120 protein-coding genes, 10 tRNA genes, 5 rRNA genes and 1 other annotated feature (1 of these 136 cut by a window edge) are annotated in these 113,404 nt (G+C 43.2%); of the genes, 9 read left to right on the top strand and 126 right to left on the bottom strand.

Features of this window, described 5'->3' with window-relative positions; translation table 11 throughout:
* Window positions 1-541: 541 nt before the first annotated feature.
* The gene (locus AC4E8B_RS01220) at window positions 542-1,762 is read right to left on the bottom strand and encodes a hypothetical protein (protein ID WP_490216517.1); all 1,221 of its coding nucleotides are present in this window, start codon (window positions 1,760-1,762) and stop codon (window positions 542-544) included.
* A 126-nt stretch (window positions 1,763-1,888) separates the two neighbouring features.
* Here AC4E8B_RS01220 and AC4E8B_RS01215 point away from each other — a divergent pair, with 126 nt between their 5' ends.
* Window positions 1,889-2,899 (top strand): IS1595 family transposase, encoded by a 1,011-nt coding sequence (locus AC4E8B_RS01215; protein ID WP_490216516.1) that lies wholly within the window; start codon window positions 1,889-1,891, stop codon window positions 2,897-2,899.
* Window positions 2,900-2,921: 22 nt separating this feature from the next.
* On the opposite strand, the gene AC4E8B_RS01210 is transcribed toward AC4E8B_RS01215, so the two are convergent.
* The 10 genes from AC4E8B_RS01210 to AC4E8B_RS01165 all read right to left on the bottom strand — a co-directional run bounded on the left by AC4E8B_RS01210 (window position 2,922) and on the right by AC4E8B_RS01165 (window position 17,726).
* Window positions 2,922-3,113, bottom strand: coding sequence for a DUF6366 family protein (locus AC4E8B_RS01210; protein WP_490216515.1), 192 nt, complete (start codon window positions 3,111-3,113; stop codon window positions 2,922-2,924).
* 128 nt (window positions 3,114-3,241) lie between these two features.
* Window positions 3,242-5,011 carry a UvrD-helicase domain-containing protein gene (locus AC4E8B_RS01205; protein WP_490216513.1) on the bottom strand — a complete coding sequence of 590 codons (1,770 nt, stop codon included), beginning with the start codon at window positions 5,009-5,011 and terminating at the stop codon, window positions 3,242-3,244.
* 2 nt (window positions 5,012-5,013) lie between these two features.
* Complete coding sequence (locus AC4E8B_RS01200) at window positions 5,014-6,954, bottom strand: ATP-dependent nuclease (RefSeq protein ID WP_490216511.1); 1,941 nt, start codon at window positions 6,952-6,954, stop codon at window positions 5,014-5,016.
* Window positions 6,955-7,153: 199 nt separating this feature from the next.
* On the bottom strand, window positions 7,154-9,019 hold the full coding sequence (locus AC4E8B_RS01195) for a TnsD family transposase (RefSeq protein ID WP_490216509.1): 1,866 nt from the start codon (window positions 9,017-9,019) through the stop codon (window positions 7,154-7,156).
* A 4-nt stretch (window positions 9,020-9,023) separates the two neighbouring features.
* A complete protein-coding gene (locus tag AC4E8B_RS01190; protein ID WP_490216508.1) occupies window positions 9,024-10,688 on the bottom strand; it encodes an ATP-binding protein in 1,665 nt (554 codons plus the stop codon).
* Entirely contained in the window at window positions 10,672-12,834 is a 2,163-nt protein-coding gene (locus AC4E8B_RS01185) for a Mu transposase C-terminal domain-containing protein (protein WP_490216507.1), read from the bottom strand. Before AC4E8B_RS01185 ends, AC4E8B_RS01190 begins: the two co-directional genes overlap by 17 nt.
* On the bottom strand, window positions 12,818-13,660 hold the full coding sequence (locus AC4E8B_RS01180; RefSeq protein WP_490216506.1) for a TnsA endonuclease C-terminal domain-containing protein: 843 nt from the start codon (window positions 13,658-13,660) through the stop codon (window positions 12,818-12,820). The genes AC4E8B_RS01185 and AC4E8B_RS01180 overlap by 17 nt, the downstream gene beginning before the upstream one ends.
* Complete coding sequence (locus tag AC4E8B_RS01175; protein ID WP_490216505.1) at window positions 13,641-14,456, bottom strand: recombinase family protein; 816 nt, start codon at window positions 14,454-14,456, stop codon at window positions 13,641-13,643. The genes AC4E8B_RS01180 and AC4E8B_RS01175 overlap by 20 nt, the downstream gene beginning before the upstream one ends.
* A gap of 391 nt (window positions 14,457-14,847) precedes the next feature.
* Complete coding sequence (locus tag AC4E8B_RS01170; RefSeq protein WP_490216504.1) at window positions 14,848-15,240, bottom strand: four helix bundle protein; 393 nt, start codon at window positions 15,238-15,240, stop codon at window positions 14,848-14,850.
* Window positions 15,241-16,022: 782 nt separating this feature from the next.
* Entirely contained in the window at window positions 16,023-17,726 is a 1,704-nt protein-coding gene (locus tag AC4E8B_RS01165; RefSeq protein ID WP_490216503.1) for a hypothetical protein, read from the bottom strand.
* Between the two features lie 212 nt (window positions 17,727-17,938).
* Here AC4E8B_RS01165 and AC4E8B_RS01160 point away from each other — a divergent pair, with 212 nt between their 5' ends.
* Window positions 17,939-18,913, top strand: coding sequence for a ParM/StbA family protein (locus tag AC4E8B_RS01160; protein WP_490216502.1), 975 nt, complete (start codon window positions 17,939-17,941; stop codon window positions 18,911-18,913).
* Window positions 18,910-19,191, top strand: coding sequence for a hypothetical protein (locus AC4E8B_RS01155; protein ID WP_490216501.1), 282 nt, complete (start codon window positions 18,910-18,912; stop codon window positions 19,189-19,191). The genes AC4E8B_RS01160 and AC4E8B_RS01155 overlap by 4 nt, the downstream gene beginning before the upstream one ends.
* A gap of 361 nt (window positions 19,192-19,552) precedes the next feature.
* Here AC4E8B_RS01155 and AC4E8B_RS01150 read toward each other — a convergent pair whose 3' ends face one another.
* From AC4E8B_RS01150 to hsdR, 4 genes are all read right to left on the bottom strand, one after another.
* Window positions 19,553-20,842 carry a restriction endonuclease subunit S gene (locus AC4E8B_RS01150; RefSeq protein ID WP_490216500.1) on the bottom strand — a complete coding sequence of 430 codons (1,290 nt, stop codon included), beginning with the start codon at window positions 20,840-20,842 and terminating at the stop codon, window positions 19,553-19,555.
* On the bottom strand, window positions 20,829-22,274 hold the full coding sequence (locus AC4E8B_RS01145) for a class I SAM-dependent DNA methyltransferase (protein WP_490216499.1): 1,446 nt from the start codon (window positions 22,272-22,274) through the stop codon (window positions 20,829-20,831). The genes AC4E8B_RS01150 and AC4E8B_RS01145 overlap by 14 nt, the downstream gene beginning before the upstream one ends.
* Window positions 22,275-22,289: 15 nt before the next feature.
* Window positions 22,290-22,652 carry a replication/maintenance protein RepL gene (locus AC4E8B_RS01140; protein WP_490216498.1) on the bottom strand — a complete coding sequence of 121 codons (363 nt, stop codon included), beginning with the start codon at window positions 22,650-22,652 and terminating at the stop codon, window positions 22,290-22,292.
* Between the two features lie 129 nt (window positions 22,653-22,781).
* Entirely contained in the window at window positions 22,782-25,145 is a 2,364-nt protein-coding gene (gene hsdR, locus AC4E8B_RS01135; RefSeq protein ID WP_490216496.1) for an EcoAI/FtnUII family type I restriction enzme subunit R, read from the bottom strand.
* Between the two features lie 357 nt (window positions 25,146-25,502).
* Between hsdR and AC4E8B_RS01130 the strand changes: the two genes are divergently transcribed.
* The gene (locus tag AC4E8B_RS01130) at window positions 25,503-25,808 is read left to right on the top strand and encodes a hypothetical protein (protein WP_490216495.1); all 306 of its coding nucleotides are present in this window, start codon (window positions 25,503-25,505) and stop codon (window positions 25,806-25,808) included.
* 66 nt (window positions 25,809-25,874) lie between these two features.
* Here the strand turns inward: AC4E8B_RS01130 and AC4E8B_RS01125 are convergent, their stop codons facing one another.
* The 7 genes from AC4E8B_RS01125 to AC4E8B_RS01095 form a co-directional block, all read right to left on the bottom strand.
* On the bottom strand, window positions 25,875-26,795 hold the full coding sequence (locus tag AC4E8B_RS01125; protein WP_490216494.1) for a hypothetical protein: 921 nt from the start codon (window positions 26,793-26,795) through the stop codon (window positions 25,875-25,877).
* A 36-nt stretch (window positions 26,796-26,831) separates the two neighbouring features.
* The gene (locus tag AC4E8B_RS01120) at window positions 26,832-27,665 is read right to left on the bottom strand and encodes a hypothetical protein (protein ID WP_490216493.1); all 834 of its coding nucleotides are present in this window, start codon (window positions 27,663-27,665) and stop codon (window positions 26,832-26,834) included.
* Window positions 27,666-28,154: 489 nt separating this feature from the next.
* Entirely contained in the window at window positions 28,155-28,529 is a 375-nt protein-coding gene (locus AC4E8B_RS01115; RefSeq protein WP_490216491.1) for a hypothetical protein, read from the bottom strand.
* A 152-nt stretch (window positions 28,530-28,681) separates the two neighbouring features.
* A complete protein-coding gene (locus AC4E8B_RS01110; protein WP_490216490.1) occupies window positions 28,682-29,113 on the bottom strand; it encodes a helix-turn-helix domain-containing protein in 432 nt (143 codons plus the stop codon).
* A gap of 560 nt (window positions 29,114-29,673) precedes the next feature.
* On the bottom strand, window positions 29,674-29,805 hold the full coding sequence (locus AC4E8B_RS01105) for a hypothetical protein (protein WP_490216488.1): 132 nt from the start codon (window positions 29,803-29,805) through the stop codon (window positions 29,674-29,676).
* 162 nt (window positions 29,806-29,967) lie between these two features.
* Entirely contained in the window at window positions 29,968-30,114 is a 147-nt protein-coding gene (locus tag AC4E8B_RS01100; RefSeq protein WP_490216486.1) for a hypothetical protein, read from the bottom strand.
* A gap of 527 nt (window positions 30,115-30,641) precedes the next feature.
* On the bottom strand, window positions 30,642-30,845 hold the full coding sequence (locus AC4E8B_RS01095; protein ID WP_490216485.1) for a hypothetical protein: 204 nt from the start codon (window positions 30,843-30,845) through the stop codon (window positions 30,642-30,644).
* A gap of 503 nt (window positions 30,846-31,348) precedes the next feature.
* Between AC4E8B_RS01095 and AC4E8B_RS01090 the strand changes: the two genes are divergently transcribed.
* Both AC4E8B_RS01090 and AC4E8B_RS01085 read left to right on the top strand, forming a co-directional pair.
* Window positions 31,349-31,576: a DUF2188 domain-containing protein gene (locus tag AC4E8B_RS01090; RefSeq protein ID WP_490216483.1), complete on the top strand. Its 228-nt coding sequence runs from the start codon at window positions 31,349-31,351 to the stop codon at window positions 31,574-31,576.
* A 210-nt stretch (window positions 31,577-31,786) separates the two neighbouring features.
* A complete protein-coding gene (locus AC4E8B_RS01085) occupies window positions 31,787-32,407 on the top strand; it encodes a hypothetical protein (protein WP_490216481.1) in 621 nt (206 codons plus the stop codon).
* A 635-nt stretch (window positions 32,408-33,042) separates the two neighbouring features.
* On the opposite strand, the gene AC4E8B_RS01080 is transcribed toward AC4E8B_RS01085, so the two are convergent.
* From AC4E8B_RS01080 to sigW, 15 genes are all read right to left on the bottom strand, one after another.
* Window positions 33,043-33,306 carry a hypothetical protein gene (locus tag AC4E8B_RS01080; RefSeq protein WP_490216479.1) on the bottom strand — a complete coding sequence of 88 codons (264 nt, stop codon included), beginning with the start codon at window positions 33,304-33,306 and terminating at the stop codon, window positions 33,043-33,045.
* A gap of 264 nt (window positions 33,307-33,570) precedes the next feature.
* Complete coding sequence (locus AC4E8B_RS01075; RefSeq protein ID WP_490216478.1) at window positions 33,571-33,807, bottom strand: hypothetical protein; 237 nt, start codon at window positions 33,805-33,807, stop codon at window positions 33,571-33,573.
* 4 nt (window positions 33,808-33,811) lie between these two features.
* Window positions 33,812-34,180 carry a hypothetical protein gene (locus AC4E8B_RS01070; protein ID WP_490216477.1) on the bottom strand — a complete coding sequence of 123 codons (369 nt, stop codon included), beginning with the start codon at window positions 34,178-34,180 and terminating at the stop codon, window positions 33,812-33,814.
* On the bottom strand, window positions 34,177-34,620 hold the full coding sequence (locus AC4E8B_RS01065) for a hypothetical protein (protein WP_490216476.1): 444 nt from the start codon (window positions 34,618-34,620) through the stop codon (window positions 34,177-34,179). Before AC4E8B_RS01065 ends, AC4E8B_RS01070 begins: the two co-directional genes overlap by 4 nt.
* Window positions 34,621-34,657: 37 nt before the next feature.
* Window positions 34,658-34,789, bottom strand: coding sequence for a hypothetical protein (locus AC4E8B_RS01060; protein ID WP_490216474.1), 132 nt, complete (start codon window positions 34,787-34,789; stop codon window positions 34,658-34,660).
* Between the two features lie 93 nt (window positions 34,790-34,882).
* Entirely contained in the window at window positions 34,883-35,191 is a 309-nt protein-coding gene (locus AC4E8B_RS01055; RefSeq protein WP_490216473.1) for a hypothetical protein, read from the bottom strand.
* Window positions 35,192-35,486: 295 nt separating this feature from the next.
* Window positions 35,487-35,774 carry a hypothetical protein gene (locus AC4E8B_RS01050; protein WP_490216472.1) on the bottom strand — a complete coding sequence of 96 codons (288 nt, stop codon included), beginning with the start codon at window positions 35,772-35,774 and terminating at the stop codon, window positions 35,487-35,489.
* Window positions 35,753-35,956, bottom strand: a complete 204-nt coding sequence (locus AC4E8B_RS01045; RefSeq protein WP_490216471.1) for a hypothetical protein — start codon at window positions 35,954-35,956, stop codon at window positions 35,753-35,755. The genes AC4E8B_RS01050 and AC4E8B_RS01045 overlap by 22 nt, the downstream gene beginning before the upstream one ends.
* Window positions 35,957-36,132: 176 nt before the next feature.
* Window positions 36,133-36,468 carry a hypothetical protein gene (locus AC4E8B_RS01040; RefSeq protein ID WP_490216470.1) on the bottom strand — a complete coding sequence of 112 codons (336 nt, stop codon included), beginning with the start codon at window positions 36,466-36,468 and terminating at the stop codon, window positions 36,133-36,135.
* 884 nt (window positions 36,469-37,352) lie between these two features.
* Complete coding sequence (gene glmS, locus AC4E8B_RS01035; RefSeq protein ID WP_009795686.1) at window positions 37,353-39,155, bottom strand: glutamine--fructose-6-phosphate transaminase (isomerizing); 1,803 nt, start codon at window positions 39,153-39,155, stop codon at window positions 37,353-37,355.
* Between the two features lie 447 nt (window positions 39,156-39,602).
* The gene (glmM, locus tag AC4E8B_RS01030) at window positions 39,603-40,952 is read right to left on the bottom strand and encodes a phosphoglucosamine mutase (protein WP_490216468.1); all 1,350 of its coding nucleotides are present in this window, start codon (window positions 40,950-40,952) and stop codon (window positions 39,603-39,605) included.
* Between the two features lie 36 nt (window positions 40,953-40,988).
* Window positions 40,989-42,323, bottom strand: a complete 1,335-nt coding sequence (locus AC4E8B_RS01025; protein WP_490216466.1) for a CdaR family protein — start codon at window positions 42,321-42,323, stop codon at window positions 40,989-40,991.
* On the bottom strand, window positions 42,316-43,143 hold the full coding sequence (cdaA, locus tag AC4E8B_RS01020; protein WP_490216464.1) for a diadenylate cyclase CdaA: 828 nt from the start codon (window positions 43,141-43,143) through the stop codon (window positions 42,316-42,318). Before cdaA ends, AC4E8B_RS01025 begins: the two co-directional genes overlap by 8 nt.
* Before the next feature lie 227 nt (window positions 43,144-43,370).
* Window positions 43,371-44,009, bottom strand: coding sequence for a zf-HC2 domain-containing protein (locus tag AC4E8B_RS01015; RefSeq protein ID WP_490216462.1), 639 nt, complete (start codon window positions 44,007-44,009; stop codon window positions 43,371-43,373).
* Between the two features lie 69 nt (window positions 44,010-44,078).
* The gene (sigW, locus tag AC4E8B_RS01010) at window positions 44,079-44,642 is read right to left on the bottom strand and encodes an RNA polymerase sigma factor SigW (RefSeq protein WP_490216461.1); all 564 of its coding nucleotides are present in this window, start codon (window positions 44,640-44,642) and stop codon (window positions 44,079-44,081) included.
* Window positions 44,643-44,829: 187 nt separating this feature from the next.
* Here sigW and AC4E8B_RS01005 point away from each other — a divergent pair, with 187 nt between their 5' ends.
* Entirely contained in the window at window positions 44,830-44,991 is a 162-nt protein-coding gene (locus tag AC4E8B_RS01005; protein WP_490216459.1) for an aspartyl-phosphate phosphatase Spo0E family protein, read from the top strand.
* 37 nt (window positions 44,992-45,028) lie between these two features.
* On the opposite strand, the gene rocF is transcribed toward AC4E8B_RS01005, so the two are convergent.
* From rocF to AC4E8B_RS00930, 15 genes are all read right to left on the bottom strand, one after another.
* Window positions 45,029-45,925: an arginase gene (gene rocF / locus AC4E8B_RS01000; protein WP_490216457.1), complete on the bottom strand. Its 897-nt coding sequence runs from the start codon at window positions 45,923-45,925 to the stop codon at window positions 45,029-45,031.
* A gap of 209 nt (window positions 45,926-46,134) precedes the next feature.
* Window positions 46,135-46,210: transfer RNA gene (locus AC4E8B_RS00995), tRNA-Ala, on the bottom strand.
* 5 nt (window positions 46,211-46,215) lie between these two features.
* Window positions 46,216-46,290: transfer RNA gene (locus AC4E8B_RS00990), tRNA-Gly, on the bottom strand.
* Between the two features lie 53 nt (window positions 46,291-46,343).
* Window positions 46,344-46,416: transfer RNA gene (locus AC4E8B_RS00985), tRNA-Lys, on the bottom strand.
* 6 nt (window positions 46,417-46,422) lie between these two features.
* Window positions 46,423-46,497, bottom strand: a tRNA-Gln gene (locus AC4E8B_RS00980).
* Window positions 46,498-46,570: 73 nt separating this feature from the next.
* Window positions 46,571-46,655 (bottom strand) — tRNA-Tyr (locus AC4E8B_RS00975).
* Window positions 46,656-46,683: 28 nt separating this feature from the next.
* Window positions 46,684-46,759, bottom strand: a tRNA-Thr gene (locus AC4E8B_RS00970).
* Between the two features lie 5 nt (window positions 46,760-46,764).
* Window positions 46,765-46,840 (bottom strand) — tRNA-Val (locus AC4E8B_RS00965).
* Window positions 46,841-46,844: 4 nt separating this feature from the next.
* Window positions 46,845-46,919: transfer RNA gene (locus AC4E8B_RS00960), tRNA-Glu, on the bottom strand.
* A gap of 33 nt (window positions 46,920-46,952) precedes the next feature.
* Window positions 46,953-47,025, bottom strand: a tRNA-Thr gene (locus AC4E8B_RS00955).
* Between the two features lie 36 nt (window positions 47,026-47,061).
* Window positions 47,062-47,136, bottom strand: a tRNA-Asn gene (locus AC4E8B_RS00950).
* An 11-nt stretch (window positions 47,137-47,147) separates the two neighbouring features.
* Window positions 47,148-47,264, bottom strand: a 5S ribosomal RNA gene (gene rrf, locus AC4E8B_RS00945).
* 119 nt (window positions 47,265-47,383) lie between these two features.
* Window positions 47,384-50,328, bottom strand: a 23S ribosomal RNA gene (locus AC4E8B_RS00940).
* Window positions 50,329-50,618: 290 nt separating this feature from the next.
* Window positions 50,619-52,168: ribosomal RNA gene (locus AC4E8B_RS00935) — 16S ribosomal RNA — on the bottom strand.
* Together the 16S, 23S and 5S rRNA genes with 10 tRNA genes alongside form the textbook arrangement of a ribosomal RNA operon.
* A gap of 220 nt (window positions 52,169-52,388) precedes the next feature.
* Complete coding sequence (locus AC4E8B_RS00930) at window positions 52,389-52,613, bottom strand: hypothetical protein (protein WP_490216456.1); 225 nt, start codon at window positions 52,611-52,613, stop codon at window positions 52,389-52,391.
* A gap of 158 nt (window positions 52,614-52,771) precedes the next feature.
* Between AC4E8B_RS00930 and pdaB the strand changes: the two genes are divergently transcribed.
* Window positions 52,772-53,524 (top strand): polysaccharide deacetylase family sporulation protein PdaB, encoded by a 753-nt coding sequence (gene pdaB, locus AC4E8B_RS00925; RefSeq protein WP_490216455.1) that lies wholly within the window; start codon window positions 52,772-52,774, stop codon window positions 53,522-53,524.
* Window positions 53,525-53,575: 51 nt separating this feature from the next.
* Here the strand turns inward: pdaB and AC4E8B_RS00920 are convergent, their stop codons facing one another.
* The gene (locus tag AC4E8B_RS00920) at window positions 53,576-54,202 is read right to left on the bottom strand and encodes a KinB-signaling pathway activation protein (protein WP_490216453.1); all 627 of its coding nucleotides are present in this window, start codon (window positions 54,200-54,202) and stop codon (window positions 53,576-53,578) included.
* A 151-nt stretch (window positions 54,203-54,353) separates the two neighbouring features.
* Here AC4E8B_RS00920 and gerD point away from each other — a divergent pair, with 151 nt between their 5' ends.
* On the top strand, window positions 54,354-54,986 hold the full coding sequence (gene gerD, locus AC4E8B_RS00915; protein ID WP_490216452.1) for a spore germination lipoprotein GerD: 633 nt from the start codon (window positions 54,354-54,356) through the stop codon (window positions 54,984-54,986).
* 54 nt (window positions 54,987-55,040) lie between these two features.
* Here the strand turns inward: gerD and AC4E8B_RS00910 are convergent, their stop codons facing one another.
* From AC4E8B_RS00910 to AC4E8B_RS00550, 73 genes are all read right to left on the bottom strand, one after another.
* A complete protein-coding gene (locus AC4E8B_RS00910) occupies window positions 55,041-56,087 on the bottom strand; it encodes an Mrp/NBP35 family ATP-binding protein (protein WP_490216450.1) in 1,047 nt (348 codons plus the stop codon).
* Between the two features lie 439 nt (window positions 56,088-56,526).
* Entirely contained in the window at window positions 56,527-57,246 is a 720-nt protein-coding gene (cwlD, locus tag AC4E8B_RS00905; protein ID WP_490216449.1) for an N-acetylmuramoyl-L-alanine amidase CwlD, read from the bottom strand.
* 77 nt (window positions 57,247-57,323) lie between these two features.
* Complete coding sequence (locus AC4E8B_RS00900; protein WP_490219433.1) at window positions 57,324-57,767, bottom strand: YbaK family protein; 444 nt, start codon at window positions 57,765-57,767, stop codon at window positions 57,324-57,326.
* A 249-nt stretch (window positions 57,768-58,016) separates the two neighbouring features.
* A complete protein-coding gene (gene rpsI / locus AC4E8B_RS00895) occupies window positions 58,017-58,409 on the bottom strand; it encodes a 30S ribosomal protein S9 (RefSeq protein ID WP_009791292.1) in 393 nt (130 codons plus the stop codon).
* 22 nt (window positions 58,410-58,431) lie between these two features.
* Window positions 58,432-58,866 carry a 50S ribosomal protein L13 gene (rplM, locus tag AC4E8B_RS00890; RefSeq protein ID WP_490216448.1) on the bottom strand — a complete coding sequence of 145 codons (435 nt, stop codon included), beginning with the start codon at window positions 58,864-58,866 and terminating at the stop codon, window positions 58,432-58,434.
* A 193-nt stretch (window positions 58,867-59,059) separates the two neighbouring features.
* Window positions 59,060-59,797 (bottom strand): tRNA pseudouridine(38-40) synthase TruA, encoded by a 738-nt coding sequence (gene truA, locus AC4E8B_RS00885; protein WP_490216446.1) that lies wholly within the window; start codon window positions 59,795-59,797, stop codon window positions 59,060-59,062.
* Between the two features lie 13 nt (window positions 59,798-59,810).
* Window positions 59,811-60,608 (bottom strand): energy-coupling factor transporter transmembrane component T family protein, encoded by a 798-nt coding sequence (locus AC4E8B_RS00880; protein WP_490216445.1) that lies wholly within the window; start codon window positions 60,606-60,608, stop codon window positions 59,811-59,813.
* Entirely contained in the window at window positions 60,605-61,474 is an 870-nt protein-coding gene (locus AC4E8B_RS00875; protein WP_490216444.1) for an energy-coupling factor ABC transporter ATP-binding protein, read from the bottom strand. Before AC4E8B_RS00875 ends, AC4E8B_RS00880 begins: the two co-directional genes overlap by 4 nt.
* Complete coding sequence (locus tag AC4E8B_RS00870) at window positions 61,450-62,289, bottom strand: energy-coupling factor ABC transporter ATP-binding protein (RefSeq protein ID WP_490216442.1); 840 nt, start codon at window positions 62,287-62,289, stop codon at window positions 61,450-61,452. The genes AC4E8B_RS00875 and AC4E8B_RS00870 overlap by 25 nt, the downstream gene beginning before the upstream one ends.
* Window positions 62,290-62,912: 623 nt before the next feature.
* Window positions 62,913-63,275 carry a 50S ribosomal protein L17 gene (gene rplQ / locus AC4E8B_RS00865; protein WP_009791300.1) on the bottom strand — a complete coding sequence of 121 codons (363 nt, stop codon included), beginning with the start codon at window positions 63,273-63,275 and terminating at the stop codon, window positions 62,913-62,915.
* Window positions 63,276-63,340: 65 nt separating this feature from the next.
* Window positions 63,341-64,285 (bottom strand): DNA-directed RNA polymerase subunit alpha, encoded by a 945-nt coding sequence (locus tag AC4E8B_RS00860; RefSeq protein ID WP_009791301.1) that lies wholly within the window; start codon window positions 64,283-64,285, stop codon window positions 63,341-63,343.
* 171 nt (window positions 64,286-64,456) lie between these two features.
* A complete protein-coding gene (gene rpsK / locus AC4E8B_RS00855; protein ID WP_009791303.1) occupies window positions 64,457-64,846 on the bottom strand; it encodes a 30S ribosomal protein S11 in 390 nt (129 codons plus the stop codon).
* Window positions 64,847-64,868: 22 nt separating this feature from the next.
* Entirely contained in the window at window positions 64,869-65,234 is a 366-nt protein-coding gene (rpsM, locus tag AC4E8B_RS00850; protein WP_009791304.1) for a 30S ribosomal protein S13, read from the bottom strand.
* A gap of 21 nt (window positions 65,235-65,255) precedes the next feature.
* Complete coding sequence (rpmJ, locus tag AC4E8B_RS00845; RefSeq protein WP_000868344.1) at window positions 65,256-65,369, bottom strand: 50S ribosomal protein L36; 114 nt, start codon at window positions 65,367-65,369, stop codon at window positions 65,256-65,258.
* A gap of 37 nt (window positions 65,370-65,406) precedes the next feature.
* Window positions 65,407-65,625 carry a translation initiation factor IF-1 gene (gene infA, locus AC4E8B_RS00840; protein ID WP_009791305.1) on the bottom strand — a complete coding sequence of 73 codons (219 nt, stop codon included), beginning with the start codon at window positions 65,623-65,625 and terminating at the stop codon, window positions 65,407-65,409.
* A 31-nt stretch (window positions 65,626-65,656) separates the two neighbouring features.
* On the bottom strand, window positions 65,657-65,917 hold the full coding sequence (locus AC4E8B_RS00835) for a KOW motif-containing protein (RefSeq protein ID WP_490216440.1): 261 nt from the start codon (window positions 65,915-65,917) through the stop codon (window positions 65,657-65,659).
* Window positions 65,918-65,976: 59 nt separating this feature from the next.
* The gene (map, locus tag AC4E8B_RS00830) at window positions 65,977-66,723 is read right to left on the bottom strand and encodes a type I methionyl aminopeptidase (RefSeq protein WP_490216439.1); all 747 of its coding nucleotides are present in this window, start codon (window positions 66,721-66,723) and stop codon (window positions 65,977-65,979) included.
* Entirely contained in the window at window positions 66,723-67,373 is a 651-nt protein-coding gene (locus AC4E8B_RS00825; RefSeq protein ID WP_490216437.1) for an adenylate kinase, read from the bottom strand. The genes map and AC4E8B_RS00825 overlap by 1 nt, the downstream gene beginning before the upstream one ends.
* A 59-nt stretch (window positions 67,374-67,432) precedes the next feature.
* Window positions 67,433-68,728 (bottom strand): preprotein translocase subunit SecY, encoded by a 1,296-nt coding sequence (gene secY / locus AC4E8B_RS00820; RefSeq protein ID WP_490216435.1) that lies wholly within the window; start codon window positions 68,726-68,728, stop codon window positions 67,433-67,435.
* On the bottom strand, window positions 68,728-69,168 hold the full coding sequence (gene rplO, locus AC4E8B_RS00815; RefSeq protein ID WP_426838255.1) for a 50S ribosomal protein L15: 441 nt from the start codon (window positions 69,166-69,168) through the stop codon (window positions 68,728-68,730). Before rplO ends, secY begins: the two co-directional genes overlap by 1 nt.
* Window positions 69,169-69,198: 30 nt before the next feature.
* Window positions 69,199-69,381 (bottom strand): 50S ribosomal protein L30, encoded by a 183-nt coding sequence (gene rpmD, locus AC4E8B_RS00810; RefSeq protein WP_009791311.1) that lies wholly within the window; start codon window positions 69,379-69,381, stop codon window positions 69,199-69,201.
* A 13-nt stretch (window positions 69,382-69,394) separates the two neighbouring features.
* Complete coding sequence (rpsE, locus tag AC4E8B_RS00805; protein ID WP_009791312.1) at window positions 69,395-69,895, bottom strand: 30S ribosomal protein S5; 501 nt, start codon at window positions 69,893-69,895, stop codon at window positions 69,395-69,397.
* A gap of 21 nt (window positions 69,896-69,916) precedes the next feature.
* Entirely contained in the window at window positions 69,917-70,279 is a 363-nt protein-coding gene (gene rplR / locus AC4E8B_RS00800) for a 50S ribosomal protein L18 (RefSeq protein ID WP_490216432.1), read from the bottom strand.
* A gap of 32 nt (window positions 70,280-70,311) precedes the next feature.
* On the bottom strand, window positions 70,312-70,848 hold the full coding sequence (gene rplF, locus AC4E8B_RS00795; protein ID WP_009791314.1) for a 50S ribosomal protein L6: 537 nt from the start codon (window positions 70,846-70,848) through the stop codon (window positions 70,312-70,314).
* A gap of 30 nt (window positions 70,849-70,878) precedes the next feature.
* Window positions 70,879-71,277, bottom strand: a complete 399-nt coding sequence (gene rpsH, locus AC4E8B_RS00790; protein ID WP_148977006.1) for a 30S ribosomal protein S8 — start codon at window positions 71,275-71,277, stop codon at window positions 70,879-70,881.
* A 30-nt stretch (window positions 71,278-71,307) separates the two neighbouring features.
* Window positions 71,308-71,493: a type Z 30S ribosomal protein S14 gene (locus AC4E8B_RS00785; protein WP_015591971.1), complete on the bottom strand. Its 186-nt coding sequence runs from the start codon at window positions 71,491-71,493 to the stop codon at window positions 71,308-71,310.
* 25 nt (window positions 71,494-71,518) lie between these two features.
* The gene (gene rplE / locus AC4E8B_RS00780; RefSeq protein ID WP_490216430.1) at window positions 71,519-72,058 is read right to left on the bottom strand and encodes a 50S ribosomal protein L5; all 540 of its coding nucleotides are present in this window, start codon (window positions 72,056-72,058) and stop codon (window positions 71,519-71,521) included.
* A gap of 25 nt (window positions 72,059-72,083) precedes the next feature.
* A complete protein-coding gene (rplX, locus tag AC4E8B_RS00775) occupies window positions 72,084-72,395 on the bottom strand; it encodes a 50S ribosomal protein L24 (protein ID WP_009791318.1) in 312 nt (103 codons plus the stop codon).
* 33 nt (window positions 72,396-72,428) lie between these two features.
* Window positions 72,429-72,797, bottom strand: coding sequence for a 50S ribosomal protein L14 (rplN, locus tag AC4E8B_RS00770; protein ID WP_009791319.1), 369 nt, complete (start codon window positions 72,795-72,797; stop codon window positions 72,429-72,431).
* 40 nt (window positions 72,798-72,837) lie between these two features.
* Window positions 72,838-73,101, bottom strand: a complete 264-nt coding sequence (rpsQ, locus tag AC4E8B_RS00765; RefSeq protein WP_009791320.1) for a 30S ribosomal protein S17 — start codon at window positions 73,099-73,101, stop codon at window positions 72,838-72,840.
* Between the two features lie 19 nt (window positions 73,102-73,120).
* Complete coding sequence (gene rpmC / locus AC4E8B_RS00760) at window positions 73,121-73,324, bottom strand: 50S ribosomal protein L29 (protein WP_003351417.1); 204 nt, start codon at window positions 73,322-73,324, stop codon at window positions 73,121-73,123.
* Window positions 73,314-73,748 (bottom strand): 50S ribosomal protein L16, encoded by a 435-nt coding sequence (rplP, locus tag AC4E8B_RS00755; protein WP_009791321.1) that lies wholly within the window; start codon window positions 73,746-73,748, stop codon window positions 73,314-73,316. The genes rpmC and rplP overlap by 11 nt, the downstream gene beginning before the upstream one ends.
* Window position 73,749: 1 nt before the next feature.
* Window positions 73,750-74,406 (bottom strand): 30S ribosomal protein S3, encoded by a 657-nt coding sequence (gene rpsC, locus AC4E8B_RS00750; RefSeq protein WP_490216429.1) that lies wholly within the window; start codon window positions 74,404-74,406, stop codon window positions 73,750-73,752.
* Between the two features lie 3 nt (window positions 74,407-74,409).
* Window positions 74,410-74,751, bottom strand: coding sequence for a 50S ribosomal protein L22 (gene rplV / locus AC4E8B_RS00745; protein ID WP_009791323.1), 342 nt, complete (start codon window positions 74,749-74,751; stop codon window positions 74,410-74,412).
* 18 nt (window positions 74,752-74,769) lie between these two features.
* Entirely contained in the window at window positions 74,770-75,048 is a 279-nt protein-coding gene (gene rpsS, locus AC4E8B_RS00740) for a 30S ribosomal protein S19 (protein ID WP_148977005.1), read from the bottom strand.
* Between the two features lie 60 nt (window positions 75,049-75,108).
* On the bottom strand, window positions 75,109-75,939 hold the full coding sequence (gene rplB / locus AC4E8B_RS00735) for a 50S ribosomal protein L2 (RefSeq protein WP_490216428.1): 831 nt from the start codon (window positions 75,937-75,939) through the stop codon (window positions 75,109-75,111).
* Between the two features lie 30 nt (window positions 75,940-75,969).
* Entirely contained in the window at window positions 75,970-76,257 is a 288-nt protein-coding gene (rplW, locus tag AC4E8B_RS00730) for a 50S ribosomal protein L23 (RefSeq protein WP_490219431.1), read from the bottom strand.
* Window positions 76,254-76,877, bottom strand: a complete 624-nt coding sequence (rplD, locus tag AC4E8B_RS00725) for a 50S ribosomal protein L4 (RefSeq protein WP_490216427.1) — start codon at window positions 76,875-76,877, stop codon at window positions 76,254-76,256. Before rplD ends, rplW begins: the two co-directional genes overlap by 4 nt.
* A 28-nt stretch (window positions 76,878-76,905) precedes the next feature.
* Entirely contained in the window at window positions 76,906-77,532 is a 627-nt protein-coding gene (gene rplC, locus AC4E8B_RS00720) for a 50S ribosomal protein L3 (protein ID WP_490216425.1), read from the bottom strand.
* 36 nt (window positions 77,533-77,568) lie between these two features.
* On the bottom strand, window positions 77,569-77,877 hold the full coding sequence (gene rpsJ / locus AC4E8B_RS00715) for a 30S ribosomal protein S10 (RefSeq protein WP_490216424.1): 309 nt from the start codon (window positions 77,875-77,877) through the stop codon (window positions 77,569-77,571).
* 876 nt (window positions 77,878-78,753) lie between these two features.
* A complete protein-coding gene (gene tuf / locus AC4E8B_RS00710) occupies window positions 78,754-79,941 on the bottom strand; it encodes an elongation factor Tu (protein WP_490216422.1) in 1,188 nt (395 codons plus the stop codon).
* 118 nt (window positions 79,942-80,059) lie between these two features.
* On the bottom strand, window positions 80,060-82,138 hold the full coding sequence (fusA, locus tag AC4E8B_RS00705; RefSeq protein ID WP_490216421.1) for an elongation factor G: 2,079 nt from the start codon (window positions 82,136-82,138) through the stop codon (window positions 80,060-80,062).
* Between the two features lie 51 nt (window positions 82,139-82,189).
* Complete coding sequence (rpsG, locus tag AC4E8B_RS00700; protein ID WP_009791333.1) at window positions 82,190-82,660, bottom strand: 30S ribosomal protein S7; 471 nt, start codon at window positions 82,658-82,660, stop codon at window positions 82,190-82,192.
* Window positions 82,661-82,707: 47 nt separating this feature from the next.
* Window positions 82,708-83,130, bottom strand: coding sequence for a 30S ribosomal protein S12 (gene rpsL, locus AC4E8B_RS00695; protein ID WP_009791334.1), 423 nt, complete (start codon window positions 83,128-83,130; stop codon window positions 82,708-82,710).
* 102 nt (window positions 83,131-83,232) lie between these two features.
* Window positions 83,233-83,481, bottom strand: coding sequence for a 50S ribosomal protein L7ae-like protein (locus tag AC4E8B_RS00690; protein ID WP_490219429.1), 249 nt, complete (start codon window positions 83,479-83,481; stop codon window positions 83,233-83,235).
* Window positions 83,482-83,685: 204 nt separating this feature from the next.
* Complete coding sequence (rpoC, locus tag AC4E8B_RS00685) at window positions 83,686-87,285, bottom strand: DNA-directed RNA polymerase subunit beta' (protein WP_490216420.1); 3,600 nt, start codon at window positions 87,283-87,285, stop codon at window positions 83,686-83,688.
* Between the two features lie 114 nt (window positions 87,286-87,399).
* Window positions 87,400-90,960, bottom strand: coding sequence for a DNA-directed RNA polymerase subunit beta (gene rpoB, locus AC4E8B_RS00680; RefSeq protein ID WP_490216419.1), 3,561 nt, complete (start codon window positions 90,958-90,960; stop codon window positions 87,400-87,402).
* 301 nt (window positions 90,961-91,261) lie between these two features.
* Window positions 91,262-91,864: a class I SAM-dependent methyltransferase gene (locus AC4E8B_RS00675; protein ID WP_490216418.1), complete on the bottom strand. Its 603-nt coding sequence runs from the start codon at window positions 91,862-91,864 to the stop codon at window positions 91,262-91,264.
* Between the two features lie 121 nt (window positions 91,865-91,985).
* The gene (rplL, locus tag AC4E8B_RS00670; RefSeq protein ID WP_490216417.1) at window positions 91,986-92,351 is read right to left on the bottom strand and encodes a 50S ribosomal protein L7/L12; all 366 of its coding nucleotides are present in this window, start codon (window positions 92,349-92,351) and stop codon (window positions 91,986-91,988) included.
* 51 nt (window positions 92,352-92,402) lie between these two features.
* On the bottom strand, window positions 92,403-92,903 hold the full coding sequence (rplJ, locus tag AC4E8B_RS00665) for a 50S ribosomal protein L10 (RefSeq protein WP_490216416.1): 501 nt from the start codon (window positions 92,901-92,903) through the stop codon (window positions 92,403-92,405).
* A 33-nt stretch (window positions 92,904-92,936) separates the two neighbouring features.
* Window positions 92,937-93,074, bottom strand: a sequence feature (ribosomal protein L10 leader region).
* A gap of 50 nt (window positions 93,075-93,124) precedes the next feature.
* On the bottom strand, window positions 93,125-93,823 hold the full coding sequence (gene rplA / locus AC4E8B_RS00660; protein ID WP_490216415.1) for a 50S ribosomal protein L1: 699 nt from the start codon (window positions 93,821-93,823) through the stop codon (window positions 93,125-93,127).
* 165 nt (window positions 93,824-93,988) lie between these two features.
* The gene (rplK, locus tag AC4E8B_RS00655) at window positions 93,989-94,414 is read right to left on the bottom strand and encodes a 50S ribosomal protein L11 (RefSeq protein WP_141195060.1); all 426 of its coding nucleotides are present in this window, start codon (window positions 94,412-94,414) and stop codon (window positions 93,989-93,991) included.
* A 173-nt stretch (window positions 94,415-94,587) separates the two neighbouring features.
* Entirely contained in the window at window positions 94,588-95,121 is a 534-nt protein-coding gene (gene nusG, locus AC4E8B_RS00650) for a transcription termination/antitermination protein NusG (RefSeq protein ID WP_009791553.1), read from the bottom strand.
* A gap of 246 nt (window positions 95,122-95,367) precedes the next feature.
* The gene (gene secE / locus AC4E8B_RS00645; protein WP_490216413.1) at window positions 95,368-95,538 is read right to left on the bottom strand and encodes a preprotein translocase subunit SecE; all 171 of its coding nucleotides are present in this window, start codon (window positions 95,536-95,538) and stop codon (window positions 95,368-95,370) included.
* A gap of 57 nt (window positions 95,539-95,595) precedes the next feature.
* Window positions 95,596-95,739: a 50S ribosomal protein L33 gene (gene rpmG, locus AC4E8B_RS00640; RefSeq protein WP_490216411.1), complete on the bottom strand. Its 144-nt coding sequence runs from the start codon at window positions 95,737-95,739 to the stop codon at window positions 95,596-95,598.
* Window positions 95,740-95,853: 114 nt separating this feature from the next.
* Window positions 95,854-96,492, bottom strand: coding sequence for an RNA polymerase sporulation sigma factor SigH (gene sigH / locus AC4E8B_RS00635; protein ID WP_490219427.1), 639 nt, complete (start codon window positions 96,490-96,492; stop codon window positions 95,854-95,856).
* Window positions 96,493-96,585: 93 nt separating this feature from the next.
* On the bottom strand, window positions 96,586-97,095 hold the full coding sequence (locus AC4E8B_RS00630) for an NYN domain-containing protein (protein WP_490216410.1): 510 nt from the start codon (window positions 97,093-97,095) through the stop codon (window positions 96,586-96,588).
* 2 nt (window positions 97,096-97,097) lie between these two features.
* Complete coding sequence (gene rlmB / locus AC4E8B_RS00625; RefSeq protein ID WP_490216408.1) at window positions 97,098-97,841, bottom strand: 23S rRNA (guanosine(2251)-2'-O)-methyltransferase RlmB; 744 nt, start codon at window positions 97,839-97,841, stop codon at window positions 97,098-97,100.
* Entirely contained in the window at window positions 97,838-98,263 is a 426-nt protein-coding gene (locus AC4E8B_RS00620; protein ID WP_490216406.1) for a Mini-ribonuclease 3, read from the bottom strand. The genes rlmB and AC4E8B_RS00620 overlap by 4 nt, the downstream gene beginning before the upstream one ends.
* Before the next feature lie 4 nt (window positions 98,264-98,267).
* Window positions 98,268-99,665 (bottom strand): cysteine--tRNA ligase, encoded by a 1,398-nt coding sequence (gene cysS, locus AC4E8B_RS00615; protein WP_490216405.1) that lies wholly within the window; start codon window positions 99,663-99,665, stop codon window positions 98,268-98,270.
* Window positions 99,665-100,315, bottom strand: a complete 651-nt coding sequence (gene cysE / locus AC4E8B_RS00610) for a serine O-acetyltransferase (protein ID WP_490216403.1) — start codon at window positions 100,313-100,315, stop codon at window positions 99,665-99,667. The genes cysS and cysE overlap by 1 nt, the downstream gene beginning before the upstream one ends.
* Window positions 100,316-100,812: 497 nt before the next feature.
* Window positions 100,813-102,270, bottom strand: coding sequence for a glutamate--tRNA ligase (gene gltX / locus AC4E8B_RS00605; protein ID WP_490216402.1), 1,458 nt, complete (start codon window positions 102,268-102,270; stop codon window positions 100,813-100,815).
* Between the two features lie 94 nt (window positions 102,271-102,364).
* Window positions 102,365-102,844, bottom strand: a complete 480-nt coding sequence (ispF, locus tag AC4E8B_RS00600; RefSeq protein ID WP_490216401.1) for a 2-C-methyl-D-erythritol 2,4-cyclodiphosphate synthase — start codon at window positions 102,842-102,844, stop codon at window positions 102,365-102,367.
* 13 nt (window positions 102,845-102,857) lie between these two features.
* On the bottom strand, window positions 102,858-103,553 hold the full coding sequence (gene ispD / locus AC4E8B_RS00595; RefSeq protein WP_490216399.1) for a 2-C-methyl-D-erythritol 4-phosphate cytidylyltransferase: 696 nt from the start codon (window positions 103,551-103,553) through the stop codon (window positions 102,858-102,860).
* 21 nt (window positions 103,554-103,574) lie between these two features.
* Window positions 103,575-104,651, bottom strand: coding sequence for a PIN/TRAM domain-containing protein (locus tag AC4E8B_RS00590; RefSeq protein ID WP_490216397.1), 1,077 nt, complete (start codon window positions 104,649-104,651; stop codon window positions 103,575-103,577).
* Between the two features lie 211 nt (window positions 104,652-104,862).
* On the bottom strand, window positions 104,863-105,936 hold the full coding sequence (gene disA / locus AC4E8B_RS00585; RefSeq protein ID WP_490216396.1) for a DNA integrity scanning diadenylate cyclase DisA: 1,074 nt from the start codon (window positions 105,934-105,936) through the stop codon (window positions 104,863-104,865).
* A gap of 3 nt (window positions 105,937-105,939) precedes the next feature.
* Window positions 105,940-107,322, bottom strand: a complete 1,383-nt coding sequence (radA, locus tag AC4E8B_RS00580) for a DNA repair protein RadA (RefSeq protein ID WP_490216394.1) — start codon at window positions 107,320-107,322, stop codon at window positions 105,940-105,942.
* Between the two features lie 224 nt (window positions 107,323-107,546).
* Window positions 107,547-110,000, bottom strand: coding sequence for an ATP-dependent protease ATP-binding subunit ClpC (clpC, locus tag AC4E8B_RS00575; protein WP_490216393.1), 2,454 nt, complete (start codon window positions 109,998-110,000; stop codon window positions 107,547-107,549).
* A 16-nt stretch (window positions 110,001-110,016) separates the two neighbouring features.
* Window positions 110,017-111,084, bottom strand: a complete 1,068-nt coding sequence (gene mcsB / locus AC4E8B_RS00570) for a protein-arginine kinase McsB (RefSeq protein ID WP_490216391.1) — start codon at window positions 111,082-111,084, stop codon at window positions 110,017-110,019.
* Between the two features lie 4 nt (window positions 111,085-111,088).
* A complete protein-coding gene (gene mcsA, locus AC4E8B_RS00565) occupies window positions 111,089-111,637 on the bottom strand; it encodes a protein-arginine kinase activator protein McsA (RefSeq protein WP_490216389.1) in 549 nt (182 codons plus the stop codon).
* 27 nt (window positions 111,638-111,664) lie between these two features.
* Window positions 111,665-112,129, bottom strand: coding sequence for a CtsR family transcriptional regulator (locus AC4E8B_RS00560; RefSeq protein ID WP_490219425.1), 465 nt, complete (start codon window positions 112,127-112,129; stop codon window positions 111,665-111,667).
* A gap of 973 nt (window positions 112,130-113,102) precedes the next feature.
* Window positions 113,103-113,219 (bottom strand): 5S ribosomal RNA (gene rrf / locus AC4E8B_RS00555).
* Between the two features lie 71 nt (window positions 113,220-113,290).
* Window positions 113,291-113,404, bottom strand: a 23S ribosomal RNA gene (locus tag AC4E8B_RS00550); it runs 2,831 nt beyond the window's last position.

The raw sequence follows: 113,404 nt of genomic DNA, 5'->3' as shown, positions 1-113,404 counted from the left end.
GAAAGGAGCCTCCTTAGACAAACTATTGTACCCGTAAAATAAAGTCGTTCCCTGACCTCCTTTTCAAACCCTTGCCCTGACTGAATTTCCAAATATTGTAGGCGAATTAGTTGTTCCTTAATTCGGCCTTTTTTTGTCCTATTTTTTGTCGGATTCCAGGTTTTTCAGGTAAATAAGTTGTTCCCTGAAATCCAGGATTTCCTCTTCTTTTTCACGCATTATCTCATGCTTTTTCTCGCTCTTTTACCCGTCTCTTTTTTCTTTCTCTCTTCTTCCTCCTGCCTATCAAACCGAAGGTTTATCAGGCATTCTCACCCGCTTTTCTTCTCATTTTTCCCCCACGTTCTTTCTCTCCAGTTTTTTGCTCGCTCTTTTTATCCAACAAAAAACACGAGGAAAATCGGATGGTGATTCCGATTTTCGCTCGTGTTAGGGAACGGTTTATTTGACCAACAATACAGTTTATTTTGCTAAGGAAGAACTCGATTTTGCTGGTACATAGATAAAGGATGTAGGCATAAGGGGTAAGGAAAGGCTCACTTTAAACAGTAGTGGACTGATAATCAATTCGGGATAAAAATTCCCCATCATATGATAAAATTCTTAAGAAAATTTTCATTAACAAATTGTTGTATTCTGAATAAATGTCAATTGAATCAGTGATGTCTAATAAAGGTATCGTACCAGTATGGAATAGTGGATTTCTCAATTCTCTCAAATTTTCACCCAACAAGTCTTTCGGAATAAATCTCAACTCTCTATTTAATTTACCTAATTTTTGTTGAATGTTTATTTCACTAATTTCCTTTTCTGTAGCTCCCTTGTAAATTAAAAAATCTGTCAATAATGATTCATATGCAATAATTAAATGAGCCAATTTATTATCGATAAACCTTTGTTGTTGCATATCTATAATTCTGTTTACATAACTTCTAAGTCTCAATGGTTCACTCAACATGTTAAATTCTTGATATATATTATCAAAAGCGTAATTTATACCGCCTCTAATAATATGATTATCAATTAAAACATTCGGATGAAAATCCATCTTGATTGTATCAATAATTTTTATAGCGACTAACTCTTCATCATTGAAATAATTTATCATTTGCTCGTAATTGGTATTTAAAGTTATGGAACTTAAAAACAGCGTTATTTGGTTAATTTCCTTGTTCAATTCCTCCATCGTTATTTGCTGATTTGAACTTACAATCATTTTAGATAGGATAGCTTTTGAGATACGCCTTATCTGTAGTAATTCTTTTACAGCTTTATGATTTTCACTAAGAATTAATTGTAAATCTACGTTTGGTAATGATACAGGAATTTTATTTAAGCAGTGATGATTATCTACTATTGTATATTCTGAACCTAAGAAATCAAAATTCGTGATAAAAACTTCTGCTTTTTGAATCTCTAAATCACTTTGTTTCTTTGAAAAGTTTATTTCTGGAGTTTTACAATAGATAGTGTTTCTTAATCCTTCCGAGTTATGATTTGTAGTAACTATATAAACTTTTTCTGACTCAACAAACCATTGTTTGTCTTCAGTTTCACCCGTTAAGGAAAAGTTCTTCATCCTTAAAGGAATACCACAATAAGAAATCTGCAAGTGAGTTTCTCCGCTAACATCTAAGCATAACTCCCAATGAACGTCTTGGGCTTGTGTTTCAGATGAAATTACGGCCTCTCCGCTCATATATTTCAAGGGAGAGTAGTCATATATATCTCCTAATCTTTTGCTAAAAACATTCTCATCCATTAAGATTCTCCTCATTACTTGATACATTATTTTCTTTTTAAAAAAGGCTGTTTTCGTATAGATTGTTGCTTTCTTGACCATACTGTAAAAAGGTTGCTATAATGCAGTTTTAGGAGGTGTTCAAGAATGTGGAAAGATGTATATGAAGAGTTCAGCGAATTATCAAAATCAGAGCAAATGGCACTATTTGACGCAATGAAACAAGACTTATTTCCAGAAGAACCAGACAAGATTACCAAGTTACTCAAAACCATTCGTGAAGCACGATTTTCTTCGGGGCTGGCTTGTGTTCATTGTGGAAGTACATCTGTAAAACGTAATGGAAAATATCGTACTCGCCAACGCTATCTATGTAAAGATTGCAATAAAACATTCAACGATATGACCAATACTCCATTTTCAGGCTCACGATACCCTGAAAAATGGGTGAAGTACATTGAACTAATGGTTGAAGGCTACACATTACCAAAAATCGCTGAACGTCTTAAAATACACATCTCTACCGCATTTTATTGGAGACATAAAATCTTGAACGCATTAGGAAGTCTTGGTTTCAATCAAATGCAAGGTATCGTCGAAAGCGACGAAACCTTCTTTCGTGAGTCATTAAAAGGTCGGAAAGAAATCCCTCATAGAAAAGCAAAAAAACGTGGAGAGAAAGATAAGAAAAGGGGTATTTCTAACCTTAAAATTGCTGTTGTAGTAGCCCAAGATAGAAACGGCAATATGATTGCTCGAAAAGCAGGAACAGGGCGTGTTAAAGCAGAAGAAATTGACACAGTGATAGGTGATTATATTCACCCATCTGCTTTGCTATGCACTGATACAGCCACTAACTACAAGAAGTTTGCCAAACTCAAAGGACTCACACACGAAACGGTAAATGAAAGCCAAAAACAGCGTGTGAAGAAGGGTATTTATCATATACAACACGTTAATAACTTTCACAATCGCTTAAAAGGTTGGTTGGAACGTTTTCAAGGAGTGGGAACTCATTATTTGGACAACTACCTCTATTGGTTCCGTTGGCTTGAAATAGGCAAGAATTTAGCATTTGATAAGCGTGTAGAGCAAATGCTTATTTCAGCGTGTCAAAAGTCAAATTATACAACCGTGGAATTATTAAGAACTGCATAACAAAAGACCTCAAAACGAGGTCTTACTTCAAGAATATTGATGCGATAATAAAACCTATTATGATTACAAGGATAAGTATTCCTGTACCCTTCCAGCCCAAACTTCCCACTAAATCAGAAAGGTTGCTTCCGTGAATACTGCTTGAAGGATTTTTTAATTCCTTTTGTCTCATTCTCTCTCTTCTTTCTTCTGGCGTTTCTTTATCCTGACTCATTCCCATCCCCCCATTTTCTATATTTTAACATATTATAGCAACTATCCAAATTTCCTATCTAAAAACAACAATCTTTTAGAAAACAGCCTTAAAAAAACACTTTACGGTATAAACCATTAACTCTAACGTTATAAAACTGTTAAGCATGTACCATACTTCTCAAGTAGAAGTTCATGAGATTTTTCATCCATTTCTGGTATAGCAATAAATAACATCCTCTTCGGCCTGCTACAACCAACATAAAAAATCCTCGTTGAATCCGCAGAGTTGTTTATATCAGGTTTTATTAATTGATTAGCATTATCTAAGTATACTAAAACAGATTCAAATTCCGCTCCTTTAACCCCATGGATAGTACGATGATGGTCGACCTTGACCTCATTTACTTTTATTTGTTCCACTAAGGATTGAACGGTGCACTCTGTTGCAAATGCATTGAAAGTGCCACGTGTTATTTTAGGTAACTTTACCTCATGGTCATTTAGTAGATACTGACTTAATTCATTATAAAAATCTTTTAATGTTCTATTTTTAGAACATCCTTCTATCCACTGAACAGTAAATAAAATAATGTCTAAGGCCAAACTTCTTCGCTGATGCTCTTTTATGTTTGACTTAAAAGGTGCTACCAAGTCAGAATTTCCTTTTAGACGTAACGCAGACAGTAATTCATTGAAGGCTAAGTCCAACATCTTTTCTGAAAACAGACGATAGGCTTTAAAGATTTTATAAAGCAATACGTGTCTATCACCATCAAGTAAATGGATACTTTCCCATACATTTTCTTCTTCATTATTTGAAGATTTCAGTAAGCTAATATGAGCATGCTGATAAGCTAAAATTGAAAAATCGTCTTGAAGGTTTAATTCCAAACGTTTTCTCTCAAATAAGTGCTTTATATTATCTACGTTTTCTTGATATTGGTGTATGAATACATAATCAGCTGTTTCTTGACTTAGTGCAGTTTGAGTCAGGTTATCCATTCTTAAAACATTTAAAAACTGGACTATATTTTTTCCACTTCTTCGATTTTGGTGGATTATATAATCAACCTGGTTGTCGATATGAAAGTCAATAAATGCTTGCCTTGTTGCTCCTTGGAATTTATATATAGATTGAGCAGGGTCTCCAACCACTCCTACAATACTCCCTGCTTCAGAAAGAATTTTAACAATTTTGGACTGAATAATATTTGTATCTTGGAATTCATCTAATAGCAAATATGTATACCTCGAAGATATGGCTTTCGCTATATAAGAGAACCTTCGCAACAACTGAAACGATAAATAAATAATGTCATCATGATAGATAATTCCTCTTTTCCAACAATACTGTTTAAACTTAAGGTAATCAGTTTGCCTAATTGTCGGACCAGATATATACTCTGATGAAGTTAATTTAATTTCCTCATCATCAAAAGACCATTTTAATCCACCTAATACTTTTCTCATTTCGCTGTTGGTTTCATTAGACCAACTTAAATAATTTATCTTGTCTTCATTTCTCCATCCATCTACCAAGGATTTAGTTGGTATATTGTTTTCTTGACCTCTTAACCTATCTATATTTATTTCAATTTCTTCATCCACTTGATTTAACATATACACATAAGGTCTTAGCACGTTTTTATACAAAAAGGAGTGAATAGTAGAAACTTCTACATTTTCAAAACCAGAGGACAGTTCTTTATTGATTTCTTCAACTCCAACATTCGTATATGTTATACATGCAATTTTGGAATTCCTATGTAATTTTTTGGAGTTTTTCAATATATGTTTGATATTTTTCACTAACCAATATGTTTTTCCAGCTCCTGGACCCGCAATAACTTTAAATGACTTTTCTAAATCTTCCAAGAGATAATCTGAGTCAATTAAACATGAAATATTGCTGTTCATAATCATTGAACCTCCTTATAACAAGCCCATGAAATAGAATCTTCAATATAGGAGGGTAATCTAAGCGTGGCCTCTTCATTAGCATTCAAGTAGTCCAATAAATCGAAGGCTACTTCACCTTTTTGTCCATCTGCATAAGTTAGATATTTTGTAGCTACTAAATTCCGTTCCGATTCTTCAGATTGCTCAATTAGCGACATTATATCCTCATCAAGTTCAATGTCCTTTCTGAAAAAGTCCTGGTCATAATTTCTCCAACCAATATCAAATTCTAAAGTTTTACCCCAGTTTTCTATGTTATGAAAAATCTTTACATTAGAGGAACTCTCAACAGCTGTTATTAAGTTTTTTAAAGCAAATGACAATGGCTCATACTCAAAGAGTTCATTATTTGTATTAAGTTCAAATGGCCAACATTTTTTCCATCTCTGATTTTTTGCTTTCGCCTTTTTTAGTGGGTCCTTATCAGTCACACAAGAAACTCTTTTTTCTAATGCATTTTCACAAGACGTCCCTGAGCCAAATAATTTCACAAAATGTTTAAATGACACCGAGTCCACTTTAACAACCGATACATGTTGTCGTTCTAAATCTTCATTCAACATTTTTGCAAATGCAGGAAATAATAACAGCTCTGCCATACCTTCAACGAGAATCACCGACTTTGAAAATAACATTGCTGATTTAGTGGCATCTAAAAATCGTTCAATATATTTCTTGGACTTTATATCTTCTGCTGTATTTCCAAAAACCTTTGATGGCAACTTGGCTTTAATAATTCCCGATGCATCTTCTTCAACGCAAATAATTGGGTCTAAACCAACAGCAGAAGTGATTTGTGTGGAGTGAGTAGTAATGAAAATCTGTCTGCTATTTTGTTGTTTTTCAATTTCTTCTTTTAAAAATTTCAAGAAATTATATTGAAGTGAAGGATGCAAATGTGCTTCGGGCTCTTCTACTAACAACATTGGAAAAGTCTTTGCATTCTCACCTTGTTCAACAGAAGTGATAACTTTAAATTTTGCGAGTATAAGAGAAATATATATTAAATTGTTGTAACCTAATCCATTGTTTGAAATCGAAACTTCTATCCCTGAAGCTTTTCTTATTACTAAGCTAAGTACAGATAAAATATCTGATTCCGATAAGAAACCATTTAGTTTTGGTTCTCCTCCCACAGAAGCACCTGTATCATTAGCTAAATTCACTATATCAGTCACATCTATTCTACTCACTAAATTATCTACTATATTATTTGCATATTCCTCAAATTTTTCTTCAGGAGATTTTAATTCAGCTTCTTGGTTGTTTTCTACAGTAACCTCAGATACAACATCTTTAAAGTGTAATAAGACTTGTTTCAATAACGCACTTCTTCCTGTAGCCATTTTACTTTCTACATCTCGAAGTGCATCTAAAACTTCACAGTGAATCTTCTCTAAAAATTCTGTGTCTGCTTTCAATTTGTTTATTGGATTTCCACCATACATTTTAGATACGTAACGTGGTAAATGCCTCTCTAATATTCTCCACATTTTTTTTATATCTTGAGCCCCAGCGATTTCGTTTTGGTAATTCTCTTTATTTCCTTCTGGCAAAAAGAATTTATATGTAAGTGTAGCTTCCCAAAAGTCTTGACCGATATCAGTAAGCCAGCTCGCAATAAGTGCTTTATCTTCGTCAGAATCATTTTGCTCGACACGAATTTTAGCCTCTATTATTATCTCAGGAGGTTCACTAAAGTCACTTAGCGATTTGTTGAAATCATCAATGGATAGCTTTTTATTGTTATTACGACTAAATATCATTTCCAATGCTCTTATTATTGTTGTTTTACCTGAGTTGTTCGCACCTATTATTACATTCATACCAGGGTTGAATTTAACTACAAAATCTTCTTTGAAACATCTGAAATTTTCGATTCTTAGTTGAGAAATATACATTTTTTCTCCTCCTGTCTATGAATACCCTCTAATCATTATTTAAGTTAGAGCTTCATACTTACTTTGGAAAATTTTCTAACTATTTACATTGTCTCTTTATCACCGCATAATTTCAAATCGTTTTAACATAAAAAAAGACATCCCAAATTAAGAGATGCTCTTCTAATCGTCATTTTCTGTTTTTTAAATGAATTTCTCTTCATTTTTCTATAATCCACATATAATACTTCTCTGACTCTTTCCAGTCCTCGTCTCTTATTCCTGCTCTTTTAGCGACTTTCCACCAGGATAAGTCTGGCTCATCACTCGTTTCAATTGCCCATTTTATTCTTCTTTTTTGAAAGTCCTGTACCGTTTCAACTTTGGAACTTAAGTATGCATACGTCAAAGGGAGCTTTTTCAAATGCTTTTCAAGTAAAGCTGATTTGCCAACCTTCTTTCCCACCCGCCCAATAGTAATTCGTTGGGGTCTTTCAGCAGACCGCATAATTAAATCAACAACACCTTTAACAGCTTCCAGTATCTCCTCGTCTCTTTTACTCCAATCGACTCGTTTATTAATAATAGATAACCGTTTCCGCTTAGGTGAGTTCGAGTTGAGCCACTCTCTGTCGTTACGATATAGCCAGGTATAAAGAAGATTGTTCATATTTCTCAGTTCTGTTTTGCTACTGTTGGGGTATGCCTTTTGCAATGCCAGCCAATCATTGCGAAAACTCTCATTGAAGTTTTGACCTTCAACGTTTACACATTTAATTTTTTCTTCACTTGCTTTCTGACCATATTTTATAACCGTGTTTACATCTACCCTTAGTCTTCTTGCAATCTCCCTCCGACTCAAATCCAATTGAAGAAGTTGTTCCAATTTAGCTTCCCACACATCTCCAAACTGCTTCACTCTGCCAATCCTAAACTTGTCTTTTTCGCTATTATCTGGACCTTTTCTTACGTAAATGAATCCACAAGAACACCTGAATGTTCCAACTGGTCGTTTTACCTTGCTGTCGTAACGGATGGAAATTGTAGTTATGACTGGTTTCAAGTAATGCTCTGCCCCTGCATTCAAACATGGGAAAGGAGCTTTTCCAAAAGGAAGATACTCATTCTCTTCACCCCAAAGCTCTTCCAACCTAATTCCTAAAAACTGAATCATTAACAGATGTCTAATAGGATGAAAAGTTTTACGTGGCTTCCTCACCATCATACTGAGCCAAGAACTATCACTATCTGTTACAGGTGATTGCACTAATTCTAAAAGCGATTCTCCAAAATAAGTTATGAATGCTCTCTTAAGTTCCTGTTGATTCACTCTACCACTTACATTTGCTAAGCCCAGCTGTTTTAAACGGTTTAAATATCTTGATAAGTACCAGCCAGGCACTTGCTTCGGATATTGATTCTTCAACAATTTTTCTACATTTTCTACAAGCTGGTAATACTTATGTTCAAATCCAGCTGATACAAGCCTTTCAAATGAAGAAAACACCTTGTAATTGTACTCAGAATTAGTCACGAAATTATCTAAAGAAGCTGGAATAAATTCGTGTTTATTAAAATGATTGAACGGTACTTTACTATCATTCAAAGGTGTCCTGTGCTTTGGGCAAATAACAATCCCAGGAACTTGGTGACTCTTTTTCCAATATAATTCTCCAAATGCTGTCTCTGATTCCTTCACACATTCAGCACACCAACGCAACTGTTTATTATTCGTAATCGAACTTGCCATTATTCCCATACGATTATGAATACTTCCTCCATTATTCCCCTTCATTGAGTTCATGACGATTCCAGCTCGTTCTGGAGAAAGAAATGCACTATAAAAAGGATATAAGGTATTCTCGTAGATTAGCTTTTCTGCAGTATGAGCACTTCCAATGGGCAGATTATCGATTAAAGAATCTATATTGGCTGGTAAGTCAACAACTGCTGTGACTGAACGAGAACCAAACAACTCTTCAATGGTTGCTTTAGGACTAACATTTCCGCTTCTTACATGATACCGAGCCAAAACTGAATAGAGCAATTCACCATCAGGATATGGGGTAGGAAAGAATGCAACCATTGCTTCAACCTACGCTAAAGAAGTCATCTTCAATTCCCTTTATGATTCCTTTTTCCTTCAATACTTCATATACTGATAAGCCCGCTGTTTTTCCTTCTGCTACAATTACCCTTAAATCATGTTTGTTTTGCAACTCTATTTTCTTAGCCTTTTTATCTGGCAGAGGGTTATCGTCATCTTTGATTGATAGCTTGAATGCTTCTTTTACAACTCCTTTTACATCCAGGTCCTCTCCGCGTAGTTCCATTACCGATTCAACAAACCTCTTTGCTTTTTTCGGCTCAACATCCAGCTCAATTAAATTTAGAATGGCTTGTTCTCGGATATTCTCCTTCCAACCTTTATCCTGTTTCTTCTTTGCTTGCTGAAGCTCTTTAATCTTTTGGGTCATAGCCACAGAATTGGATTCCTGACTTATAAAACCTTCCATATCAATAGGTGTGATGTCTTCATAACGTGAAATAGCTTTAATATCTCCACTGTTTATTGCTTTAATCATTGGTTGTATTAGTTGCAAATTCTCTTTTGCAACTTTTTTAATCAACGCAGGTGTTAATTCTTCTTTCCCACTTGAAATAGCCCTGACCTGTGTCATAAAAAAGAGTTTAATAGCAATGTCTGTTATACCACCTGATTGCAGGTACAGTGATTCATTCAACTCTTCAGTAAGAGGGGTAGGTTTCCGCACCCACTGATAATCCCACATACCTTCAATAATTAAATCCCAATTTATGTCCTTTTCCATTCTTTTCATTATAAGGTCGCCTTGACTACTGCCACGTCTTGCTTGTCGGAAGTCTCCCCTCAGATAAGGAAGTGCTTTTGGTGTTCCAATTAGCAGGATGGGAATGCCCACGTTCGCCAAGTAATGAAAAAAATTCATCACTTTTTCAGCACCTCCTGATTTTGCTACACTCAACGATTGCACTTCGTCTATTACAAGAAGACCAACACCATGAACCTGTAACATCTGAGCTAAGGCGGGTTGCATAGATGCAATCGGCTGTCGTGCAGAAGCAAATTTTTTGTAATAGTTTGTTCCCAATTTGCTGTCTATGCTTCTAAATGCATCAATACAAATACCTTTAATATTTCCGTCAAACGAGCAATCTATTTTGAGCCACGTTAATTGATACATATTAAAGTCGCTATCTTTATATCGAGAATGAACAACAACTTGGGGCATAGTTGAGAGGATAACATTCATCATTCTCGACTTTCCTAAACCCGAAGGACCTAATATCGTCATTGTAGAGGATGTGTTTTTATTACTCATACTTTCCGACATATCAATGATTCCGTTTTTAATATATTGATAATTTTCTTTTAAAGCGTTAATGAATTCAGGTCTCATCGGATTTCTATGAACATAGCCCATACGAATCATTCTGGAAACCCTGGATTCCAAATCAAGTGTGTGAAAGGTGGGCTGATAATATTGAAACAGACGCTGAACGAGATGCAGTCTTATATGGCTGTCTAAGTTACGCTCAGCTTTATCGAATGTTGGATAGTGAGCTAATTTATCAATTGCTTGTTCTTTTGAGAAAATCGGGGGAAGGGCCTCAATAAATGGATTCCCTTTATACTCTTCGACATCCTGGTCACTGTACTCAGCAAATACTGCTTCAGTACCGTTTGGAATCCATACTTTATTCTGATTTACCATACGAATTCTCCTTTTGCTTTTTCTTCAACAAAGCCAATTCACTCTTATATTCATCCACTTCTTCCTCTGAAGTTTGACGATTAACACTTTCGATAGAAATAACTTGTCCTTTTTCCTTCGTAATAACTTTACCCAGCTCAAATGCTTCATTTTCTCTGTTCAATAACTTCTCTATCTGTCTATTCTTACGAATACCTTTTAATTTTCCATTCTTACTTTCCTTACCATCTTGATATTCTTTCGTTAGCTTTTCTGCTTGTTGAACTATATCTTCTATCTCCGAAACTAAGTCCATTTTTGATTGCAACTGCTCATCTTCTTTAATCTGTTTTTGTAACTTTTCATACTCCTGCAAGTACACCAGTTCTTCTACAGATTTATTTTTATGAGCATCTTGACCATCGAGCAAATAACACTTTTCAAAACTTTTCCCATTGTCTTTTCTAATATAAATTAGATTGATATTTCGAGGGTCATAAGAAACGTCTACTTTCCAACTTCCACTCATTCTTGCTTTTTCAAATAATCTTTCTTTAATCGCAGTTTCTGAAGTATATAGTAGTCCGTTTAATCTGATACCTTTCTCAGAAATAACCGCACTTTTTTTAGGCATAAGATTTAATTTAACAATATCTTCAGAAACAGACCGTAAAAGCCCAGCTCTGTTTTTTATCCCCCAATTCCAAAGTTTTATAGGAATAGGTTCAATGTCATCTTCAATCATAGTCTCTTCACGCTTATACTCGTTTACCCAACTGCGGTTATGATGGAGACATGATTTAATCATTATTTGAGTGAACTGAAATATATCCAAAACTCCATCGAGCCGATAATTTTTATCGCCCCTTACCGAATTGGGGGTTACCGCTCCTGGTAGCAAAGGTTTGATGATTTTATCATTAATCACTCGAAAGTTCCTCTCTACAATCCCTTTCGCATCTGCTCTATACGGACTCGAATTGAGAACCTTTATATGTAATGAGCTTATGAGAGATTCTGAAAGTTTGCCTTCCAACTCACCTCTATCTGCCATGATAGTGTCGCATAAATGATTGACTGGCCATTGCTCCTCACTGATTTCAATATCGTACTGCCTGCAGTATTCAACTTTGTTTGTCATAGCATTTGCCAGAGCATTCATAGCACCGTTCCAAGACGGTCCCTCTAATCCCACGTATAGCCCTACTATCATTCGTGAAAATTTATCTATGCACATATAGATAACAGGGCGACCAATAATCCAGTTCCTGTTGTACCTTGAAACTAAGTAGACATCGCCAATCGTTGCATCTATCTCGTAAAATCCTGGTCCTATGACTTCGTTTGTTGCATTTCCTAACAGTTGGCGATGATTCTGCAAATATTGTTTTGAACCTTCTCTTGAGTAAATTTCTTTTTTTCGATTCCTCTCTTTATAAAAGAAATATTTGAATTGACCGAATGTCGGCACTTCTTCAGATGCTTTCAATAAGGTCGTCTTGTCATCTACATAAAATTCCTTCCTCATTAACTCATAAGCGGTTTTCAATGAGTTTTTAACATCTGAATAATAGAACTTGTTAATTGCGATGCGAAAAATACGTTTTGTATCTTCATTTACATTTACACCTTCACCAATAATATTTTTATATCGCTTTGGTCTTCCTCTCTTTTTTCCTGAAGTTTGATTATCATATACTCTGCCAATGTTTTGATAATCAGGTAAGAGAGCATTTTTATTTTTGCCTCTCTGCCAATAACGTCTTAAATATTTGTATACCGTTTTACTACTAATATTAAATTGGCTACTTGCTTTTTTTATCAATTCTGAACGTTTCTCCGCATTAAATATGCTGGGTTCATTGTCTTTATCCGCAATTGCTTGAATTACTTCCCATCCTCTGTTCTGTACAATCCGTTCTTTGTGGCTTATTTCATCGTCAGTTCTGTATGTTTGATAATGGTCCTCATTTACAAGGAACATCTGATTGGATTGAAGTCCAGATTCAATTTCTTCAACTTCTACATAATTTGGAGTGCTTATGTTTGCAAATATATCTATCAAAACCAATTTTGAATAGCCACTGTCAATCCAAAGAATTCTCTTAATTGTAAATTTATCAGGGTCGTGTCGGTATCCAATCAGCGTGTTAACGGTTAATAGCATTTTTCAACTCACCTCTCTCTATCCCGACTATTTCTAAAATTTTTGCTGATTCGTTTAAATCAATTTTTTTATGCATATCCATTTTGATTTGTTTCGTAGCTAACAAGTGCTTAAATATTAATAGTCCTGAACCAAATTCAAGATTTAACTGATTATCAAACGTACTTGTAATATCCCGAATCGCACGATTATTTCCGCTGAATGATTCCATTAGAAACTTGTTAAGATACAGTACATCACTTTCAGTAAAATTCGTTGTTTCAATAAGAAACCTTGCAGGATGAATCCATTCAATGTTTTTTGCCTTTATAAGAGGTATTTCCTTTTGAGTGACCAAACCCCAATCAATTCCCTTTTTATCAAAATATCTTCTGATTAACTCGAACCTTTCAATTGTTGCTTTCTTTTCAAGCTCGTGTGATGCTTTCACACTCCTTGCCACTTCAAATGTACGACCATCCTTCCCGCTTACTGTTAGCAGGAAGGTAGCTGTTAAGATGTAGGGAAAACCCGATTGCTTGTCTTTAAATTTTTTTGTATCAATATCTTCTTGTTCTCCAACAACATCCTCAAAATCGTATAGAGGAAAGTGCTCCTTCACCTGAAGAATAGAGTCATCGAATTCAGTCAGATAAAAAAACCTTGTCTCAATATCAGAAAGCAAATGGAAAATTCGGTTCGTCTTCCAACTCTTTATTCGAGCACTCCTACCGAGACTTCCGAAGTCGTGAATTTGAATAAATCCTTTGTATTCTTCATATTCTCCTTGCCCTCGCCCTTCTTTCATATATCTTTGCAATTTCTCTTCATTCCACTCTCTGCTCATGCTCGACACGCCCTCTTCTATTCCTTTTTAGCAATGCTTGCACTTTTCCAAAGACAATTTTGTTTACGATTGGCAGATGACTACCCGTAATAACCAAATCACTGTGTCGGAGAACACCCTTGTAAAAATCATTTTTAAGAATTTCAGCTAATGCCTGCTTACTAAAATCATTTCCCCTATTAGTTTTTATTTGTTCTGTCTTCAGATAGCGTTTAAGTTTTTCCAAACTCCCAAACTCTAAATATTTCTTGAAAATAAGGGATACGACTTTTGCTTGCTTCTCATCTATCACAATTTCCGCATGTTCGTTCCATCTGTAACCTATAGGAGCATTTCCACAAGCCTTGCTACCCAGTTTCGCTTTTGTTCTTCTGCCTGCACTGAGTTTTAAGGTAATGGACATCCTCTCGAACTGGTCCAATAACTCCATCAATCCGTTTATAAGAAAATCATTAGGGTCTTTGCTATAAATGGAATAGGTCGGTTGTTCGACACTAAGCACATCTGAGTTCTTCTTCATTAGCTCTCGTTGCACAAGAACTTTTACTGCCTCACTTCTCCAAAGTCTTGAAGTATTGAGTACAAGTATTTTTTGACCGCCTTTAAGAATACTCAACAATTCAGTCAATCCATCTCTATTGAAATCTGAACCAGATATCCCTTCGTCTTTAAAAACCTCTATCAAATTACAATTGTTTTTTAGGCAATATTCTTTAATGGCCGCTTCTTGTGTTTGAATACCGTACCCTTCTATCTGAGACTTCGTACTAATTCTGACGTATCCGTAAACTTCCATCTCTATCCCCCTGGCCAACTTGTCGTCAAGTATTATTCATAATGTCTTACGTAAAACTTGAAAAAATATAGAGTTATCAAAAACTCAAGTGAAAATCATCTCTATCAATGTTTTTGTTCGTCAATGAAGTTTTGTAAATCCTCATTATTGAGTTAATTGGTTTTTGACTATATTCTTCAGACATAAAAAAATAGCAAGTAGTCAATCCAAAATGTTTTTTTTTGGAAAGACCACTTGCAATTTAATTTAACTGTGAAAAACTTCAATTCTTCAATGAGAATTAATAGTAATTTTTATTTAAGTTTTTTATTTGTCATCATCTTATCTCAAGTGGAAATTAAACTCAAGAGGAAGTTTTACTCCTTATTATCCTCTTACAAGTAAGCTAAAACTAAGCGACACTCTGATTTTTCAATCTTTTCATCATAGCTATCAGTATTAGAATAACTTCTTGTAAAAGATTATCGGCTATCCCAAACTGTGCTTCCGTTACGTAAGAGTTCACCCTTGCTAAATCATACCAATAACGACTTTCTTGGGCACTTCCAAGACTATTGTTAAGGAAAGTTAATTCTTTTGCTGGATAGATTTGACCGTTCCCTTCAGTCAGATTAGCACCAATCGAAGTGACACTTTTAATAATCTGTATCTTCATATTATTTTCCTCTATTCGAGGAAATTGTCTTACATCTTTATACATTAATTTATTCAATTCCATACACATGCTATACAATTTCAATTTTCGAGGGTCTTTCACAAAAAAACTATCTACACTATTTTTCATACTAACATCCTTCCTTTCTTAAAGTCGTTCTGTTTAAGTTCATCCAAGCATTTTAATGATTAATACTTTCTTGGTGTTGTATTGCTGGTTATAAGTCAATTATAAATAATTTACAATAAGTCCTCTATGGCATTAGCGTTCTACCATGTCTGACCCTTGATTAATCGAAAGTTGTCATACTCGTTCGTCAGAATCAAAAACTTCAATTGAAATTTGTCTAAATATTTCTAAAAAGTTGTATTTATCTTTTATATGTATAAAGGGGAATTTAATAGATACAACTTTTCCTGTTTACTCATCGGAATTCGCTAAAGTACTCAAAACCAATCACCTGAAAACGTCAAAAACTCCTCCATGAAACACTTACCCCTAAAAGTCAAAAACCTCATCCGAAATACCTACTTTTACATAAAAGCTGACGCTTTTTCCACAAACCCCACCGAACAAATAAAATTGCTCCTTAAAAAAATACCACTGAAGATAACAAAGACCTCTTTAACTACTCTGGATATTGATTAGTTTAATCACCACCGATGTGCTAACGAATCCCTGCATAGCAAACTAAACAGAAAATGGATAAGTGCCTTCTGAAATTAACGGGTAAAGGTTTACTTTTCAATCCATTTTGCTGTTGCTAAAAGTTGAGGTGTTTATGATTTTTGATATGCTGGAGTACCGCATAAGTAAGCTACATCGATGTCCTTTCACATGTAAATTTTTCGAGTCATTATTTTTAACGAACGGTGATAACTATTTATTGCCCCATTTAAAAAAGAATGCCATTAACTGACATCCTTTTTAGGGTTAAGTCGTAGAACCTGGGTCCCCTGATTTTCGATTTTATTTGTTTTCAGAAACAACTGCAGTTCGGCCATAACTTTGGAAAAATTAGCACTATCGCATATCCCAATTTCAAGTCGAATGTCTTTCTTACGCACTTCTTTAACTCCCTCTCTCTGATATTTTAGTAAGATTTCTTTAACCTCTTCTACTTTTTCAGTAAACTTATTTTGTCTCTTTCCACTTTCTTCTTTTACCTTCTCCTCACTCATTTTATTAACTTCTAATTGCCTTTTTTCAAGTTGAATGTCCGTCAATTGATTTAATACTAAATTGACCACTTCCTGATTGTCGTTAAACACATGGACTTTCGCTTCACCAGGATTGTCTCTCGCAACCCTTCTGACAGCTTGATAAATTTCCCCTGCTACTGTGGACAATCTAATTTTTTCTACAACTTCGTCTTGGAACAATGATATGCTTTCAATCGGTAACCCAGCATGATACTTGTAAAAGAGACTTGTTAATGCATAGGTTCTATAATCAAAATATGGTGATTTTAATATAGCAACGGTATCGAAATCCCTAAAATCATTTCTTCCAATCAGATTTCCAAAATGGTCAATTTTAATAGGGCATCCCAATTTCTGCTGTATTGAATCTAAGGAATCGCTATAATATGTCTCAATTCCCTTCTGAACCTTTTCTTCTCCTTCTTTATCCGTTATCAACAAAATCCCCTTACTTTTTTCCAATCCAATATATTCTAATGCTCTTTCTGTAAGGTTCAAATAGCTTTTTAACGCTTTCTTGCTGGTATTAATGTCGTAATGATAAAAATTCGCATGAGCAAAACTAAATTGTTGTGGAGTTTTTACTTTGTCAAAGATGTTTGAAAAGGAGTACCGATAATCTTCTTTATTGGCATCTAAGATGATATTGCACTTCAATAACGCAAAATGAATGTCCGAATTGAATGTGTGAAAAGCCTGCTCTGAGAAATAACATCCGTTCTTAAGAATTTGCTTAATTTTAAAAAGGAGTTCTGTATGCTTTGTTTTTCTTAGTGCTCTTGTTTCTTTTATCAGTTGATTCACTACTTTTTTATACTTATCGTATTTATTGTCATTAAAATCAACGAATAACATTTGTTCTTGTACAGATTTGTGAAGTGAATGGTGGTAAATTTTCCTTAGTTCAATTGCCAATTCATCTGTCTCTATCCGATTGTACTTATACAGCTCAGTAAACAACATCCCAATGTCATTGCTTATCAAACTAATAGGCTCAAGCAGGTCTGGATATTCGTCAATAATCAATATTTCTCTATCAACCATTAAGTCGGAATGGTGACCTTTGCAAATATTAATGTACATTTTATGTGTTATACATAATATTCGAGCTTCAATAGCTCTTTTTCTTGCCTTTTTTATTTTCGTATCCTCACCAGCAAAACTGACAGCGACCTCTTCTCCTGCTAATAGATTAATTCTATTCGTAGTCTCTTCAAGCAGGTCATCTTTTGCAAACTTCTGCACGTATAAAGCCCGTTCACTTACTTGTGCTAACAGCTCTTGAGTTGTTCTGCTTTTCCCGCTTCCAGCTTCATAGGTGAAAACCTTATATCTATACTTATCCCATCTATTTTTATCAAGTATTTGTAATTTTAGTTCTTCAAAGTAATTCTCTTTTTCAGCAATTTTCAATTATGTTCCTCCTCTATACATTTCTGATAGATAGAGTTTATCTCGTAGTAAGAATCTGTCCTATTGCTTTTTGGTCGTACCTGGTTCGAGTTAATTATGAAAAATTAAGAAGACTTGAACACTATAAGACCTATATTTCTTATTTTTTCATAATATATCGGAATGCACTTGACTATAATAGGAGGCATTAAAAAATAGAGAGGAGAATTAGATTGAGAGAACATTTATATATCGCTATTGATTCAGGGAAATATGCAACGAAAGGATTGATGGAATACAGAGGAAAGACCTCTTCCATAATGTTCAGAACAAAAAGCCAGGAGGTAAATGATGTAGGCATTGATATTCAACCAAATTCCTACAAGATAGATTTTGATAACAAACAATATCTATTAGGAAATATGGTTTCAGAGTCTCAAAGTAATTTTGATTTAAGTAAGGAGACATTGGTGCACAAACTCGCAATCTATACTGCAATCTGTGAATTGATGGCAAAGGAAAAACTATATTTCCACAATATCGACCTTCATATTGCTATTAATGTGCCAATTAGTGTTTACAAATCCAAACAAGCAAAGGATTCCTTCAAAAATTTTGTTGAGAATAATGGCAAACCAATATTATTCCGTTTAAATGGTAAAATCTACAACTTTAATTTAATTAATCTAACGATATGCTTCGAGGGAATGGGGCTAACGTACACTAATTTTGATGAATATGCGAAAAAAACATCTGCAGTAATTGATATTGGAGGATTAAACACAACTTATTGTACCTTTGACGGTGTGCATCCCGATTTTAATAGCATGACGTTGAGTCATTTCGGAATAAATGTATTGAAGGCAAAGCTGGAACAGGAATTAGTTCAACGATACAACCGCAATATATCAGCAAATGACTTAGAGCAAATTATTCAGAGAGGATATATGAGTTATATGGGGAAATTGATTGAAGAGAGTGCAGGAGTAATTTCTCATGTTAAAGCTCAGCATTTGGATAATATTATTAATTATGCCAAACAGCATAATTACACCTTTAATCAGGATGCAGTGTATTTTGTCGGTGGCGGTTCATTACTGTTGCAAAAGGAAATTAAGGAACTATTCCCCCAAGCCATCATTATCGTAAATCCTCAGTTCTCTAACGTGAAAAGTTTTCTTGAGATTTTAAAGGTGAAATACCCATGAAACCTTATAAAAAAATCACTATCAGCTTTTTACCGTCTGATAGTGATTTATGGGAGTTTATTGAACAAAAAAAAGAAAAGCAAAATTTAAGCGAGTACATTCGTAGTCTTATTCGCAAAGATAGGGATGACTTTTCTGATACCAAAAATATGGACATTGAAAAAGTGTTGCAGTTTCTTACATCTCAACGGTTAACTACTTTTGAAGAAAAGACGACCGAAGTCAAAAATCCAATGGTAACTGTAGAAGTAAGAAATGCTATTGATTCTTTATTTTAAAGGAATGCTGTTTAATCAGCATTTTTATACATAAGTTCTCTTCTTTCGCATCTAAGTATACAGTTATCATGAAAATCTTCTCAGCGTCTTATGTTTTGAATGTGAAGATAATCACATATGTTTATACAGAAACTCGTCAAGCTAACGTAAGTCCAATTAGAAAGAATGGACTGGATAGCATTAGCATAATGAACCAGCTTCGTTCATAGATGGACCTCCTCTTGTTGTCTTATCCTTATTTTCTATGCAAAGAAAGGTTGTATCTATGCGTTAAAGGTCAAAAAAGGTCTGATATAGGGGGAAAATGTGTAAAAATGGGGGAGATAAGGAGATAAATATAAAAAAGAGAGGGTTGCCCCTCTCAAACAGTTTTTAGCGTTAGTTCTTTGCGAAATGATTCTTCCAATACATATTTCATGATATTGTCTGTTTCTATTTTTGCTTTTGCTGTTTTCTCCTGCAGTTTATCAAGATACACCATGAGTTCTTCTACTTTTTTGATGATTCTTTTCTGCTCTTCCAGTGGCGGGAAAGGAATGATTAAATTGTGAATTTCTTTAGTGTTTATATTTTTCACGCCTGTTGTAGTGCGAAGGTTCGGCTCTATTTGATTTCTTACAAACTTAGCATTTAAGACTGTTTGGATATATGGAGGATAGATATAATCTTTGAACAATTTGACTCGAACCAAATATCCAGCAAACCCATAACCATCTAAGTTTTGATTTACCAATATCGCTTTTCCCACAATAGAGCTACTTCCATTAGACCTAACAAGAAGAATATCATCTTTTTCAAGCGATAAATCGTTCAATTCTTTTTCTGTTAGTATGCCATATTTCATGTCGTCCAACTCTAAATATCCTTTGCTTACATTAGGGATGCGTAAAATGGGTGCTCCTTTGGTGGTGTAATCCGTCTTTTTTGAAGTCCCATATCTGCTATGTTGAATGATTTCGCCAAATCGAATCCAACTCCACCCTTTTGGAAGCTCAAAGGGAACATTTTCTTCTTCGATTATTTTTACGGACTTGTCTTTCTTGATTTTAAGCTCTTTCCTTTCTCGCTCTATATGATGTAAGAGAATATCAGAAGAAACATCGTTTTCGCTGACAGAAGAAATATCACCGATAACTGCTCTATTAACTACTCTGATTTTAGCGTCTTTGAGGAGTGCTACACTTCTATTGGTTAAACGATTAAGTTCCTCATTTTTCAATAGAGCTGTTTCGATTTTACGCAACAATGCTATTTGATTTTCAACATATTCAATCTCGTAATTTGAAAAGTTATTCAGGTTAATCGCTTTCTTAGAAGTACCTGTCGAGGTTGCCTTCACAATCTTCTCCCTATTGAAGTTAAAGTAATGATAGTAGAGCTTCATTTCCAGTTTTCCTTTAAATTCTTCCTTCGGTGTAAGGATAAAACATAAATCACTGGTAATGAATTTCCCGTTGACATAATGTGTTCGCCCAAGAGAACCAGAAGCTCCCATGGCAAAAATCAAGGCTTCGCACTCATGCGAGTAGCTTTCATGTGTTTTCCAATCCACTGATGCTGTAATGAAATCGTACTTTCCAGGCGTATTTTTAGAACTTTGCAGTGTTCCTTTTTCAATGTTGAATATGTCTTTGATTCTAAAGGTTTTCATTGATTTCCTCCCTCAATGAAGCTAACAATCGTGAACATTCTTCAAAATTCTCTTCCAATTCATCTAAAATACCATCTAAAAGAAGTTCTTCTTTCAATTCTTCTTTATTCGGATTTTTAATATCTAAGTTGTACTCTCTTTTTTCAATTTCATCTATTGAAACTTTCCAAGCATACTCATTTTCAATGCGGTTATTCCACCACGCTTTTTCCTTTTCAAACTCGTCTGTTCGGATAGGTTTAGTCTTGGTGTATTTTTTATACCCTTCTGGTAAAGTGTGGTCATAATACCAAATTTCTTTTGTTTTTTCCGTCTTGTCGAAAAATAAGAGGTTTGTCGTAATGTCTGTATAAGGAGAAAACACCCCTTCTGGCAAACGAACAATCGTGTGAAGATTAAACTCAGACAGGAGTTTTTCTTTGATGCTCTTCTTTGCCCCATCGGTCGCAAATAAGAACCCGTCAGGTAGCACAACTCCCGCACGACCATTTTTCTTCAAGCGATACATAATCAGCAACATGAACAAATCTGCGGTTTCAGAAGACTGCATACCTGTTGGAAAGTTAATTTTAATAGAGTCTTCTTCTGTCCCGCCATAAGGAGGATTCATACAAACCACGTTGAATCGGTCATCTTCTTTATAGTCCCGCACATTCTTGCTTAATGAATTGTCGTGATACATTTTCGGTGAATCAATATCATGCAGAATCAAGTTAGTTACTGCCAAAAGATATGGTAGTGGCTTCTTTTCGATACCATATAAAGATTCACTGATAGATTCTTTATCCGCTGGTGATTTTACTTGGCTCTCCAAATGTGTCAGGGCAGAAACCAAGAACCCTCCTGTACCAGAGGCAAAATCTGCTACGCTTTCCCCAATTTGAGGATTCAGCATGTCAATCACAAAATCTGTTACTGGTCGTGGCGTGTAATACTCTCCAGCGTTCCCTGCTGATTGAAGGTCACGCAATATATTCTCGTAAATATCATTGAACATATGGCGTTCTTGATATTCTGTAAAATCAACTTCGTTTAGTACGTTAATCACCTGACGCAACAAAATTCCGTTTTTCATGTAGTTGTATGCATCTTCAAATACGGATTTTACAATCGCTTTTCTCCGTTCTGTCGTTTCATCAATGATGAGTTCCTTTAGTGTTGGGAACAAATCATTATTAACGAAATCAAGTAGTTCCGTACTTGTCATTGCTTTTCCGTCTTTTTTATCTACCGCCCAATTTCTCCAACGTAAGTTTTGTGGAATGATAGATTCAAATTCTTCGTCATAAAACTCCCATAATTCTTCTTTCGCATCGTAAACTTTTAGAAATAACAGCCATACCATTTGAGAGATACGCTGTGCATCACCATCTACCCCAGAATCTTGTCTCATAATATCCTGAATTCGTTTAACTAATGATTGTACTGTCATATGTATAACTCCCATTCATGTTGTTTTAATTGTCTTTTTTTTGTCTTGATAATCAACATGCAGTCCAACGGTATTACCCTTAGAAAGCTCATTGCTCTTCAAAAGTGCTTCGTGCGGTCTGAATACGCCTCTCCCCACACGTTCCAGTAAAAAAGATTCTGTTAATTTGGTCAAGGCATTGTCAATGGTCCCTTTGGATAATCCAACTTTCTCCACCAACTGCTCTTTAATAAAAGAATTTACTATTATAGTGCCATCTTGATTAGATTTTTCCAACAATTCATACACGAGAAAAGATAAATTCTTCGGTACTTGATAAAGAAATAGTAGGTCTTCAAGGTACATCTTCACATCATTAAAATCTCTCTGTTTATTCAACTCACTCACCTCTATTTCATAAAAAAAAATGAATATTACTCATTTAACTTTATGAAAATATTATCAATGATTCAGAACCACTTCAAGTGTTTTTAAAAAGAAAAACCTTTCTTTTAAAAGAAAGGTCAATTAGGCATAGAGATTGTTTTCTAACTCCTTTAAGGCTTTTCTATATTGGCTTTTTCCACCGAATGACTTAGCAATTTTCATAGGGTTTCCTATCTCATTAAATGGATTTAGCTCAAGCAATTTTACATCCTCAAAATCAAAACGACCCTCGTCTTGATATTTGTTTATAATGCCTTCTATAACCTCTCTTGCTACGCCTGAGTATTTAGATAGGTAATGTTCGCTTCGAGCTTTTTTGGCACGTTCAGAGCGTGTAAGAGGCTTCTGGTCAAAGGCAATATGAAGTATCAGGTCGAATTCATCATAATCTTGCCCGACGTCTTCTTTCAATGCTTCTAAAAACACGCCATGCTCTGTCAACTCTTCTAAAATGACTTGTTTTCTTTCTTCGCTGTTCCATTTGTTAATGAAATCATCCAGAGTGGCATACTCCTGAAGTACAGTTTTTCTTGTATAGTCTTTCAGACTCTCCGTAATGAGTTTTCCATCTTTTCCGTAATACATGACTCGCTCATTTAAGACAAGGACTTCTACGTTATCCACATAGTATTTACGGCTTGTTCCATCATCTCCATCGTCATCTCCACCAAAACCTCCTGGTGTTCCATTTCCTGAATTTCCACCAGGTTCTTCTCCACCTTCTGGCTCATCATCTTCATCAGGTATAGGGGGTACAATGTCGTCTCCTTCTCCTGGCACATAGATTTGAACAGGTTCCCCGTCAAAATCTTTATCTGCAAAAAGACGAGTAGCGTTACGGAAATCAAGAATCGTGAAGAATTCTTTTCCGTATTCTGGTTTTAATCGTGTCCCACGCCCGATAATCTGCTTAAACTCTATCATTCCGTTTTCACCAAATATATTATCCAGCACAATGACCTTACACGTCTTCGCATCGACACCTGTGGTGAGGAGCTTACTGGTAGTAACGATGGTTGGGTATTGGCTCTCCTCATCAATAAAGTTTTCAATTTGAGCTTTTCCTTCTGCATTGTCACCTGTAATTTGCATGATGTATTTGCTGTTTTGTGCTACCATATCAGCATTTTCACGAATTAGAGCATTACGCATACGTTCAGCATGTTCAATGTCGATACAGAATACAATCGTTTTAGCAAAGCGGTCTGTTTTCTTGAGGAATTCCGTTATCTTCTTAGCAATCAATTCGGTTCGCTTTTCAAGAACAAGGTTTCGGTCAAAATCTGCTTGACCATATTCCCTATCTGCAATCGCCTCCCCAAACTTATCGAGCTGTCCTTTTTCTGGGCGATAGCCCTCCAAGTCTTTATCAATCCCTATTCGGACCACCTTATATGGAGCTAAAAATCCGTCATCTATTCCTTGTTTTAAGGAATAGGTGTAAATAGGGTCTCCAAAATAGGCGATATTAGATACCTTATCGGTTTCTTTAGGTGTAGCAGTTAGACCTATTTGGGTTGCTCCTTTGAAGTACTCAAGAACACGTCTCCAATTGGAATCTTCCCTTATACCACCACGATGAGCCTCATCTACTACAATCAGGTCAAAAAAATCAGGTGTGAATTGACGGAACACATCCATTTGGCTTTCGTTGCTCGTTAATTGTTGATACAAAGCTAAGTAAATTTCATAACTACTATCCATTTGACGATTTTCGACTTTTGTCATTACACCTTTAAACGGTTTAAAGTCATTCGTCATGGTCTGGTCAACCAAAATGTTTCTATCGGCTAAAAAAAGGATTTTCTTTTTCTTTTTTGCTTTCCACAAACGCCAGATGATTTGAAAAGCTGTATACGTCTTTCCTGTACCTGTTGCCATAACCAGAAGCAATCTATCCTGTCCTTTGGCTATCGCCTCTATTGTACGGTTAATGGCATTGAGCTGGTAGTATCGTGGGGTCTTATCCCCCAAAGTAAAGTAATATGGTTCAGTAATAAGTTCCTCTTCTTCTTGAGTGATATTCTTTGAATCCTTATACCTGTGCCATAACTCTTCTGGCGAAGGAAACTCTTCTAATGAAAGCTCCCTAATTTCTCCTGTCAATCTGTCTTGCTCCAAAAACCCGTCACCATTTGAGGAGTAGATGAAGGGAACATCAAGCATTTCACCGTATTCCAAGGCTTGCTGGATTCCCGCACCGATAGTATGTTTATTATCTTTTGCCTCAATAATGGCTATCGGCATGTTGGGTTGATAAAAAATCAGGTAATCTGCCCGTTTCTTTGTCCCTCGTGTAGTAAGGTTTCCTCTGACTATGACACGACCATCAGTAAATGTATATTCTTCCCGTACCTGTTTTTGTATATCCCATCCCGCCTGCTCAATAGCAGGGGTTATAAATTTGGTGCAAATATCCCGTTCGCTCAGTTCCCGCTTGTTCAATAATTCCACCCTCTTTACTGAATCTCTCGTCTGTTATAGTATTATTCTACCAAATCAAAGAATCTGTTGCAGAGATTATCGTCTAAAGAAAATATTTTTTGACCTGAGTCAATAATTTAACTTTAAAAGGAGAATCTAAATGAAAAAAACAGCAGACTTTTTTAAAGAACCTTCAATAGAAGTGATTTCATAAATCACTTGGCATTAAATATGTATGAAGTTTTAATGTTGAAAAAACGTATCTCGTATACACGATTAAGAAAACATCATTTAAGTTCTATAGGAATTGGAGACGACTTATACTACCTTACAGAAAGCTACTATCGCCAATTAGACTTATACAAGGGGAAGCATAGTATGTCTGACTTTATTAGCTTAGAAGCACCAAAAGCTATTGAATCAGGGAATATAATAGGTAACTTAAAATTCGAGCACATGGTCCCAAAAAATTATTACATCAAACAGTTGTCTGAAAAGACATTAGACGGTACAATCAGCCCAGAATTCGTTCAGGAGCTTTTAAATAAATATTATTATGTATGCACCGTCACAAAAGAAGAAGATGCTTTAGTAGATGCTACTAAAATGGGAAGTGATTGGGACAGGAAAAATCCTTTTCAAAGATACCAACGTGCAGGAATTGAATACATAGAGAATAAATAATTGGCATTAAAAACGAACAACCTTTTTCACTTTTAATAAAAAGGATTAGGCTGTTCGTTTTACTTTTCAATCATTTCTACTGAAACTTGTCATCTTATGTATCTCATACGTTAAATAAATAAACAGAGCAACTAATTGACTTAGAAATAATGAAATCAATAGCCATTTTGTTGCAACATCATCATAATAATTGCTGGGATATGGAAGCAATGTAGTTGGGTATGCAACACCAACTAAAGATGCATATATTAATATAAGTATTCCACCCCAAAACCCTCTTGGTTTCGCATAATCATCTAAAATCTTTTTTTGTTCTCCCAGTTGTAAGGTCAAGATGGTAACTTCATCTTTTAATGTATCCCGATTTTTCTTTTTGTCCCTATATGCTTGATGACTGACTGGTACAACTGTTGGTATTAAATTTGGTCTTATTGCAATAGATTCATAGGGAAAGCTGAAATCTGACATTAATGGACTAACTGGTTTTTTAGGCAATGAGTCCTTCAATAAAAAATAAACTTTTTCGTACAGTTCCATCTTTTGTTTATAATCTACTTTAATGTTCTCACTATCAATGAATGATTCAAAATCATTTGTAACATCTTCACGATAATAACCAGAAATCATCTCCTTAACCTCACCTATTATGTGGTCAATCTCTTCAAGATACGGTTGAAGTTCTTCAATCGAACGATAGTTATATGTATCGTTTTGTATGATTTCATCAATATTTCTTTCTTTTGAAATCAACTCTTCTAAATTATCTCTAACAAAATCTTCAGCATCTTCGTCTAACAGAACCAATTCGGCCTTTTCATACATCTTCCGCTTAGCTGATAAATCATTTTTAAGCTCTCTTATTCGCCTCTCTATGCCCTTTCTCTCACTCGCCATTGTTATTACCCTACTGACTAAAAAACCGCCTATAATGGCAACCAAGGCCGCTGTTGCGGTTACGATTGTCGATATCAATATATTCAAGTCCATCCCTAAAACTCCTCCTCTATTACCAGGCAAACCTACTTAGATTTCATCCTTAATAACCTTGTTGCTATACTCCTCCCAATAATTGTCCTCATCTCCCCATATTGAATGAAGCCAAACATACATTAGAATGACTTCGAGCATCTGTTTTTTTCTTTTCATGAACGGCTTGTCAGAGATTCTCGTATACAAAGAATCGATGTTAAAAAGATTTGACTTCTGTTTACAAACATAGTCAAACTCTTGATAATCTTCTTTGCTTTTCTTTTTATGCTTCGTTGGCCATAAGGTTGGGTCATTATAAAATCGATTTGCATAGTCAGAAGCGAACGCCCATAAATTCACCTTATGGTTTTTCCATGTTTTATCTACCCAAACACTTATTTCTTTCGAGATGAATGGATTCCTTGAAATATCTTCTTTTTCACTTTGAATTCTATGATGGTCTTTTATGAAGTTAAATAATGGCTCAGCATGGTCTTTCAAAAAAGAATTTTTCTTTATCAGATTAGCGTAAATATCGTATGAACAGCTCCGAAAATCGCTATCACTATGGTAAAGGAAAAATGTATCCTCTTTTTTCAAAAGACTTATGATAGAGCGATGAATTTGCTTATCATAAGTTTCATAAATGTTTAGTAACCAGTTCTGTACGTCTTCATCATAAATATCGAGTTGTTTTTGTAGCTTTTGAATTTTTTCGTTTTGCAACACAGTCCTCTCATCGATTGCATTTACGGTGAGATACTGATTAAAGTATTCAAAAACATAGTCAATCACTTTTTTAGTGTTCTCCATCTTAAGAGAATTATTGAACTCATTCAGTCCGTCTTCTTTTTTACGCTGGTAAATGTATTCTTCAACTCTCAGCAATTATGAACACTCCCTATCTTTTTAAATCTGAATAGTTCAGTAAGACTTCATAATTTTCTATAAATTATTAATAAAAAACTCCATATTGCTTCAGCTATCAATTTATCCTGTTATGAATTTATCATACCAATTCACACTGGATAATAAAGTATCTTTTGATTTTCTCTCTTGTGAAACAGCTTGGCTGTTATGTAAAAGTAGGTTTTAATTTTCTTGAAGCCCTTTGACATTTCGGAGATTTTTTAGACTTTACATGATAAATTTTTAAGTTTTTCACGCCTATATAGGTTTATGTTTTCCAAAAGTTGATACCCCTCACAAACCCTTGATATGAATGCTGTTAAGGCTGTTTAAGAAGCAAAAAAATAAACTTTCTCTTTTTTGAAAAGAAGGATAAAAAAGAGCAACAGATTAAACTCAACCTGTCACTCTCACCGTACAATATTGTTTGCTAAATATCATTATCTGGTCAGTTCTTTATACGTTCATTCACGAATCAGTCTTCACTAAAGTGAAAGTATCAGTTTGTTTCTCTATCCTTTCAAATGATTCACAACTGTCATTTAAAAACTTATACTCTATCCAGCTGACGCTAAACCTTTTGTCAATCACTAATATGATTACAAGCGTATCCTTCTCAGCAGAATGAAACCACTCTCCAGACACTTTCCGTACATTTGACTTGTATGACTTAATTTCCTCTTGTAACAGCTTGTCAAAGCGTTTACGCACATTTTCCTCGCTGTTCTGTTCCTCTATTATCTCCTTTATTGTTTCTCTTACTTCTGGTGGAAATAATTTAATCAACCTCTGCAATCCCATTTCATACATGAGTAGCTGGGTTAAATTTTCAGTTTCTTTCAACCGCCCTTGTTCCTTACTAATTTTATCAAACCCTCGAACTATATCTGCAAATTCAATTTCTTGACCATTCGCTCTATCCTAAGATGCATAATGAATCTCCACCCTATAAAAGCAGAGAGAAGAACTACGAATCGTTCCTCTCTCTGCATGTTTTAACGTAATAACCGCAAAAATCTATCAACCTTCTCAATTATATTAATCGTGTCAGTATGTTTGCTAAACTCCTGCCATTCAGCGTCAAGAATTGTTTGAATGATAGAAAGCATAGCCTCCCTTTCCGTTAAAGTTGGAAGTTTTCCATTAACCAAGTATTCGGAAAATATTAATGTTTCTTGGATACTTCTAAGAGGTGCTTCTGGAATTTCAATATCAATTAAATCAGAAACACTAATATCCAACGAAGAAGCAAGTTTATTGATAATAGGAAAACTCGGTGCTCTTCTATTTAGATTTTCAAGTTTGCTGATGTAGCCTGCATCTACACCTGTCATACGTTGTACATCCTTAAGCGAATACTTTTTTTCTTCCCTATAAAATCTGAGCTTTTCCCCAAAGTTTCTTGGCATTTCTCTCCCTGTTTTCATACTGTTTCCTCCTCAAATATCTGCTTTTTAAGCAGAACTTCCTGTTAATTCATTCTTAATGAATTCCTGGAGTTTTAAGACCACTATATGATAAGCAGGGAGGCAGAAAACTATAACTCTAAAACAGCATGGTTAGACAAGGTACGAGTTTTAATTATGCCAGTTCATACAAGTAAGAAAGTAATGACCACTTTGCGTGTGCTCTTCAGATAATCCAGTAGTGCTTTATTATCCTTTTTTATTTTTTCACTTCTTGGGCTGGGAGTTGGAATCGGCACATAAACTCCTCTTGATTTAGCACGATTTTTCTTTTTTGATTCATACGACACCACTTCTTTCTCACATTTAGTTAGAAGCCACGTTTTGATAAGATGCGAAGAACATTCTGATTAGCTTTTTTAAAGGTTGGCTCACCATAAGTTCTGTGGGAACTTGCATTTCTCGTCTATTTGGGTTCTGACACTTAGTTCGGGCCTTTATTTTCCTCAATCTCAATCACCCTTTTTCAATAGTTTATTTCATCTGTTTGCACATCTCATTAGCTATTAAGCAATTAACATTTAGACAAGCCTCTTCAAAACAGGCTGTACTATATATTTCTCCATTCCAAAAATTTTGAATTCCTTACGCTTCGTCTTATCTGAACTAAGCATTACATGAACATTTTCCAGCATTTTATATTCATGTTTCATTCTACTTAAACCTCCTTATGCAATTATTGCTATCTTTAGTGTTAGGTCTTCCAACATCCCCTAAATAAAAAGGTACTTTTCCCGATTAAATAACAATCTCACTGATACTCATACTCATTGGCAAGTTTATAGCATACGAAATCCATAAGTTTTGGTTGTAAGTTACCTCTCCATCATCAAGTCTGATATAACCTCTTTTATTGCCTTAAATTCTTCTGCACTGGTAACTTCTTTGTAGAAATCTTTATAAACCATACTGTCTTCCATCATCTTTTTTTTGATATCATTATTTATAGATTCTATATTCACATGGTCAAAACTTCGGTTGTGCAATCGTTAGACATTGTTTTTTCGTTTTTCATGATTCAACCTCCTGCCATTTTGATTTATTCACTTTAATAAAAAACAAGAATTTTTTCATGTCTAATAACCAATACTCTTCTTGATTCACTTCCAGAATCAGCTTAATTGTCTGTGTTGCAAACAAGTTCGTAATTCTCAATCATAAATCTCCCTTAAATAATTAGCCGATTAAAACAGACTTGATAATGTAAGAGCCTGCCAAAGCAAGAGCAATCATTAGAGAATCTCCAATGATTTCAACCAACATACTTTGAACTTTCACCTTCACTCATCTCACCTTCTTTCAATAGAGTTTGAAAAAAAACCATATAAAAACGCTCAGTCGGGTGACTAAGCGTTGATTAGAAATTTTTTTAAGTTGTGGTTTCGGAAATCTCCCATAGGAATCCCAACCTTTTTTAAGAATCTATTATTTGAATTCATCATATTTCTTTTCTACTTGAAAATCAATTATTAGATAGACAGGTTATAAATCAATTTTCTTCTTTGCATGGAGTGATTAGAATTTGCAATCCTTTCTCTTCCCCATAATCCCACAGCTTCACAGACGGAAAAGTTTCTTTTGGTAATATGAATGTTCTTTCTTCTAAATGCTGAATAGGATTCTTGCTTTCTGCCGAACAGCCATGAGTAAAACAAGCTGGATGAGGGTGCACTATTCTTCCTGTATCGTTCAAGAAAACAAATTTTATTGTATGAAAAATTTCCTCTCAAGGATTCGCTTTCTACAAATCACTGAATAAATATCTTTTTATGTTAATAACACACTTCACCTTACAAATCTACATTAACACAACATGTAGTATTATATTCTCTATTAAAAACACAATATATTGAGCGAAATCACAAATGACGGTATAATAAATAACTGTGGAAGGCGAATAACTCACAGGTATTTTTCAAGGAGGTGAAACAAATGGTGAGAGTAAAAGTGAGCAATTCACAAGTAAATAGTGCAGTCAGAAAACTTAATCATGAAATAAATCAAAGTATGAAAAGACAGATGCAGAGGCTTGAGCAAGAATTTAAGAGGGTACTAAAATAAAACGCTCTTATTTGTTCTGCAAAACAAATAAGAGCCATTAAACAATATTCACATTTTTATGTTACAACAATTTTTCATACGATAAAAGATAACGTGTGTTCGTCTTCCACATAATTTAAAACTTATGAGGTGAAAATGATGGGTAAGAACCAACATGTAACTCCCCGTTCAGGTGGAGGATATCAAGTTAAAGGTGCAGGAAATTCAAGAGCAACAAAGGTATTTCGTACTCAATCAGAAGCAATTTCTTACGGTACAGGAGTAGCAAAAAATCAAAAATCTGAGCTCTTTATTCATAATAAAGGCGGTCAAATCAGAGAACGTAATAGTTATGGTAACGACCCTCACCCGCCTAAAGGATAACTTCTGAAACGCTATTATCAGCCTTTTGTGAGTTCATCTCATATACTATAGACATTCAATTGAATATTCTATAAGATTGTAATATGAGAGGGATAATATAGCCTTGTTTATGTCATTTACTACTTTTTTTAAAAAAAAGTGGTGTTTGACTATAAACAAGGCTTTTTGACGTTTATAGTCAGTTTTCTACTTTCACAGGAGCGTTGAACGATGCAGAGAGAACTTACACTCAGCGATTTAGCAGGATTTGAAAAACCAATAGTTATGTATTTAGCAGGTTACCCAGCTGACAGTTTACCTATTCAATTTGCAACTGATTCCAAATTATCTAAGACACAAACGCTTCAGTTGTGCGTGTATTACTTTTTAAACCCTGATTCAAACCACTTTATATTGAATGTTCCTATAAAATCTTTAGCTAAAATACTCAGCTGTAGCATAAAGACTGTCAGGAATAACAATAGGTCCTTTTCAAATAATCTGTTCATTTCATTCACAGAAAATAAAAACCAAACCTTATCTTTAAAGCTACATATAAAGCAAATCCTCATTGATGAAGAGTCTTTATTACTTCGGAAAAATCTATTATTAACAATACTCAAATTAGAGAACATCAATTCAATCAGAATCGCCTTTCGCTTTATCTTGCGTTTGTATGAAAAGAATAAACTGCATAATAGCGGAAAGATTTATTATAGCTATAATGACATACGGAACTTTCTGCCATCAAATATTAATCATCCAAGAATTATAAATCAATTAGTTGGGGAGTTATTAGAGATTTTTGATATAAAAAACTCCGCCAACGGATATTTCGTTTCTTATAAATAAATTTAGGAGAGATTGCTTTCCTACACAAACAAAAAGAGGGGAGAAAAAATCTCTTCTCTTTCTTAGATTATCAAATAATCAATGTGGTACTAAGAGTCACATCGCTACATAGGCTATTTTTTGACCTTTTTTTGGCATTAAGTCTGTCATACTATCGCTCCTCGCATTAAAGGTTTTCCTATATATTCAGATACCTCTTTAAAAATTGCAAAATCTGATTGAACTATTTTCAATCCTTATCAAAATTTATTATCGTTCCCTTATCCCTTTCTTCTTTAAAACCTTTCCCTTGCCCGTGAAATAAAGTCGTTCCCTGAAATGCTGGATTCCCTCTTCTTTTTCACGCTCTTTTCCGCCTCTTTTTTCTCCCGCTTTCTTTTCAAACCGAAGGTTTTCTCGCTCTTTTTATCCACAAAAAAACACGAGGAAAATCGGATGGTGATTCCGATTTTCGCTCGTGTTAGGGAACGTTTTATTTGACCAAGAATACAGTTTATTTTGCTAAGGAAGAACTCTATTTTGCTGGTACAAATATTTCTACTTATAAAGGGTTAATAACCTTACTACGATATTCTTCCCAATAGTTCTCTTCATCTCCCCATATTTCATGTAACCAGATGTACATCATTATTATCTCAAGTAACTGTTTTTTTCCCTTGATGAACGTTTTCTGAGAAATCCTTGTGTAAAGCATTTAGATAAAATAAATTTGTTTTTTGCCTATAATCATACATATAAAATGTCCTTTGTTCCATCTCTTCAATATTTAAATATTGATTAAAATACTCAAAAACGTGATTTACACAAATTCTCATGTTATCCATTTTGGCATCAATATTATATTCATTTATTTTATCTTCTTTTTTTCTTTTTGAAATATATTCTTCAAGCGAAAGCATTTTATAACATCCCCCTTACTTCTTCCAATAGCTATTCATAAAGTTGCTCTATACCAACTAAACTTTGATGGTTAATACACATAATAAAAACAACCACCTTAGAACTTTGCAAAAGCAAAAATAGTGGTTGTTTCGTAAAGCAAAAAGGGTGGTCGCTCTCAAAAAAAGTGTCCTTTAGATGCACGAACCCCAAAGCTCCGCTACTATATTTTAGCAAATTTCTAAATAAACCAAAAGCAAGTCAGGGGCATTTCAAAAGTTAAATCACTCTTTCAAATCTTGTTGTAGTAAAAGGAAAAGTTCTTCCTTTGCTTGTTGTGGAAGGTTGCTAATGAACTCATGGTAGCCCATATTGAATAAACATAACATCAACATTCTCCGTCTTTCATTATCAAAGGGGAGGAAAACCCCATTTACCATTTCTAACTTATTTTCGCCTGGTGTATATTCCTCATAAATTTTGTAATCAATCGGTTGAGGTTCTTTCTTAGGGATTAACATAAGGTCAACATTCCCTTCTCCACATTTTTGCACAATAAGGACATTTCCAAGCAAAGACTGAATCCCAGTTAGAAATTCCAATTTTATCACTGACATAGCGAAGGTTGTATTTCTTTTGTTCTTGTTCAGACAGAACTCTTATCAAATTCTTGCCACAAAACGGGCAATATTCTGTCTGTATTTCTTGCTCATTTCCCATTCTTTCATCATCACGCTCAACTTCCCTACAAATTCCCTCCTTAAGAAGAAGACTAACATCCAAACAGGCCTCATGAAAATCGGAATTTCCATAGAGTTCTTGTTCCCAAAAATTGATTTGGTCTTTTTTGCGAATGATAACATGTACATTATCCAACATTTTATAGCAACTCAAATTCCCCCCTCCTTTTTGGCATCTAAATCTTGTTCAGTTAGCATCTTTCGTAGCCTTTCTCTTGTATCAACGGAAATGAGTTCTAAGAATCGTTTTAATCCTACAGCATGTAAGCCGAGCAAAAGCATATTTTCGGTCCCATCCAGTTTCCCGTTTTTTAGATACATATCTTTCAATAAGCACTTAGAAATCAAATTGTCCTCAAGGTAAGCTGGTTCTTCCGTTATCTCTAATTGTTTGGCGAACTCTAACCTTTGATACTCTTCTCTAATTCCGTGGACTTCTTCTATCTCAAGACCAAGAGTTTGAGTAATCTTGTCATCATCCCAATCTTCATCCATTAAAGTTTTGGCTTTCTCTTCTGTCCATTCTTGAATTGCTTCCCTTTTCATATCTTCAAGGATTTCTGCTTTCAACTTTACCTTCCAATCTTGTTCCATTAAACCTTTCCCCCCTTTACAGATAGTTCTTATATCATTATCTCTCCGTCAGATAACCTGATATTTCATTCAGTATTGCAAAATACTCCTCTTCCCTTTCCGCTTCAAATCCATAGTTCTGCAATTTAACAGGCGGTGTCTGTAACCATTCACGAATATCATTGTCCATTTTCAGGTCATCAAAAATTAAAACTTCCTCCGCTATTTCGGCAATATCAGTATCCTTTTCCTGCTTATATCCAATGCTGATGCTGAATCCCCCTTATTCTTCTTCATCATCGTTCGCTAAATAGTAATCAGTCCTGTTTATAACATCCACGAAACTCATTCCATCTGTATTTAAAGGCTTGTAAATTTCTTCAATAAATCCTGCCTTTTTAAGCTCTTTAGAAACAACACGTATCCACTTTTCATACACTTCGACCTGGATACGTGGTTCTATACTTTTAAAAAATTGTTCCATCCCATATCTACAGTAAATGTCTCGAATAATTTCTCTAACGATGGAGACAGCCAGTTTTTCGCTCATAGTTTTCACCTTCATTTGCTTATTTTTTTTGGAATACATCATTGATTAGATTCCTCTTTTTGCGAGAATCCGAAGTGCTTTTTTGTTCATTTCAATTATTGGGACTAAATACTCTGACATCGGTACAGTACATTTAATACCATAATTCGGATTAGTAATATTCCTTTTTTCTGACAGACGTTTTAATGCCAACAAAAACACCTCCATAAACTGTTTCGATAACAAATCCATATAACTTGGGTGGTTTATTCGCCAGTTTAACTGGAGGAGTATTAGGAAACTTAGTGTAAACTCTGGATTTCCTATGAAACTTTTTCATTACATGCACCATTCCCTTCTATAACTTGAAATCCAAATTCTGATATATCGTGTAAAGCATCTCTCCTGTGTCTTGAATAAGTTCTGTATCATCCATCGTAGGGAACAAATCCTTAACAGTTTTTACAGCATTCTCTTTGGTTTTAAAGGAATCCAATTTTCCAATTTCATTAGCAGTAGCTAAAGCCAAGGAAGATACCTTTTTTCGCCAATTAGTCGAATCCCTACCTTCTTTTTGAAGTATCCGTAAAAAACACTTAAAACCATCACACTCACTACTAATTATCACATATCTTTTTTCCTCCATTGATTCACCACCACTTTCTTAATAACCCTTATCGGAATCATACGAATTGAATTTTTTTTGTAATATTCGATAATGATAGCGGTATATACCATTAGCCCATCACCAATTGTTTCTATAAGCATGTTTATTAAAAATTCCTTTAACTTTTCCCCTGTAGTTGCATCTATTTCTCCCCCTTTCAAATGGAGTTTGGAAACAAACACAATTAAAAACGCCCAGTCCTATGACTGAGCGTTAATTTATGCAATATGAATTTTTATAGGAAAAACCTAAAGTCTTCATTTTGTTTCCTCATTCTGAAATTATTGGTTTCTATAAGTTTATGATAACTGCAGTTCCACACGATATCAACTCGATTTTATAAGAACAATCTAAAAATGCTATCGAAATTATTATCCCCTCTTGTAGCTTCAACCCATTCCTCACGAACCCCAAGTATTCTTTGCAACATTCCACAAATGCAAATCATAGCCTTGTCTTTTATCAATTCCTTAATTACTTGCTTTTCCTCCATTCCTCTAAGTTGTTCACATATAAAATTCCTTGTCCATTTTGTTCCTTCTGCTTTTCTTCCCCTCTTTCCCCTCAAACCCTTGTCCTTCTTCGCCTCACGCCTTCCTCCCATCTTCTGGAATAGAAAAAAGTTTGTCCTGCCTTTTCCCCACTTTTGCTCAAAATTGTATCGAATTTTCATGGTCTTAGACATAAAAAACTTTGTCCAAAAACCCTGTTTTTCTCCTTACTTTTCTCACGTTTTTCTCCTGCATTTCTTCTCCCTTTTTCTCATGCTCTTTCCCGCCTTAACTCCTGATTTATCGGTATTTATCAGGCTTTTATTCAAACGTTTGATTAATCTGGCTGACGTACCAACGGTACGTATCCTCGCTTTTTTCATGCAAAAAAGACCGAAGGGCGACCAGGTTCTCACCTGATTTTCCTCCAGCCTTGACCAATTTTTTTTATTTAAGGACAAAGATTATTAGGTGTGTACAACTTGCTTCTTTTAATACTCTATAAAAATTCTCAGTTTTCAGCTTTCCTGTTCCTCCTCCCTTGTTTTCCTTAAAATCCTGACCTTCTATGTACCCGTAAAATAAAGTCGTTCCCTGACCTCCTTTTCAAACCCTTGCCCTGACTGAATTTCCAAATATTGTAGGCGAATTAGTTGTTCCTTAATTCGGCCTTTTTTTGTCCTATTTTTTGTCGGATTCCAGGTTTTTCAGGTAAATAAGTTGTTCCCTGAAATCCAGGATTTCCTCTTCTTTTTCACGCATTATCTCATGCTTTTTCTCGCTCTTTTACCCGTCTCTTTTTTCTTTCTCTCTTCTTCCTCCTGCCTATCAAACCGAAGGTTTATCAGGCATTCTCACCCGCTTTTCTTCTCATTTTTCCCCCACGTTCTTTCTCTCCAGTTTTTTGCTCGCTCTTTTTATCCAACAAAAAACACGAGGAAAATCGGATGGTGATTCCGATTTTCGCTCGTGTTAGGGAACGGTTTATTTGACCAACAATACAGTTTATTTTGCTAAGGAAGAACTCGATTTTGCTGGTACAACTATATATAATCCTTACTCCCGCTTACTCAACCGTAACAGATTTAGCCAGGTTGCGCGGTTTGTCTACATCGCATTCGCGGTGCAGGGCAGCATAATAAGAGATCAGCTGCAATGGTATAACAGAGATAAGAGGTGTTAATAATTCATTTACTTCCGGAATGACGAAGCGGTCTTCTTCCTGCTCAAGCCCCTTCATGCTGATGATGCATGGGTTGGCGCCGCGGGATACGACTTCCTTGACGTTTCCGCGGATGCTCAGGTTGACGCTTTCCTGTGTGGCAAGGGCAATGACTGGTGTACCGTCTTCGATCAGGGCGATGGTACCGTGCTTCAATTCTCCGCCGGCAAATCCTTCAGCCTGGATATAAGAGATCTCCTTCAGCTTCAGTGAGCCTTCAAGGCCGACATAGAAGTCGATTCCGCGGCCGATGAAGAAAGCGTTGCGAGTTGTTGCCAGATATTCGCGGGCAATCGCTTCAAATTCTTCTTTGCCGTCACAAAGGACCTCCATGGCATTAGCAACGATGCCAAGCTCCTGAACCAGGTTAAATGGCAGTCCAAGCCCCTTGCTCTTCGCTGTTACTTCTGCCAGGATGGCAAGAACAGCCAGCTGGGCAGTATATGCCTTTGTTGAAGCAACGGCAATTTCAGGCCCTGCATGAAGAAGAAGCGTGTAGTCTGCTTCACGGGAAAGGGTTGAACCCTGTACATTCGTGATGGTCAGTGCTTTATAGCCCATCTCCTTGATGTTCACAAGCACGGCACGGCTGTCAGCTGTTTCACCGCTCTGTGAAATAAAGACGAATAGCGGCTTTTCTGACAGAAGAGGCATATTGTAGCCAAATTCACTGGCAATATGGACTTCTACCGGAATTTTTGCCATTCTTTCGATGAACTGCTTGCCGACAAGGCCGGCATGATAAGAAGTACCAGCTGCGATGATATAGATCCGGTCGCTTTCATTCATCGCATCAAGGATATCCTGGTCGATGACCAATTCATCATTTGCATTCTGGTATTTCTGGATGATGCGGCGCGTCACAAGCGGCTGCTCATCGATTTCCTTCAGCATATAATGAGGGTATGTGCCTTTTTCAATATCGCTTGCATCAAGCTCAGCTGTGTAAGGATTTCTGGCAATGATTTGGCCGTCCATATCCTGGATCATGACTTCGTTCTTTTTAACAATAACGATTTCTTTGTCCATCAGCTCGACATACTGGTCTGTCACCTGAAGCATAGCCATTGCATCACTCGCAACAACATTGAATGTGTCGCCAAGGCCGACAAGAAGCGGGCTCTTGTTCTTCGCTACAAAGATTGTTTCATCGTTCTGCTCATCAAGGAGTGCCAAAGCGTAAGAGCCCTTCAGCAGGCGCAGTGTCTTGCGGAATGCGTCTTCCGTTGCTTCTCCTTCGTTCACGAACAGCTCGATCAGCTGAACGATGACTTCTGTATCCGTGTCGCTCTGAAGCTCTACCCCGCTCAGGAATTCGCGCTTCAGCTGGTCATAGTTTTCAATGACGCCGTTGTGTACGAGCGTGAAGCGTCCGCCTGCACTCTGGTGAGGGTGGGCATTCTTTTTGCTCGGTACGCCATGTGTCGCCCAGCGGGTGTGTCCGATTCCGGTGTGTGCTTCCACATCTCCATCAACGATGCTGCGCAGGTCGGCAATGCGGCCTTTTTCCTTGAAAACATGGACGCCGTTTTCGTTCATGACGGCGATGCCTGCTGAGTCGTAGCCTCTATATTCAAGCTTTTCCAAGCCTTTTAACAATACTTCTTTTGAATCAGTGTTTCCGATATAACCTACAATTCCGCACATACTTCTGTGTCCTCCCTAATAAAGGGGGCAAGAAGCCTTTTTTAGAGGGCATGCTTGCCCCCTTATCTCTAGTTTTTGTTTGTTCAGAAGCATATCCCTCTCTTTGTCCACCAAGTTGCCTTGATGCTTTAAAGAAGGATTTTCGGTTGTGCTTGAATCAACCGGGAGGCATCCGCCGAAAAATCGATAAACCTCCTCCTCGTCAACTAGCCCACTCATGGCCAGTTCAGGCGCTTTAAAAGTATTCCCTGACAATCCACCTTTCTATTTCTGAATATGCTTTGCACCATGGTTTGCAAAAACAGGATAATCATACATCATCACGCGAGAATCCGTCAACTCATATCACAAAAGATACACATTTTTCCACGAAGCCTGCAGGGGCTCCATATAAAAAAATATGCATAGAGGCGCCAAAGCGTTCCTCTATGCATATCTTCCCCTCCATTACTCCTTTAAACCCATTTCCTCGCGGACAACAGCAGCGATACGCTCCACATAAGCCTCACACTGATCCTTTGTAGGCGCCTCAGCCATTACACGGACCAAAGGCTCGGTGCCGGAAGGCCTGACAAGGATGCGTCCGTTTCCGTTCATTTCATTTTCAACCTCTGTAATCACGCTATGGACCTTATCATTGTCTGTTACATGGTGCTTGTCTGTAACTTTAATGTTGACGAGCGTCTGCGGGAACTTCTTCATTTCATTCGCAAGCTCTGACAGCGGCTTCTTTGTCGCCTGCATGATATTGGCAAGCTGAAGGCCTGTCAGAAGGCCGTCGCCAGTTGTGTTGTAGTCAAGGAAGATAATATGGCCGGATTGCTCCCCGCCAAGGCTGTAGCCCTCTTTTTTCATTTCCTCCACCACATAGCGGTCCCCGACTGCAGTCTGGATGCTTTCAATGCCATTCGATTCAAGCCCTTTGTAGAAGCCAAGGTTGCTCATGACTGTGGATACAACTGTGTTGTGCTTCAGGCGGCCCTGCTCTTTCAGGTATTTCCCGCAAATGTACATGATCTGATCTCCATCAACGATGTCGCCATTTTCATCTACAGCGATCAAACGGTCTCCGTCGCCGTCAAAAGCAAACCCGGCATCTGCCTCTTTTTCCTTTACAAAGGCCGATAGTGCTTCAGGATGAGTCGAGCCTACGCCATCATTGATATTAAGGCCGTTAGGGGATGCGCCCATTGTCGAAAGGTCGGCATCAAGGTCGGCAAACAGATGAGCTGCCAGTGAAGATGTAGCACCGTTCGCACAGTCAAGCGCAATATGTATGCCGGAGAAGTCTTCATCAACACTTTGCTTCAAGTATTGAAGATATTTCTGTCCGCCTTCAAAATAGTCATTCACCTGGCCCAGGTCTCCCCCTACCGGACGCGGAAGCTCATCTTCTGCTTTATCCATGAGAGCTTCAATTTCCAGCTCCTGTCCGTCTGAAAGCTTGAAGCCGTCAGGCCCGAAGAATTTGATTCCATTATCAGCAACCGGGTTGTGGGAAGCCGAAATCATGACACCAGCCTGTGCACCCAGGGCTTTTGTCAGATACGCTACTCCAGGCGTTGAAATGACGCCGAGGCGCATGACTTCAGCGCCAATGGAAAGCAGTCCTGCGACAAGGGCTCCTTCCAGCATATGCCCTGATATGCGTGTATCGCGGCCGATCAATACTTTTGGGCGTTCCTCATTCTTTGTCAGCACATATCCGCCAAACCGGCCCAGTTTAAAAGCCAGCTCCGGGGTCAACTCACTATTCGCAATCCCTCGTACTCCATCGGTACCGAAATATTTACCCATTAAAAATCGCTCCTTCTAACCATAGTGACATTATATTTAAGCTTCTTCATTTTTTTGAGTGATAGAAACCTTTACTGTTTCTCTTGATAGCTTCCAGCTTACATTATCGGGGCCAGTAACCTTTACAGGCACATTATGCTCCCCTTCTGACAGGCTGTTTATATCGACAAATATATTGAAATCTGCAGAGCCGAGGCCATTGACCACATTGACCGGCCCCTGGACAGACAGATTTGTTCTCCCTGATCCATCAGCGAAAGCAGCGGTATATCCTTCTGAGGTCCCAGTCAGGTCAATCGGCAGGTTCGAGAAGGTTTTGGTTTCATCCTTCTCTGTTTCTTCCGCAGGAGGAGTCGCCGTCTCAGCTTCATCTTCCTCTGCTTCTGAGCCGGCATCCTCCTGATCTCCCTGGCTTTCCGCTGTCACATCAACAGTGGCCTCCACTGTTTTGGGATCCACGGATGTTATGCCGTCCGGGATGATGACCGGAAGGGTCTGCACACCGTCTTTAGTGATCTTGCCCAAGTCAACTTCGACCCTTACTCTTTCAGTCTGATCGAGGGCTTCTTCACTTCCTGTAATCCTCGCCTCAGCTGTATCCAGATCAATGCTGTTAAGCGTCACACCTGAAGGCAATGACCCCTTGCGGACAATATCTATCGGCACTGTCTTGGTCAGACTTTTCACTGACACTGTAACTTCTACGGTTTCTGGATCGACAGCCACATTCAGCTTATTCATATCCCTGTCGAGCACCCTGATGCTTGCATCACCTGTGACAGATTCCTCTATCGGCCCCTTGACATCAAGCGCTGCCTTCACATAGCTGATCCGGTCGACCACATCCCTGGCACCCGTTATCTTTACAGTATCAGGCTTAACGGACGGCGCGCCGGATGTAAATCCGTCACCAAGCAGGGACTGGTTGAATTCAGGCTCGACCTTGAACTCTTTCGTTACTTTTTCCTGGATGGAGACGGTCGCATACCGCGGCTCAACCGTTACATCGAGACGGTCTGAAATATCCCTTACCAGGATCCGGACCTGCCTTTCGCCAACTTCAGCATCAGATAAATTCACATAGACTTCAAAATCCCGCTGGGTCTTGGCAATCTGGACATGGCTTTTCGGGCCTGAAACCCTCACATCCACAGTATCCGGTACTCCGGTGACCACGAGGTTATCAGTATCATAATAAGATTTGACCGGAACGTCTTCAATTAGCATGGTGTCCTGATCTCCGGGTACATTGACCTCGCTTGAGTTGTCCGATCCATCGTAGACAGCATCAAAAAGGAGCAAGGCCAGGACAAGGGCCACAGCTTTCATGAACCACCTGTTGTCCACCAGCTTATCAATCAGCTTATCCATTTTTCTTCCCCCTCCAATTCCAGCGGGCTGAAGAAGACTGTTTTGCCTTCTGGCTGACAATCAGTTCATTGGATAGGAGCTCCTTGAATGCCTCAGAGCTCAGGCTTCTGTGGAGCTCACCGTTTTTAGTCAGTGAGACGCTGCCCGTTTCCTCAGATACGACGATGGTAAGGCTGTCTGTGACCTCACTGATCCCCAGGGCGGCCCTGTGCCTGGTGCCCAGTTCCTTTGAAATGAACGGGCTCTCGGAAAGCGGCAGATAGCAGGCCGCAGCTTCCACACAATTTTTCTGGATGATTACTGCCCCGTCATGCAGAGGTGTATTCGGGATGAAAATATTGATCAGCAGCTCTGACGAAATCTTTGAGTTCAGCTGAATGCCTGTTTCTATATAGTCGCCCATCCCTGTTTCCCGTTCAATCGAGATCAGGGCGCCAATCCGGCGTTTAGCCATATAATCAACGGCCTTAGTGATGGAATCCACCATCTTTTCCTGTTCATTTTCTTCCTGGGAGCTGCTTCTTGAGAAGAATCTTCCCCTCCCCAGCTGCTCAAGCGCCCTGCGGAGCTCAGGCTGGAATATGATGATGATGGCCAGGACCCCCCACAGCAGAACCTGCTCCATCATCCAGCCAAGCGTCTGCAGCTGGAATTTGTCGCTGATCACCTTGACGATCAGAATGACAAAGATCCCTTTCAATAGCTGGACAGCCTTGGTGCCCCTCACAATCATGATCAGTTTATAGATGACGTACCAAACAAGGAGAATGTCAACAATATTAGCCAGGTATTTCAAAATTGAGAAATCTGCAAACGACATTATCCCTTCCTCCAAGTATATTTTTCCAAAAAGCATAAGCTTTGTTTTCAATGTATGTAACTCACATATTATATCATAAATACTCTGAAAACCAATGATATGGGCATGGGATATATTGCAAAAACCCTTAGGCAGCATTATATTTTCCTAAAAGAAAATCCCTGCCATTAGAATATCCGCTCAGCTGGATATTTCTAGTTTGACAGGGATTTGCTTTATCTATTCAGTCAGCCTGCAGCAGGCTCTTTTTCTTTCTCATCGAATACATTCACGAGATCTTTGCCAAGGTTCTTGATATGGTACCAGAGCCACTCAAACACTTCATTCACTTCCTTGATCTCGCCTGTCACCTGGCCTGCAGAAGCCATATACTGCTCTCCATTGATGACAGTTACATTCCCATCGACCAGTCCTTCAATTTTTATCTTGCCATTGCGGACAGTGACATCGCCCTTTACCACTTCACCTTCCGGAACGATGACCGTATCATTCTGGACAATCAGGTTCGGCTGTTTGGAGACCGAAAAATTATGATCCTTATTCCAGGTGGACATGACGCTCCCCATCATCAGGACGAGGAACAGGGAAGCAGCAGTAAGCAGCGGATGTTGCCTGAACCAACGCTGGAAGCCGACCTGCTTCTTTTCTTTCGGAAGCTTCGCCATCACACCGGCTGTAAAGCCTGACGGCGCTTGTATATGTGAAGTGCTTTGCACAAGTGCAATAGCTCTCTTTAATTCATGAAAATACGAGCGGCATTCATCGCAGCTGCTCAAATGCTCCCTTAATTGCTGTTCATGCTCGGCTGAGATCTCTTCATCTAGATACTCGTGCATAAACTCAACAATCTCTGCTGGACATTTCAAAGTTCTCACCCTCTTAAAATGATAAGCTGAATTCATTTTTGCAAAAGAAGATGGCATAGCCATTCATCTCTACACATGACGCAACTGCTTTCTTAAAGCTTCCCTGCCCCTGTGTATGCGGGTCTTAACCGTCCCGAGCGGCAGGTCCATAATTTCGCTTATTTCGTTGAGAGAAAGCTCCTCGATATATTTCAGCACAATTACTGACCTGTATTTCTCAGGAAGCTTCGAGATTTCGTTTTGAATGGTCTCCTGAAGCTCCAGACTTTCTACATCTTCCTCAGGCAGCCTGGTATCCGATGCAATCTGCGAATACATCGTCAAGCCGTCCGTCCCCGCAACCTCGGCATCGAGAAAATAATCAGGCTTTTTCTTCCTGATCCGGTCAATGCATAAATTGGTTGCGATCCTGTACAGCCAGGTGGAAAATTTCAAATCGATATTAAAGCTTTGAATATTCACATATGCGCGCAGGAAAGCCTCCTGTGCAATATCCTCCGCCTCATGGCGGTTGCCGAGCATACGGAAACAAAGCTGGAACACCTTGTCTTTATAAATTTCCACGATTTCCCCAAAGGCATTCTGGTCGCCTTTTAGAACCTGTTTGATCCTTTTCTTTACGATTGCTTCCATTTCTAGTTACCTCCGCTCTAATGCGGCTATACGATATTACGGATCGATAGCGGAAAAGGTTTCATTTTTTTAATAAAATTTCTCAATAACTATTATTTTAACAAAAATTTACTTCTTCATGTTTAAAAAGTTTTAGTTGGGGTATAAAGGGACTAATTAAGCTGAGGAAAAGGCAGGTTTTTTGTAAATGGGTGTCCAAGAACTGTTGCAGGATATTGAAAAATGCCGCAAAGAAATGGTCCAGCTAGCTTCCCGAACATCTTTGTCCAGCCATAATGTAATTGAAGCCAGTACGAGGCTGGATTCATTGCTGAACAGATACAATCATTTAATCGGAAAAAAGCGGTAGCTTGAAAATCAAGCTACCGCTTTTTTTATATCCAATTCTACAGGAGCTTTTCTCCGAAAAGAGATCCCATCAGCGCGACGGCTACTGATGCCGTCTTATTCTTATCATCGAGGATCGGATTGACCTCTACGAATTCAGCTGAGGTGATCAGCTCAGCTTCTGCCAGCATTTCCATCGCCAGGTGGCTTTCACGGTAGCTGATGCCGCCTATGACCGGCGTTCCAACGCCTGGTGCATCGTTGGGGTCGAGCCCGTCCAGATCTAATGACAGATGGACACCATCGGTGCGGTCCTTGAGATACTCAATGGCTTCTTCCATCACCCGTGTCATCCCGAGCCTGTCAATCTCATGCATCGTATATACTTTGATCCCCTTTTCCTTCACAAGCTCTTTCTCTCCCTCATCCAGGGCCCTCGCCCCGATGATGACGATATTCTCAGGCTTTACCTTCGGTGAATAGCCCCCTATCTCAGTCAGCAGCGGATGGCCAATGCCGAGGGAAGCCGCCAGCGGCATGCCATGGATATTGCCTGAAGGAGATGTTTCTGCCGTGTTCAGGTCGCCATGGGCATCATACCAGATGACACCCATGTTCTTATAGTGCCGTGATACCCCGGCCAGCGTACCGATTGCAATGCTATGGTCTCCGCCCAGCACAAGCGGAAAAGAACCATCCTTGATCACTTCATCAACCTTTTCTGCCAGCTGGCCGGTCTTTTCTGCAATCAGCTCAAGATTACGCAGATTGGTATCCGGATCAATCATCACTTCCGGGCGCCCGATTGCAATATCGCCCATATCGTGTATCTGATCAAATAAAGATTTCAAACGTTCATTTACACCGGCATAGCGGATGGCACTTGGACCCATATCAACGCCTCGCCTCATTTGGCCAAGATCCATTGGCATCCCGATAATAGATAATTTCTTCATCTCTTTATATTCCTCCTTCACCCCTGTACTACTCTCATTTTAACCGCTTTCAAAGCAATGACTCAACTCGACAAAAACATGCATATATATACGTGTTTTTCCGAAAAATCTAAATAGTCAAAAGAGCTGGCGGGGAATTCCTGAAGAAGGCTGCAGACATAAAAAAAACCTTAAACCCGGCAGGGTTTAAGGTAAGATGTATGTAGTAATGGTGGAGCCTAGCGGGATCGAACCGCTGACCTCCTGCGTGCAAAGCAGGCGCTCTCCCAGCTGAGCTAAGGCCCCGAAAATGGAGCGGAAGACGGGATTCGAACCCGCGACCCCCACCTTGGCAAGGTGATGTTCTACCACTGAACTACTTCCGCATTCATCAGGACAGACCTTAGGGTTCTGAAACCTAAGGCCTGTCCTGCTATGATGAGCCATGAAGGACTCGAACCTTCGACCCTCTGATTAAAAGTCAGATGCTCTACCGACTGAGCTAATGGCTCAAAAAATGGCTGGGCTAGCTGGATTCGAACCAACGCATGACGGAGTCAAAGTCCGTTGCCTTACCGCTTGGCTATAGCCCATCAATCAATGACCTGACGGTCAAAATAAAAAGGACATTTATAAGATTGTCCAAATCTGGAGTTTTTATTCAAATGGTGGAGGGGGACGGATTCGAACCGCCGAACCCGGAGGGAGCGGATTTACAGTCCGCCGCGTTTAGCCACTTCGCTACCCCTCCACATTCCATTACAAATCTGCAAAGGAAATGGTGCCGGCTAGAGGACTTGAACCCCCAACCTACTGATTACAAGTCAGTTGCTCTACCAATTGAGCTAAACCGGCATATATGGTGGAGGATGACGGGATCGAACCGCCGACCCTCTGCTTGTAAGGCAGATGCTCTCCCAGCTGAGCTAATCCTCCAAAATGGTGACCCCTACGGGATTCGAACCCGTGTTACCGCCGTGAAAGGGCGGTGTCTTAACCGCTTGACCAAGGGGCCTTGCTATTCTATTAACAAGTTATAGTTTCTTTAAGCTTCCAACCGGGCTCGAACCGGTGACCTCTTCCTTACCATGGAAGCACTCTACCTACTGAGCTATGGAAGCATTAGCCCAATACCTTAATGGTATTAAGGATAAGAATGGCTCCGCAGGCAGGACTCGAACCTGCGACCGTTCGGTTAACAGCCGAATGCTCTACCACTGAGCTACTGCGGAATAATTGTTTCGCCCGGCAGCGTCCTACTCTCACAGGAGGAGAACCTCCAACTACCATCGGCGCTGAGAAGCTTAACTTCCGTGTTCGGTATGGGAACGGGTGTGACCTTCTCGCTATCGCCACCAGACTATTTTTTCAAGACAAGTATTATTATACCATCTTGTATTCAGTTTGCAAGAGAATTTTTGAAAATTTTATTCTCTCAAAACTAGATAATGCAGAAGAAGAATGACAGAGTAATCAATTGTGGTTAAGTCCTCGATCTATTAGTATCTGTCAGCTCCACGTGTCACCACGCTTCCACCTCAGACCTATCAACCTGATCATCTTTCAGGGATCTTACTAGCTTGACGCTATGGGAAATCTCATCTCGAGGGGGGCTTCATGCTTAGATGCTTTCAGCACTTATCCCTTCCGCACATAGCTACCCAGCGATGCCTTTGGCAAGACAACTGGTACACCAGCGGTGCGTCCATCCCGGTCCTCTCGTACTAAGGACAGCTCCTCTCAAATTTCCTGCGCCCACGACGGATAGGGACCGAACTGTCTCACGACGTTCTGAACCCAGCTCGCGTACCGCTTTAATGGGCGAACAGCCCAACCCTTGGGACCGACTACAGCCCCAGGATGCGATGAGCCGACATCGAGGTGCCAAACCTCCCCGTCGATGTGGACTCTTGGGGGAGATAAGCCTGTTATCCCCGGGGTAGCTTTTATCCGTTGAGCGATGGCCCTTCCATGCGGAACCACCGGATCACTAAGCCCGACTTTCGTCCCTGCTCGACTTGTAGGTCTCGCAGTCAAGCTCCCTTGTGCCTTTACACTCTGCGAATGATTTCCAACCATTCTGAGGGAACCTTTGGGCGCCTCCGTTACTTTTTAGGAGGCGACCGCCCCAGTCAAACTGCCCGCCTGACACTGTCTCCCGCCCCGATCAGGGGCGCGGGTTAGAATTTCAATACAGCCAGGGTAGTATCCCACCAATGCCTCCACCGAAGCTGGCGCTCCGGCTTCAAAGGCTCCTACCTATCCTGTACAAGCTGTACCAAAATTCAATATCAGGCTGCAGTAAAGCTCCACGGGGTCTTTCCGTCCTGTCGCGGGTAACCTGCATCTTCACAGGTACTATAATTTCACCGAGTCTCTCGTTGAGACAGTGCCCAGATCGTTACGCCTTTCGTGCGGGTCGGAACTTACCCGACAAGGAATTTCGCTACCTTAGGACCGTTATAGTTACGGCCGCCGTTTACTGGGGCTTCGATTCAGAGCTTCGCTTGCGCTAACCCCTCCTCTTAACCTTCCAGCACCGGGCAGGCGTCAGCCCCTATACTTCGCCTTGCGGCTTCGCAGAGACCTGTGTTTTTGCTAAACAGTCGCCTGGGCCTATTCACTGCGGCTTTTCCGGGCTATTCACCCTAAAAAGCACCCCTTCTCCCGAAGTTACGGGGTCATTTTGCCGAGTTCCTTAACGAGAGTTCTCTCGCTCACCTTAGGATTCTCTCCTCGCCTACCTGTGTCGGTTTGCGGTACGGGCACCTTTTCCCTCGCTAGAGGCTTTTCTTGGCAGTGTGGAATCAGGAACTTCGGTACTAAATTTCCCTCGCCATCACAGCTCAGCCTTATGCAAACGGGATTTGCCTCGTTTGCAGCCTAACTGCTTGGACGCGCATATCCAACAGCGCGCTTGCCCTATCCTCCTGCGTCCCCCCATTGCTCAAACGGTAAAGAGGTGGTACAGGAATATCAACCTGTTGTCCATCGCCTACGCCTTTCGGCCTCGGCTTAGGTCCCGACTAACCCTGAGCGGACGAGCCTTCCTCAGGAAACCTTAGGCATTCGGTGGATGGGATTCTCACCCATCTTTCGCTACTCATACCGGCATTCTCACTTCTAAGCGCTCCACCAGTCCTTGCGGTCTGACTTCGATGCACTTAGAACGCTCTCCTACCGCGGACACCAGATGGTGTCCACCCACAGCTTCGGTGATACGTTTAGCCCCGGTACATTTTCGGCGCGGAGTCACTCGACCAGTGAGCTATTACGCACTCTTTAAATGGTGGCTGCTTCTAAGCCAACATCCTGGTTGTCTAAGCAACTCCACATCCTTTTCCACTTAACGTATACTTTGGGACCTTAGCTGGTGGTCTGGGCTGTTTCCCTTTTGACTACGGATCTTATCACTCGCAGTCTGACTCCCATGGATAAGTCTTTGGCATTCGGAGTTTGTCTGAATTCGGTAACCCGATGGGGGCCCCTAGTCCAAACAGTGCTCTACCTCCAAGACTCTTACAACATGAGGCTAGCCCTAAAGCTATTTCGGAGAGAACCAGCTATCTCCAGGTTCGATTGGAATTTCTCCGCTACCCACACCTCATCCCCGCACTTTTCAACGTGCGTGGGTTCGGGCCTCCATCCAGTGTTACCTGGACTTCACCCTGGACATGGGTAGATCACCTGGTTTCGGGTCTACGACCACATACTCATTCGCCCTATTCAGACTCGCTTTCGCTGCGGCTCCGTCTGTTCAACTTAACCTCGCATGTAATCGTAACTCGCCGGTTCATTCTACAAAAGGCACGCCATTACCCTGACCCGAAGGTCATAGGGCTTTGACTACTTGTAGGCACACGGTTTCAGGATCTGTTTCACTCCCCTTCCGGGGTGCTTTTCACCTTTCCCTCACGGTACTGGTTCACTATCGGTCACTAGGGAGTATTTAGCCTTGGGAGATGGTCCTCCCTGCTTCCGACGGGATTTCTCGTGTCCCGCCGTACTCAGGATCCACTCTGGAGGGAACGAAGTTTCAACTACGGGGCTGTTACCCTCTATGGCCGGCCTTTCCATGCCTGTTCATTTACTCCGTTCCTTTGTAACTCCGTGTAGAGTGTCCTACAACCCCAGGAGGCAAGCCTCCTGGTTTGGGCTAATCCCGTTTCGCTCGCCGCTACTCAGGGAATCGCGTTTGCTTTCTCTTCCTCCGGGTACTTAGATGTTTCAGTTCCCCGGGTCTGCCTCCAATGCCCTATGTATTCAGGCAAGGGTTCCATCCCATTACGGATAGAGGGTTTCCCCATTCGGAAATCTCCGGATCAAAGCTTACTTACAGCTCCCCGAAGCATATCGGTGTTAGTACCGTCCTTCATCGGCTCCTAGTGCCAAGGCATCCACCGTGCGCCCTTTCTAACTTAACCTGTTCGGCTGCTGATAAGCTTCACATCTCTTCGTCATCTCAATCGTCAGCATCCTCACGTATACAAAACATACGCTCCGGTGCTTCCTCAATCGATTCCTCGACCTGTTCGCTTCTCATCACCCTCACGGTTTTTAAACTCTTATTTGATATAAGAGAGAAAACCTAAAATGGCGATTACTCGGTAATGTCTTCTTCATTACATTATCTAGTTTTCAAAGAACAAAATGAGAGATCATACTCTCAAAACTGAACGAACAAAGACCGTCACGTCTTGTATATATTCCTTAGAAAGGAGGTGATCCAGCCGCACCTTCCGATACGGCTACCTTGTTACGACTTCACCCCAATCATCTGTCCCACCTTAGGCGGCTGGCTCCAAAAGGTTACCCCACCGACTTCGGGTGTTACAAACTCTCGTGGTGTGACGGGCGGTGTGTACAAGGCCCGGGAACGTATTCACCGCGGCATGCTGATCCGCGATTACTAGCGATTCCAGCTTCATGCAGGCGAGTTGCAGCCTGCAATCCGAACTGAGAATGGTTTTATGGGATTCGCTTAACCTCGCGGTCTCGCAGCCCTTTGTACCATCCATTGTAGCACGTGTGTAGCCCAGGTCATAAGGGGCATGATGATTTGACGTCATCCCCACCTTCCTCCGGTTTGTCACCGGCAGTCACCTTAGAGTGCCCAACTGAATGCTGGCAACTAAGATCAAGGGTTGCGCTCGTTGCGGGACTTAACCCAACATCTCACGACACGAGCTGACGACAACCATGCACCACCTGTCATCCTGTCCCCCGAAGGGGAACGCCCTATCTCTAGGGTTGTCAGGAGATGTCAAGACCTGGTAAGGTTCTTCGCGTTGCTTCGAATTAAACCACATGCTCCACCGCTTGTGCGGGCCCCCGTCAATTCCTTTGAGTTTCAGCCTTGCGGCCGTACTCCCCAGGCGGAGTGCTTAATGCGTTAGCTGCAGCACTAAAGGGCGGAAACCCTCTAACACTTAGCACTCATCGTTTACGGCGTGGACTACCAGGGTATCTAATCCTGTTTGCTCCCCACGCTTTCGCGCCTCAGCGTCAGTTACAGACCAGAAAGTCGCCTTCGCCACTGGTGTTCCTCCACATCTCTACGCATTTCACCGCTACACGTGGAATTCCACTTTCCTCTTCTGCACTCAAGTCCCCCAGTTTCCAATGACCCTCCACGGTTGAGCCGTGGGCTTTCACATCAGACTTAAGAGACCGCCTGCGCGCGCTTTACGCCCAATAATTCCGGACAACGCTTGCCACCTACGTATTACCGCGGCTGCTGGCACGTAGTTAGCCGTGGCTTTCTGGTCAGGTACCGTCAAGGTGCCGGCAGTTACTCCGGCACTTGTTCTTCCCTGACAACAGAGTTTTACGATCCGAAAACCTTCATCACTCACGCGGCGTTGCTCCGTCAGACTTTCGTCCATTGCGGAAGATTCCCTACTGCTGCCTCCCGTAGGAGTCTGGGCCGTGTCTCAGTCCCAGTGTGGCCGATCACCCTCTCAGGTCGGCTACGCATCGTTGCCTTGGTGAGCCGTTACCTCACCAACTAGCTAATGCGCCGCGGGCCCATCTGTAAGTGATAGCCGAAACCATCTTTCAGCATATCCCCATGAGGGGAAATGCATTATCCGGTATTAGCTCCGGTTTCCCGAAGTTATCCCAGTCTTACAGGCAGGTTGCCCACGTGTTACTCACCCGTCCGCCGCTGACTTCAGGGAGCAAGCTCCCATCCGTCCGCTCGACTTGCATGTATTAGGCACGCCGCCAGCGTTCGTCCTGAGCCAGGATCAAACTCTCCATATAAGAGTAGATTTAGCTCTGATAAAAATTTAGATTAACGTTGACGTTTTTGTTCGTTCAGTTTTCAAAGGACGATCTCAGTCACTCTCTTGGAGCGACTTAGTTAATTTAACACACAGCAGATAACTTGTCAACAACTTTTTCGAGTTTGTTTTACGTCATCAGCGACGTTTATTAATATACCAAGATAACAATACAAAGTCAACAATATATCCGAAAAAAATTAAAGTTCCTTCAGCTGCGGCGCAGGCATATACTTTATGCACTCATTTTCCGAGGCGATCCGCTTAAACAGGGCGAATAATATTTTATACCTTTCCCCCATTGCTCTTTTTACAATATGGTCAATCCGTTCATCTTTCAGATCAAAGAGTATTTCGTCCATCTCTCTTTTAATCAAGTATTCCATCTCTTTTAATTCCCTTTCATTGATCAGCATCCCAAGCATTATATCGCTCCTTGTCTTTTAAGGTTCTTGTAGTATTTTCCATTACCCTGTTTTTTATGAAAAGAACAGAAAATAAATCAAAAGCTGGAGGTTGAGTCATATTTGCTTTTTGCACTCATAAAAATAAGACAAGGATTCTTTGTGGACGAGGTGATTGGATGAATTTTTTTTATGTAGTAAATGGAAAGGCCATTAAACAGGGGCTTCTTATTATCATTGCCTCTTTCTTTACTGCCTGGTTTTTGTATATGGAGAATATTATTCACGTTCCTGTTTTTTCAGCAAATGATGTCCCAAAGGCAATTTATAAAGGAGAAAAAGATGCCGCTCTGACATTCAATATAGGCTGGGGGGATGAAAAAGCAGAACCCATCCTCGACGTTCTGAAGAGCCAGAATGTGAAAGCGGCAACGTTCTTCTTATCCGGTTCATGGGCGGAGAGGCATCCGGAGCTCGTTTCCCGCATTGTTAAAGAGGGCTTTGAAATAGGGATGCTTGGCTATGATTATAAAGATTATACAGATCTGGAAGAAAGCAAAATCCGCCAGGACCTTGCCAAGGGACAGGAAGCATTCAAGAAGCTCAATGTAAAGGATATTAAGCTGGTAAGAGCACCAACAGGCCATTTTGATCAAAAGACATTGGATGTAGCAGAAAAAATGGGATATACGGTTGTACACTGGAGCATTGACTCAAAAGACTGGACCAATCCGGGCGTTGAGAGAATTGCGGAAAATGCAGCCAAGGCCGGCAAAGGAGATATTATACTCCTGCATGCCTCCGATTCGGCAAAACAAACAGCCAAAGCCCTTCCCGCCATTATAGGCAATTATAAAGACAGAGGCCTTAAGCTGGTTTCGGTATCGGAAATGATGGCAAACGCAAGCACAAAATCAAATGAAATAAAGTAACATAAAAAAGGTGAGCCGCTGAAATCAGCGCTCACCTTTTTTATGTCCCGATTACTTCGCAGCCTTGATGGCTTCCCTCTTTTTCATGGAGCTCTCATTCAGCTTATGCAAGATCAGCAGCTGATAGGCGTTACAGATAAGGAGGGGGAAAAGCATGAGATATACCCAGCTTTCTTCATTCACCCGCAGGGCAGGAGTCCACTCCACACTGGTTACCACCACCATGAAGAACAGAGCAGGAATAAATGCTCCTTTGTTGGTCTGCCTCGCCTTAAGGAATGCCGCTGCCAGCCCCGCTGCGAATAGGATGAGCGCCAAGGAAATATAAGGGCCATAGCTGTCCCCATCTTCAGCAAAATTGCTGTATCTTAGGTATACCAGGTCAAACAAGGCAAATAATATAAGAACAACCTGTACACCATTCCATAAAGACCTGAAAATTCCTAATCCAAACCGGTGGACGGTTAAGTACGCAAAAAAGCCCATTTGGCTCAAAATGCTGAAAATTAGACCCACTCCAGCCAGCCAAAATAATACCGAGATGATTTCCAGTACTTCAAAATCAGCAAACAGCGGCTGATACTCTCCCCACCTGACAATAAATCCTGTGATACCGGTTGCAATTGCACCCAGAAGCAGAGTGGACAAAAACAACCTTACCCAATTACGGCTGGTCATTATATATTAAGCCTCCATAGCGATAGTCATACACCTATATGATTGTACCAACCAAAGTATGAAAAATCTAGGCATTACTCGCCAAACGAATAATATTTGCCCCTTTTCACCATTCTAAGGTTAGGGACAATCCTGAAAGGAGCTTTCAATCATGTACAAAATAATCCGGCTCCTCCCACTCATTCTCATCCTTGCCGTTTCGGGCTGCGGTCAGGCTGCCGAATCAGGCAGCGGCCAAATGGACTATGATCAGACAAAGAAAATGATTGTCGATATATTGAAGACCGACGATGGCAAAAAGGCGATTCAGGAATTGATGGGAGACGAAAAGCTAAAACAGCAGCTTGTAATGGACCAGGCAGTGGTTTCCGATACAATTGAAAAGACCCTGACATCTGATAAAGGTACTGAATTCTGGAAAAAATCTTTTGAGGATCCCAAATTTGCCGAGAGCATGGCTAAAAGTATGGAAAAAGAAAATGAAAAGCTTTTAAAAGATTTGATGAAAGATCCCGAATATCGAAAAATGATGGTGGAAGTCCTGAAAGATCCAGAATTGGAGAAAGAAGTCACAACCATTTTAAAAAGCACCGAATACAGGGAACATCTTCAAAAAGTCATGACCGAAACTTTTGAGAGCCCTATATACAAAGCCAAGATACAGGATATGATCATCAAGGCCGCTGGTGAGGTCAAGAGCGGCAGTAAAGAAAGTGAAGGCGGCGGCTCCGGTGAAAGCGGCGGTGGCGGCGGAGAAGGCGGGGACAGCGGCGGCGGATCCTGATCCTTCCCTTATGCACTAAAATGCCTCAGGCGATTAATCGCCTGAGGCATTTTTTTATACGGATTGAATGACCTTTTCCGCAATGTCTGTATAAATTTCCCCAAGCCTATGATCCTTATCATAGATGGAAGGTGCAAAATCCGCATCATTCCAGTCAGGCTGTGATAAAGGCAGCTGGCCCAAAACATTTGTTCTCAGCTCATCAGCAAGCTTTTCTCCGCCGCCCCGGCCGAATACGTATTCTTTTTCTCCTGTCAGCTTACTTTCGAAGAAGGCCATGTTCTCAATCACGCCAAGTATTTCATGCTCGGTTCTCAGCGCCATCGCACCTGCACGTGCAGCAACAAAAGCAGCTGTCGGATGCGGGGTCGTAACGATGATTTCTTTGCATGAAGGAAGCATCGTATGGACATCCAGCGCCACATCCCCTGTTCCTGGAGGAAGGTCAAGCAGCAGATAATCCAGTTCGCCCCATTCGACTTCATTGAAGAAGCTGTTCAGCATTTTGCCAAGCATTGGGCCCCTCCAGATGATCGGTGCATTATCTTCAACAAAAAAGCCCATGGAAATGACTTTCACTCCAAAGCGCTCTACCGGGATGATCCGCTCTCCCCTGACGACCGGGCGCTTCGTGATGCCCATCATATCAGGAACACTGAACCCATAAATATCAGCATCGACCAGGCCGACCTTTTTGCCTAGACGGGCAAGAGCTACAGCAAGGTTGACTGAAACAGTGGATTTGCCTACGCCGCCTTTACCGCTGGCAATCGCAATAAACTTCGTCTTGCTGTCTTCTGATAAAAGCCCTTTATCCTCTTTTTCCGGAGAACGGTGCTTGGCCAGTTCCTCCGCAGGCAGGTCACTGAAGCGAAGGCCGACAGAGTCTGCGCCATTCTGCTTAAGCAAATCTACAATCTGCGTCTGCAGCTGAAGCTGTTCCGCTGTTCCTGTTTTCGCAACAGCAATCTTTACACTCACATGGTTCTTCTCCGGCTTCACACTAACTTCCTGAATTGCATTAAGCTCACCCAGTGTTTTATGTATAAAAGGTTCCTTCACATCGTTCAAAAGCTCTCTTACTCTTTGCTCTGTCAACATCTATATGCACCTGCCCTTTAAGTCGTTATAACTTAGTATAGTATACCATAGCCCGAAATGCGGAGGCGACTGTTCTGACCCGACAAGCATAAGACAGGAAAGAAACAAAGGCTGCCCTTTGCCTTTGATTCTTTTCTGGCTTATGACTCGAGGGGCAAGGAGCCGCAGCTGGACAAGACGAAATGCGGAGGCGACTGTTCTGACCCGACAAGCATAAGATGGCCAAGAATTGAAGGCGTTCTTTGCCTTCGGTTCTTGGCCGGCTTATGACTCGAGGGGCAAGGAGCCGCAGCTGGACAAGACGAATTGCGGAGGCGACTGTTCTGGCCCGACAAGCATACTCCCCTTATACGAGCCAATGCTCATCTCACTTTCCATATGCCCCGCCGGCGGACTTTTCTTCCTTGGCATAAAAAAAAGCACCCCGCAGGATGCCCCTTTATTCTGTCTCCACCAGCTCTTCTTCATCCGTAAAGTAGCGCAATACCCCATTATAGATGGAGGCTGCCACTTTTTCCTGATATTCTTCTGTTTTCAGCCTGGCTTTTTCCCCCGGATTGGAGAGGAAGCCGATTTCGACCAGTGCGCCTGGCTTTTTGGCATATTTCAGGATATACACATTGCTGATCGGCTTAGCTTTTCTTTCTGTATTTTCGAGGTTTCTGCGCAGCTCGTCCTGAATGAACTTGGCTGCTGCAGCATTCTCTTTAATCTGCGGAGCATAAAAGGTCTGTGCACCGCTCCAGCGGGCGGAAGGAATAGAGTTCAAGTGAATGCTGAGGAAAAAGTCGGCTTCCGATTCATTGATCATGCTGAGCCGCCGTTTCAGATCTTCCACTTTCCTCCGGCTGTAGCCTTTCGTTCCTTCTGGCGCCAGGTCGCGGTCATCTTCTCTTGTCATGATGACAAGCGCTCCCTGCTCCTGCAGATAGTCCCTGACCTTTAATGAGACATTCAAAGCAATATCCTTTTCCAAAGCATCTGAATCCCCTGCCCCGCCATCCGGCCCGCCATGCCCGGGATCGAGAAGAATGATTTCTCCTGTAAGGGGTAAATTCCATGACTTCCAGGAGTTATTTTCGAGAAAATCGTATCGAAAGATCAAAAATAGGATTATAAGTCCGGCCGCAAAAGCAGCCATCTGCAGTTTTCGCTTCATCGTTCTAACCCATCCCTCCGCTTGTCCTCATTCATATATATGGGACAAGGGAAGGGGTTAGAACTTTTTTACGGGAATCAATGAAGCCTAAGCTTATGGCGCCGCTGGCCCTTTTGAAAGCCTTCCATCCACCAATGACGCACATAATGCTCACAGGTGCCAGCCAGAGACTCATTCGCGGCAGCTTCTTCACCGCTCCCCCAGTAAAGGAGGAAGTTATAGAGCGTATCAATAAAATGCTGTTCCTCGCTCCTGCATCTTTCCAGGACCTTTTCGACGCCTTCTCCATAATAGCCGAACCGGCTGAAATGGGCGCCAAGGAGGTAGGCTTCGATTGCAACATCATAACATGCCTCCTCCACCCCCGAATTAAGCAGGAGCCCTGACGTGAACCTTATGCTTCCAAAATGCTGTTTGACGCTTTCCTTCAGCGTTTTTATTGAAATGTCCTTTAGGACCGTTTTTTCATATTTGATCTGCTTTTCGCGCTGTTTATCTGTAAAAGTTGTAATCACACTCACAGCTTTCTTCACCCCTTGAAGATAGTCTTTAACCGCCCAATGGGTGTCATTCAAGAAAGCACTGGCAATTTTGACAGCGAATAAAGGGGATGAAGGACATTCGTTTTTCAAAAGATATAAGAAATCTCTTTCTGAAAGACTGTTTTCATTCGTTCCAAGAATAAATGCGAAAAGAGCTAACTGAAAAAAGCTTCATAAACACAAAAAAACTCCCGGGCGATAAGCCTGGGAGCTTTGATAGCGTAAAGATTAACGCTTTGAGAACTGAGGAGCACGACGAGCACCTTTAAGACCGTATTTCTTACGCTCTTTCATACGTGCGTCACGAGTCAATAGTCCAGCGCGCTTCAATGTTGGACGGAATTCCGGATCAGCTTGAAGCAATGCACGAGCGATGCCGTGGCGGATTGCGCCAGCTTGGCCAGTGTAACCACCGCCATTAACGTTTACAAGGATATCGTAGCTGTTTAGTGTTTCAGTAGCAACAAGCGGCTGCTTAACTACTTCACGCAAAGCTGCGAATGGGATATAGCTTTCGATCTCACGACCATTGATGATGATTTTGCCATCGCCAGGAACTAAACGAACACGGGCAACGGAGCTTTTACGACGACCAGTACCGATATATTGAACTTGTGCCAAGATAATAACCTCCCTTTAAAAATTATCCACGAAGTTCGTAAACTTCAGGTTGTTGTGCTTGGTGCGGATGTTCGCTGCCAGCATATACGTGTAATTTCTTGAAAATTTGACGGCCAAGTGAATTCTTTGGAAGCATGCCTTTGATAGCAAGCTCAAGCATTTTCACAGGGTAGTTTGTACGCATCTCAAGAGCAGTTCTTGTTCTAAGACCGCCTGGGTGCATAGTGTGACGGTAATAGATCTTATCAGTAAGCTTCTTACCAGTCAGTTCGATTTTCTCAGCGTTGATGATGATCACATTGTCACCAGTGTCAACGTGCGGTGTAAAAGTTGGTTTATTTTTGCCGCGCAGGACTGCTGCTACTTCACTTGCAAGGCGACCTAGAGTCTTGCCTTCAGCGTCAACAACATACCATTTACGCTCGATATTGTTTGCGTTAGCCATAAACGTACGCATGGATTTCCCTCCTAAATAATCAATCATATTCATGTTCTTTGAATTCGTATATTATCACACAGATAAGTTCCGGGGCTTATTTGTGGGGTTAAAATACATACCATATTATGATATATCCTATATAGTACAATGTCAAGGGAATGTTACGCCAGGTTTAGTTGTTTTGGAAAAAATAATTTTTTCCTTTTTCCCTTTAATAGAATACCTCCCACAGATACAAACCCTCTGCAGGTGCTGTCTTGCCTGCCAGGCTCCTGTCCCTGCCGGATATGACTTCCGGGATGCTTCCAGGCTCTCTTGACCCAGCCCCTGCTTCGAGGAGCGTGCCGGTCAGGATGCGGACCATATTATATAAAAACCCGCTGCCCGTGAAATGAAGCTCCAGCATCTCCCCCGATTCCTCGATCCGGACCTTTCTGATTTCCCTCACTTTGTCCTCCACGTCTGTCCTGGAGGCGCAGAAGCTTGAGAAGTCATGGGTGCCGAGGAGATGATCCGCTGCTTCCCTCATCGCTCCGATATCAAGGGAATGATGATAATGATAGGCATAGTGCCGTTCGAACGGGCTCCGTATTTTTCCTCTGTAGACAAAATAGCGGTATTCCTTCCCGCATGCATCAAAGCGCGCGTGAAAACCTTCAGCGGCCTTCTCAGTGCCCAACACAGCTATGTCCTTCGGGAGAAGGGAATTCAGGGCTGCCACCCATCTGTCTTCAGGAATGGCGAGCGGCGAGTCGAAGTGGATGACCTGCCCTCTCGCATGCACTCCTGCGTCTGTCCTGCCAGAGGCAAAGATTTTCACAGGGTTTCCTTTATGGAGTCTGGCCAGTGCCCTTTCCACTTCCAGCTGCACTGTCCGCTTTCCCGGCTGCACCTGATAGCCGGAAAACCGGGAGCCGTCATAGGCAATCTTGCATTTGAATCTTTGCATTTTTTTCACCCCATTATGTGCGGAATACAGCAAGCAGCGCTGCAACGGCCAGGAGCAAGAGCAGCATAAGGGTATCCCGTGTGCTCCAGCTCAGCTGCCGGAACTTTGTTCTGCCTTCCCCTCCGCGGTAGCCTCTTGCCTCCATTGCTGTGGCAAGCTCCTCAGCGCGTTTGAATGAGCTGACGAATAAAGGGATCAGCAGCGGAATGATCGACTTTACACGGTCTTTGATCGGTCCGCCGGAAAAATCGACTCCCCTGGCAGTCTGCGCCTTCATGATCTTGTCTGTTTCCTGCATGAGGGTCGGGATGAAGCGAAGCGAAATAGACATCATCAGAGCCAGCTCATGGACAGGGAACTTCACCTTATTTAATGGCCCCAGCAGGCTTTCCAGCCCGTCTGTAATTTCAATGGGGGTCGTCGTCAAGGTTAGAAGCGATGTCATCATGATCAGCAGGAAAAAGCGCATAGAGATGAACAGACCCTGCTTCAGGCCTTCTTCATATATTTTCAGCCAGCCAAGGTCGAGTATGACATCTCCGCCCTTTGTCATGAATACATGCAGCAGCAGGGTAAAAAGCACAAGCCACAGCACCGGCCGCAGCCCCATATAAATGAACCTTGCAGGCACTTTAGATGAACTGACCATCATCAGCGTGTAGACAGTGAGAATAGCATAAGTCAGAACATTATTGGCTAAAAAGACGACACATACAAATAAAAAGATAATGGCAAGCTTAGCACGGGGATCCATCCGGTGAAGGATGGAATCGGCCGGCACGTATCGGCCAAAAATCATTTTCTCCATCATTCCGCCCCACCCCGCTTTACAGCCTCTGTGATTGCTTCTGTCAGCTGCTCCATCGTCAGGCAGGTCCTTTCGAGCCTTAATCCGAATGCCTTCTCAAACTTATGCTGAAATTTAACAACCTCCGGAACATCAAGGCCGAGCTCAAGCAGTCCTGCCGGATCAGCAAAGATTACTTCCGGAACGCCTTTTCTGAAGACCTCTCCTCTGTGCATGATCACAATCTGGTCGGCGTAGGCAGCAGCGTCTTCCATACTGTGGGTCACCAGGATGGTAGAAAGGCCCCTTTCCTTATGGAGCGCATAGAACATTTCCATGATCTCTTTCCGCCCGCGTGGATCCAGGCCGGCAGTCGGTTCATCCAGAACGATCACGTCCGGATTCATGGCGAGCACACCCGCAATGGCAACTCTCCGCATCTGTCCGCCAGACAGATCAAAAGGAGACTTCTCAAGAATGGACTCGTCAAGACCGACCTGAATGATCGCCTGCCTTGCCCTTTCTTTTGCTTCGGCCTCGCTGACACCGAAGTTCATCGGCCCAAAGCAGATATCCTTTTCGACTGTTTCTTCAAAAAGCTGATGCTCAGGAAATTGAAAGACAATCCCGACCTTTTGGCGCACGGCCTTAAGGTTTTTCTCTTTTTTACCCGCCGTGATCTCCCTGTCCCCTATTTTCACACTGCCTTTTGTCGGCTTTAAAAGGGCATTCAGGTGCTGAAGGACAGTAGATTTGCCGGAACCGGTATGGCCGATCAGGGCAAGATACGTGCCTGTTGGGATATCAATCGATACATCCTGGATGGCCAGGCGCTCAAACGGTGTATTTATCTGATATCTATGCTCTACATTTTGGAGTGAGATGTCCATAGCTCTTCCACCAACTCTTCTTCAGTTAAATAAAATTTCGGGATAGCCAGCCCTTTTTCACGCAGCGCTTTGCTCATCTTGACTGGGAAAGGGATATCAAGGCCGAGCTTAACAAGCTCTTCATCCATCTGGAAGATTTCCTCTGGTGTGCCTTCCCTGTATAGCTGCCCTTTGTTCATCACGATGATCCGGTCTGCCTTGGCCGCCTCTTCAAGATCATGCGTGATCGAGATGACCGTCATCTGATGTTCACCCTTTAACTCTCTTACCGTCTGCAGGACCTCTTCCCTCCCGCGGGGATCCAGCATGCTTGTGGCTTCATCCAGAATGATCAGCGAAGGCCTAAGCGCGATGATCCCTGCAATGGCGACCCTTTGCTTCTGGCCGCCTGAAAGATGGTGCGGCTCTTGATCTAGAAATTGGCCCATATTGACCAGCTCTAATGAGGAACTCACTCTTTCTTTCATCTCTTCCTGCGGGACACCATTGTTTTCTAAACCAAAAGCCACATCATCCTGCACCGTTGTTCCGACAAACTGGTTATCGGGATTCTGGAACACCATACCTACAGCCCTTCTGACGTCCCATACGGTTTCTTCTGTCAGTTCAGTTCCTTTCACAAGGATCCTGCCTTCCTGGGCATACTGCAGCCCATTTAACAGCTTTGCCAATGTAGACTTGCCAGAACCGTTATGGCCGACAATCGCAAGCCATTCCCCTTCATTTATGTCGAAGGAAACGTTTCTTAGGGCATACTGGCTGCCGGCATCATATTGAAAAGAAATGTTTTCTAATTGAACAAGTGGATTTGACAAAAGGATCCTCCTCTCAGCTCTTCTTGCAGCTGCATATACAGCCTTGGACTTAACTGATTCAGCACTTCTTTATTAGAAAGGCTGTGTTAAATTGAGCACTAACAGAGCCTATAAAAAAAGAAATAGCCTCACTGCCATTCAGCTCCCGAAAATAAAAATAACCCGCCTTTTGGCGAGCCTGATTTACAGAAGACATTGAATTATTAGCTGAAGTCAGATGGCTGCCGGCACATATGCGCTTGTGTCGTTAAATGCATCAAAGCTCAATAATCGCTTTAGCTGCCTCTCTAATCTGTGCTCTCTGCCAAAAAACCTGAACTTATAAAAAAGCCTGCACCTCATTCCGGCTGCAGAATCTTCATTCTGTACGCATAAAACAGTTCCGGAAGAGGTGCATGAGCTAGACGAGACAAGTCCGGGATGCGTATGCTGCATCCGTCAGTATAGAGCTGGCACTGAGAGGCCTGTGGATCAGGCACAGCGGCACATTGCTCATCGTAACGCTCGTATTTGGCTTGAATATAAGGCTTATGAAAATAATGGAAGATAAGCCTTTTACAGAAAAAGGGCAAAGAACAAGTTCATGATAAACTGTCCAGCGCCCTTGTTGTCTGCTGCAGCAATTATACTAACTCGATGATAACCATTGGTGCTCCGTCTCCACGACGAGGCCCAAGCTTCATGATTCGAGTGTATCCACCTTGGCGCTCTTCATAACGAGTTGCGATGTCGCTGAATAACTTTTGTACTGCATCTTGGTTTGTCTCAGCATTAGCTACCTCATTGCGAATGAATGCAGCTGCTTGACGGCGAGCATGCAGGTCTCCGCGCTTGCCTAAAGTGATCATTTTCTCAACAACTGAACGCAGCTCTTTCGCACGAGCTTCAGTTGTTTCGATGCGCTCACTGATGATTAAGTCTGTAGCTAAGTCACGTAGCATAGCCTTACGTTGAGCACTAGTGCGTCCTAACTTTCTGTATCCCATGAAAGTTTCCCTCCTTTGTTGAAGTGATCAGTCGGTGATAGACCTAAGAGTGATAGATCCTAAGATCAGTCATCCTTGCGTAAGCCTAATCCCAGCTCTTCTAATTTATGTTTTACCTCTTCAAGAGATTTTCTGCCAAGGTTGCGGACTTTCATCATATCCTCTTCGGTCTTGTTGGCCAATTCCTGAACAGTATTGATGCCTGCGCGCTTTAAGCAGTTATATGAACGGACTGATAGGTCGAGTTCTTCAATGGTCATTTCAAGAACTTTTTCCTTTTGGTCCTCTTCTTTCTCAACCATGATTTCAGCATTTTGCGCTTCGTCAGTAAGGCCGACAAAGATATTTAAATGCTCAGTTAAAATCTTCGCTCCAAGAGCAACCGCATCTTGTGGACCTGTGCTTCCATCAGTCCATACATCGAATGTTAACTTATCATAGTTAGTCATTTGCCCGACGCGTGTATTTTCTACCTGGTAGGAAATACGCGATACTGGAGTGTAGATGGAATCGATAGGAATGACACCGATTGGTTGATCTTCTCGCTTGTTTTGATCAGCTGGTGTATAACCGCGTCCTCTTTTGGCAGTCAAGCGCATGCGCAAGTGCCCATTGGACCCAAGGGTAGCAATATGAAGATCCGGGTTGAGGATCTCTACATCACTGTCATGCGTTACGTCAGCTGCAGTAACCGCACCTTCACCTTGAATATCAATTTCCAGCGTCTTTTCATCATCAGAGTAGATTTTAAGAGCCAGTTTTTTAATATTTAAGATTACAGATGTTACATCTTCTACGACGCCTTCAATTGTTGAGAACTCATGAAGTACCCCATCAATTTGAATAGATGTGACAGCGGCACCAGGGAGTGAGGATAAAAGGATACGACGTAAGGAGTTACCCAAAGTAGTACCATACCCACGCTCAAGCGGCTCTACGACGAACTTTCCATACTTGGCATCATCGCTGATCTCAACCGTTTCGATTTTTGGTTTTTCTATTTCGATCATCAAAATATACCCTCCTTCAAAACGTCGAAACCCCGGCTAGCTTTTGCCTGCCGAAATTCCCCCATGTATACGTTCCCGTTTGTGCACAACAACTGGAATAAAGTTTCTGTATAACGGAATATTGTATCATAACCCATTATAGACAAGGATACAAATTCTATACAGAAAAAATTATACGCGGCGACGTTTTGGCGGGCGGCATCCGTTATGAGGAACCGGAGTAACATCTCTGATAGCCGTTACTTCTAGACCAGCAGCCTGAAGGGCACGAATGGCAGCTTCACGTCCTGCACCAGGTCCTTTAACAGTAACTTCAAGAGTTTTCATACCATGTTCCATAGATGTCTTCGCTGCAGTTTCAGCAGCCATTTGAGCAGCAAATGGAGTAGATTTACGAGAACCTCTGAATCCAAGAGCTCCAGCACTTGACCAAGAAAGAGCGTTACCATGAACGTCTGTGATTGTTACGATAGTGTTATTGAATGTTGAACGGATGTGGGCGATGCCACTTTCAATATTCTTTTTAACACGGCGTTTGCGTGTATTAGTTTTACGAGCCATTGTATATTACCTCCTTTACCGATTATTTCTTCTTGTTAGCTACAGTCTTACGAGGACCTTTACGTGTACGGGCATTGTTCTTAGTGTTCTGTCCGCGTACAGGAAGGCCACGACGGTGACGAAGACCGCGGTAAGAACCGATTTCCATAAGACGCTTGATGTTGAGTGAAACTTCACGGCGAAGGTCACCTTCAACTTTGAGTCTGTCGATTACTTCACGGATTTTGTTAAGCTCATCTTCTGTAAGGTCGCGAACGCGAGTGTCTTCAGAGACACCAGCCTCAGCCAAAACCTTTTGAGCAGTATTTTTACCGATACCATAAATGTAAGTCAATGAGATCACTACACGTTTTTCACGTGGAATATCTACACCAGCAATACGTGCCATTCTATGCGCACCTCCTTGTTATTAGCCTTGTTTTTGTTTATGCTTAGGGTTTTCACAGATAACCATAACTTTACCACGTCTGCGGATAACTTTGCACTTTTCGCAGATCGGCTTAACTGATGGTCTAACTTTCATTATCCTAACCTCCTTGATATTACGGAGTGCAATCAGTCTATTTGAAGCGGTAAGTGATTCTTCCGCGAGTCAAGTCATATGGTGAAAGCTCAACTGTTACTTTATCTCCTGGCAGGATGCGGATGAAGTGCATGCGGATCTTGCCGGAAACATGAGCCAAAACAGTATGACCGTTTTCCAATTCTACCTTAAACATAGCGTTTGGCAAAGTTTCAATAACTGTGCCTTCTATTTCGATTACATCGTCTTTCGCCATCGAACATGTCTCCCTTCTTCTTTTCAGAATCTCACTTATTCAAATACGCTGCTAACGCAAAACGTAATTTTCCGTTCGTTGCACGGCCGGTTTCATTTATGCTGCGCTGAATTTCCGGAGAAACATAATCAGTCAGCTCCAGATGCCGGATGTTCTTCCGCTTCAGACTGTCAAACTTCCGTTTGGCGCCATCGGCTATAGAGACAAACCGTTCATCTATCAACCTTATAATTATACCATATTCGCCGGCGTCCCGCCCATTTTTAATCAAAACAATTTGACCAGCGATCAAAAGGTCTTGTCCGGGCTGCAGAACATTCTCAGAATCAGCCAATGCTATTCACCTGCACATCAAGCTTTAGTGAGGATTTCATAGCCTGTTTCAGTGATGGCAATGGTATGCTCAAAATGCGCACACATGCTGCCGTCCACTGTAACAACTGTCCAGTCATCAGCCAGGGTATTTACAAACCTGCTTCCGGCGTTGACCATCGGCTCGATGCACAGCACCATCCCCGGTTTAAGCACCGGCCCTTTGTTGGGCGGACCATAGTGAGGGATTTGCGGTTCCTCATGTAAGTCTTGCCCGATTCCGTGGCCGACATACTCACGCACAATGGAAAAACCGTTTGCTTCCGCATACGTCTGAATCGCATGAGAGATGTTCGATAAACGTACATCCGGCTTTGACTCTTTAAGGCCTTCATACAATGACTGCTCTGTGACATCCAGCAGCTGCTGGACTTGGCTGTCAACATTGCCTACAGGGTAGGTCCAGGCGGAATCGCCATGGTAGCCATTATATTTTGCACCAATATCGATGCTGATAATGTCGCCGTCATTTAGCACCCGATCCCCGGGAATCCCGTGGACAAGTTCATTGTTCACAGATGCACAGATGCTGCCACGAAAACCATTATAACCTTTAAAAGAAGGAATTGCATCATGCTGGCGTATAAACGCCTCGGCAATTGTATCCAGCTCTCCGGTAGTAATGCCCGGTGCAACATGCTTCTGCAGCTCCTGGTGAGTCAGGGCCACAATACGGCCTGCTTCACGCATGATTGCAATTTCACCCGGTGTTTTGCAAATGATCATTAATGCAGGCTCCTGAGGAGTGCATCAAGGTCAGTGAACACCTTGGAAATTTCCTGCTGTCCATCAATATTGCGCAGATACCCTTTTGTTTCATAGAAATCAAGAAGGGGCTTCGTCTGCTTAATATTGACATCAAGGCGGTTTTTAACGGTTTCGGCGTTATCATCAGCACGCTGATAAAGTTCGCCGCCGCACCGGTCGCATTCGTCTGACTTTGCTGGAGGATTGAATACCAGATGGTATGTGGCCCCGCAGTTCTTGCAGATGCGTCTGCCAGTCAGGCGCTCCATTAAAATGCTTTGATCAACATCAATGTTGATGACATAGTCAATCTTTTTATCCAGTTCAGAAAGAATGTCTTCAAGGGCATCAGCCTGGGCAACCGTCCTCGGGAAGCCATCAAGCAAAAAGCCTTTGTTGCAGTCTTCCTTGCTTAGCCTCTCGCGGACAATGCCGATTGTCACCTGGTCAGGGACAAGCTCGCCTTTATCCATGAAAGATTTAGCTTCTAAACCTAGTTCCGTGCCTTCTTTAATAGCTGCACGAAACATATCTCCTGTTGAGATATGAGGGATGCCGTACTTCTCGACAATTTTCTCGGCTTGTGTACCTTTGCCGGCACCTGGGAGCCCCATCAATACTAAATTCACAAGATTTCCCCCTCAGTCTCTAATAAGGTTAATGGGAACTAAAAGTTCCCAAAACCGAATTATTTTATGAAACCTTTATAATGACGCTTAACCATTTGGGCTTCAAGCTGCTTCATTGTTTCGAGCGCAACACCCACAACAATCAGAAGGCTTGTTCCGCCAATCTGGGCTGATTGCGGCAGTCCGGCGAAATTAATGAAGAAAACCGGAAGGATCGCAATGGCAGTCAAGAAAAGCGCACCGACAAATGTCAAACGATATAAGACACGAGTCAGATATTCCTGAGTGTTTTTACCTGGGCGTATACCCGGGATATAGCCGCCTTGCTTTTTCAAGTTGTCGGCAACCTGCTCCGGATTCACCTGGATAAAAGCATAGAAATACGTAAAGGCGATGATCAATGCACTGTACACGATCATACCAATTGGGTGTGTATAGTCGAACACTCTTTGGATCCACATCGTCACATCATTCTGCTCAAAGAAAGAAGCGATCGTTCTTGGCGTTACGATGAACGACACAGCAAAGATGACTGGAATAACTCCGGCTGCATTCACCTTTAACGGCAAATGAGTTGATTGTCCGCCCGCAGGATTGCCTCCTGTGGCCATACGCTTGGCGTACTGAATCGGAATTTTCCTTAAAGCCTGCTGGATGAAGATCGTTCCAACAATGATGGCAATAACTGCAATCAGGATCAATACTACTGTAATGATGCTGAGGAAAAGCTGCTCACCTGCATCTTCAATTTTCTGGGCGTAGATCTGGTTGACCGTTGAAGGTATGGCCGCTACGATACCAGCAAAAATGAGAATGGAAATGCCGTTCCCGACACCTTTGGATGTGATCTGCTCTCCTAGCCACATTAAGAAGGCCGTTCCTGCTGTCAGTACAGTTGCAATCAAAAGGTAAGTTCCGACGCCAGGATTTTCAATCAGCATGCCGCCAGCCATGTTATTAAAGCCGTAAGACATACCCAGCGCCTGGATGAATCCAAGCACGATTGTAAAGTAGCGGGTAAATTGAGCCAATTTACGGCGCCCCACTTCCCCTTGCTTTGACCATTCAGTAAACTTCGGGACTACGTCCATCTGCAATAGCTGAATGATGATCGAAGCCGTGATATACGGCATGATCCCCATTGCAAGGATAGAGAAGTTGAGAAGCGCTCCTCCGCCGAATGTATTCAGGATACCGAATACGCTCAAGTCATCCTGTGCTTTTAACAGATCAGCATTCACATGCGGTACAGGAATGAATGTACCGATGCGGAATACGATCAGCATTAAAAGGGTGAATAGGATCTTTCGTCTTATATCACCCACGCGCATAAAATTGGAGATTGTCTGAAACATTAGATCACCTCTGTTTGACCGCCGGCAGCTTCAATAGCTTCCTTTGCAGCAGAGGAGAATTTATGAGCTTTAACAGTAAGCTTTTTCTCTACTTTGCCTTTAGCAAGAATTTTCACTCCTGCTTTTTCGTTGCTTACGACTCCTGTTTCGATAAGAAGTTCTGGTGTAACTTCTGTTCCGTCTTCAAAACGGTTAAGAGCATCAAGGTTAACAACTGCATATTCTTTGCGGTTGATGTTTGTGAAACCGCGCTTAGGCAAGCGTCGGAATAAAGGTGTTTGACCACCTTCGAAACCAAGACGTACACCGCCGCCTGAACGTGCGTTTTGACCTTTATGACCTTTACCAGCAGTTTTACCATTGCCTGAACCGATACCGCGACCTTTGCGCTTGCGTTCTTGACGAGAACCCTCTGCAGGTTTTAATTCATGAAGTTTCATTTTGGCACCTCCTTATTGAAAAAATCGAACTTATTTCTCAGAGACCTTTACAAGGTGAGCAACCTTGTTGATCATGCCGCGGATAGCAGCATTATCCTGGTGCTCAACTGTTTGGTTCATCTTACGTAATCCTAGAGCTTTAACTGTTTCGCGCTGGTCTTGAGGACGACCAATCACGCTGCGAGTGAGGGTAACTTCTAGTTTATTCGCCATTTGATTTCCCTCCTTATCCTAACAGTTCTTCTACTGATTTACCGCGTAACTTAGCTACGTCTTCAGCACGTTTTAAGTTATTTAGTCCTTCAAGAGTTGCGCGAACCATGTTGATTGGTGTGTTTGTGCCTAATGACTTAGACAGGATATCAGCTACACCAGCCAATTCAAGAACCGCACGAACCGGACCACCAGCGATAACTCCAGTACCTTCAGAAGCAGGCTTCAAAAGGATTTCGCCAGCACCGAAATGACCGATGATTTGGTGTGGAATAGTTGTTCCAACCATAGGTACTTCGATAAGGTTTTTCTTAGCATCTTCAATTGCTTTGCGGATGGCATCTGGAACTTCCTGAGCTTTACCAGTACCAAAGCCAACATGTCCGTTCTTATCGCCTACTACTACTAGAGCAGTAAAACGGAAACGACGTCCACCTTTAACAACTTTCGCTACACGATTGATTGTAACTACGCGTTCTTCAAGTTCAAGTTTGTTTGGGTCAATACGAAGCATCTTTATGTGTCCCTCCTTCTATTAAAATTCTAAGCCGTTTTCACGAGCAGCATCTGCCAAAGCTTTAACACGTCCGTGATAAAGGTAGCCTCCGCGGTCAAATACGACAGCTTTAACTCCTTTTTCAACAGCGCGCTTAGCAACTAGTTCTCCAACCTTAACAGCAGCATCTGTATTGCCTGAAGCAGTAAGTTCAACTTCTTTATCAAGTGTTGAAGCACTTGCAACAGTCACACTGTTCACATCATCGATCAGCTGAGCATAGATATGCTTGTTAGAGCGGAACACGTTTAAACGAGGACGAGCTTCAGTACCGCTAAGTTTAGAACGCACGCGGGCATGTCTTTTTTTGCGGACTTGATTTTTATCAGCCTTCGTAATCATTTAGGTCACTCCTTTCGTTTGCCTATGCGGCATTACTTACCTGTTTTACCTTCTTTGCGACGCACATATTCGCCTTCGTAGCGGATACCTTTACCTTTGTAAGGCTCTGGAGGACGAACGTCACGAATGTTAGCAGCAAGTGCACCAACACGTTCTTTGCTTGTGCCTTTTACGATAACCTTCGTGTTAGAAGGCACTTCGATCTCGATTCCTTCTTCAGGAACGATTTCAACAGGGTGAGAGTAGCCAACGTTCAGGATCAGGTTCTTCCCTTGCTTTTGAGCACGGTAACCGACACCGATAAGCTCCAGCCCTCTTTCAAATCCTTTAGAAACACCTTCAACCATGTTTGCGATCAGGGCGCGAGTAGTTCCGTGCAGTGCGCGGTGCTCTTTCGCTTCTGATGGACGGGAAACATTGATGATGTTCTCTTCCACGCTGATAGCCATGTCAGGGCTGAATGAACGAGTCAATTCGCCTTTAGGGCCTTTGACTGTCACATTGTTATTATCTACAGTGATTGTAACTCCACTTGGAATTTCAATTGGTTTTTTACCTACGCGAGACATTTATTGCACCTCCATTCTTGAGAAACTCTATTACCAAACGTATGCTAATACTTCTCCGCCAGCTTGCTTAGCGCGGGCTTCTTTATCTGTAAGAACTCCTTGAGAAGTAGATACTAATGCGATTCCTAGACCGTTTAACACGCGAGGAACTTCGTTTGATTTTGCATATACACGAAGACCAGGCTTACTGATGCGCTTAAGACCAGTGATAACGCGCTCATTGTTTGCACCGTATTTAAGGAAAATGCGGATGATGCCTTGTTTATTGTCTTCGATAAACTCAACATCACGTACGAAACCTTCACGCTTAAGGATTTCAGCGATTTCTTTCTTGATATTAGAAGCAGGAACCTCTAATTTTTCGTGACGTACCATATTCGCATTACGGATGCGTGTAAGCAAATCTGCAATTGGATCTGTCATGACCATTGTTTTTACCTCCTTCCCAGACTTTGGGTTTTACCAGCTAGCTTTTTTCACACCAGGAATTTGTCCTTTGTATGCTAATTCACGGAAACAGATACGGCAAAGCTTAAATTTACGGTATACAGAATGTGGACGCCCGCAGCGTTCGCAGCGAGTGTATTCTTGTACCGGATGTTTAGGCGTGCGTTTTTGTTTCGCAATCATTGACTTTTTAGCCACGTTGTCGCCTCCCTCTATTTAGCGATTACTTTTGGAATGGCATTCCAAATTGAGTTAAAAGTTCACGAGCTTCTTCATCTGTGTTAGCTGTAGTAACGATAACGATATCCATACCACGAACTTTGCTTACCTTATCGTAATCAATCTCAGGGAAGATTAACTGTTCTTTCACACCAAGAGTGTAGTTGCCGCGGCCGTCAAAGGATTTCTTTGAGATCCCGCGGAAGTCACGTACACGTGGAAGAGATACAGATACTAATTTATCGAAAAACTCGTACATGCGCTCTCCGCGCAGTGTAACTTTCGCACCGATAGGCATGCCTTCACGAAGACGGAACCCTGCGATTGATTTTTTAGCACGGGTTACAACTGGCTTTTGACCGCTGATAACCGCAAGCTCTTCAACAGCATTGTCAAGCGACTTTGCGTTTGCAACAGCATCGCCGACACCCATGTTGATAACGATTTTGTCAAGCTTTGGTACTTGCATGATTGATTCGTAGTTAAACTTGCTCATAAGAGCAGGTGTAATTTCTTTTGAAAACTTCTCTTTTAGGCGGTTCATTCTTGTACCTCCCTTCTTCAGTTACTTATTTATCTAGAACTTCACCGGATTTTTTCGCAACGCGAACTTTCTTGCCATCAACCTCTTTGTAACCAACACGTGTCGGGTTACCTGACTTAGGGTCGATTGGCATCACGTTTGATACATGAATAGGTGCTTCTTGGCTGATGATTCCGCCTTGCGGATTCACTTGGGATGGCTTAGAGTGCTTCTTTACTACGTTCACACCTTCAACAAGCACACGGCTTTGTTTAGGGAAAGCAGCAAGGATCACACCTGATTTGCCTTTATCCTTACCAGAAATGACCATGACTTTGTCACCTTTTTTTACATGCATCTGTCGCACCTCCTTAAAGGCAATTTGTTTGAATTATAGTACTTCTGGAGCTAGTGATACGATTTTCATAAAGTTGCTGTCGCGCAATTCACGTGCAACCGGGCCAAATATACGAGTTCCGCGTGGGCCCTTATCGTCACGGATAATTACACATGCGTTTTCATCAAAACGGATGTAAGTACCGTCGTCACGGCGAACACCGCGCTTAGTTCTAACGATAACTGCTTTCACGACGTCACCTTTTTTAACAACGCCACCTGGTGTTGCTTGTTTTACAGTACAAACGATAACATCACCGATATTAGCTGTCTTGCGGCCAGAGCCACCAAGGACTTTAATTGTCAGTACTTCACGAGCACCTGAATTGTCAGCAACTTTCAAACGTGATTCTTGTTGAATCATGCGTGTAACCTCCCTTCGGGATGAAGCTTATTCCGAACCATTAGATTATAACTGCTTTTTCTACTACTTCTACAAGACGGAAGCGTTTAGTCGCAGAAAGTGGACGAGTTTCCATAATACGAACGACATCGCCAATTTTTGCTTCGTTTTGCTCATCATGAGCTTTGAACTTTTTAGAGTACTTAACGCGCTTACCATAGAGCGTGTGCTTTTTGTAAGTTTCAACAAGAACTGTGACTGTTTTGTCCATCTTGTCGGAAACAACGCGTCCAGTGTAAACCTTGCGTTGGTTACGTTCACTCATTGTGCGAACCTCCTATCAATTATCGATTGTTAACGCCGATCTCTCTCTCACGAATAACAGTTTTCATGCGAGCAATCGCTTTGCGTACTTCACGAATGCGAGCTGTATTTTCAAGTTGTCCAGTCGCCAATTGAAAGCGCAGGTTGAATAGCTCTTCTTTTAAAGATTTTACTTTTTGTTCTATTTCAGCAGTGGTAAGGTCACGAATTTCATTAGCTTTCATTTGATTCACCACCAATTTCTTCTCGTTTTACAAACTTGCACTTTACAGGAAGTTTGTGTGATGCAAGACGTAATGCTTCACGAGCTACCTCTTCAGATACGCCGGCAATTTCAAACATGATCTTCCCTGGCTTGACTACTGCCACCCATCCTTCAGGAGCACCTTTACCAGAACCCATCCGGACTTCTAGAGGCTTTGCAGTGTAAGGCTTGTGAGGGAAGATATTGATCCATACTTTACCGCCACGTTTCATGTAACGAGTCATCGCGATACGGGCAGATTCAATCTGACGGTTTGTGATCCAAGAAGCTTCAAGAGCTTGAAGGCCAAATTCACCGAAGTTCACTTCAGTACCGCCTTTTGATTGTCCACGCATTTTTCCGCGGTGTACACGGCGATACTTAACGCGTTTTGGCAATAACATATTATTTGCCTCCTTCCTCAGTTTTCTTCTTTGTAGGAAGCACCTCTCCACGATAGATCCATACTTTAACGCCTAATTTACCGTATGTTGTGTCTGCTTCTGCAGTAGCATAGTCGATATCAGCACGAAGTGTATGAAGTGGAACAGTACCTTCGCTGTAAGATTCAGAACGAGCGATATCAGCACCGCCAAGACGGCCAGATACCATTGTTTTGATACCTTTAGCGCCAGCGCGCATTGCACGTTGGATAACTTGCTTTTGAGCACGACGGAAAGATACACGGTTTTCCAATTGGCGGGCAATGTTTTCCGCAACTAATTTCGCGTCGATGTCTGCTTTTTTGATTTCAAGGATGTTGATGTGAACACGTTTGCCAGTAAGTGAGTTAAGAGCTTTACGAAGAGCTTCAACTTCAGAACCGCCTTTACCGATAACCATACCAGGCTTAGCAGTGTGGATAGTGATGTTTAAACGGTTAGCTGCACGCTCGATCTCAACTTTAGAAAGTGATGCATCGCTTAAACGCTTCGTAATGTACTCACGCACTTTAAGGTCTTCGTGTAAAAGATCAGCATAGTCTTTGCCTGCGAACCATTTGGACTCCCAATCACGGATGACACCGATTCGCAAACCGACTGGATTTACTTTTTGACCCACTGATTATCCCTCCTTCTTTTCTGATAAAACGATAGTAATATGACTAGTACGTTTGTTGATTGCACTTGCACGGCCCATAGCACGTGGACGGAAACGCTTCAAAGTCGGTCCCTCGTCAACGAATACTTGAGATACTACTAAATTGTTTACGTCCATTTCGTAGTTATGCTCAGCGTTTGCCAATGCGGATTTCAATAATTTTTCAACGACAGGAGAAGCTGCTTTTGGCGTATGGTTTAAGATAGCCACCGCTTCACCTACTTGCTTACCTCGAATTAAATCTACGACTAAACGAGCTTTACGAGGAGCAATACGAACTGTTCTTGCAACAGCTTTAGCTTGCATCAGGATGCCCTCCTCTCATTAACGTCTTGTTTTCTTGTCATCATTGCCATGGCCTTTGTAAGTACGAGATGGAGCGAATTCTCCAAGCTTGTGCCCTACCATGTCTTCTGTCACATATACAGGTACATGTTTACGACCATCATAAACTGCGATAGTGTGACCGATGAATTGCGGGAAGATCGTAGAACGGCGTGACCAAGTTTTTACTACTTGCTTGCCTTCGTTTTCATTTAACTTTTCGATCTTTGTAATTAAATGCTCATCAACAAAAGGTCCTTTTTTTAAGCTGCGACCCATGATTGAACCTCCCTTCGTGATCGTTCTACGGTTCTCTTGTGGAACCGTAGCTCAATCCCGTTATTTTTTACGGCGACGTACGATAAACTTGTCGGATTTGCTTTTCTTCTTACGTGTTTTGGCACCAAGAGTTGGTTTGCCCCAAGGTGACATTGGTGATTTACGTCCGATAGGAGCGCGTCCTTCACCACCACCGTGCGGGTGATCATTCGGGTTCATAACAGAACCACGGACAGTTGGGCGCTTGCCTAACCAGCGTGAACGACCGGCTTTACCGATGTTGATCAGTTCGTGCTGCTCGTTGCCGACTTGGCCCACTGTAGCGCGGCAAGTAGCAAGGATCATGCGAACTTCTCCAGAGTTTAAACGAACCAGAACATATTTGCCTTCTTTACCCAATACTTGAGCAGAAGTACCGGCTGAACGTACAAGCTGTCCGCCTTTGCCAGGTTTCAGTTCGATGTTGTGGATAACAGTACCCACTGGAATGTTTGCAAGTGGAAGTGCATTACCCACTTTGATATCAGCTTCAGGTCCAGACATTACTTCAGAGCCCACAGAAAGATTCTTAGGAGCAAGGATGTAGCGCTTTTCTCCATCCACGTAGTTGACTAGCGCGATGTTGGCTGAACGGTTTGGATCGTATTCGATCGTAGCAACGCGTCCTGGAATGCCATCTTTATCACGTTTGAAATCGATGATGCGATATTGACGTTTATGTCCGCCGCCTTGGTGACGAACTGTTAACTTACCTTGGTTGTTGCGGCCGCCTTTACGCTTTAAAGGAGCAAGCAGTGACTTTTCCGGCTTGTCAGTAGTGATCTCAGCAAAGTCAGAAGTAGTCATTCCGCGACGACCGTTGGAGGTAGGTTTATACTTTTTAATCGCCATTTCGTTTCCCTCCTCTTCTAGTTATGGTTATTAGACTTCAAAGAATTCGATTTCTTTGCTGTCCGCAGTTAGTTTAACGATAGCTTTACGGCGTTTGTTTGTATAGCCGCCGAATTTACCCATGCGCTTGAACTTACCTTTGTAGTTCATGATGTTTACTTTCTCAACTTTTACGCCAAAGATTTCTTCAACAGAAACTTTAACTTGAGTTTTGTTAGCTCTAACATCAACTTCAAAAGTATACTTTTTGTCAGCCATCAGGTCAGTAGAACGTTCAGTGATAACGGGGCGCTTAATGATATCGCGTGCATCCATTATGCAAGCACCTCCTCTACTTTTTCAACCGCTGCTTTAGTCATGATAAGCTTATCATGGCTTAGAACATCCAAAACGCTTACGCCTGTTGCAGTTACAACAGTCACCCCAGGGATATTACGTGCAGACAATGCTACGTTCTCATCAAGATCAGCTGTTACGATAAGAGCTTTCTTATCAACAGACAGTCCTGTAAGGACACCCTTGAAGTCTTTTGTTTTAGGAGTTTCTAAAGCAAGGTTTTCTAATACTAGAATGTTTTCTTCTGCAACCTTAGATGAGAGTGCAGATTTAATTGCTAAACGGCGTACCTTTTTAGGCAGCTTATAGCTGTAGCTGCGTGGAGTAGGACCGAATACTGTACCGCCTCCGCGCCATTGTGGTGAACGGATGGAACCTTGACGAGCGCGTCCAGTTCCTTTTTGGCGCCATGGCTTGCGTCCGCCGCCGGCTACTTCAGAACGAATTTTAGTTTTATGAGTTCCTTGACGTAAAGAAGCTCTTTGCATTACAACAGCTTCGAATAATACGTGGTTGTTAGGCTCAATACCGAAGATGGTTTCGTTAAGTTCGATTTCTCCAACTTGTGAACCAGCTTGGTTTAACAATGCTACTTTAGGCATTCTATTTCCTCCTTTCTGACTGGATTAATTATGCTTTAACCGCAGTTTTAATTTTAAGAAGAGCTTTCTTCGCTCCAGGTACGTTTCCTTTGATCAGAAGCAGGTTGCGTTCTGCATCAATTTTAACGATTTCCAGGTTTTGAACAGTGATCTGGTCTCCGCCCATGCGCCCTGGCAATGCTTTGCCTTTGAATACACGGTTAGGAGCTACAGGTCCCATTGAACCAGGACGACGGTGGTAGCGTGAACCGTGAGACATAGGTCCGCGTGATTGTCCGTGGCGCTTGATAGAGCCTTGGAAACCTTTACCTTTAGAGATTCCTGTTACATCAACAGTATCGCCTTCTGCAAAAATACCTACTTTGACTTCTTGACCAACTTCATATGCTGCTAAGTCTACTCCGCGGAATTCGCGAACGAAGCGCTTAGGAGCAGTATCAGCTTTTGCGACATGTCCTTGTTCAGGTTTGTTGGAAAGCTTTTCACGCTTATCTTCAAAGCCAAGCTGGATTGCTTCATATCCGTCAGCTTCAACAGATTTAACTTGAAGAACAACGTTTCCTGTAGCTTCAACAACAGTTACCGGGATAAGGTCGCCGTTTTCAGCAAATACTTGAGTCATACCGATCTTTCTTCCTAAGATTCCTTTGGTCATTAGTCACACCTCCTGAGAATTTAGTTATTTATTTCATTATAATTTAATTTCGATATCTACACCTGACGGCAGGTCTAAACGCATCAGTGAATCAACTGTTTGTGGAGTTGGGTTGATGATGTCGATAAGACGCTTATGCGTACGCATTTCGAACTGCTCACGTGAATCTTTGTACTTATGGACCGCACGAAGGATCGTGTAAATTGACTTATCAGTCGGCAATGGGATCGGGCCGGACACAGCCGCACCTGAACGCTTTGCAGTTTCAACAATCTTTTCAGCAGACTGATCAAGGATTCTGTGATCATACGCTTTTAAACGGATACGAATTTTTTGTTTTGCCATTATTTTCCCTCCTTTTCGCCTATATTGTTATAGACATTCTCCGTGAAAATTTCCCACACACTCGCCATGGCAAAGCGGCCGGGTGTGTCAGCAACCTTTCACTTCATCGCAGTCAAAGACCAACATTGTCTATTATACAGAAACCATTTAAGAAATGCAACATGAAATGTTATATTCTTTTATGTTTCGCACACTTTTACTATTATAGCGGTTTAGCTTCTCCTTTTCAAGGGGATGGGGAGAAGTCTAACAATTTGGAATGGCTGCCGACTTATTTCTGCCCGTACATATGCAGGATTGATACTCTAACCCACTGCATTGGTATGTAAACTTACGGCCGTGCATACTAACTCACTTCGTGTTTCTTCTATATTATACCGGTCAAAGTCAAAGAGACAGAATCTGTGAATATAATACTTTCTAGTGCATTTCTATAGAACCATCATAAGAGCAACGGTCAGATGAAGACAGACTCTGGCTTGCATCCCTAAATTGTACTTCAAATATTAAATGGTGATAACCTTACAGGAGTCCTGGCTGGCTAATGAAACATTGTCCGGAATCTGCGTTCGCTTTAATTTTACAGGCGACATTAACATAACACAGAACAAAATCGCCAGCGCCTTGATCACCCTTAAGGAACGCACGCCACATCCTGCAGCAAAGCCTGCATGCCTCTAATCCTGGGGCCTTATGAAAATCCTCCCGGAATGCATTCTTTGCCTTTTGGGCGGTTTGGCTTGAGACCTCGGCGCAGCTGCTGATCGTTATTCAAGACATAATAAATATCAACAAGACTTACAATTTAAAAATTCCTAAATAAAAAAAGAAGCAGAAGGATTAGATCCTCCTGCTTCTTTATATATCAATCAAAGATTACTCAGTGATTGTAGCAACAACGCCAGCGCCTACAGTACGTCCACCCTCACGGATAGAGAACTTAGTACCTTCTTCGATAGCGATTGGAGCGATAAGCTCAACAGTCATTTCGATGTTGTCGCCAGGCATAACCATTTCTACACCTTCAGGAAGGTTGCAGATACCAGTTACGTCAGTTGTACGGAAGTAGAACTGAGGGCGGTAGTTAGTGAAGAATGGAGTGTGACGTCCACCTTCTTCTTTAGAAAGAACGTAAACTTCAGCTTTGAATTTTACGTGTGGAGTGATTGAGCCTGGCTTAGCCAAAACTTGACCACGCTGGATGTCTTCACGTGCTACACCACGAAGAAGAGCACCGATGTTGTCTCCAGCTTCTGCAAAGTCAAGAAGCTTACGGAACATTTCAACACCTGTTACAGTTGTTGATTTTGGCTCTTCAGTAAGACCGATGATTTCGATTACGTCACCGACTTTAACCTGTCCACGCTCAACACGTCCTGTAGCAACAGTACCACGGCCAGTGATTGAGAATACATCCTCAACAGGCATCATGAATGGCTTGTCAGTGTCACGTGTTGGTGTTGGGATGTACTCATCAACTGCAGCCATAAGCTCGTTGATTTTCTCTTCCCAAGCAGCGTCGCCTTCAAGAGCTTTAAGAGCAGAACCTTTGATTACAGGAATGTCATCGCCAGGGAACTCATACTCAGTAAGAAGATCACGGATTTCCATTTCTACTAGTTCAAGAAGCTCTTCGTCGTCAACCATGTCACACTTGTTCATGAATACAACAAGGTAAGGAACACCTACTTGACGAGAAAGAAGGATGTGCTCACGAGTTTGTGGCATTGGGCCGTCAGAAGCAGATACTACTAGGATACCGCCGTCCATTTGAGCAGCACCAGTGATCATGTTCTTAACATAGTCAGCGTGTCCTGGGCAGTCAACGTGTGCGTAGTGACGGCTCTCAGTTTCGTACTCAACGTGTGCAGTAGAGATTGTGATACCACGTTCTCTTTCTTCTGGAGCACCATCGATTTGGTCATAAGCGCGTGCTTCTGCTCCACCAGTCTTAGAAAGAACTGTTGTGATTGCAGCTGTTAGAGTTGTTTTACCGTGGTCGACGTGACCAATTGTACCAATATTAACGTGGGGTTTTGAACGGTCGAATTTAGCTTTACCCATTAGGAAAATCCTCCTTTGATTTTAAAAAGTTAAGTATTTTTAGAACTGCTGAAAGGCAAGCCGATCAGCAGCTTGGTTCTACAATAGTAGTTATACTTGATTATAAAGGTAAAATCAATTATTCACCTTTATTTTTTTTGATGATTTCTTCAGAAATCGACTTTGGTACTTCTTCATAGTGGTCAAAGTGCATGGAGAATACTCCACGGCCTTGTGTGCTTGAACGCAGGGAAGTTGCATATCCGAACATTTCAGACAGCGGAACCATTGCACGGACAACTTGTGCGTTGCCGCGGGCATCCATACCTTCTACACGTCCACGACGGGAAGTGACGTTACCCATGATATCTCCCAGATATTCTTCTGGAATGATAACTTCTATCCTCATTACTGGCTCAAGGATAACTGGGTTACATTTAGAAGCAGCGTTTTTCAGTGCCATAGAAGCGGCAATTTTGAACGCCATTTCAGATGAATCGACATCATGGTAAGATCCGTCGAACAATCTTGCTTTAATATCAACTAGCGGATACCCAGCAAGAACGCCTCGGTCTAGTGAATCTTCCAGTCCTGCCTGGACTGCCGGGATGTATTCACGTGGAACCACACCGCCGACGATGCCGTTTTCAAATTCAAAGCCTTTTCCTTCTTCGTTTGGAGAGAATTCAATCCAAACGTGTCCGAATTGTCCGCGTCCACCAGATTGGCGTGCGAATTTACCTTCAACCTTAGCTGAAGCACGGAAAGTTTCACGATATGCAACCTGAGGCGCACCAACGTTTGCTTCCACTTTAAATTCACGTTTCATACGGTCAACAAGTATATCAAGGTGAAGTTCGCCCATACCCGCAATGATAACCTGTCCAGTTTCCTGGTCAGTATGCGCACGGAATGTAGGATCTTCTTCTTGAAGCTTTTGAAGAGCAGTTGTCATCTTGTCCTGGTCTGCCTTTGATTTAGGCTCGATTGACAATTGGATAACCGGCTCAGGGAATTCCATTGACTCAAGGATTACAAGGCTCTTCTCATCACATAGAGTGTCACCAGTTGTAGTGTCCTTAAGACCTACGGCAGCTGCAATGTCTCCTGCGTATACCTGAGAGATCTCTTCACGGGAGTTGGCGTGCATCTGCAGGATACGTCCTACACGCTCACGCTTTCCTTTAGTAGAGTTTTGCACATATGAACCAGAGCTCAATGTACCAGAGTAAACACGGAAGAATGTAAGCTTACCGACATAAGGGTCAGTCATAACTTTAAATGCAAGAGCTGAGAATGGCTCTTCGTCACTTGAAGGACGAGTAACTTCTTCCTCTGAATCCGGAAGAGTACCTTTGATGGAAGGTACATCAAGTGGAGACGGAAGATAGTCGATTACTGCATCAAGCATTTTCTGAACACCTTTGTTTTTGAACGCTGATCCACAGATTACAGGATAGAATTCAACGTTTACTGTACCTTTACGAATAGCTGCTTTCAGCTCTTCGTTAGTGATTTCTTCACCGCCAAGGTATTTCTCCATTAATTCTTCGTCAAGCTCAGCTACCGCTTCAATTAGCTTTTCACGGTATTCTTCAGCTTGCGCCTTGTATTCTTCCGGGATTTCACGGTCTTCGATGTCTGTTCCAAGGTCGTTGCCGTAGAAAGTCGCTTTCATCTCGATCAAATCGATGATTCCTTCGAACTGGTCTTCAGCACCGATCGGCAGCTGGATAGCTGCAGCATTGGCTTGCAGACGATCGTGGAGTGTACCGAGTGAGTAAAGGAAATCTGCACCCAGCTTATCCATTTTGTTTACGAATACCACACGAGGTACACCGTAAGTAGTAGCCTGGCGCCAAACTGTTTCAGTCTGAGGCTCAACCCCTGATTGTGCATCAAGGACTGCTACTGCACCATCAAGTACACGAAGGGAACGCTCAACTTCAACTGTGAAGTCTACGTGTCCTGGTGTATCGATGATGTTTACACGGTGGCCCTTCCACTGTGCAGTTGTTGCTGCAGAAGTGATTGTGATACCGCGTTCCTGCTCCTGTTCCATCCAGTCCATCTGTGAAGCACCTTCATGTGTTTCACCGATTTTGTGGATACGGCCAGTGTAGTAAAGTACGCGCTCAGTCGTAGTAGTTTTACCGGCATCGATGTGGGCCATGATGCCGATATTACGAGTATTATCCAAGGAGAACTCTCTTGCCATTGGGTCTTTCTCCTTCCTAGTAAATGTAATAGTTTGTTTGTGGGTTCAATCCTACCAGCGGTAGTGAGCGAATGCTTTGTTGGCTTCAGCCATTTTATGAGTATCTTCACGCTTCTTCACAGAAGAACCTGTGTTGTTGGCAGCGTCAAGGATTTCGTTAGCTAAACGCTCTTCCATTGTTTTCTCACCGCGAAGACGAGAATAGTTAACCAACCAGCGAAGACCTAGAGTCGTACGGCGGTCTGGACGCACCTCAACTGGTACTTGATAGTTCGCACCACCTACACGGCGCGCTCTTACTTCAAGAACCGGCATGATGTTCTTAAGTGCTTGATCGAACACTTCCATTGGCTCTTTTCCGCTGCGCTCGCTGATGATATCAAATGCTGAATAAAGAATAGCTTGAGATTTACCTCTCTTGCCATCAACCATCATTTTGTTGATAAGACGGCTAACTAGCTTTGAATTGTAAATCGGATCTGGTAATACGTCTCTTTTTGCTACAGGACCTTTACGTGGCATGTAATTTCCTCCTTTCGATAAAACTGAATATTATTTGTGGTCTATCATTATTTTTTAGCTGCTTTTGGACGCTTAGTACCGTATTTAGAACGGCCTTGCATACGGTTGTTAACACCGGCAGTATCAAGCGCGCCGCGCACGATGTGGTAACGTACCCCTGGTAAGTCCTTTACACGTCCGCCGCGGATTAATACTACGCTGTGCTCTTGAAGGTTGTGTCCGATACCAGGAATATAGGCAGTAACCTCGATTCCGTTAGTCAAGCGTACACGCGCATATTTACGCAACGCTGAGTTTGGTTTCTTCGGAGTCATTGTACCAACACGAGTACATACACCGCGTTTCTGTGGAGATGATACGTTAGTTTGTGCTTTTTTGAAGCTGTTGTAACCTTTGTTAAGCGCAGGTGATTTTGACTTTTCCTCTTTTGTTTTACGAGGCTTGCGCACTAATTGGTTAATTGTAGGCATGATTTTTCCTCCCTTCGTCTTTTGTGTAAGCCCACACATCCAGGTGGTTCATTTTGTTGCAAAAACAAAGTCCTTGCAGATCTTTATCTACAAAAACAGTTTTTAAATAGATATTGCAACAGCTGCCGCACCTACGTCGATTCCGCAGGCCTTTCCCAATGATTTCATCGAGCCGGCCCGGGTGACCGGAACTTTATATTCAAGCGCCGCATTGATCACTTTTTCTACAGCCCTCTGGTCTGCATCCTCTGCGATCAGCACTTCGCTGATTGTTCCTGATTTCAGAGCTTTTACTGTTTGCTTTGTTCCTACTATAATATTTCTTGCCTGCAATACTTTATCATAAGACATGATATATCCTCCAAAGTATCCGGTAAATAGGAGCACCTTTGCAATATTACCATCGCACAGGAATATTGTCAACATCACGGCGAATATTTTTTTAGATTCATGCATATTCTGTCCGGTTAATCTATGAATATCACGCGCAGGAAATTTTGCTTGGGCCATACTATAAAATACGGTGCCCCCTTTTCGGCAGGCACCGCATTTCTTTTATTCCACTGTAACTGTTTCTTCGGTTGCTTCATCCGCAGTGAAAGGTTCAGCCCTGCGGTAGCGCTGCATTCCTGTTCCGGCAGGGACGAGCTTACCGATGATGACATTCTCTTTAAGACCGAGCAATTCATCGCGCTTGCCTTTGATGGCTGCATCTGTAAGTACCCTTGTTGTTTCCTGGAAGGAAGCAGCAGACAGGAAGGAATCCGTTTCAAGTGAAGCTTTTGTAATACCAAGCAGTACAGGACGGCCAGTCGCAGGCATTTTGCCGTTTAACAGTGCTTTTTCGTTTGCATCTGTGAACTGGTGGATATCAAGAAGCGAGCCAGGCAGCACTTCTGTTTCCCCTGCATCGATGACGCGCACTTTGCGAAGCATCTGGCGGACCATTACCTCGATGTGCTTGTCGCCGATTTCAACACCCTGCATGCGGTATACCTTTTGTACTTCGCGAAGCAGATACTCTTGTACAGCATTTACATCTCTTATTTTAATCAATTCTTTAGGGTCAATAGAACCTTCGGTCAATTCCTGGCCGCGTTCTACCCTGTCATCAACAGCCACTTTCAGGCGCGCTGTATATGGAGCTGTGTATGTGCGGGATTCAACCTCGCCCTGCACCACAATTTCATGCTGGCGGTCACGGCCTTCGTTAATGCCGACGACAACACCTTCAAGCTCTGAAATGACAGCCTGCCCTTTAGGGTTACGCGCTTCAAAAATTTCCTGGATACGCGGAAGACCTTGTGTAATATCGTCTCCTGCCACGCCTCCTGTGTGGAATGTACGCATTGTAAGCTGTGTTCCAGGCTCACCGATGGATTGAGCTGCGATGATTCCGACAGCTTCGCCCACTTCAACTTCCTGGCCTGTTGCCAGGTTGCGCCCGTAGCATTTCTTACATACGCCATGGCGGGTGTTGCAAGTAAAGGCAGAACGGATCCATACCGTTTCAATGCCTGATTCTACGATTTCAACAGACAGATCTTCTGTGATAAGATCATTTTCTTTTACGATAACAGCGTCTGTTTCTGGATGCTTGATATCTCTGCGTGCATAGCGGCCGATAAGGCGCTCATCCAGCGCTTCAATGACTTCTGTTCCATCCTTCAGGGCACTGATCTGCAGGCCTCTGTCTGTTCCGCAATCATCATCACGGACGATGACATCCTGCGCCACGTCAACAAGACGGCGGGTCAGATAGCCGGAGTCAGCTGTCTTAAGGGCTGTATCCGCCAATCCTTTCCGCGCACCGTGTGTGGAGATGAAGTACTCCAGTACTGTCAGCCCTTCACGGAAGCTGGACTTGATCGGAAGCTCGATGATCCGGCCGGCCGGGTTGGCCATGAGTCCGCGCATACCGGCTAACTGTGTAAAGTTAGATGCGTTACCACGGGCACCGGAGTCACTCATCATGAAGATCGGGTTGGTTTTATCCAGGGATTTCATCAGCTTGGCCTGGATGGTATCCTTAGCGGCACTCCAAATGGAGATGACACGGTCATAGCGCTCATCCTCAGTAATGAGTCCGCGCCTGAATTGTTTAAGGACATTATCAACCTTGCCTTGGGCTTCCTGAATGATTTCCTGCTTTTCTTTAAGAACGACGATGTCCGCCACACCGACTGTGATGCCGGCTTTAGTGGAATGTCTGAAACCGAGATCTTTCATGCGGTCAAGCATTTTGGATGTTTCGGTGATTTTAAAGCGTTTGAACACTTCCGCAATGATGTTTCCAAGGATCTTCTTCTTGAATGGATCAACAAGCGGCATATTTTTAATTGCTTCTTTTACGTCAGTTCCCCGTTCAACAAAGTAGCCGGCAGGCGTTTCTTCTTCAAGATTCGTCTTTGTCGGTTCGTTGATATAAGGGAATGAAGTCGGCAGGATTTCGTTGAATATGAGCTTTCCGACAGTCGTTATGAGAAGCTTTTTCTTTTGTTCTTCTGTGAATGTTTCATTGTTCAGCGTACCTGCATTTACCGCTACGCGGGTATGAAGGTGGACATAGCCATTTTGATAAGCAAGCAGTGCTTCGCTTGTATCGTTAAAGATCATTCCTTCGCCCACTGCACCTTCTCTTTCCACTGTCAGGTAATAGTTACCCAGTACCATATCCTGGGAAGGTGTAACGACAGGTTTTCCATCCTTAGGGTTCAGGATGTTTTGAGCCGCAAGCATGAGAAGGCGTGCTTCTGCCTGTGCTTCAGATGAAAGCGGTACGTGGACCGCCATTTGGTCACCGTCAAAGTCGGCATTGTATGCTGTACATACAAGCGGATGGAGACGGATTGCGCGCCCTTCAACCAATGTTGGTTCAAAAGCCTGGATTCCGAGCCTGTGAAGGGTCGGTGCACGGTTCAGCAGAACTGGATGCTCTCTGATTACTTCTTCAAGCACATCCCAGACTTCAGGCTGGACTCTTTCAATTTTGCGTTTAGCCGATTTGATATTGTGAGCCAGTCCTTTTTCCACCAATTCCTTCATGACGAAAGGCTTGAACAGCTCAAGCGCCATTTCCTTCGGCAGACCGCACTGGTACATTTTCAGGTTAGGCCCTACTACGATAACAGAACGTCCGGAGTAGTCAACACGCTTTCCGAGCAGGTTCTGACGGAAACGCCCTTGCTTCCCTTTCAGCATGTGTGATAGAGATTTAAGCGGCCTGTTCCCCGGCCCTGTTACAGGACGTCCGCGGCGGCCATTGTCAATCAAGGCGTCAACGGCTTCCTGAAGCATACGCTTTTCGTTCTGGACGATGATGCTTGGAGCTCCAAGATCCAATAAGCGCTTCAGGCGGTTGTTCCGGTTGATGACACGTCTGTAAAGATCGTTCAGGTCGGACGTCGCGAATCTTCCGCCGTCGAGCTGGACCATCGGACGAAGCTCAGGCGGAATGACAGGAAGGACATCCAGGATCATCCAAGATGGCTCATTTCCGGATCCGCGGAAGGCTTCAAGCACCTCAAGGCGCTTGATGGCGCGTGTGCGGCGCTGGCCCTGGGCAGTTGTGAGTTCTTCTTTTAACGCGTCTACTTCTTTGTTCAGGTCGATATCGGAAAGCAGCTTCTTGATGGATTCCGCACCCATGGAAGCCTGGAATTTATTTCCGTACTTTTCACGGTAAGCGCGGTATTCCTTCTCAGACAGAAGCTGTTTTTTCTCAAGAGCTGTATCGCCGGAGTCAGTCACTACGTATGAAGCAAAATAGATGACTTCTTCAAGCGCACGCGGTGACATATCGAGAACAAGGCCCATGCGGCTCGGGATGCCCTTGAAATACCAGATATGTGATACAGGAGCAGCAAGCTCGATATGGCCCATTCTTTCGCGGCGGACCTTGGCGCGGGTAACTTCCACTCCGCATCGGTCGCAGACTACGCCTTTATAGCGCACTCTTTTATATTTTCCGCAATGGCATTCCCAGTCCTTCTGAGGTCCGAAAATACGTTCGCAGAACAAACCGTCTTTTTCAGGCTTTAATGTACGATAATTGATTGTTTCAGGTTTTTTGACTTCACCAAAAGACCAGGAACGGATCTTATCAGGTGAAGCAAGACCGATCTTCATATACTCAAAATTGTTTACATCCAGCAAGGGGCCTACCTCCCTTTCAATCTCGGGTTATACCCTTATTGCTAATCCGGCAATAATATGCCGCCCCCCGCCCGTAAAGGCGGAGCGGCAGTCAAATTTATATAGTTATTCAATTTATTCTTTGCTAGCTACTTTTTCGGTGTTTGCTTCCTCTTTATCCGGTGCGATGGTCAGCGATTCAGCCTGCTGTACATCATCATCGTCTTCAAGGTCGCGCATTTCGATTTCCTTCTCATCGCCTGACAGAATCTTAACATCCATACCCAAGCTTTGAAGCTCTTTCATCAATACGCGGAAGGATTCAGGTACTCCAGGCTCCGGTACATTCTCGCCTTTGACGATCGCTTCGTACGTTTTCACACGTCCGACAACGTCATCCGACTTAACAGTCAGGATTTCCTGCAATGTATAGGCTGCACCGTAAGCTTCAAGCGCCCAAACCTCCATCTCCCCGAAACGCTGTCCGCCGAACTGGGCTTTACCGCCAAGAGGCTGCTGCGTAACAAGTGAGTAAGGTCCTGTTGAACGGGCATGGAGCTTGTCATCAACCATGTGGGCCAGTTTGATCATGTACATGACGCCGACAGATACGCGGTTGTCGAACGGTTCTCCCGAACGGCCGTCGTACAGGACTGTCTTTGCATCACGGGCCATGCCGGCTTCTTCAATTGTTGACCAAACATCTTCCTCGCGCGCTCCATCGAATACCGGTGAAGCGACGTGGATGCCGAGCGCCCTCGCAGCCATGCCGAGGTGGAGCTCAAGCACCTGCCCGATGTTCATACGGGAAGGAACCCCTAATGGATTCAACATGATATCGACAGGTGTGCCATCTGGAAGGTAAGGCATATCTTCTTCCGGAAGGATCCGGGAGATAACCCCTTTATTTCCGTGGCGTCCTGCCATTTTATCTCCCTCGGAGATCTTACGCTTCTGAACGATATAAACACGTACAAGCTGGTTCACGCCTGGCGGCAGCTCATCTCCGTCTTCACGGTTGAAGACTTTGACATCAAGCACGATTCCGCCTCCTCCGTGAGGAACTCGAAGGGAAGTATCACGCACTTCGCGGGCTTTCTCGCCAAAGATGGCATGCAGGAGGCGTTCTTCAGCTGTCAGCTCGGTAACACCCTTAGGCGTAACCTTTCCGACAAGGAGATCGCCGTCCTTCACTTCAGCACCCGTACGGATGATTCCGCGCTCATCAAGGTTGCGGAGTGCATCTTCGCCGACATTCGGGATGTCGCGGGTGATTTCTTCAGGCCCAAGCTTTGTATCCCTGGATTCTGATTCGTATTCTTCAATGTGGATGGAAGTATAAACGTCGTCCTTCACAAGGCGTTCGCTCATAATGATTGCATCCTCATAGTTATAGCCATCCCAAGTCATGAAGCCGACAAGCACGTTGCGGCCAAGAGCAAGCTCGCCAAGCTCCATTGAAGGGCCATCGGCAAGGATCTCGCCTTTAGTCACACGGTTCCCGACAGCAACAATCGGACGCTGGTTATAGCATGTTCCCTGGTTGGAACGGATGAATTTAAGCATTCTGTATTTATCAAGGTCGCCTTTGACTTCCTGGCCATTGACCTCAGAAATGCGGCGCACCCAAACTTCGCGTGCTTCAACATGCTCGACGATTCCTTCGTGCTTGCAGATGACAGCTGCACCGGAGTCTTTCCCGGACACATACTCCATCCCTGTTCCGACACGAGGTGCTTCAGGCTGCAGCAATGGCACAGCCTGACGCTGCATGTTCGCTCCCATGAGGGCACGGTTGGAGTCATCGTTTTCAAGGAAAGGGATACATGCTGTCGCAGCTGATACTACCTGCTTAGGCGAAACATCCATATAGTCGACGCGGTCTTTCGGCACAACTGTATTTTCCCCGCGGAAACGCGCTACGACTTCATCGTCAAGGAAAGTACCGTCATCGCCAAGGCGCGCATTAGCCTGTGCAACAACATAGTTGTCTTCTTCATCAGCTGTAAGATAATCGATTTGACCTGTCACTCTGCCGGTCTCAGGGTTAATGCGGCGGTAAGGCGTTTCAATGAAGCCGAAGCGGTTTACCTTTGCAAAAGAAGACAATGAGTTGATCAGACCGATATTCGGTCCTTCCGGCGTTTCAATCGGACACATACGGCCGTAGTGTGAATAATGAACGTCACGGACTTCAAAGCCGGCGCGCTCACGAGTCAGACCGCCAGGCCCCAATGCAGATAGACGGCGCTTATGCGTCAGCTCGGCAAGCGGGTTGGTCTGGTCCATGAACTGTGAAAGCTGTGAGCTTCCAAAGAACTCTTTAATAGAAGCAATAACTGGCCTGATGTTGATCAGCTGCTGCGGTGTGATTGTATTTGTATCCTGAATGGACATCCTCTCGCGGACAACACGTTCCATCCTGGAAAGTCCAATCCGGAACTGGTTCTGGAGCAGTTCGCCTACTGAACGAAGGCGTCTGTTCCCCAGGTGGTCGATATCATCAGTATCGCCGACCCCGTGAAGAAGGTTGAAGAAATAACCAATGGACGCAATGATATCGGAAGGAGCGATATTCTTGACCGCTTCCTCGACATAGGCATTGCCGATGATATTGATTTCTTTTTCTCCATCTTCATTTGGAGCATAGACTTTGATGGATTGAAGAAGGACCTCGTCCTCCACCACTCCGCCTGAAGGAGCTGCTGTCCTGAAGCCGATATTGTTTTCAAGATTAGGGATGATGCGGTCCAGGTTCCGGCGGTCCAGCATAGTCCCTTTCTCTGCGATGATTTCGCCTGTTTCAGGGTCGACCAGTGTCTCAGCAAGACGCTGGTTGAACAGTCTGTTTTTAATATGAAGCTTCTTGTTGATCTTGTAGCGTCCAACATTCGCTAAATCATAGCGCTTTGGATCAAAGAATCTGGAAACGAGCAGGCTTTTTGCATTTTCTACAGTCGGCGGCTCGCCCGGACGAAGACGCTCATAGATTTCCAGAAGGGCTTTATCTGTACTTTCCGTGTTGTCTTTTTCAAGCGTATTGCGGATATATTCATTGTCTCCGATCAAATCAATGATTTCTTGATCAGAGCCGAACCCAAGTGCACGCAAAAGAACCGTAACGGGCAGTTTCCGAGTACGATCTATTCTAACGTATACGACATCCTTGGCATCTGTTTCATATTCAAGCCAGGCGCCGCGGTTCGGGATAACAGTAGCAGAGAAGCCTCTTTTCCCGTTTTTATCCAGCTTTCCGCTATAGTATACACTCGGTGAACGTACTAACTGAGAAACGATGACGCGTTCTGCTCCATTGATCACAAACGTACCTGTTTCTGTCATAAGCGGGAAGTCACCCATAAAGACATCCTGGTCTTTAACTTCGCCTGTTTCTTTGTTTACAAGACGCACTTTAACACGCAAAGGTGCTGAATATGTAACATCTCGTTCTTTCGATTCCTCAACGGAATACTTTGGATCGCCAAGGCTGTAATCAATAAATTCAAGCGATAAGTTACCAGTAAAGTCTTCAATTGGCGAAATGTCCTGGAACATTTCACGAAGACCCTCATCAAGAAACCATTGATAAGAAGAGGTTTGGATTTCGATTAGATTAGGCAAATCCAAAACTTCACTGATTCGTGCGTAACTTCTACGTTGGCGGTGTCGTCCATACTGAACTAGTTGACCTGTCAACTGATTCACCCCTCAAATCAAGCGTTATTTATCGAAAAGCGCAAGCACCCTGTCCAAAAGAGAAACCGGCATTGATGCAAACCGGCATTGCCAATCCCCCTCGGGCGCAGACAGCTTTTACTTTTCATAAGACAAAAAGAAAAAGGGTTTTCAACTCAAAAACCACATTTTCACATTTCGACTATTATTTTATTAGCTTTCCCATTATAGCCAAATTTATACAGAACGACTGCAAAATAGCAAATAAATCGGAAAGTATTATGTTGGCATTTTACAATACTATCATAGAGAAAAAGTCAAGTCAACTTTTTTTCGCTTTTAAAATAAAGTAGCCTTTTTTCTTCTCTACCGTTTCCACATCTGAAAAAAGAGAGCTTAACTTCTCGATCGCCGAAGGGGCACCCTGCTTTTTCTGGATGACAACCCACAGCTCGCCGTCCGGCAGCAAATGCTCATAGCTCTGTTCAAAAATGTCGTGGACAACCTGCTTCCCGGCCCTGATTGGCGGATTTGTCAGGATGGCCGCAAATTTGCCTCCGCCGACTCCGTTTAAACGGTCGCTTTCATAGATGGCGGCATTGCTGACTGAATTACCGGCAGCATTTTCCTTTGCCAGCTCAATCGCCCGGAGATTCACATCCACCATGTGGACCGTCCTTTCCGGAAAGCTTTTGGCAATGGCCAGGCCAATCGGCCCGTAGCCGCAGCCAACATCCAGGATATTGCCTTCAGGCTCCGGCAAAGTGAACGCTTCAACAAGAAGCCTTGATCCGAAGTCCACTTCTTTTTTTGAAAACACACCATTATCGGTTTTAAACCGGAAAGAATGCCCTCTTAGCGGAAAAGTCCAATAAGCAGGATCACTTTCAGTTTTTGATACGCGGGAATAATAATGTTCGGTCATAGAATCACCTCCAACCTGAGGAAACACATTGAGGATCATGCATCCTGTTCGGACGAATTATAAATCAACCAGAAGAAAAAAGCAAAAAGCCCGCTAGGCAGCGGGCTTTTCAAAGTTGGCATTACTTAACTTCAACGCCAGCTCCAACTTCTTCAAGCTTAGCTTTGATTTCTTCAGCTTCTTCTTTAGAAGCTCCTTCTTTAACAGCTTTTGGAGTGTTGTCAACAAGTTCTTTCGCTTCTTTAAGACCAAGACCTGTGATTTCACGAACAACTTTGATAACCTTGATTTTTTGGTCGCCTGCAGATGCAAGAACAACGTCAAATTCAGTTTTCTCAGCTGCAGCATCTCCGCCAGCAGCGCCACCCATTACAGCTACAGGAGCTGCAGCAGTTACGCCAAACTCTTCTTCGATTGCTTTTACTAGGTCGTTAAGTTCTAGAACAGTCATGCTTTTGACTGCTTCAATGATTTGTTCTTTAGTCATGATAAAATTTCCTCCTTATGATTGGTTTGATTTTTTTATGAAAAGACTAGCTTACGCGCCTTGTTCTTCTTTTTGGTCTGCAACAGCTTTTGCAGCAAGAGCAAGATTGCGGATAGGTGCTTGAAGTACGCTGAGTAGCATAGACAGCAAGCCTTCGCGCGATGGAAGTTCAGCAAGAGCTTTAACTTCATCAACAGAAGCGATGTTGCCTTCGATTACACCAGCCTTGATTTCAAGAGCCTCATGTTTTTTAGCGAAATCGTTTAGGATTTTCGCAGGTGCAACTACATCATCATTACTGAATGCAATCGCATTTGGACCTGTCAGTGCTTCGTTCAAGCCAGAAAGCTCAGTAGCATCTGCAGCACGGCGAGCCATGCTGTTTTTGTAAACCTTGAACTCGATGCCCGCATCACGAAGCTGCTTACGAAGTTCAGTTACTTCTGCAACAGTCAGTCCGCGGTAGTCAACTACAACCGTTGATTTGCTTGCTTTGAATTTATCGGCAATCTCATCAACGATCAATTTCTTTTGTTCAATAGCGCTGCTCATCCTTACACCTCCTGTAGATTTTTTTCATTCATACCGTCCAAAGAAAAACCTCCACATCTTGCAGACATGGAGGAAGTATACAATAGCCGTTCAAAAGAGAATCTATCGTATGACCTCGGCAGGAAATTAAGCTCTCGCACCTGCTGTCTACGGTACAAATGTTATTTTATTTTCACAACAGTTTAGATTATATGAAATAACCATGCTGTTGTCAATTGGTATTATTTTGCTGAAGCTGTAGAAGGATCAACTTTGACGCCAGGGCCCATAGTTGATGTTACAGTAACTGATTTTACGTAAGTTCCTTTTGCTGCAGCAGGCTTAACTTTCATCATAGTCTCGAAGATAGTGTTGAAGTTTTCAGTAAGCTTCTCATCTTCGAAAGAAGTTTTCCCGATTGGAACATGGATGATTCCAGCTTTATCCAGACGGTACTCAACTTTACCAGCTTTGATTTCGTTTACTGCTTTTTCTACATCAAAAGTAACTGTTCCAGTTTTAGGGTTTGGCATTAAGCCTTTAGGACCTAATGTACGCCCAAGCTTACCAACTTCACCCATCATGTCTGGAGTAGCAACGATTACATCAAATTCGAACCAGCCTTGGCTGATTTTTGTGATGTACTCGGAATCGCCTACGTAGTCAGCTCCGGCAGCTTCTGCTTCCTTCGCTTTTTCGCCTTTAGCGAATACTAATACACGCTGAGTTTTACCAGTTCCGTTTGGAAGCACGACTGCTCCGCGGATTTGCTGGTCAGCTTTCTTAGGGTCAACCCCAAGACGGAAAGCCACTTCAACAGTTGCATCGAATTTCGCATAGTTTGTTTTCTTAGCAAGCTCAATCGCTTCAGCGACCGGGTAAGCTTTAGAACGATCTACAAGCTTAGCAGCTTCTAAATACTTCTTGCCTTTTTTAGCCATTATGATTTCCTCCTTGAATTGTGGTTTTAGCGGAATAACCTCCCACGTCCAAAAGCATGGGCGCCCTCCCTCGAAAAGGCCGGGCGCCCGGGCTTTACAGAACAAAGGTTGCGAATGAATCCAATTCAGCCGCAACCCCATAAGAACCTAATCTTCGAGCATGGATCAGTCTTCGATGACGATACCCATGCTGCGTGCAGTACCTTCTACCATGCGCATAGCGGATTCGACGCTAGCAGCATTTAAGTCAGGCATTTTAGTCTCAGCAATCTCGCGTACTTTATCACGCTTAACTGTTGCTACTTTATTACGGTTTGGTTCACCAGAACCAGACTCGATTCCAGCCGCTTTCTTAAGAAGAACGGCAGCGGGAGGAGTTTTCGTAATAAATGTAAATGAACGGTCTTCAAAAACCGAGATTTCAACAGGGATGATCAGTCCAGCCTGTTCAGCTGTACGAGCATTGAACTCTTTACAGAATCCCATGATGTTAACACCGGCTTGACCCAATGCAGGACCAACTGGCGGCGCTGGATTTGCTTTACCAGCAGGGATTTGCAATTTAACTACCTTGATAACTTTTTTAGCCACGAGACACACCTCCTTAAAGTCCGTGATGTGGTAATAGGGAATTTCCCTCCCACTCAACTTGTAGTCTTTATGTTAAAAATAAAGAACATAGCAATTTGTCCAGTCTCGTTGTCCGAGACATACTGACCTATGAAATAGTAACATTTTTAAAAGCGGATTTCAAGTTTTTCAGGCTATAATTTTTCAATTTGTGTAAAATCGAGCTCAACCGGCGTTTCCCGGCCGAACATATTAACCAGAACTTTGATCTTCGCTTTGTCTTTATCGATCTCTTCGATCGAGCCTGTGAAGTTGGCAAAAGGACCTTCGTTCACCTTGACGGTTTCGCCGATTTCAAAATCGATGTCGACGCGCTTTTCATCAACGCCCATGCGCTTAAGGATAACATTTACTTCTTCAGGAAGCAAAGGCGTCGGCTTTGAGCCTGATCCTGCCGATCCGACGAATCCTGTCACACCCGGCGTATTCCGGACAACATACCAGGAATCATCAGTCATGACGATTTCCACAAGCACATACCCGGGGAATACCTTTCGCTTCACAACTTTTTTCTTGCCGTTCTTAATATCTGTTTCTTCTTCTTCAGGCACGATCACGCGGAAGATCTTATCTTGCATGGCCATCGTTTCCACCCGTTTTTCCAGGTTGGCTTTTACTTTGTTTTCATAGCCTGAATAAGTATGGACTACATACCAGTTTTTTTCCATTCAAGAGGACTGTTCGTCCTTCCCTCCCTGTCTAAATAAAATCAAACTTCCCTCTGTAGGTTTCCAATATACCTGTGAACACGGCCGGATCCAGTATGATCCTCCGGCTCCCATAAAGAGTTCCGCTCTTCCCAGGCCAAAACAGGCGCGGATGCCTGTCTTTTTTTAAGCAAATGAAAAAACCCGTTTCCGGGCTTTGCAGAAGTTTCCTGTGTTATTCTCCATTATACCATGAGATTACAGGAGTTATTCAAGAATTATACGAATCAATTCAGAAATACCTAAGTCAAGAACGGCGAAGAAAAGGGCGAAGAACGTTACTGTCACAAGGACTGTCATCGTATAGCTGGTGAGCTCCTTGCGCTTTGGCCAGCTGACCTTTCTCATTTCGCGTCCAATATCACGGAAAAAATTCACGGTTCGTAACCTCCAACTTTCAAGGGTTGCTTGCTGATCTATGAATGAGTGCTATTGCTATTTTGTTTCCCGGTGGACAGTATGAGCCTTGCATGTATCACAGAACTTTTTCAATTCCATACGCTCTGTTTCTTTATTGCTCATGGTCGAATAGTTGCGGGACCCGCATTCTGCACAAGCCAGTACAACTTTTTTCCTCATATCGGCACCTTCTTATTGCTTGTCTGTTTCCTTACAAACTTTAACATGGTGCCCCTGTCATGTCAATAAGAGTCAGAATCATAGGAAATAAGGATCTATTTGTAATAATTGGCTTTACAATGAAAATTCGCGGACTTCAAGATATCTCTCCAGCTTCCTCTTTACGCGCTGCAGGGCGTTGTCGATCGACTTCACATGCCTGTTCAGTTCCTCGGAGATTTCCTGATAAGACTGCCCGTCAAGATAGAGGGCAAGGACCTTCCTTTCCAGATCGCTCAGGAGCTCGGACATTTTCACTTCAATGTTATCAAATTCCTCCTGGTTGATGATCAGCTCCTCCGGGTCCATCACCTTGGCGCCGGATATCACATCCATCAGGGTCCGGTCCGATTCTTCATCATAGATCGGCTTATCGAGTGAAACATAGGAATTGAGCGGTATATGCTTTTGGCGGGTAGCGGTTTTGATCGCTGTTATGATTTGCCTGGTGATGCACAGCTCGGCAAACGCCTTGAAGGAAGACAGCTTGTCCTCCTTGAAATCCCTGATTGCCTTATAAAGGCCGATCATGCCTTCCTGGACGATGTCTTCTTTATCAGCGCCTATCAGGAAATAGGACCTCGCCTTGGCACGCACGAAATTCCGGTACTTTTGGATCAGGTAATCCAAAGCCCCGCTTTCGCCCTTGTGGACCAATTCAATTATCTCTTCATCTTCGAGCTGAAGATAATTATTTTCCTCTTCGTTGATCATCGTCTTGAAATCAGTACTCACACAGATCCCCCTGACCGCACAAATCCCTGGATAGAAATATTATACAGCAGGAAAATTTTGAGCGTCAACCGCTCATTTCTGTCCCCTGCGCCATTTTTCAAAAATTTCTGCCACTTCATCTGTAAGCGGAATCTTTGAAACAGGCTTTTTTTCCTGGATTTTTTTCACCTTTTTTTCAATCCTTTTTTCCGTGCTTTCCATCTCGATCAGCAGCTCCCGCGCGGATATGCGCAGGGCGCCCTGTCCGAAAATGGCCCATTGCTCGGTATAATCGGACGTGGCGACATGGATTTGGGTTTTGATATTGTTCAGGCTGATGGCAAGTTTTTCGATCCGTTCATCTGCAGATTCATTTTCTTTCGTAAAAACAACCTCAACTTTATAGTTCTGGAACTTTTTCTCTGTTCCTTTGACATAATGGGCATCGAAGACGATGATGACCCGGTATCCTGAGTACCCCTGGAATTCTGCCATCTTTTCTACAAGCTTATCCCTCGCCGCACCCAAATCCTTGTTCTTCAGCTCCCTGAGATCAGGCCAGGCGCCGATGATGTTATACCCGTCCACTATAAGGATGTCCATCTTTATCCCTCTAGCGGATGGCGTTTGCGGTATACCTCATACATTAAAAGTGCTGCTGCAACAGAAGCGTTCAGGGATGTTACATTCCCAGCCATCGGCAAATGGATCAGAAAGTCGCACTTGTCGCGGATCAGGCGGCCCATTCCCTTTCCTTCACTGCCGATAACAAGGCCCAGAGGCATAGTCCCGTCAAACCGGCGGTAATCCTCGCTTCCTTTTGCATCCGTTCCGGCGATCCAGACACCTTTATCCTTCAGCTCATCAATTGTCCTGGCCATATTGGTCACTCTTGCGACCGGGATATGTTCGATGGCTCCTGTCGATGCCTTCGCCACAGTGGCGGTCAGGCCCACTGCCCTTCTTTTCGGGATGATGATGCCATGGGCTCCGACAGCATCGGCCGTCCTCATGATGGACCCCAGATTATGGGGATCTTCAATTTCATCGAGCAGCAGGAAGAACGGAGTTTCATTCTTTTTCTCTGCCGCCGCGAAGAGATCATCCACCTCGGCATACTCATAGGCCGCGACCGCTGCCACGACGCCCTGGTGAACCCCTTCCGCCATCTGGTCCAGCTTCTTCTTCGGCACAAACTGCACAAGCACCCCGTTTGTTTTGGCAAGGCCGATAACCTGCTGCATTTGCCCGCCCTGGGACCCTTCCGCTATAAAAATCTTGTTGATATCCCGCTCTGCCCTTAAGGCCTCCAGCACGGGGTTTTTCCCAATAATAAAATCCTGGCTCACTTTCCTTGCCCCCCTTTCCTTTCTTCAGCATGAAGGAATGCGGCAGAGATGATTTCCTCCAGCCGCTCCTCCGCTCCAGATAAATATAAATAGCCAATCAGCGCCTCAAATGCGGTGCTGTAGCGGTATGTCTGCACATCCGTGTTTTTAGGGATGGTTCCGGACTTGGCGTTCCGGCCCCTCTTCACAACGGCAACCTCCTCTTCCTCCAAAAACTCGCCTTCAAGGAATTTATGGATCACATAAGACTGCGCCTTGGCTGATACATAAGACGTCGCCTCTTTATGGAGGAAGTTCGGCCTTACGGTCCCCTTGTGGATTAAGTGATTGCGTACATACTGCTCAAATACGGCATCGCCCATATAGGCAAGCGCAAGGCTGTTCAGCTGTTTTTCGTTGATTTTATTCTCATAGCGAAGCATAATGTCAGCCTCTTTTCCATCTTGTGCCCTGGGCTGTATCTTCCAGAATGATGTTCATTTCCTTCAGCTGGTCGCGAATCTGGTCGGAAAGCTGGAAGTTGCGTTCTTTCCTCGCCTGGTTGCGCTTTTCAATGAGCGCATCGATTTCGGCATCCAGCAATTCTTCACCAGCGAGCGACAGCCCGAGGACGTCAAACAGGATTTCAAACTCTTTCATGAAGGCATCGATCACTTCAACGCTCGTATTCTTTTCCAAAAGATAATAATTCGCCTGCTTCGAAAGCTCGAACAGCACGGATATCCCATTCGCTGTATTGAAGTCATCATCCATTTCCTTGATGAATTCCCCGTGGAGAGCTTCGATTTTTTTCAGCCACTCGCTGTTATTGTCCGTCAGCTCAGCACTTGCTTCCTTCCGGTGCGCAAGGTTCTGATAAGACGTAGTGATTCTCTCCAGCCCGCTGCGGGTATTTTCAAGCAGTTCATCGCTGTAATTGATCGGATGGCGGTAATGGACAGATAGCATGAAGAACCTCAATACCTGCGGATCATGATTTTTGATGATGTCATGTACAAGGACGAAGTTGCCAAGCGACTTTGACATCTTCTCATTATTGATATTAATATACCCGTTATGCATCCAATAGCGCGCAAAAGTCTTCCCTGTCAGCGCTTCGGACTGGGCGATTTCATTTTCGTGGTGCGGGAATGATAGATCCTGGCCGCCGGCATGGATATCAATTGTGTCGCCAAGATATTTCCTCGCCATGGCAGAGCACTCGATATGCCAGCCCGGACGTCCCTTGCCCCATGGGCTATCCCAGGAGATTTCCCCATCTTTCGCTGTTTTCCAGAGCGCAAAGTCAAGGGCATCCTGCTTTTTCTCCCCTACAGCAATCCTGGCGCCGACACGTAGCTCATCAATGGATTGCTGTGACAGCTTGCCGTATTCGTCGAATCTTCTGGTGTGGAAGTACACATCCCCATTTGATTCATAGGCAAATCCTTTGTCAATCAGGGCCTCGATGAACTGAATGATAAGGTCCATGCTCTCAGTTACGCGCGGGTGCACATCCGCCCGTTTGCATCCAAGCGCTGAAACATCCTCAAAGTAAGCATCGATGAAACGTTCGGCAATGGAAGGAACATCCTCCCCGAGCTCTTTGGCAGCTCTGATCAGCTTATCATCCACATCTGTAAAATTGGAAATGTACTGGACATCATAGCCCCTGAACTCCAGATATCTTCTTACCGTATCAAAAACGATCGGCGGACGGGCATTTCCTATATGGATATAGTTATATACGGTCGGTCCGCAAACATACATTTTGACTTTCCCTTCTTCAAGGGGAATAAACTCTTCCTTCTGCCTGGACATTGTATTATAAATTGCAATAGCCATTATTTAAGGCTCCTTTCTCTTCTCAAATCCTCCAGCTCGACCTGCATCTCCTGAAGCTTCTTCTCCATCTCGACCAGCCTGTCGCTGACCGGATCAGGCAGATCGCTGTGGTTGAGATCCTTCTTAAGCTTCACGCCATCTTTGATGACGATCTTGCCCGGTATCCCCACCACCGTTGAATTGGGGGGAACATCCCTAAGGACGACCGACCCCGCTCCCACCTTCGAGTTCTCTCCGATGGTGATGGAACCCAAAACCTTCGCACCAGTGGCTATCAGGGCATTATCTTTGATTGTCGGGTGGCGTTTTCCTTTTTCCTTGCCGGTTCCGCCGAGGGTGACGCCCTGGAACACTGTCACATTATCGCCGATTTCACAAGTCTCGCCGATCACTACGCCCATGCCGTGGTCAATGAAGAAACGCCGGCCGATCTTTGCACCAGGATGGATCTCAATGCCGGTGAAAAACCGGCTGATCTGGGAAACAACCCGGGCCCAAAAATAGAATTTCCTTTTGAACAGGGCATGTGCCAGCCTATGTGCCCAGATGGCATGGACTCCGGAATACGTAAGTACGACTTCAATATAGCTCCTGGCAGCAGGGTCCTGGTCAAAAACCACCTCTATATCCTCTTTAAGCCTTCGGAACATTTGTTCTCCCCTCCCTGTTTTTGCATATCTGACGGTTGAAAACTTTCATCCAGACGGCCTGCATCCTTCAGGCAAGCCCTTCCGGAGCAGCTCATATACGAGGGACCGGATGCTGGAGCGGGCCTCGACTTGCTTGCTCCAAGCCCGGCTAGCTTTTGATCCTTAACAACAAAAAAAAAGCGCCCCTGTCATAATGACAGAGACGCTGTAGGCGCGGTTCCACTCTGTTTAGGCATATGTAAAAATGCCTCAACTTTACCCTGTTAACGGAAGGGAATCCGCCCAAGTCTACTCTGCATTTCGAAATGGGGCTCAGAGGGGCACTTCAAAAAATGAGGGGCCTGAACCACTTTCAGCCGGTGATGGTTCTCTCTTTCAGCCTTCCCTTGGATGCGCGGGCCAGGCTATTGAAGCGTCATTTTTCTACTCTTCCTCTTCAACACTTTTGGATCATTAAATTTGAATTACTCTTACTATATTACATTTTTGCCAAGATGTTAATCATTAATGCTTGCCAAACGATTTTTTACCTTGTCTTTTCCTAAAAGAGCGATGGCCTTAGGAAGATCCGGTCCATGCGTCTGTCCTGTGATGGCTGCCCGGACAGGCATAAACAGCTTCTTGCCTTTATGGCCCGTGCCTTTCTGGACTGCCTTCAGCGCTGCTTTGATTTCTTCAGCCGTGAAATCTTCCAGGGAGCCGATTTCTGCAAGGAAGGCAGACAGCACTTCCGGCACCTGGTCTTCGCTCAGGACTTCTTTCGCTTCTTCATCATAGCTGACTTCCTCTGTGAAGAAGATGCCGGAAAGGTCCACGATCTCTGCACCATAGCTCATTTGATCCTGGTAAAGGGAAATAAGCCCGCGTACCCACTCTTCATCCGCGCCTGTAAGGTTTTCACTGACTTTTCCCGCCTTGATGAGATGGGGCAGTGAAATTTCCACTAGCCTATCAATTTCTTCCTGCTTGATGTACTGGTTATTCATCCATGTCAGCTTCTGCTTATCGAACAGCGCCGGTGATTTTGAAAGCCGGTCAGCTTCAAAGATATTGATCAGCTCTTCTTTCGTGAAGATCTCTTCTTCTCCTGCAGGCGACCAGCCAAGCAGGGTGATGAAGTTGAATAATGCTTCCGGAAGATAGCCAAGCTCCTCGTACTGCTCGATGAACTGGATGATGGATTCATCACGCTTGCTGAGCTTCTTGCGGCTCTCATTGACGATGAGCGTCATATGGCCAAAGACAGGAGGCTCCCAGCCAAAGGCCTCATAGATCATCAACTGCTTCGGTGTGTTCGAAATATGGTCATCCCCGCGCAATACGTGGGAAATCTTCATCAGATGGTCATCGGCAGCAACGGCAAAGTTATAGGTCGGGATTCCATCTTTCTTCACGATGACAAAATCGCCGAATCCGTCAGATTCAAAGGAAACCTCGTCCTTGACCATGTCATTGAATGCATAGACCTTCCCTTTCGGAACGATGAAACGGATGCTCGGCCTGCGGCCTTCAGCCTCCAGTTTTTCCCTTTCATCCTGTGTCAGGTGGCGGCATTTGCCGGAATATTGGGGGTTATCTCCCCTTGCCATCTGCTCTTCGCGCTCTGCTTCAAGCTCTTCCTCTGTGCAATAGCATTTATAGGCAAGATCTTTGTCAAGCAGCTCCTGATACAGCTTCTGGTAGATATCAATCCGCTCTGACTGGCGGTACGGGGCGTACTCCCCATCTTTATCAATGCTTTCATCCCAGTCAATGCCAAGCCACTTCAGATATTTCAGCTGGCTTTCCTCTCCGCCTGCAATATTCCTCTTAAGGTCGGTATCCTCGATCCTGATGATGAATTTCCCGCCTTTTGAGCGTGCAAACAAATAGTTGAACAGCGCCGTGCGGGCATTGCCTATATGTAAATGTCCGGTTGGGCTTGGCGCATAGCGGACCCTGATTTCATTAGACATGAATAAGCCTCCTATAGTAGTCATTTTCCTTCTTCTTCTTTGCTATATTCTAACACCGTGTTTTTGCCGTATAAAGCTAATTTTTTTCGGGCGCTCAATCCTTTTTCTGCAGCAGGACGGCAGCCTGTGAAGCAATCCCTTCGCCTCTGCCCGGAAAACCGAGCTTTTCTGTTGTCGTTGCCTTCACATTGATGCGGTCCGTATCTGCCTGCAAAAGCTCTGCAATCCGCTCTCTCATCTGGCCGATATAAGGCGCCATTTTCGGCTGCTGCGCGATGATGGTGCAGTCAGCATTCACAAGCTTATACCCTTTAGCATCCACAATCTTCCACACATGCTCCAGCAGCTTGGCTGAATCAGCATCCTTGAACTCAGGATCTGTATCCGGAAAATGCCTGCCGATATCTCCTTCCCCGATTGCCCCAAGGCATGCGTCAGCAATCGTATGGAGAAGCACATCGGCATCAGAGTGGCCCAAAAGCCCCTTCTCATAGGGAATTTCGATGCCGCCGATAATCAGCAGCCGTCCCTCGGTTAATTGGTGTACATCAAAGCCTTGTCCTATTCTAAACATAGTCGATTCCCCTTTATGTTTTACCTTGAGCTTCACGCTTCCGGATGATCGCTTCTGCAAAATACAGGTCCTCCGGGGTTGTGAGCTTGATATTATCATAATTTCCTTCAATGATTTTTACAGGGATGCCGAGCCGTTCTGCCAGGCTGGCATCATCTGTGCCGAGGTACTCTTCCTCAGCCGCTCTCTGATGAATGTGCAGGAGGGTGGAAACACGAAAAGCCTGTGGGGTTTGGACTGCCCACAGACTTGAACGTTCAACTGTTTCCAGGATTTGATTGCCGTCCGCCTTTTTCACGGTATCCTTAACCGGAACGGCCAATACTGCACCAGCATCCTGTTCCGCTGCTTCCGTCAGCTCCCGGATCAGGTGCTGGTCAATGAACGGCCGGGCCGCATCATGCACCATGGCAATGCCATCTCCCTGCAGCTGCTTCACTGCATTATAGACGCTGTACTGGCGTTCCGAACCCCCGGGTATGAGCTTGGCGGCTTTCTTGATATCGTAAAAAGCAAGAAGCGCTTCAATCTCCGCTTTCTCGGCCGGATTGACCGCAAGCAGGATGCCTGTACAATCCGGATCGCTTTCAAACACCCTGAGCGTGTGGATGAATACCGGCACACCGCGGATCTCGAGCAAAAGCTTATTTTTGCCGGCACCCATCCTCTTCCCCTGGCCTGCAGCAGGAATAATTACCTGATAAGGCATAAACAGTCTCCCAACTCTCTTTTATAAAGCTTTTTCAAGCAGCTTAGGCTTTGCAAAAATCATTCGGCCCGCAGAGGTCTGCAGTACGCTGGTGACAAGGACGTCGATATGCTTCCCGATATAATCGCGGCCATCTTCAACGACAATCATCGTGCCGTCATCCAGATAGGCAACACCCTGATTATGCTCTTTCCCGTCCTTGATGACCTGGACCTTCATCTCTTCGCCCGGCAGCACCACCGGCTTGACCGCATTGGCCAAGTCATTGATATTGAGCACAGATACCTTCTGAAGCTCACATACCTTGTTGAGATTGAAGTCATTCGTCACAACAACGCCGTTCGTCAGCTTTGCCAATTTCACAAGCTTGCTGTCCACTTCCTGGATTTCATCAAAGTCACCTTCGTAAATCTCGACTTTGATGGAAAGCTCTTTCTGTATGCGGTTGAGGATATCAAGTCCCCTTCTTCCGCGGTTCCTTTTCAATACATCTGAAGAATCAGCAATATGCTGGAGTTCCTCGAGGACAAACTGCGGAATGACAATCGTCCCCTCCAGGAAACCTGTCTGGCAGATATCCGCAATCCTGCCGTCGATGATCACACTTGTATCCAGGATCTTCAATACATTTTTTTGCGGTGCTTCATTTTCCTCTTCCCCGGATTTCTTTTTCCGGCTCGTAAATAATCCCAGGAGCTCGTCGCGCTTTTTGAAGCCCACCTGGAAGCCAAGATAGCCAAAGATGAGCGTAAGCAGAATTGGTGCGACTGTGTTGACAATTGGAAATTCATTCAGCGCGAAGCCGATCAAAAATGCCAATATCAGGCCGAACGCAAGGCCCACACTGCCAAAAATAATATCTGTTATAGGCGCTTTTACCAATGATTCCTCTACCCATTTCACGAAATTGGTTACATAATCAACTGCCCAAAAAGATATAAGATAAAAAATAATGGCACCTAAAATAGCGGACACATACGGATTATTTAAAAGAGGAATGTCACCCAAAGCAACTAGCCCCAGCAAGTCCGGAATCAGGAAAATTCCAAGAGTCCCCCCGGTAATAAGGAAGCATGCCTGTACAATACGTTTTAACATTCCTTCACCTCCTTTTAATCATTATAAACAAATTCCCTGAATTGAAACCTGCTGAATATGTTAATTTCGTTTTTTGTAACATTATCTCAAAATAATATAATTGGAGGTTTTTATACACTTATACACTTTAAGCGTAGCATCGTGCCCACAGAGTGTCAAATAATATAAAACCATCATTTTAGCATACTGAATACACCAATTCAATGGGCAATTAAAGCTGCCGGTCCGCAAACAGCTGCTCCTTGACCAGCTTGAGGCCCTCGCGGATCTTCCTGGCCCTGACTTCACCGATGCCTTCCACCTCATCAAGATCCTCTACGGAAGCTGCCGTAATTTCAGGAAGCTCCTGGAACCTGGTGATGAGATTTTCAATAATGATTGGCGGGAGCCGTGGAATTTTATTGAGCATCCGGTAGCCTCTCGGACAAATACCTTCATCCAGGTGGACATAACCGCTATAGCCGATCAGCTTCAGGAGGATGCTGTCCTCGATTGTTTCGCCGCTTGCCAGCTCCTGCATTTTTCTGATGGCTTCCTTCGTGCTGACATCCTTATCATAAGCATAGTCTTTGATGATCAAAGAGGTTTCCTTTTCCATATCTGTCAAGAGCTCGTTCATCTGCAGGCGGATCAGCCTGCCTTCTGTTCCCAGTTCACTCAGATAGGACATCAGTTCCTGCTTGATCTTCAGCACCATCTCATAGCGGTGCAGCACCTGGAGCACATCACTGTAAGTTACAAGCTCTTCAAACTCAAGGATCCCGAGGCTTGCGATGCTCTGCTCCAGCACCACTTTATATTTCTCAAGCGTCTGGACCGCCTGATTAGCTTTTGCAAGAATGACAGCGATGTCTTTCAGTGCATATCTGAAATGGCCCTGATAGAGCGTGATGACAGTCCTCCGCTGTGAAATGGCGACAACCAGCGCCCCCGTCTCCTTCGCCACCCGCTCTGCTGTCCTGTGCCGCATCCCGGTTTCCGAAGAAGGGATGCCCGGGTTCGGGGCAAGCTGCGCATTCGCTATGAGAATTTTGCTGCCTGTCTCATTCAGGATAATGGCGCCGTCCATTTTGGCCAGCTCATACAGATAACTGGGCGTGAAAGGGCAATTGATCTGGAAGCCTCCGTCTACAATCGCCTTTACCTTCTCATCGCAGCCCAGTACAATCAGGCCGCCTGTGTCGGCGCGAAGGACATTATCTATCCCCTCGCGTATCGGTGTTCCTGGTGCCAAAAATTTCAGAATTTCACTCCGGGTCTTTTCCCCCAGCTTTTTATTCTCCATTTATTATCCTCCTAATGCTGCTTTTAGCGCCTCGCTCACTGTATTGACCCCCATCAGCTGCACACCCGGCGGAGGATCCCAGCCTCCAAGGTTCTTCGCTGGAAGGATGATCCTTTCAAACCCAAGCTTGGCAGCTTCCTGGACGCGCTGTTCAATCCTGGAGACGCGGCGGACCTCACCGGTCAAGCCTACCTCTCCTATGATGCAGTCCGATGCCTGTGTCGGCTTATCCCTGAAGCTTGATGCGATGCTGACGGCAATTGCCAGGTCAATCGCAGGCTCATCCAGCTTAACACCGCCTGCCACCTTCAAATAAGCATCCTGATTTTGCAGAAGCATCCCGACGCGCTTTTCCAGCACAGCCATCAAAAGCGGGACGCGGTTATGGTCGATTCCGGTGGCCATCCTCCGCGGATTACCGAAGCTTGTTGGTGAAATCAGCGCCTGGATCTCAACCAGCACCGGCCTCGTCCCTTCCATAGAGGCAACCACCGTCGACCCCGAAGCCCCCTGGGAGCGCTCTTCAAGGAAGATTTCCGATGGGTTTTCCACCTCTTCAAGGCCGAATTCCTTCATTTCGAAAATGCCCATTTCATTGGTTGATCCGAAACGGTTCTTAACAGCCCTGAGAATGCGGTAGGTATGATGCCTTTCACCCTCAAAGTAAAGGACGGTGTCGACCATATGTTCGAGCAGCCTGGGACCGGCAATCGAGCCTTCCTTCGTGACATGCCCGACAATAAAAATTGCAATGCCTTTTGTCTTTCCAATCCTCATCAGCTCCGCTGTACATTCCCTTACCTGTGAGACGCTTCCGGGCGCCGAGGTGATGTCCGGATGGAAGACAGTCTGGATTGAATCAATAATAACAAAGCTAGGGTTTTCATTTTCGATGGTCCGGCTGATTTCCTCGAGATTCGTTTCTGCATATACCAGCAGCTTATCTGATACCACCCCAAGCCTGTCAGCCCTGAGCTTTGTCTGCCTCATAGATTCTTCCCCGGAAATATAAAGGACAGAATGATCCTTTCGGGCAAGCTGGGATGAAACCTGCAGAAGAAGCGTCGACTTCCCGATCCCGGGATCGCCTCCGATCAGCACAAGAGATCCCCTTACCACCCCTCCGCCAAGAACGCGGTTGAGCTCCTTCAGGTCTGTATAAATCCGCGGTTCATTCACTGTCTCAATTGATGTGATCGGCGTCGCTTTTGAAGCGAGGGTTACGCCAGCTGAGTGGGCGAATGCACCCCTTCTTCCTGCAGCCGCAGGCTTTTCTGTTTCCTCCACCATTGTATTCCACTGCCCGCAGGCAGGACACTTGCCCATCCACTTGGGGGACTCATAGCCGCATTCCTGGCAGATGAATTTGGTCTTTCTTTTTGCCATCCGTTTCTCCCTTTCTATCTCAATCTCTTCTATCTTTTAAAAGTGCACTATTAGTTTCATTATAGGGAAAGTATATTATACTTCCCGGCTTATATAAAAATGCCTGCCTAAGGAAAATTACGGAAACAGATGGTTCCTATCCCCAAGAACAGGGTGAATTGCATTGAATGGAAAAAGGTACACGCATTGTGCACCGTGTACCTTTTTATTATATAATATGACGTTTATTTAGATAAGTTTGTTGCAGTTTCAGGAGATTCTTCTGTTTTCACGACAAATTCCCCATCTTCTACATCAATGATGACATTCTGCCCTGTCAGCACCTGGCCCTTTAGAAGCTCTTCTGATAAGCGGTCTTCAATATGCTTTTGGATTGCACGGCGGAGCGGCCTTGCACCGTACTCAGGATCGTAGCCTTCCTCAGAGATTTTTTCTTTTGCTTTATCTGTCAGGGCAAGGACGATCTCCTGTTCCTGCAGGCGTTTAACCAGCTGGTCGGACAGCAGTGTAACAATTTCCTTGAGGTGTTTTTTCTCAAGGGCGTGGAACACGATGATTTCATCGATACGGTTAAGGAATTCAGGACGGAAGGCCTTCTTAAGCTCTTCCATTACCTTGCCTTTCATGTCCTTATAGTCCTGCTCTCCATCCTGGATGTTAAAGCCGACATATTTATTCCGTTTCAGCGATTCTGCCCCGACATTGGATGTCATGATCAGGACTGTGTTGCGGAAGTCGACTGTCCGGCCTTTAGAGTCTGTCAGGCGTCCATCCTCAAGAACCTGAAGGAGGATATTGAATACATCCGGATGTGCTTTCTCAATCTCATCCAGAAGGACAACCGAGTATGGCTTCCTGCGGACCTTTTCTGTCAGCTGGCCGCCTTCCTCATAGCCTACATATCCCGGAGGCGAACCGACAAGGCGGGAAGTCGAATGCTTCTCCATATATTCGGACATATCAATGCGGATCATCGCATCCTCATCGCCGAACATCGCTTCTGCCAGCGCGCGCGCAAGCTCAGTTTTACCAACTCCTGTTGGGCCGAGGAATACGAAGGAGCCGATCGGGCGCTTAGGATCCTTCAGGCCGGCTCGTGCACGGCGGACCGCTTTGGAGATCGCCTTGACTGCTTCTTCCTGGCCAATGACACGGGAATGAAGGATCTCTTCCATATTCAAGAGCTTGGCTGTTTCTGTCTGGGCCAGCTTCGCTACTGGAATTCCAGTCCAGCTTGCCACGACAGATGCAATATCATCCACTGTGACTTCGCTGTTTTCCTTCCCTTGCTTTTCTTTCCAGCTCTTCTTCGTTTCCTCCAGCTGTTCGCGCAGGCGCTGTTCAGAATCTCTGAGGGATGCAGCCTTTTCAAACTCCTGGCTTTGGACGGCAGCATCTTTTTCTTTCCTGACTTCTTCAAGCTTCATTTCAAGCTCCTTCAGGTTAGGAGGAGTAGTGTATGAACGCAGGCGCACCTTTGAGCCGGCTTCATCTATCAGATCGATTGCTTTATCCGGAAGGAACCGGTCTGAAATATAGCGGTCTGAGAGCTTGACTGCGGCATCGATGGCTTCGTCTGTGATGGATACCCTGTGATGGGCTTCGTAGCGGTCGCGCAGTCCCTTCAGAATCTGGACCGACTCCTCTGCTGTAGGCTCATCAACCGTAATCGGCTGGAAGCGCCTTTCAAGCGCCGCATCTTTTTCGATATACTTTCTGTATTCATCCAGGGTAGTGGCGCCGATGCACTGCAGCTCGCCCCTCGCAAGGGATGGCTTCAGGATATTGGAAGCATCGATTGCCCCTTCCGCCCCGCCTGCACCGATCAGTGTATGAAGCTCATCGATGAAGAGAATGATATTGCCTGCCTGGCGGATTTCATCCATTACTTTTTTCAAACGGTCTTCGAACTCGCCCCGGTATTTTGTTCCGGCTACAACCGTTCCCATATCAAGCGTCATGACCCGTTTGTCGCGGAGGATCTCCGGCACTTCATTGTTGATGATCTGCTGTGCAAGTCCTTCAGCGATGGCTGTCTTACCGACGCCAGGCTCTCCGATCAGGACCGGATTGTTCTTTGTCCGGCGGCTCAGCACTTCAATGACACGCTGGATTTCCTTGCTTCGGCCGATGACCGGATCAAGGCTGCCTTCCCTGGCAATGGCCGTCAGATCTCGTGCAAGGCTATCAAGGGTAGGTGTGTTGGCGCTTGCCGCAGATCCTCCCTGATGGCTTCCTGAATCATTGCTTCCCAGAAGCTGGAGCACCTGCTGCCTGGCTTTATTGAGGCTGACTCCCAGGTTGTTCAGCACCCTCGCCGCAACCCCTTCACCCTCGCGGATCAAGCCGAGCAGGATATGCTCTGTGCCGACATAAGAGTGGCCCAGTTTTCTTGCCTCATCCATTGAAAGCTCAATGACCTTTTTAGCCCTTGGCGTATAGTGGGGAGTCTGTGAGGAATCCTGGCCGCGGCCAATAAGGTTTTCCACTTCTTTTTGGATTTTCTCTGAACCCAGCCCGAGTGCATAAAGCGCCTTTGCGGCAATTCCCTCTCCTTCACGGACAAGGCCGAGCAGGATGTGCTCTGTACCGATATTGCTGTGTCCTAAGCGAATGGCTTCCTCCTGTGCTAATGCCAATACTTTTTGAGCTCTTTCAGTAAATCGTCCGAACATCATATTTTCATCCTCCCGACTATTGTTTTTCCATTTTTAATCTTTCACGTATAAGTGCAGCCCTTCTAATATCACGTTCTTCAGGCCGCAGCGGCCCGCCGGCATATTGCTGCAGGAAACCGGGCTGTGTAAGAATCATCAATTCATTTAAAATATTTTTTGAAATATCTTTGATGTATCCCATATCTATACCCAGCCGGACATCAGATAAGCATTTTGCCGCTTCTTTTGTTTCAATGATCCGGCTGTTGGAGAGAACCCCATAGGAACGGTACACTCTGTCTTCTAATTGTATGTTGGATGTCTTTGCTAATGCTTCCCGGGCATATCTTTCCTGGGCGATAAGCTGGCCCACGACACTCTTCAGATCTTCTACAATGTCTTCCTCCGACTTTCCGAGCGTGATCTGATTGGACACTTGAAAAATATTGCCGAGCGCCTCGCTCCCTTCGCCATAAGTCCCTCTCACCACTAACCCAAGCTGATTGATGGCCGGGATGATCCGGTTCATCTGATGGGTGAGCATCAGGCCGGGGAGATGCATCATGACTGAAGCCCTGAGCCCAGTTCCGACATTGGTCGGGCAGCTGGTAAGGTACCCATAGTCTTCATCAAAGGCAAACTCAAGATTTCCTTCAAGCCAGTCATCCAGCTCATTGGCCATCTCAAGTGCCTCGGTCAGCTGGAAAGCAGGATACAGACATTGAATCCGGATATGGTCTTCTTCGTTGACCATGATGCTGACCTCTTCATTCTCTGACAGGAGGCAAGCCCCATAAGGAGACTGCTCAGCCAGAGTTGGACTGATCAGATGCTTTTCGACAAGCACCCTCTTCTGAAGAGGCTGCACACTCCCCATCTCAAGAAGCTCCATGCTGCCAATCCCCGGGAAAGGCTTCTCAGCAGAAATCTGCCGTATATCTTCAATGATGCTTTGCGCTTCCTCATTTGAAAATAAAGTGGGAAATTTATATACATTCATATTCCTTGCCAGACGGATGCGGGAACTCAGTACGATATCCGAATCAGGGCCTTCCGCACTCATCCAAGAACTGACCGCCTGGCTGATAAAACGTTCCAGTGACACGATATCAGTCCCCCTCCCTGCCGCTGCTCAGCTGCTTTTCAAGGGACCGTATTTCATCCCTGCGCTCGGCAGCTTTTTCAAACTCTTCCTGCAGGATCAAATCCTTCAACTCTTTTCTCATATCCTCAATCTTTTTCCTGAGCTGAATGCTGCCGCCGGCTCTTGCCGGTATCTTCCCTCTATGAGACCAGTTCCCGCTGTGGAGGCGCTTCAGGATCGGGTCAAGCTGCCCCTTGAATTCCGAATAGCAGTGGGCGCAGCCAAACCTTCCGATTTTAATGAACTGCTTAAAGGTCAGCTGGCATTTGCTGCACTGCAGTATATGCTCCTGCGGCATCTGCTCTTTCTTCGGCTGCTGCAGGGACGGCTCGATATTCAAAAGCCCCGCCAGCAGGCTGTTGAGGGAAAAGCCTGAAGCCTGATTATTGATCATGAACATTTCGCCTTTTTCCTTGGCGCAGATCTCACAAAGGTGAAACTCGGTCTTCTCGCCATTTATGCTTTTTGTAAAATGCAGCGTTGCCGGCCTCTGATTACATTCTTGGCAAATCATGCACTCACCTCTCCAGCTGCTTAATTCTTATTTATATTTTAATGAAGTCAACATTGCTCTTAGCATTCTTGATCGCAACTCATCGCGGTACGGAAGTTCTATATATAAAACCGACCGGTCGATTACACTAAGCATGATCTTTGCTTCACGGCGTGTGATAACTTCCTCTTCAACCAGACGTATAATAACGCTCTCGGCGCTACCCTGTGATATCCTGCTTTGAATCAGCAGAAGCAGCTGATCAATCAGATCTGCATGATCATAGGACTGTACCTTCATGATCCGGATATATCCTCCGCCGCCCCTCTTGCTTTCAACAATGTATCCTTTTTCAATTGTAAAGCGGGTATTGATGACATAATTGATCTGCGAGGGGACACATTGGAATTTATCAGCAACTTCGCTTCTTTTAATCTCGACACTTTCCCGTTCGCTCAGCTCCAAAACTTCCTTCAGGTACTTCTCGATTATGTCGGATATATTCCTCACCAGGCCTCCCCCTCCCTGACTTTGACTATATTTGACTTTAATTATAAATGAATTATGTAAAAAGTTGCAAGATGGACGCCTTATTAATTTTCCCATTTAATAAATTTCTCAAACGTAGCAAGTGAAAATTCTTCCAGCTCTTTAGAGTATTCAGACGATGGGCTTTTGGGTGCTTGTCATGGGGCGGGAAAGTTGATTTTGAGAAAGCGAGGGCGTGTTTTTGCTTGATACTTTTGCTGCTGGCGGGGAAGAGCCGGCGCGGGCGGTGTGGGATATATGAGGGTAACTCGGTAATAAGAGAGGATTCTGCAAGATTTTTAGAGTGTTCGGACGATGGTTATTGGAGTTGGTGGTTGGGCGTGGGCGGCGGGAGTGGTTGGTGGGAGTGGCGGTGGCGGTTAGCGTGCCTGAGGATGGGCTTTTAGGACTGTTGCTTAGCGGTTGGGCTATGGATGATGTTTAGGGGAGTTGGTAATATATGATGGTAATTCAGTATATTAAATGTGCAATTCGGTAAATTAGTTGGCCAATTGATTAAATTAATCGCAAAGTCGGTAGATTATCGCGCCATACGATTAAATTCATGGTTTAAGCAGCTGCTCTACCCGTTGTTCTAATCAAAAATACGGCACATTTGCCCACCCGGCGTTCTTTTTCCAGCAATATCAGGAATTTAGCGGATGGGCTATAGTTGTTTTAGGGCAAATGGTAAATTAAATGGGGTATTCGGTAATTTAAATGAGCAATTCGGTAAATTAACTAGCTATTTGATTAAATTAATCGCAAAGTTGGTAGATTATCATGCCAGTTAATTAAATTTGCGATTAAAGCGCCCATTCTCCCCTTTAAAAACACTGCTCATTCGTCCACCCAACCACTAGTTTCCGCTCAAAAGCACTTTTCTTATTAATACCCTCTCCATTTGCCTAAAAAAAGCGCAAAAAAAAGAACAGTCACGCAGACTGTTCTTCGTTTCGCCCGGCAGCGTCCTACTCTCACAGGGGGAGAACCCCCAACTACCATCGGCGCTGAGAAGCTTAACTTCCGTGTTCGGTATGGGAACGGGTGTGACCTTCTCGCTATCGCCACCAGACTATTTAGATGAGGTTTTGTTCCCTCAAAACTAGATAATGTATAAGAAGAAGAATGACTGAGTAATCAATTGTGGTTAAGTCCTCGATCTATTAGTATCTGTCAGCTCCACGTGTCACCACGCTTCCACCTCAGACCTATCAACCTGATCATCTTTCAGGGATCTTACTAGCTTGACGCTATGGG

Source organism: Bacillus sp. SRL543, assembly GCF_984799205.1.
Note: the sequence above shows the minus strand (reverse complement) of the source record. Positions and strands in the feature narration are given on the sequence as shown.

What these genes read in the sequence shown, in the direction of transcription:
- cysE (WP_490216403.1), bottom strand. Translation starts at nt 100,315, where the DNA reads ATGTTCCGAAGGCTTAAAGAGGATATAGAGGTGGTTTTTGACCAGGAC.
- gltX (WP_490216402.1), bottom strand. Translation starts at nt 102,270, where the DNA reads ATGTCTAATGAAATCAGGGTCCGCTATGCGCCAAGCCCAACCGGACAT.
- AC4E8B_RS01185 (WP_490216507.1), bottom strand. Translation starts at nt 12,834, where the DNA reads ATGCTATTAACCGTTAACACGCTGATTGGATACCGACACGACCCTGAT.
- rpmJ (WP_000868344.1), bottom strand. Translation starts at nt 65,369, where the DNA reads ATGAAAGTTAGACCATCAGTTAAGCCGATCTGCGAAAAGTGCAAAGTT.
- AC4E8B_RS00910 (WP_490216450.1), bottom strand. Translation starts at nt 56,087, where the DNA reads ATGTTGACAGAGCAAAGAGTAAGAGAGCTTTTGAACGATGTGAAGGAA.
- rpmG (WP_490216411.1), bottom strand. Translation starts at nt 95,739, where the DNA reads ATGAGGAAAAAAGTTGTACTGGCTTGTGCAGAATGCGGGTCCCGCAAC.
- AC4E8B_RS00930 (WP_490216456.1), bottom strand. Translation starts at nt 52,613, where the DNA reads ATGCTTGGGATGCTGATCAATGAAAGGGAATTAAAAGAGATGGAATAC.
- rplF (WP_009791314.1), bottom strand. Translation starts at nt 70,848, where the DNA reads ATGTCTCGCGTAGGTAAAAAACCAATTGAAATTCCAAGTGGAGTTACA.
- rplE (WP_490216430.1), bottom strand. Translation starts at nt 72,058, where the DNA reads ATGAACCGCCTAAAAGAGAAGTTTTCAAAAGAAATTACACCTGCTCTT.
- AC4E8B_RS00860 (WP_009791301.1), bottom strand. Translation starts at nt 64,285, where the DNA reads ATGATCGAAATAGAAAAACCAAAAATCGAAACGGTTGAGATCAGCGAT.
- AC4E8B_RS00690 (WP_490219429.1), bottom strand. Translation starts at nt 83,481, where the DNA reads ATGTCTTATGATAAAGTATTGCAGGCAAGAAATATTATAGTAGGAACA.
- AC4E8B_RS01220 (WP_490216517.1), bottom strand. Translation starts at nt 1,762, where the DNA reads ATGGATGAGAATGTTTTTAGCAAAAGATTAGGAGATATATATGACTAC.
- glmS (WP_009795686.1), bottom strand. Translation starts at nt 39,155, where the DNA reads ATGTGCGGAATTGTAGGTTATATCGGAAACACTGATTCAAAAGAAGTA.
- rplV (WP_009791323.1), bottom strand. Translation starts at nt 74,751, where the DNA reads ATGCAAGCTAAAGCTGTTGCAAGAACAGTTCGTATTGCTCCTCGTAAA.
- AC4E8B_RS01065 (WP_490216476.1), bottom strand. Translation starts at nt 34,620, where the DNA reads ATGGAACAAGATTGGAAGGTAAAGTTGAAAGCAGAAATCCTTGAAGAT.
- rpsG (WP_009791333.1), bottom strand. Translation starts at nt 82,660, where the DNA reads ATGCCACGTAAAGGTCCTGTAGCAAAAAGAGACGTATTACCAGATCCG.
- radA (WP_490216394.1), bottom strand. Translation starts at nt 107,322, where the DNA reads ATGGCAAAAAGAAAGACCAAATTCATCTGCCAGGAATGCGGCTATGAG.
- AC4E8B_RS01175 (WP_490216505.1), bottom strand. Translation starts at nt 14,456, where the DNA reads ATGGAAGTTTACGGATACGTCAGAATTAGTACGAAGTCTCAGATAGAA.
- rplM (WP_490216448.1), bottom strand. Translation starts at nt 58,866, where the DNA reads ATGCGTACGTTTATGGCTAACGCAAACAATATCGAGCGTAAATGGTAT.
- AC4E8B_RS01155 (WP_490216501.1), top strand. Translation starts at nt 18,910, where the DNA reads ATGAAACCTTATAAAAAAATCACTATCAGCTTTTTACCGTCTGATAGT.
- pdaB (WP_490216455.1), top strand. Translation starts at nt 52,772, where the DNA reads ATGAATTTTTTTTATGTAGTAAATGGAAAGGCCATTAAACAGGGGCTT.
- rplA (WP_490216415.1), bottom strand. Translation starts at nt 93,823, where the DNA reads ATGGCTAAAAAAGGCAAGAAGTATTTAGAAGCTGCTAAGCTTGTAGAT.
- AC4E8B_RS01060 (WP_490216474.1), bottom strand. Translation starts at nt 34,789, where the DNA reads ATGGACAATGATATTCGTGAATGGTTACAGACACCGCCTGTTAAATTG.
- AC4E8B_RS01125 (WP_490216494.1), bottom strand. Translation starts at nt 26,795, where the DNA reads ATGGACTTGAATATATTGATATCGACAATCGTAACCGCAACAGCGGCC.
- AC4E8B_RS01190 (WP_490216508.1), bottom strand. Translation starts at nt 10,688, where the DNA reads ATGGTAAATCAGAATAAAGTATGGATTCCAAACGGTACTGAAGCAGTA.
- AC4E8B_RS01050 (WP_490216472.1), bottom strand. Translation starts at nt 35,774, where the DNA reads ATGGAGGAAAAAAGATATGTGATAATTAGTAGTGAGTGTGATGGTTTT.
- cwlD (WP_490216449.1), bottom strand. Translation starts at nt 57,246, where the DNA reads ATGAAGCGAAAACTGCAGATGGCTGCTTTTGCGGCCGGACTTATAATC.
- clpC (WP_490216393.1), bottom strand. Translation starts at nt 110,000, where the DNA reads ATGATGTTCGGACGATTTACTGAAAGAGCTCAAAAAGTATTGGCATTA.
- AC4E8B_RS00675 (WP_490216418.1), bottom strand. Translation starts at nt 91,864, where the DNA reads ATGACCGAACATTATTATTCCCGCGTATCAAAAACTGAAAGTGATCCT.
- mcsA (WP_490216389.1), bottom strand. Translation starts at nt 111,637, where the DNA reads ATGATTTGCCAAGAATGTAATCAGAGGCCGGCAACGCTGCATTTTACA.
- AC4E8B_RS01075 (WP_490216478.1), bottom strand. Translation starts at nt 33,807, where the DNA reads ATGTTAATCCCTAAGAAAGAACCTCAACCGATTGATTACAAAATTTAT.
- AC4E8B_RS01110 (WP_490216490.1), bottom strand. Translation starts at nt 29,113, where the DNA reads ATGAAAACAGGGAGAGAAATGCCAAGAAACTTTGGGGAAAAGCTCAGA.
- cysS (WP_490216405.1), bottom strand. Translation starts at nt 99,665, where the DNA reads ATGGCTATTGCAATTTATAATACAATGTCCAGGCAGAAGGAAGAGTTT.
- rplP (WP_009791321.1), bottom strand. Translation starts at nt 73,748, where the DNA reads ATGTTATTGCCAAAACGCGTTAAGTATCGCCGTGTACACCGCGGAAAA.
- map (WP_490216439.1), bottom strand. Translation starts at nt 66,723, where the DNA reads ATGATCATTTGCAAAACACCGGGTGAAATTGCAATCATGCGTGAAGCA.
- rpmC (WP_003351417.1), bottom strand. Translation starts at nt 73,324, where the DNA reads ATGAAAGCTAATGAAATTCGTGACCTTACCACTGCTGAAATAGAACAA.
- rplC (WP_490216425.1), bottom strand. Translation starts at nt 77,532, where the DNA reads ATGACCAAAGGAATCTTAGGAAGAAAGATCGGTATGACTCAAGTATTT.
- ispD (WP_490216399.1), bottom strand. Translation starts at nt 103,553, where the DNA reads ATGCCTTATCAGGTAATTATTCCTGCTGCAGGCCAGGGGAAGAGGATG.
- rplD (WP_490216427.1), bottom strand. Translation starts at nt 76,877, where the DNA reads ATGCCTAAAGTAGCATTGTTAAACCAAGCTGGTTCACAAGTTGGAGAA.
- truA (WP_490216446.1), bottom strand. Translation starts at nt 59,797, where the DNA reads ATGCAAAGATTCAAATGCAAGATTGCCTATGACGGCTCCCGGTTTTCC.
- rpmD (WP_009791311.1), bottom strand. Translation starts at nt 69,381, where the DNA reads ATGGCGAATAAACTAGAAGTTACCCTCACTCGCAGCGTGATTGGTCGT.
- rplL (WP_490216417.1), bottom strand. Translation starts at nt 92,351, where the DNA reads ATGACTAAAGAACAAATCATTGAAGCAGTCAAAAGCATGACTGTTCTA.
- AC4E8B_RS01180 (WP_490216506.1), bottom strand. Translation starts at nt 13,660, where the DNA reads ATGAGCAGAGAGTGGAATGAAGAGAAATTGCAAAGATATATGAAAGAA.
- rplQ (WP_009791300.1), bottom strand. Translation starts at nt 63,275, where the DNA reads ATGGGATACAGAAAGTTAGGACGCACTAGTGCTCAACGTAAGGCTATG.
- nusG (WP_009791553.1), bottom strand. Translation starts at nt 95,121, where the DNA reads ATGGAAAAAAACTGGTATGTAGTCCATACTTATTCAGGCTATGAAAAC.
- rplX (WP_009791318.1), bottom strand. Translation starts at nt 72,395, where the DNA reads ATGCATGTAAAAAAAGGTGACAAAGTCATGGTCATTTCTGGTAAGGAT.
- secY (WP_490216435.1), bottom strand. Translation starts at nt 68,728, where the DNA reads ATGTTTCAGACAATCTCCAATTTTATGCGCGTGGGTGATATAAGACGA.
- rpsE (WP_009791312.1), bottom strand. Translation starts at nt 69,895, where the DNA reads ATGCTTCGTATTGACCCAAACAAACTTGAACTTGAAGAACGCGTAGTT.
- AC4E8B_RS00880 (WP_490216445.1), bottom strand. Translation starts at nt 60,608, where the DNA reads ATGATGGAGAAAATGATTTTTGGCCGATACGTGCCGGCCGATTCCATC.
- rplO (WP_426838255.1), bottom strand. Translation starts at nt 69,168, where the DNA reads ATGAAACTTCATGAATTAAAACCTGCAGAGGGTTCTCGTCAAGAACGC.
- fusA (WP_490216421.1), bottom strand. Translation starts at nt 82,138, where the DNA reads ATGGCAAGAGAGTTCTCCTTGGATAATACTCGTAATATCGGCATCATG.
- AC4E8B_RS01150 (WP_490216500.1), bottom strand. Translation starts at nt 20,842, where the DNA reads ATGAAAACCTTTAGAATCAAAGACATATTCAACATTGAAAAAGGAACA.
- rpsH (WP_148977006.1), bottom strand. Translation starts at nt 71,277, where the DNA reads ATGGTCATGACAGATCCAATTGCAGATTTGCTTACACGCATCCGTAAT.
- rplB (WP_490216428.1), bottom strand. Translation starts at nt 75,939, where the DNA reads ATGGCGATTAAAAAGTATAAACCTACCTCCAACGGTCGTCGCGGAATG.
- rpsM (WP_009791304.1), bottom strand. Translation starts at nt 65,234, where the DNA reads ATGGCACGTATTGCTGGTGTAGATATTCCACGTGAAAAACGTGTAGTG.
- rpsQ (WP_009791320.1), bottom strand. Translation starts at nt 73,101, where the DNA reads ATGAGTGAACGTAACCAACGCAAGGTTTACACTGGACGCGTTGTTTCC.
- rpsS (WP_148977005.1), bottom strand. Translation starts at nt 75,048, where the DNA reads ATGGGTCGCAGCTTAAAAAAAGGACCTTTTGTTGATGAGCATTTAATT.
- AC4E8B_RS01055 (WP_490216473.1), bottom strand. Translation starts at nt 35,191, where the DNA reads ATGATGTATTCCAAAAAAAATAAGCAAATGAAGGTGAAAACTATGAGC.
- rpsL (WP_009791334.1), bottom strand. Translation starts at nt 83,130, where the DNA reads ATGCCTACAATTAACCAATTAGTGCGCAAGCCTCGTAAAACAAAAGAG.
- AC4E8B_RS01170 (WP_490216504.1), bottom strand. Translation starts at nt 15,240, where the DNA reads ATGAAAAATAGTGTAGATAGTTTTTTTGTGAAAGACCCTCGAAAATTG.
- AC4E8B_RS00620 (WP_490216406.1), bottom strand. Translation starts at nt 98,263, where the DNA reads ATGCTTCGCTATGAGAATAAAATCAACGAAAAACAGCTGAACAGCCTT.
- AC4E8B_RS01105 (WP_490216488.1), bottom strand. Translation starts at nt 29,805, where the DNA reads ATGAAACATGAATATAAAATGCTGGAAAATGTTCATGTAATGCTTAGT.
- rpsJ (WP_490216424.1), bottom strand. Translation starts at nt 77,877, where the DNA reads ATGGCAAAACAAAAAATTCGTATCCGTTTAAAAGCGTATGATCACAGA.
- AC4E8B_RS01205 (WP_490216513.1), bottom strand. Translation starts at nt 5,011, where the DNA reads ATGAACAGCAATATTTCATGTTTAATTGACTCAGATTATCTCTTGGAA.
- glmM (WP_490216468.1), bottom strand. Translation starts at nt 40,952, where the DNA reads ATGGGTAAATATTTCGGTACCGATGGAGTACGAGGGATTGCGAATAGT.
- AC4E8B_RS01040 (WP_490216470.1), bottom strand. Translation starts at nt 36,468, where the DNA reads ATGAAAATTCGATACAATTTTGAGCAAAAGTGGGGAAAAGGCAGGACA.
- AC4E8B_RS00875 (WP_490216444.1), bottom strand. Translation starts at nt 61,474, where the DNA reads ATGGACATCTCACTCCAAAATGTAGAGCATAGATATCAGATAAATACA.
- rpsK (WP_009791303.1), bottom strand. Translation starts at nt 64,846, where the DNA reads ATGGCTCGTAAAACTAATACACGCAAACGCCGTGTTAAAAAGAATATT.
- AC4E8B_RS01210 (WP_490216515.1), bottom strand. Translation starts at nt 3,113, where the DNA reads ATGAGTCAGGATAAAGAAACGCCAGAAGAAAGAAGAGAGAGAATGAGA.
- gerD (WP_490216452.1), top strand. Translation starts at nt 54,354, where the DNA reads ATGTACAAAATAATCCGGCTCCTCCCACTCATTCTCATCCTTGCCGTT.
- AC4E8B_RS00590 (WP_490216397.1), bottom strand. Translation starts at nt 104,651, where the DNA reads ATGTTAAAACGTATTGTACAGGCATGCTTCCTTATTACCGGGGGGACT.
- rplR (WP_490216432.1), bottom strand. Translation starts at nt 70,279, where the DNA reads ATGATTACGAAGGCTGATAAAAATCAAGTCCGCAAAAAAAGACATGCC.
- AC4E8B_RS01005 (WP_490216459.1), top strand. Translation starts at nt 44,830, where the DNA reads ATGGGTGTCCAAGAACTGTTGCAGGATATTGAAAAATGCCGCAAAGAA.
- infA (WP_009791305.1), bottom strand. Translation starts at nt 65,625, where the DNA reads ATGGCGAAAGACGATGTAATCGAAATAGAAGGCACAGTTATTGAAACT.
- AC4E8B_RS01130 (WP_490216495.1), top strand. Translation starts at nt 25,503, where the DNA reads ATGTCTGACTTTATTAGCTTAGAAGCACCAAAAGCTATTGAATCAGGG.
- rocF (WP_490216457.1), bottom strand. Translation starts at nt 45,925, where the DNA reads ATGAAGAAATTATCTATTATCGGGATGCCAATGGATCTTGGCCAAATG.
- AC4E8B_RS01080 (WP_490216479.1), bottom strand. Translation starts at nt 33,306, where the DNA reads ATGCTTTCGCTTGAAGAATATATTTCAAAAAGAAAAAAAGAAGATAAA.
- AC4E8B_RS00920 (WP_490216453.1), bottom strand. Translation starts at nt 54,202, where the DNA reads ATGACCAGCCGTAATTGGGTAAGGTTGTTTTTGTCCACTCTGCTTCTG.
- disA (WP_490216396.1), bottom strand. Translation starts at nt 105,936, where the DNA reads ATGGAGAATAAAAAGCTGGGGGAAAAGACCCGGAGTGAAATTCTGAAA.
- AC4E8B_RS01145 (WP_490216499.1), bottom strand. Translation starts at nt 22,274, where the DNA reads ATGACAGTACAATCATTAGTTAAACGAATTCAGGATATTATGAGACAA.
- rplJ (WP_490216416.1), bottom strand. Translation starts at nt 92,903, where the DNA reads ATGAGCAGCGCTATTGAACAAAAGAAATTGATCGTTGATGAGATTGCC.
- sigH (WP_490219427.1), bottom strand. Translation starts at nt 96,492, where the DNA reads ATGATCAACGAAGAGGAAAATAATTATCTTCAGCTCGAAGATGAAGAG.
- AC4E8B_RS01200 (WP_490216511.1), bottom strand. Translation starts at nt 6,954, where the DNA reads ATGTATATTTCTCAACTAAGAATCGAAAATTTCAGATGTTTCAAAGAA.
- AC4E8B_RS01025 (WP_490216466.1), bottom strand. Translation starts at nt 42,323, where the DNA reads ATGGATAAGCTGATTGATAAGCTGGTGGACAACAGGTGGTTCATGAAA.
- AC4E8B_RS00630 (WP_490216410.1), bottom strand. Translation starts at nt 97,095, where the DNA reads ATGGACATCCTTATAGTGGACGGGTATAACATCATCGGCGCCTGGCCT.
- AC4E8B_RS01195 (WP_490216509.1), bottom strand. Translation starts at nt 9,019, where the DNA reads ATGGTTGCATTCTTTCCTACCCCATATCCTGATGGTGAATTGCTCTAT.
- AC4E8B_RS01215 (WP_490216516.1), top strand. Translation starts at nt 1,889, where the DNA reads ATGTGGAAAGATGTATATGAAGAGTTCAGCGAATTATCAAAATCAGAG.
- AC4E8B_RS01085 (WP_490216481.1), top strand. Translation starts at nt 31,787, where the DNA reads ATGCAGAGAGAACTTACACTCAGCGATTTAGCAGGATTTGAAAAACCA.
- AC4E8B_RS01090 (WP_490216483.1), top strand. Translation starts at nt 31,349, where the DNA reads ATGATGGGTAAGAACCAACATGTAACTCCCCGTTCAGGTGGAGGATAT.
- sigW (WP_490216461.1), bottom strand. Translation starts at nt 44,642, where the DNA reads ATGGAAGCAATCGTAAAGAAAAGGATCAAACAGGTTCTAAAAGGCGAC.
- ispF (WP_490216401.1), bottom strand. Translation starts at nt 102,844, where the DNA reads ATGTTTAGAATAGGACAAGGCTTTGATGTACACCAATTAACCGAGGGA.
- rplN (WP_009791319.1), bottom strand. Translation starts at nt 72,797, where the DNA reads ATGATTCAACAAGAATCACGTTTGAAAGTTGCTGACAATTCAGGTGCT.
- tuf (WP_490216422.1), bottom strand. Translation starts at nt 79,941, where the DNA reads ATGGGTAAAGCTAAATTCGACCGTTCAAAACCCCACGTTAATATTGGT.
- cdaA (WP_490216464.1), bottom strand. Translation starts at nt 43,143, where the DNA reads ATGTCGTTTGCAGATTTCTCAATTTTGAAATACCTGGCTAATATTGTT.